This is a genomic window from Halobaculum gomorrense (assembly GCF_900129775.1).
Lineage (GTDB): Archaea > Halobacteriota > Halobacteria > Halobacteriales > Haloferacaceae > Halobaculum > Halobaculum gomorrense.
The window spans coordinates 56,776-168,686 of sequence record NZ_FQWV01000007.1; the positions used below are offsets into that span (position 1 = coordinate 56,776).

General features: G+C 70.2%; 106 protein-coding genes, 1 tRNA gene and 1 other RNA gene (1 of these 108 running past the window's edge). 51 read left to right on the plus strand and 57 right to left on the minus strand.

The annotated features are described in order from the left end of the window. On the minus strand, positions 1–42 hold the 5' end (the start) of the coding sequence (locus BUE16_RS12395) for an ABC transporter permease (protein ID WP_079991636.1). The gene continues 1,704 nt to the left of window position 1, outside the view; 42 of the gene's 1,746 nt are visible here — the first part of the coding sequence; the start codon lies at positions 40–42; its stop codon lies off the left edge, out of view. Further along, a complete protein-coding gene (locus BUE16_RS12400; RefSeq protein WP_073310173.1) occupies positions 3–1,181 on the minus strand; it encodes a thiamine ABC transporter substrate-binding protein in 1,179 nt (392 codons plus the stop codon). The genes BUE16_RS12395 and BUE16_RS12400 overlap by 40 nt, the downstream gene beginning before the upstream one ends. Before the next feature lie 93 nt (positions 1,182–1,274). Here BUE16_RS12400 and BUE16_RS12405 point away from each other — a divergent pair, with 93 nt between their 5' ends. Further along, positions 1,275–2,363, plus strand: coding sequence for an AI-2E family transporter (locus BUE16_RS12405; RefSeq protein WP_073310175.1), 1,089 nt, complete (start codon positions 1,275–1,277; stop codon positions 2,361–2,363). Positions 2,364–2,395: 32 nt separating this feature from the next. On the opposite strand, the gene BUE16_RS12410 is transcribed toward BUE16_RS12405, so the two are convergent. After that, complete coding sequence (locus BUE16_RS12410) at positions 2,396–3,178, minus strand: sulfurtransferase (RefSeq protein ID WP_073310177.1); 783 nt, start codon at positions 3,176–3,178, stop codon at positions 2,396–2,398. A 252-nt stretch (positions 3,179–3,430) separates the two neighbouring features. Here BUE16_RS12410 and BUE16_RS12415 point away from each other — a divergent pair, with 252 nt between their 5' ends. Further along, positions 3,431–4,300, plus strand: a complete 870-nt coding sequence (locus tag BUE16_RS12415) for a sulfurtransferase (protein ID WP_073310179.1) — start codon at positions 3,431–3,433, stop codon at positions 4,298–4,300. A gap of 23 nt (positions 4,301–4,323) precedes the next feature. On the opposite strand, the gene BUE16_RS12420 is transcribed toward BUE16_RS12415, so the two are convergent. Further along, positions 4,324–5,793, minus strand: a complete 1,470-nt coding sequence (locus BUE16_RS12420) for a PAS domain-containing sensor histidine kinase (RefSeq protein WP_073310181.1) — start codon at positions 5,791–5,793, stop codon at positions 4,324–4,326. A gap of 83 nt (positions 5,794–5,876) precedes the next feature. Further along, positions 5,877–7,445 carry a stage II sporulation protein M gene (locus BUE16_RS12425; protein WP_073310183.1) on the minus strand — a complete coding sequence of 523 codons (1,569 nt, stop codon included), beginning with the start codon at positions 7,443–7,445 and terminating at the stop codon, positions 5,877–5,879. Between the two features lie 77 nt (positions 7,446–7,522). On the opposite strand from BUE16_RS12425, the gene BUE16_RS12430 reads away from it, so the two are divergent. Further along, positions 7,523–8,152: a hypothetical protein gene (locus BUE16_RS12430; RefSeq protein ID WP_073310185.1), complete on the plus strand. Its 630-nt coding sequence runs from the start codon at positions 7,523–7,525 to the stop codon at positions 8,150–8,152. Between the two features lie 40 nt (positions 8,153–8,192). Here the strand turns inward: BUE16_RS12430 and BUE16_RS12435 are convergent, their stop codons facing one another. After that, positions 8,193–8,462 (minus strand): DUF7553 family protein, encoded by a 270-nt coding sequence (locus BUE16_RS12435; protein WP_073310186.1) that lies wholly within the window; start codon positions 8,460–8,462, stop codon positions 8,193–8,195. 239 nt (positions 8,463–8,701) lie between these two features. On the opposite strand from BUE16_RS12435, the gene uvrB reads away from it, so the two are divergent. Continuing rightward, the gene (uvrB, locus tag BUE16_RS12440; protein ID WP_073310188.1) at positions 8,702–10,786 is read left to right on the plus strand and encodes an excinuclease ABC subunit UvrB; all 2,085 of its coding nucleotides are present in this window, start codon (positions 8,702–8,704) and stop codon (positions 10,784–10,786) included. 30 nt (positions 10,787–10,816) lie between these two features. Here the strand turns inward: uvrB and BUE16_RS12445 are convergent, their stop codons facing one another. After that, the gene (locus BUE16_RS12445; RefSeq protein WP_073310190.1) at positions 10,817–12,220 is read right to left on the minus strand and encodes an MATE family efflux transporter; all 1,404 of its coding nucleotides are present in this window, start codon (positions 12,218–12,220) and stop codon (positions 10,817–10,819) included. A gap of 155 nt (positions 12,221–12,375) precedes the next feature. Between BUE16_RS12445 and lipA the strand changes: the two genes are divergently transcribed. The 5 genes from lipA to ilvA all read left to right on the plus strand — a co-directional run bounded on the left by lipA (position 12,376) and on the right by ilvA (position 18,570). Further along, positions 12,376–13,320 carry a lipoyl synthase gene (lipA, locus tag BUE16_RS12450; protein WP_073310192.1) on the plus strand — a complete coding sequence of 315 codons (945 nt, stop codon included), beginning with the start codon at positions 12,376–12,378 and terminating at the stop codon, positions 13,318–13,320. A gap of 274 nt (positions 13,321–13,594) precedes the next feature. Next, positions 13,595–14,710: a pyruvate dehydrogenase (acetyl-transferring) E1 component subunit alpha gene (gene pdhA / locus BUE16_RS12455; RefSeq protein ID WP_073310421.1), complete on the plus strand. Its 1,116-nt coding sequence runs from the start codon at positions 13,595–13,597 to the stop codon at positions 14,708–14,710. Positions 14,711–14,713: 3 nt separating this feature from the next. Continuing rightward, positions 14,714–15,721 (plus strand): alpha-ketoacid dehydrogenase subunit beta, encoded by a 1,008-nt coding sequence (locus BUE16_RS12460; protein ID WP_073310194.1) that lies wholly within the window; start codon positions 14,714–14,716, stop codon positions 15,719–15,721. A 3-nt stretch (positions 15,722–15,724) separates the two neighbouring features. Then, positions 15,725–17,380, plus strand: a complete 1,656-nt coding sequence (locus BUE16_RS12465) for a 2-oxo acid dehydrogenase subunit E2 (RefSeq protein ID WP_073310196.1) — start codon at positions 15,725–15,727, stop codon at positions 17,378–17,380. 71 nt (positions 17,381–17,451) lie between these two features. Further along, positions 17,452–18,570: a threonine ammonia-lyase gene (gene ilvA, locus BUE16_RS12470; RefSeq protein WP_073310198.1), complete on the plus strand. Its 1,119-nt coding sequence runs from the start codon at positions 17,452–17,454 to the stop codon at positions 18,568–18,570. A 437-nt stretch (positions 18,571–19,007) separates the two neighbouring features. Here the strand turns inward: ilvA and BUE16_RS12475 are convergent, their stop codons facing one another. The 3 genes from BUE16_RS12475 to rnz form a co-directional block, all read right to left on the minus strand. Then, entirely contained in the window at positions 19,008–20,975 is a 1,968-nt protein-coding gene (locus tag BUE16_RS12475) for a DUF460 domain-containing protein (protein ID WP_073310200.1), read from the minus strand. A gap of 107 nt (positions 20,976–21,082) precedes the next feature. Then, positions 21,083–21,532: a response regulator gene (locus tag BUE16_RS12480; RefSeq protein ID WP_073310202.1), complete on the minus strand. Its 450-nt coding sequence runs from the start codon at positions 21,530–21,532 to the stop codon at positions 21,083–21,085. 112 nt (positions 21,533–21,644) lie between these two features. Next, positions 21,645–22,607 carry a ribonuclease Z gene (rnz, locus tag BUE16_RS12485; protein WP_394327443.1) on the minus strand — a complete coding sequence of 321 codons (963 nt, stop codon included), beginning with the start codon at positions 22,605–22,607 and terminating at the stop codon, positions 21,645–21,647. 219 nt (positions 22,608–22,826) lie between these two features. Here rnz and BUE16_RS12490 point away from each other — a divergent pair, with 219 nt between their 5' ends. The 6 genes from BUE16_RS12490 (at position 22,827) to hjc (ending at position 28,030) form a co-directional block, all read left to right on the plus strand. Further along, positions 22,827–24,467, plus strand: a complete 1,641-nt coding sequence (locus BUE16_RS12490) for a DUF4382 domain-containing protein (RefSeq protein WP_073310206.1) — start codon at positions 22,827–22,829, stop codon at positions 24,465–24,467. A gap of 131 nt (positions 24,468–24,598) precedes the next feature. Next, entirely contained in the window at positions 24,599–25,123 is a 525-nt protein-coding gene (locus BUE16_RS12495; RefSeq protein ID WP_073310208.1) for a DoxX family protein, read from the plus strand. A 13-nt stretch (positions 25,124–25,136) separates the two neighbouring features. Continuing rightward, positions 25,137–25,427 (plus strand): hypothetical protein, encoded by a 291-nt coding sequence (locus tag BUE16_RS12500; RefSeq protein WP_073310211.1) that lies wholly within the window; start codon positions 25,137–25,139, stop codon positions 25,425–25,427. Positions 25,428–25,655: 228 nt separating this feature from the next. Next, positions 25,656–26,705, plus strand: coding sequence for an AAA family ATPase (locus tag BUE16_RS12505; RefSeq protein ID WP_073310213.1), 1,050 nt, complete (start codon positions 25,656–25,658; stop codon positions 26,703–26,705). Continuing rightward, the gene (locus BUE16_RS12510; protein ID WP_079991648.1) at positions 26,702–27,451 is read left to right on the plus strand and encodes a protein sorting system archaetidylserine decarboxylase; all 750 of its coding nucleotides are present in this window, start codon (positions 26,702–26,704) and stop codon (positions 27,449–27,451) included. Before BUE16_RS12505 ends, BUE16_RS12510 begins: the two co-directional genes overlap by 4 nt. Positions 27,452–27,541: 90 nt before the next feature. After that, on the plus strand, positions 27,542–28,030 hold the full coding sequence (hjc, locus tag BUE16_RS12515; RefSeq protein WP_073310215.1) for a Holliday junction resolvase Hjc: 489 nt from the start codon (positions 27,542–27,544) through the stop codon (positions 28,028–28,030). A gap of 31 nt (positions 28,031–28,061) precedes the next feature. On the opposite strand, the gene BUE16_RS12520 is transcribed toward hjc, so the two are convergent. Further along, the gene (locus tag BUE16_RS12520; RefSeq protein WP_073310217.1) at positions 28,062–28,853 is read right to left on the minus strand and encodes a class I SAM-dependent methyltransferase; all 792 of its coding nucleotides are present in this window, start codon (positions 28,851–28,853) and stop codon (positions 28,062–28,064) included. Positions 28,854–28,898: 45 nt separating this feature from the next. Then, entirely contained in the window at positions 28,899–29,672 is a 774-nt protein-coding gene (locus BUE16_RS12525; protein ID WP_200778433.1) for an SWIM zinc finger family protein, read from the minus strand. A gap of 157 nt (positions 29,673–29,829) precedes the next feature. Here BUE16_RS12525 and BUE16_RS12530 point away from each other — a divergent pair, with 157 nt between their 5' ends. Further along, on the plus strand, positions 29,830–30,036 hold the full coding sequence (locus BUE16_RS12530) for a DUF7472 family protein (protein WP_073310219.1): 207 nt from the start codon (positions 29,830–29,832) through the stop codon (positions 30,034–30,036). 11 nt (positions 30,037–30,047) lie between these two features. Here the strand turns inward: BUE16_RS12530 and BUE16_RS12535 are convergent, their stop codons facing one another. Continuing rightward, the gene (locus BUE16_RS12535; protein WP_073310221.1) at positions 30,048–31,148 is read right to left on the minus strand and encodes a hypothetical protein; all 1,101 of its coding nucleotides are present in this window, start codon (positions 31,146–31,148) and stop codon (positions 30,048–30,050) included. Between the two features lie 63 nt (positions 31,149–31,211). After that, positions 31,212–32,315 carry an aminopeptidase gene (locus tag BUE16_RS12540; RefSeq protein WP_073310223.1) on the minus strand — a complete coding sequence of 368 codons (1,104 nt, stop codon included), beginning with the start codon at positions 32,313–32,315 and terminating at the stop codon, positions 31,212–31,214. Between the two features lie 147 nt (positions 32,316–32,462). On the opposite strand from BUE16_RS12540, the gene BUE16_RS12545 reads away from it, so the two are divergent. From BUE16_RS12545 to BUE16_RS12555, 3 genes are all read left to right on the plus strand, one after another. Continuing rightward, positions 32,463–33,386, plus strand: coding sequence for a decarboxylating 6-phosphogluconate dehydrogenase (locus BUE16_RS12545; protein WP_073310425.1), 924 nt, complete (start codon positions 32,463–32,465; stop codon positions 33,384–33,386). A 206-nt stretch (positions 33,387–33,592) separates the two neighbouring features. Continuing rightward, positions 33,593–34,174 carry a 2Fe-2S iron-sulfur cluster-binding protein gene (locus tag BUE16_RS12550; RefSeq protein ID WP_073310225.1) on the plus strand — a complete coding sequence of 194 codons (582 nt, stop codon included), beginning with the start codon at positions 33,593–33,595 and terminating at the stop codon, positions 34,172–34,174. A 159-nt stretch (positions 34,175–34,333) separates the two neighbouring features. Beyond that, positions 34,334–34,406, plus strand: a tRNA-Arg gene (locus BUE16_RS12555). A 293-nt stretch (positions 34,407–34,699) separates the two neighbouring features. On the opposite strand, the gene BUE16_RS12560 is transcribed toward BUE16_RS12555, so the two are convergent. The 4 genes from BUE16_RS12560 to BUE16_RS12575 all read right to left on the minus strand — a co-directional run bounded on the left by BUE16_RS12560 (position 34,700) and on the right by BUE16_RS12575 (position 38,543). Beyond that, positions 34,700–35,431, minus strand: a complete 732-nt coding sequence (locus tag BUE16_RS12560) for a GNAT family N-acetyltransferase (protein ID WP_073310227.1) — start codon at positions 35,429–35,431, stop codon at positions 34,700–34,702. A gap of 73 nt (positions 35,432–35,504) precedes the next feature. After that, positions 35,505–36,548: a zinc-dependent alcohol dehydrogenase family protein gene (locus BUE16_RS12565; protein ID WP_073310427.1), complete on the minus strand. Its 1,044-nt coding sequence runs from the start codon at positions 36,546–36,548 to the stop codon at positions 35,505–35,507. A gap of 129 nt (positions 36,549–36,677) precedes the next feature. Further along, a complete protein-coding gene (locus BUE16_RS12570) occupies positions 36,678–36,875 on the minus strand; it encodes a hypothetical protein (protein WP_073310229.1) in 198 nt (65 codons plus the stop codon). Positions 36,876–36,953: 78 nt separating this feature from the next. Then, positions 36,954–38,543 carry an FAD-binding oxidoreductase gene (locus tag BUE16_RS12575; protein WP_079991637.1) on the minus strand — a complete coding sequence of 530 codons (1,590 nt, stop codon included), beginning with the start codon at positions 38,541–38,543 and terminating at the stop codon, positions 36,954–36,956. A 124-nt stretch (positions 38,544–38,667) separates the two neighbouring features. On the opposite strand from BUE16_RS12575, the gene BUE16_RS12580 reads away from it, so the two are divergent. Continuing rightward, on the plus strand, positions 38,668–39,060 hold the full coding sequence (locus BUE16_RS12580; RefSeq protein WP_073310231.1) for a hypothetical protein: 393 nt from the start codon (positions 38,668–38,670) through the stop codon (positions 39,058–39,060). Positions 39,061–39,069: 9 nt separating this feature from the next. Here the strand turns inward: BUE16_RS12580 and BUE16_RS12585 are convergent, their stop codons facing one another. From BUE16_RS12585 to eif1A, 5 genes are all read right to left on the minus strand, one after another. Further along, on the minus strand, positions 39,070–39,666 hold the full coding sequence (locus BUE16_RS12585) for a GNAT family N-acetyltransferase (RefSeq protein WP_073310233.1): 597 nt from the start codon (positions 39,664–39,666) through the stop codon (positions 39,070–39,072). Positions 39,667–39,818: 152 nt separating this feature from the next. Continuing rightward, positions 39,819–41,483, minus strand: a complete 1,665-nt coding sequence (gene thsA / locus BUE16_RS12590; protein WP_073310432.1) for a thermosome subunit alpha — start codon at positions 41,481–41,483, stop codon at positions 39,819–39,821. Positions 41,484–41,758: 275 nt separating this feature from the next. After that, positions 41,759–42,322 (minus strand): KH domain-containing protein, encoded by a 564-nt coding sequence (locus BUE16_RS12595; protein ID WP_073310235.1) that lies wholly within the window; start codon positions 42,320–42,322, stop codon positions 41,759–41,761. A gap of 105 nt (positions 42,323–42,427) precedes the next feature. Then, entirely contained in the window at positions 42,428–43,363 is a 936-nt protein-coding gene (gene rio1, locus BUE16_RS12600) for a serine/threonine-protein kinase Rio1 (protein WP_073310237.1), read from the minus strand. A gap of 79 nt (positions 43,364–43,442) precedes the next feature. Continuing rightward, positions 43,443–43,733: a translation initiation factor eIF-1A gene (eif1A, locus tag BUE16_RS12605; RefSeq protein WP_073310239.1), complete on the minus strand. Its 291-nt coding sequence runs from the start codon at positions 43,731–43,733 to the stop codon at positions 43,443–43,445. Between the two features lie 160 nt (positions 43,734–43,893). Between eif1A and BUE16_RS12610 the strand changes: the two genes are divergently transcribed. Further along, entirely contained in the window at positions 43,894–44,073 is a 180-nt protein-coding gene (locus BUE16_RS12610; RefSeq protein WP_073310241.1) for a DUF7470 family protein, read from the plus strand. Positions 44,074–44,127: 54 nt separating this feature from the next. Here BUE16_RS12610 and BUE16_RS12615 read toward each other — a convergent pair whose 3' ends face one another. Both BUE16_RS12615 and BUE16_RS12620 read right to left on the minus strand, forming a co-directional pair. Further along, entirely contained in the window at positions 44,128–45,144 is a 1,017-nt protein-coding gene (locus BUE16_RS12615) for a tyrosine--tRNA ligase (RefSeq protein WP_073310243.1), read from the minus strand. 82 nt (positions 45,145–45,226) lie between these two features. Next, positions 45,227–46,357, minus strand: a complete 1,131-nt coding sequence (locus tag BUE16_RS12620) for an ORC1-type DNA replication protein (RefSeq protein ID WP_073310245.1) — start codon at positions 46,355–46,357, stop codon at positions 45,227–45,229. Positions 46,358–46,663: 306 nt separating this feature from the next. Between BUE16_RS12620 and BUE16_RS12625 the strand changes: the two genes are divergently transcribed. Continuing rightward, the gene (locus tag BUE16_RS12625) at positions 46,664–47,296 is read left to right on the plus strand and encodes a response regulator (protein ID WP_073310247.1); all 633 of its coding nucleotides are present in this window, start codon (positions 46,664–46,666) and stop codon (positions 47,294–47,296) included. A 49-nt stretch (positions 47,297–47,345) separates the two neighbouring features. Here the strand turns inward: BUE16_RS12625 and BUE16_RS12630 are convergent, their stop codons facing one another. Further along, positions 47,346–49,409 carry a MutS-related protein gene (locus BUE16_RS12630; RefSeq protein ID WP_073310249.1) on the minus strand — a complete coding sequence of 688 codons (2,064 nt, stop codon included), beginning with the start codon at positions 49,407–49,409 and terminating at the stop codon, positions 47,346–47,348. Positions 49,410–49,662: 253 nt separating this feature from the next. Continuing rightward, complete coding sequence (locus tag BUE16_RS12635; protein ID WP_073310251.1) at positions 49,663–49,941, minus strand: hypothetical protein; 279 nt, start codon at positions 49,939–49,941, stop codon at positions 49,663–49,665. Between the two features lie 110 nt (positions 49,942–50,051). Here BUE16_RS12635 and larE point away from each other — a divergent pair, with 110 nt between their 5' ends. Continuing rightward, complete coding sequence (gene larE, locus BUE16_RS12640) at positions 50,052–50,951, plus strand: ATP-dependent sacrificial sulfur transferase LarE (protein WP_073310253.1); 900 nt, start codon at positions 50,052–50,054, stop codon at positions 50,949–50,951. A gap of 42 nt (positions 50,952–50,993) precedes the next feature. Here larE and BUE16_RS12645 read toward each other — a convergent pair whose 3' ends face one another. The 5 genes from BUE16_RS12645 to BUE16_RS12665 form a co-directional block, all read right to left on the minus strand. Next, positions 50,994–51,668: a histidine phosphatase family protein gene (locus BUE16_RS12645; protein ID WP_073310255.1), complete on the minus strand. Its 675-nt coding sequence runs from the start codon at positions 51,666–51,668 to the stop codon at positions 50,994–50,996. An 80-nt stretch (positions 51,669–51,748) separates the two neighbouring features. After that, complete coding sequence (gene arsN2, locus BUE16_RS12650; RefSeq protein WP_079991639.1) at positions 51,749–52,318, minus strand: arsenic resistance N-acetyltransferase ArsN2; 570 nt, start codon at positions 52,316–52,318, stop codon at positions 51,749–51,751. Beyond that, positions 52,305–52,595 (minus strand): hypothetical protein, encoded by a 291-nt coding sequence (locus BUE16_RS16430; RefSeq protein WP_143165436.1) that lies wholly within the window; start codon positions 52,593–52,595, stop codon positions 52,305–52,307. Before BUE16_RS16430 ends, arsN2 begins: the two co-directional genes overlap by 14 nt. 25 nt (positions 52,596–52,620) lie before the next feature. Then, on the minus strand, positions 52,621–52,995 hold the full coding sequence (locus tag BUE16_RS12660) for an ArsR/SmtB family transcription factor (protein ID WP_079991640.1): 375 nt from the start codon (positions 52,993–52,995) through the stop codon (positions 52,621–52,623). A 257-nt stretch (positions 52,996–53,252) separates the two neighbouring features. Beyond that, positions 53,253–54,668 carry a twin-arginine translocase subunit TatC gene (locus BUE16_RS12665; protein ID WP_073310259.1) on the minus strand — a complete coding sequence of 472 codons (1,416 nt, stop codon included), beginning with the start codon at positions 54,666–54,668 and terminating at the stop codon, positions 53,253–53,255. Positions 54,669–54,850: 182 nt separating this feature from the next. On the opposite strand from BUE16_RS12665, the gene tatC reads away from it, so the two are divergent. The 4 genes from tatC to BUE16_RS12685 all read left to right on the plus strand — a co-directional run bounded on the left by tatC (position 54,851) and on the right by BUE16_RS12685 (position 60,079). Beyond that, positions 54,851–57,652 carry a twin-arginine translocase subunit TatC gene (gene tatC, locus BUE16_RS17390; protein ID WP_073310261.1) on the plus strand — a complete coding sequence of 934 codons (2,802 nt, stop codon included), beginning with the start codon at positions 54,851–54,853 and terminating at the stop codon, positions 57,650–57,652. Positions 57,653–57,720: 68 nt separating this feature from the next. Next, a complete protein-coding gene (locus BUE16_RS12675) occupies positions 57,721–57,918 on the plus strand; it encodes a ribbon-helix-helix domain-containing protein (RefSeq protein ID WP_073310263.1) in 198 nt (65 codons plus the stop codon). Continuing rightward, positions 57,915–58,646, plus strand: a complete 732-nt coding sequence (locus tag BUE16_RS12680) for a queuosine precursor transporter (RefSeq protein WP_073310265.1) — start codon at positions 57,915–57,917, stop codon at positions 58,644–58,646. The genes BUE16_RS12675 and BUE16_RS12680 overlap by 4 nt, the downstream gene beginning before the upstream one ends. A 290-nt stretch (positions 58,647–58,936) precedes the next feature. Further along, on the plus strand, positions 58,937–60,079 hold the full coding sequence (locus BUE16_RS12685; protein WP_073310267.1) for an outer membrane protein assembly factor BamB family protein: 1,143 nt from the start codon (positions 58,937–58,939) through the stop codon (positions 60,077–60,079). A gap of 73 nt (positions 60,080–60,152) precedes the next feature. On the opposite strand, the gene BUE16_RS12690 is transcribed toward BUE16_RS12685, so the two are convergent. The 10 genes from BUE16_RS12690 to BUE16_RS12735 all read right to left on the minus strand — a co-directional run bounded on the left by BUE16_RS12690 (position 60,153) and on the right by BUE16_RS12735 (position 71,626). Next, positions 60,153–60,959, minus strand: coding sequence for a 23S rRNA (uridine(2552)-2'-O)-methyltransferase (locus BUE16_RS12690; protein ID WP_073310269.1), 807 nt, complete (start codon positions 60,957–60,959; stop codon positions 60,153–60,155). A gap of 98 nt (positions 60,960–61,057) precedes the next feature. Then, on the minus strand, positions 61,058–62,281 hold the full coding sequence (locus BUE16_RS12695; RefSeq protein WP_073310271.1) for an XdhC family protein: 1,224 nt from the start codon (positions 62,279–62,281) through the stop codon (positions 61,058–61,060). Next, the gene (locus BUE16_RS12700) at positions 62,278–63,210 is read right to left on the minus strand and encodes a Rossmann-like domain-containing protein (RefSeq protein ID WP_073310273.1); all 933 of its coding nucleotides are present in this window, start codon (positions 63,208–63,210) and stop codon (positions 62,278–62,280) included. Before BUE16_RS12700 ends, BUE16_RS12695 begins: the two co-directional genes overlap by 4 nt. Further along, the gene (locus BUE16_RS12705; RefSeq protein WP_079991642.1) at positions 63,207–64,607 is read right to left on the minus strand and encodes a VWA domain-containing protein; all 1,401 of its coding nucleotides are present in this window, start codon (positions 64,605–64,607) and stop codon (positions 63,207–63,209) included. The genes BUE16_RS12700 and BUE16_RS12705 overlap by 4 nt, the downstream gene beginning before the upstream one ends. Before the next feature lies 1 nt (position 64,608). After that, the gene (locus tag BUE16_RS12710) at positions 64,609–65,640 is read right to left on the minus strand and encodes an AAA family ATPase (protein ID WP_073310276.1); all 1,032 of its coding nucleotides are present in this window, start codon (positions 65,638–65,640) and stop codon (positions 64,609–64,611) included. After that, complete coding sequence (locus tag BUE16_RS12715; RefSeq protein WP_073310278.1) at positions 65,637–66,794, minus strand: XdhC family protein; 1,158 nt, start codon at positions 66,792–66,794, stop codon at positions 65,637–65,639. The genes BUE16_RS12710 and BUE16_RS12715 overlap by 4 nt, the downstream gene beginning before the upstream one ends. 170 nt (positions 66,795–66,964) lie before the next feature. Then, positions 66,965–69,469: an aerobic carbon-monoxide dehydrogenase large subunit gene (locus BUE16_RS12720; protein WP_073310280.1), complete on the minus strand. Its 2,505-nt coding sequence runs from the start codon at positions 69,467–69,469 to the stop codon at positions 66,965–66,967. Beyond that, positions 69,466–70,146 carry a (2Fe-2S)-binding protein gene (locus tag BUE16_RS12725; RefSeq protein ID WP_073310282.1) on the minus strand — a complete coding sequence of 227 codons (681 nt, stop codon included), beginning with the start codon at positions 70,144–70,146 and terminating at the stop codon, positions 69,466–69,468. Before BUE16_RS12725 ends, BUE16_RS12720 begins: the two co-directional genes overlap by 4 nt. Beyond that, on the minus strand, positions 70,143–71,033 hold the full coding sequence (locus BUE16_RS12730; RefSeq protein WP_073310284.1) for an FAD binding domain-containing protein: 891 nt from the start codon (positions 71,031–71,033) through the stop codon (positions 70,143–70,145). Before BUE16_RS12730 ends, BUE16_RS12725 begins: the two co-directional genes overlap by 4 nt. Further along, on the minus strand, positions 71,030–71,626 hold the full coding sequence (locus BUE16_RS12735; protein ID WP_073310287.1) for a CoxG family protein: 597 nt from the start codon (positions 71,624–71,626) through the stop codon (positions 71,030–71,032). Before BUE16_RS12735 ends, BUE16_RS12730 begins: the two co-directional genes overlap by 4 nt. 183 nt (positions 71,627–71,809) lie before the next feature. On the opposite strand from BUE16_RS12735, the gene BUE16_RS12740 reads away from it, so the two are divergent. Both BUE16_RS12740 and BUE16_RS12745 read left to right on the plus strand, forming a co-directional pair. Then, on the plus strand, positions 71,810–73,138 hold the full coding sequence (locus BUE16_RS12740) for a molybdopterin molybdotransferase MoeA (protein WP_079991643.1): 1,329 nt from the start codon (positions 71,810–71,812) through the stop codon (positions 73,136–73,138). Then, positions 73,135–73,794 (plus strand): nucleotidyltransferase family protein, encoded by a 660-nt coding sequence (locus BUE16_RS12745; protein ID WP_073310289.1) that lies wholly within the window; start codon positions 73,135–73,137, stop codon positions 73,792–73,794. The genes BUE16_RS12740 and BUE16_RS12745 overlap by 4 nt, the downstream gene beginning before the upstream one ends. A gap of 72 nt (positions 73,795–73,866) precedes the next feature. Here the strand turns inward: BUE16_RS12745 and BUE16_RS12750 are convergent, their stop codons facing one another. Both BUE16_RS12750 and BUE16_RS12755 read right to left on the minus strand, forming a co-directional pair. After that, on the minus strand, positions 73,867–74,028 hold the full coding sequence (locus BUE16_RS12750) for an AbrB/MazE/SpoVT family DNA-binding domain-containing protein (protein ID WP_073310291.1): 162 nt from the start codon (positions 74,026–74,028) through the stop codon (positions 73,867–73,869). Between the two features lie 69 nt (positions 74,029–74,097). Continuing rightward, a complete protein-coding gene (locus tag BUE16_RS12755) occupies positions 74,098–74,400 on the minus strand; it encodes a hypothetical protein (RefSeq protein ID WP_200778434.1) in 303 nt (100 codons plus the stop codon). Positions 74,401–74,528: 128 nt separating this feature from the next. Between BUE16_RS12755 and BUE16_RS12760 the strand changes: the two genes are divergently transcribed. The 3 genes from BUE16_RS12760 to BUE16_RS12770 all read left to right on the plus strand — a co-directional run bounded on the left by BUE16_RS12760 (position 74,529) and on the right by BUE16_RS12770 (position 76,986). Further along, on the plus strand, positions 74,529–75,398 hold the full coding sequence (locus BUE16_RS12760; RefSeq protein ID WP_073310296.1) for a DNA adenine methylase: 870 nt from the start codon (positions 74,529–74,531) through the stop codon (positions 75,396–75,398). Between the two features lie 79 nt (positions 75,399–75,477). Beyond that, complete coding sequence (locus BUE16_RS12765) at positions 75,478–76,221, plus strand: DNA polymerase sliding clamp (protein ID WP_073310298.1); 744 nt, start codon at positions 75,478–75,480, stop codon at positions 76,219–76,221. Positions 76,222–76,371: 150 nt separating this feature from the next. After that, complete coding sequence (locus BUE16_RS12770; protein ID WP_073310300.1) at positions 76,372–76,986, plus strand: HAD family hydrolase; 615 nt, start codon at positions 76,372–76,374, stop codon at positions 76,984–76,986. A 77-nt stretch (positions 76,987–77,063) separates the two neighbouring features. On the opposite strand, the gene BUE16_RS12775 is transcribed toward BUE16_RS12770, so the two are convergent. The 4 genes from BUE16_RS12775 to BUE16_RS12790 form a co-directional block, all read right to left on the minus strand. Further along, entirely contained in the window at positions 77,064–77,564 is a 501-nt protein-coding gene (locus tag BUE16_RS12775; protein WP_073310302.1) for a hypothetical protein, read from the minus strand. 247 nt (positions 77,565–77,811) lie between these two features. After that, positions 77,812–79,224: an MFS transporter gene (locus BUE16_RS12780; RefSeq protein WP_073310304.1), complete on the minus strand. Its 1,413-nt coding sequence runs from the start codon at positions 79,222–79,224 to the stop codon at positions 77,812–77,814. Positions 79,225–79,369: 145 nt separating this feature from the next. After that, positions 79,370–79,957, minus strand: coding sequence for a DUF7474 family protein (locus tag BUE16_RS12785; protein WP_073310306.1), 588 nt, complete (start codon positions 79,955–79,957; stop codon positions 79,370–79,372). Positions 79,958–80,072: 115 nt separating this feature from the next. Continuing rightward, on the minus strand, positions 80,073–81,458 hold the full coding sequence (locus BUE16_RS12790; RefSeq protein ID WP_073310308.1) for an ATP-binding response regulator: 1,386 nt from the start codon (positions 81,456–81,458) through the stop codon (positions 80,073–80,075). 135 nt (positions 81,459–81,593) lie between these two features. Between BUE16_RS12790 and BUE16_RS12795 the strand changes: the two genes are divergently transcribed. The 3 genes from BUE16_RS12795 (at position 81,594) to BUE16_RS12805 (ending at position 84,835) form a co-directional block, all read left to right on the plus strand. Then, positions 81,594–82,061: a universal stress protein gene (locus BUE16_RS12795; protein WP_073310310.1), complete on the plus strand. Its 468-nt coding sequence runs from the start codon at positions 81,594–81,596 to the stop codon at positions 82,059–82,061. Positions 82,062–82,123: 62 nt separating this feature from the next. After that, positions 82,124–83,338: a DHH family phosphoesterase gene (locus BUE16_RS12800; protein WP_073310312.1), complete on the plus strand. Its 1,215-nt coding sequence runs from the start codon at positions 82,124–82,126 to the stop codon at positions 83,336–83,338. Between the two features lie 366 nt (positions 83,339–83,704). Further along, complete coding sequence (locus BUE16_RS12805; RefSeq protein WP_079991645.1) at positions 83,705–84,835, plus strand: PAS domain-containing response regulator; 1,131 nt, start codon at positions 83,705–83,707, stop codon at positions 84,833–84,835. 244 nt (positions 84,836–85,079) lie between these two features. On the opposite strand, the gene BUE16_RS17525 is transcribed toward BUE16_RS12805, so the two are convergent. The 5 genes from BUE16_RS17525 to BUE16_RS12830 all read right to left on the minus strand — a co-directional run bounded on the left by BUE16_RS17525 (position 85,080) and on the right by BUE16_RS12830 (position 88,463). Next, a complete protein-coding gene (locus tag BUE16_RS17525) occupies positions 85,080–85,232 on the minus strand; it encodes a HalOD1 output domain-containing protein (protein WP_200778435.1) in 153 nt (50 codons plus the stop codon). 415 nt (positions 85,233–85,647) lie between these two features. Continuing rightward, complete coding sequence (locus BUE16_RS12815; protein WP_073310316.1) at positions 85,648–86,148, minus strand: DUF5807 family protein; 501 nt, start codon at positions 86,146–86,148, stop codon at positions 85,648–85,650. Between the two features lie 93 nt (positions 86,149–86,241). Further along, the gene (locus BUE16_RS12820) at positions 86,242–86,685 is read right to left on the minus strand and encodes a DUF7112 family protein (RefSeq protein ID WP_073310318.1); all 444 of its coding nucleotides are present in this window, start codon (positions 86,683–86,685) and stop codon (positions 86,242–86,244) included. A 24-nt stretch (positions 86,686–86,709) separates the two neighbouring features. Then, positions 86,710–87,135, minus strand: a complete 426-nt coding sequence (locus BUE16_RS12825; RefSeq protein WP_073310320.1) for a 30S ribosomal protein S6e — start codon at positions 87,133–87,135, stop codon at positions 86,710–86,712. A gap of 368 nt (positions 87,136–87,503) precedes the next feature. After that, positions 87,504–88,463, minus strand: coding sequence for a hypothetical protein (locus tag BUE16_RS12830; protein WP_073310323.1), 960 nt, complete (start codon positions 88,461–88,463; stop codon positions 87,504–87,506). 145 nt (positions 88,464–88,608) lie between these two features. On the opposite strand from BUE16_RS12830, the gene BUE16_RS12835 reads away from it, so the two are divergent. The 3 genes from BUE16_RS12835 to BUE16_RS12845 all read left to right on the plus strand — a co-directional run bounded on the left by BUE16_RS12835 (position 88,609) and on the right by BUE16_RS12845 (position 91,310). Continuing rightward, on the plus strand, positions 88,609–89,259 hold the full coding sequence (locus tag BUE16_RS12835) for a lipoate--protein ligase family protein (RefSeq protein WP_073310443.1): 651 nt from the start codon (positions 88,609–88,611) through the stop codon (positions 89,257–89,259). 55 nt (positions 89,260–89,314) lie between these two features. Continuing rightward, complete coding sequence (locus BUE16_RS12840) at positions 89,315–90,637, plus strand: dihydroorotase (protein WP_073310325.1); 1,323 nt, start codon at positions 89,315–89,317, stop codon at positions 90,635–90,637. A 130-nt stretch (positions 90,638–90,767) separates the two neighbouring features. Then, positions 90,768–91,310 (plus strand): DUF7529 family protein, encoded by a 543-nt coding sequence (locus BUE16_RS12845; RefSeq protein WP_073310328.1) that lies wholly within the window; start codon positions 90,768–90,770, stop codon positions 91,308–91,310. Between the two features lie 86 nt (positions 91,311–91,396). Here BUE16_RS12845 and BUE16_RS12850 read toward each other — a convergent pair whose 3' ends face one another. Further along, a complete protein-coding gene (locus BUE16_RS12850; RefSeq protein WP_073310330.1) occupies positions 91,397–91,984 on the minus strand; it encodes a cysteine hydrolase family protein in 588 nt (195 codons plus the stop codon). A 106-nt stretch (positions 91,985–92,090) separates the two neighbouring features. On the opposite strand from BUE16_RS12850, the gene BUE16_RS12855 reads away from it, so the two are divergent. Both BUE16_RS12855 and BUE16_RS12860 read left to right on the plus strand, forming a co-directional pair. After that, a complete protein-coding gene (locus BUE16_RS12855) occupies positions 92,091–93,749 on the plus strand; it encodes an Hvo_1808 family surface protein (RefSeq protein ID WP_073310332.1) in 1,659 nt (552 codons plus the stop codon). 103 nt (positions 93,750–93,852) lie between these two features. Further along, positions 93,853–95,016, plus strand: coding sequence for a nicotinate phosphoribosyltransferase (locus BUE16_RS12860; RefSeq protein ID WP_073310334.1), 1,164 nt, complete (start codon positions 93,853–93,855; stop codon positions 95,014–95,016). An 89-nt stretch (positions 95,017–95,105) separates the two neighbouring features. Here the strand turns inward: BUE16_RS12860 and BUE16_RS12865 are convergent, their stop codons facing one another. Further along, entirely contained in the window at positions 95,106–95,708 is a 603-nt protein-coding gene (locus BUE16_RS12865; protein WP_073310337.1) for a TIGR00296 family protein, read from the minus strand. 171 nt (positions 95,709–95,879) lie between these two features. Between BUE16_RS12865 and rnpB the strand changes: the two genes are divergently transcribed. The 8 genes from rnpB (at position 95,880) to BUE16_RS12905 (ending at position 107,125) form a co-directional block, all read left to right on the plus strand. Next, positions 95,880–96,340: RNase P RNA component (gene rnpB, locus BUE16_RS12870), an RNA gene on the plus strand. A gap of 147 nt (positions 96,341–96,487) precedes the next feature. Then, positions 96,488–96,781, plus strand: coding sequence for a hypothetical protein (locus BUE16_RS12875; RefSeq protein WP_073310340.1), 294 nt, complete (start codon positions 96,488–96,490; stop codon positions 96,779–96,781). Positions 96,782–96,987: 206 nt separating this feature from the next. Then, a complete protein-coding gene (locus tag BUE16_RS12880) occupies positions 96,988–97,920 on the plus strand; it encodes an MBL fold metallo-hydrolase (RefSeq protein WP_073310343.1) in 933 nt (310 codons plus the stop codon). Between the two features lie 123 nt (positions 97,921–98,043). Continuing rightward, positions 98,044–99,993: an AMP-dependent synthetase/ligase gene (locus tag BUE16_RS12885; RefSeq protein WP_073310345.1), complete on the plus strand. Its 1,950-nt coding sequence runs from the start codon at positions 98,044–98,046 to the stop codon at positions 99,991–99,993. 147 nt (positions 99,994–100,140) lie between these two features. Beyond that, the gene (locus BUE16_RS12890) at positions 100,141–102,006 is read left to right on the plus strand and encodes a cation:proton antiporter domain-containing protein (RefSeq protein ID WP_073310347.1); all 1,866 of its coding nucleotides are present in this window, start codon (positions 100,141–100,143) and stop codon (positions 102,004–102,006) included. Between the two features lie 61 nt (positions 102,007–102,067). After that, positions 102,068–103,495 (plus strand): dihydrolipoyl dehydrogenase, encoded by a 1,428-nt coding sequence (gene lpdA, locus BUE16_RS12895; RefSeq protein ID WP_073310350.1) that lies wholly within the window; start codon positions 102,068–102,070, stop codon positions 103,493–103,495. Positions 103,496–103,601: 106 nt separating this feature from the next. Next, positions 103,602–105,638 carry an ABC transporter ATP-binding protein gene (locus BUE16_RS12900; RefSeq protein WP_073310352.1) on the plus strand — a complete coding sequence of 679 codons (2,037 nt, stop codon included), beginning with the start codon at positions 103,602–103,604 and terminating at the stop codon, positions 105,636–105,638. Positions 105,639–105,772: 134 nt separating this feature from the next. After that, a complete protein-coding gene (locus tag BUE16_RS12905; RefSeq protein ID WP_073310354.1) occupies positions 105,773–107,125 on the plus strand; it encodes a cytochrome P450 in 1,353 nt (450 codons plus the stop codon). Between the two features lie 31 nt (positions 107,126–107,156). On the opposite strand, the gene BUE16_RS12910 is transcribed toward BUE16_RS12905, so the two are convergent. Together BUE16_RS12910 and BUE16_RS12915 are read right to left on the minus strand one after the other, a co-directional pair. After that, the gene (locus BUE16_RS12910; RefSeq protein ID WP_073310356.1) at positions 107,157–107,753 is read right to left on the minus strand and encodes a 2'-5' RNA ligase family protein; all 597 of its coding nucleotides are present in this window, start codon (positions 107,751–107,753) and stop codon (positions 107,157–107,159) included. A 5-nt stretch (positions 107,754–107,758) separates the two neighbouring features. Beyond that, positions 107,759–107,941, minus strand: a complete 183-nt coding sequence (locus BUE16_RS12915) for a DUF7554 family protein (RefSeq protein ID WP_073310358.1) — start codon at positions 107,939–107,941, stop codon at positions 107,759–107,761. A gap of 61 nt (positions 107,942–108,002) precedes the next feature. On the opposite strand from BUE16_RS12915, the gene BUE16_RS12920 reads away from it, so the two are divergent. The 3 genes from BUE16_RS12920 (at position 108,003) to BUE16_RS12930 (ending at position 111,884) form a co-directional block, all read left to right on the plus strand. Then, positions 108,003–109,316 (plus strand): helix-turn-helix transcriptional regulator, encoded by a 1,314-nt coding sequence (locus BUE16_RS12920; RefSeq protein ID WP_073310360.1) that lies wholly within the window; start codon positions 108,003–108,005, stop codon positions 109,314–109,316. Between the two features lie 135 nt (positions 109,317–109,451). Continuing rightward, positions 109,452–110,588, plus strand: a complete 1,137-nt coding sequence (locus tag BUE16_RS12925; protein ID WP_073310362.1) for a hypothetical protein — start codon at positions 109,452–109,454, stop codon at positions 110,586–110,588. A 144-nt stretch (positions 110,589–110,732) separates the two neighbouring features. After that, on the plus strand, positions 110,733–111,884 hold the full coding sequence (locus BUE16_RS12930) for an SPFH domain-containing protein (protein ID WP_073310364.1): 1,152 nt from the start codon (positions 110,733–110,735) through the stop codon (positions 111,882–111,884). Positions 111,885–111,911: the final 27 nt, after the last annotated feature.

Sequence of the window (111,911 nt, forward strand, 5' to 3'; positions counted from 1 at the left end):
GTTCACCCGCTGGCGAAGCGCCGCGCCCACTGGTCGGTCCATGTGTTGAGGTTAGCTTCGAGTTCGTCGTACGTGAAGGTGACCGACTCCGGCGGCTCCTTGGCGTACTGCGCGTAGTCCTCGGGCAACGGCGCGCCGGTGATCGCCGGGAAGGAGACGTTGCGCTGGGCGATGCCGGCTTGGATCTCCGGCCGGAGCATGAACTCCATGAACGTCTCCGCCAGCCGCGGGGCGTCGCTGTCTGCGAACCGCGCCATCCCCTCGGGGTTGGCGTACCCCTCGTCGTTGAGGAAGCGGATCTGGTGTTTCTGAAGGTCTTGCCCCTCCGCGGAGGCGTACACCTGGTCGGTGGAGTACGAGACGATCATCGGCGCCTCTTCGCTGAGGTACGCCGAGTAGGAGTCCGACCAGCTCCCGAGGACGGTGACACCGTTGTTCTGGAGTCGCTCCCAGTAATCGAGGTACCCGTCCTCGCCGAAGGCGTGGACGGTGTGGAGCATGAACGCCTCGCCGGTCGTCGAGGTCGTCGGGTTCTGCGCGATGAGGTCGCCCTCGAACGCCGGGTCGGTCATCGCCTCGAACGTCTCGGGCGCGACGAACTCGCCGCCCTCCATCGTCGCGTTCCACACCAGCGAGACGTAGCCCGTGTCGAACGGGACCGCCCGGTTTCGCGGGTCGAACCGGAGCCCCTGTTTGATCCGGTCAGCGCCGGCGAGGTCGCCCGCCTCGGCGAACATGGGGTCGGTGAACTGCCCGCTCCCGCGCTTGCTGTCCACGTCGATGAGCTGGCCGGTGTCGAGCCCGACGTACACGTCCGCCTCGAAGTCGACGCCCTGTATCGCGCGCTCGATGTAGTAGTTCAGCTCCGAGTCGGGCGTCTGATACACCAGCGTCGCGTCGAACTCGGACTCGAACTCCCGCTTCAGCCACGCGCCGGGGCTCGTCGACGGCGCGTTCACGAACGGCGGGTACGTCGCGACGACGAGCGTGTCCGCCATCGACTCGGTCGGCTCGCCGGTCGCTGTCCCCGTCCCCGGGTCGCCCCCCTCGCTCGTGTCCGTCGGGCCGCTCGTCGTCTCCTCGCCCGTCGGTTCCGCCGAGCAGCCGGCAAGTCCGGCCACGCCTGCGGCGCCGACCGTCCGGAGGAACCGCCGTCTGCTGCGTCCGTTTCCGTCTGTCATTACTCGGTGGTCACACTCAGAGATATTTAACCCCGGCGGTCACCGACCGCCAGACGGGCAACGGTTTTGTACCGGGGCACGCGGTATCGACGCATGGAGCCCAGCCGCCGAACCGCGCTCGCGGCGTTGCTCGCCGGGCTCCTCGTGGTGGCTGCGGTCGTGTTGGAGAGCGTCCTCTCGACGGTCGTGTTCGCCGTGACGGTCGCGTACGTCCTGTATCCGCTGCGGGAGTGGGTCACCGACCGCGGCTACCCCGACCGCGTCGCCGCTGGGACCGCGACGGTCGCGGGGTTCCTCGGCGTCGTCGCGCTGGCGGCGCCGCTGGCGTACGTGCTGTACCGGCGGCGCCGGGACCTTCTCGCGTTCATCGCAGCGATCCCCGACGAGGTCGTCGTCGACCTGGGGCCGTTCACCTACGTCGTCGAGACGGCGATCGTGTTCGTGACCGCGCAGGCGACGCTGCGGGGGCTCGCGATCTCGCTGGCGTCGGCCGCGCCCGTGATCGCGTTGAAGCTCGTCGTGTTCGTCACCCTCGTGTACGGACTGCTGTTCAAGCCGCGGGCGCCGCGCGTGGCGCTGTTGCGGCTGTGTCCCGGCGAGTATCACGACGTGTTGCTCGCGCTCCACCGGCGAACCGCATCGACGCTGCGGGCGATCTACGTGTTGCAGGGGGCAACCGCGGTTGCGACGTTCGTCGTGGCGCTCGTGACGTTCGCGGCGCTGGGGTACCAGTCGCCGTTCGCGCTGGCGGTCGTCGCGGGCGTGCTCCAGTTCGTCCCCGTGCTCGGGCCGAGCGTCGTCGTCGTCGCGCTGGCGGTCGTCGACCTGGTCGCGGGCAACACCTTCCGCGCGACGATCGTCCTCGTCGTCGGTCTGGTGCTGGTCGGCTTCGTCCCCGACGCGGTGATCCGCCCGCGCCTCGCCGGCGGCGCCACCGATCTCCCCGTCTCGGTGTACTTCGTCGGCTTCGTCGGCGGCCTGCTCACCCTCGGCGCCATCGGCTTCGTCGTGGGCCCGCTCGTCGTCGCGCTGCTCGCCGAGACGGTGCGGCTGCTCTCGGACGGCGGCGCGACCACCCAACAGCGGCTACCCGGCAGCGCGACGGCTGTCGCCGACGGTGACGCCGATGGCCGACCGGTCGGCAACCCGGACGGCGAGGTGAAACGGCGATCGGGACGGTGACTCGGCCGACGATGCGGACGGCGATCCGGACGCTACGCGGTGACGGTGTCGCCGCCGCGCTCCTCCCACTCGGTGAGGCTTCCCTCGTAGAACAGCACGTCGTCGTAGCCGAGATGGCGGAGCACGAGGTACGTGTGGCTGATCCGACGGGCGGTGTTGCAGTACAGCAGCACCTCCCGGTCGGGCGTGATCCCCGCGTCGGCGAGGATCGACTCCAGCTCCTCGCGGGGCTTCAGTCCGCGCGAGTCGGGGTCGACGAGCTCGAGCCAGTCGAGCTGGACCGCGCCGGGGAGGTGGCCCGCGGCGTACTCGTCGGGCTCGCGGGTGTCGACGATCACCGTGTCGCCGCCGAGTCGCTCCTCGACCCCCTCGAACCCGACGAGCGGGGAGCGAACGGGCTCGGTCGGTTCGTAGTCGGTCGGCTCCGGGTCGGGCGCCTCGTGCTCTGTCGGGCGTTCCCGGCTCCACGCGCTGTAGTCGCCGTCGAGGAGGTGCAGCCTCGCGGGGTCGTGGCCGTACAGCTCCGCGGTGACGAGAAAGCGCGCTGCGAACACGCCGTGCTCGTCGTCGTAGGCGACGATCTCGTCGGCACCGCCGACCCCGGCGGTCGAACACGACTCCGCCCACCGGGCTGCCCCGGGGAGCATTCCCTCGTCGCCGGCGTCGGATCTGAACTCGTCGAACGGGATCGACACAGCGCCCGGGAGATGGCCGATGCCGTCGTACTCCCAGGCGTCGCGCACGTCGACGAGTCGCACCCCGGGGTCGTCGAGGCGGTCGGCCAGCCACGCCGCGGAGACAAACGTGTCGCTCATACTCGCCGTTCGCGAGCCGGGGGCAAAAGCCCGGCCGAGCCGGCGATGTCGGCGACCCGTCAGAGCTACCGGCAATACTAGCAGGTTCGCGGGTCACCGCGCCTCGGGGATCACGACGTGGCGGTCCGCCAGTTCGAGCCGGTCGAGATCTCCTCCACAAACAGAGGCAACATACTCCGGATAATCGAACGAATGGCCGCCTCTGCCGACGATGCGGGTATTATACGGTGGGGGACCGTAGACAGAGTCGCAATGTCAGATTACGCGAAGGACGTACTCGTCGACGCCGACTGGGTGGAAGAGCGGCTCGACGAGTTCCAGTCCGACGACCCTGCACACCGACTCGTCGAGGTCGACGTCGACACCGAGGCGTACGACTCGGGCCACGCGCCCGGCGCCATCGGCTTCAACTGGGAGACCGACCTCCAGGATCAGACGAACCGCGACGTGCTCACGAAAGAGGACTTCGAGGCGCTGAACGCGGCGCACGGCATCTCCGAGGACTCCACGGTCGTCCTCTACGGCGACAACTCGAACTGGTTCGCCGCCTACACCTACTGGCAGTACAAGTACTACGGCCACGACGACGTGAAGCTGCTCGACGGCGGCCGCGAGTACTGGGTCGAGAACGACTATCCACTCACCGAAGAGGTCCCCGAGTTCTCCGAGACGAGCTACACCGCCGACGAGCCCGACGAGTCCATCCGCGCGTACCGCGGCGACGTGGACGAGGCCATCGACGCGGGCGTTCCGCTCGTCGACGTTCGCTCGCCCGAGGAGTACAGCGGCGAGATCCTCGCCCCGCCGGGACTCCAGGAGACTGCCCAGCGCGGCGGCCACATCCCCGGCGCCCGCAACATCTCGTGGGCGGCCGTTACCAACGACGACGGGACCTTCAAGACGAGAGACGAGCTCGAGGAGCTGTACGAGGACGTGCTCTCTGAGGGCGACGACGAGATCGTCGCGTACTGCCGAATCGGCGAGCGTTCATCCGTCGCCTGGTTCGCGCTTCACGAACTCGTCGGCGCCGACCAGACGGTCAACTACGACGGCTCCTGGACGGAGTGGGGGAACCTCGTGCGCGCCCCGATCGTGACGGGGAGCGAACCGGGCGGCGAGTAACCGACTGACGACCGCCCCCACCCTCAGCCGGGACCGCGGTCGAGTCCGCGCGTCGTCGCTCCCGGCTCAGAGACCCGCACCGGCGGTTCGTCCGTGCGGGCCGGGAGACTGATCCAGATCCGATTGCCGTTCTTCTCGGTGGTTTCGACGACGATCTCGCCGTTCGAAAGCTCGACGCACCAGTAGACGAGCCAGATGCCGAGTCCCCCGCTGTGCCGGATCGGGTCCCTGCCGAACTCGTGGGCCCCGGTCAGGACGTTCACCTCGATGTCCGGGAGCGCCGCGGCGTTGTCCGTGATCTGTATCTCCACGGTCTCGTCTCCCCCCCGGACCGCAATGTCGACGGGCGGCCGCTCGTCGTCGCAGTGAACAATGCCGTTTTCGACCAGCTCGACCACCGCCGTCCTGGCCAGCGAGGGGACGACCGCCGACTCGCCGCCGTCGAACTCCATCGAGTAGTCGACGACGCTACACGGGTGTCGTTTCTGCGCGCGCTCGGCGGCGGTCTCGACGGCGTCGACGAGGTCGATCCACTCCTGGAACTGTGGATTAACGAGCAGTTCGATGATCTGCCGCTCCTTGTTGGCTGTCTGGAGGAGTCGGCTGCCGGTCGTTCGGATCTGCTCGGTCAGCGCCGCGGCTTCGGGGTGCTCCGCGGCGATCTGCTCGGCCGAGCCAAGGATGACGTTGAGGTCGTTTCGGAGGTTGTGTCGCAGGAGGTTGTCCATCACGACCAAGTGCTGCTCTCGGCGGTGGCGCTCGGTGACATCCCGGCTGAACCCCGCGATCCGGGTGACGGTCCCGTCCTCGGCGATCGGCATCGCCTGCACCCACACCCACCGGCTGAAGTCCTCGTCGGCGTTGACCCGGTACTCGATGTCGACGGACTCGCCGCCGGACAGTCGCTCCATCGCATCGACCACCGGCGACACGTCGTCCGGATGGATCGCCTCCAGGAACGCTACCGGGTCGTCGTACAGTCGCTCCGGGTTGATCCCGTAGATGTCCTGTACCGCGTCGTTCACGAACAGCGTCTCGGACCAGTCGCCCGTGAACAGCCAGAGGCCGTCGCTCGACACCGACGCGATCGTGTTCAGCCGAGCGGCGGCCTCCTCCCGGATCTCCTCGGCGGTCACCTGGTCGGTGATATCCCGGGAGCTCACGACGTAGCCGTCGATCGCCTCGTCCGTCAGGTTCGACATCCGGCTCTCGAGCCACACCCAGTCCCCGTCCCTGGTTCGGTGCCTGTACGTGACGATCGTCTCGTCGTACGGATCCGACCGCACCGTTCGCTCGAACTCCCGTCGCACCATCGGCGCGTCGTCGGGGTGGACGTACTCGAAGGCGTTCTCGCCGACCAGGTCGTCCGCGTCGTATCCCACGATCGACTCGGCGGCGTCATTGACGTAGGTGAACGTGCCGTTCTCGGTGAGTACGGCGATCTTGTCTTGAGCGTGGTCGAGGAGGATCTCGCCGAGGGACAGATCGCCCATGGGCGCGCTCTGGCAGGAGGTCTCAAAAAACTGTGTGTTGCTCTCTCAGCGCTGATAGGGCCCGCCGGGTCGGCGGCGACAGCCTACGCAAGCACCGCCGCCGCGATCCGAGGGGTGAGGAACGCCTCGATCGCCGCCGCGACCACCAGCAGGACCCCGACTCCCACGAGCACGTACGCCGCCCGCTGCAGTTCGCCCGCGACGGTCTCCGCGCTCGCGCGATCCCTGACCGCGCGCCAGCCGACGCCGCCGAGGTGCAGGCCGAGCCCCCCGGCGACCGCGATCACGGGGAGTTCGAGCACGCCGTGAGGGGCCACCAGCGCCAGGAACGCCGTCCGGTCGAACACCCCCGCGAGCGCGCCGACGAGGACGCCGTTGAACAACAGGCCCGACACTGCCGGGACGCCGAACGCGATGCCGCCGTAGGCGAGCCCCGCGCTGACGAGCCAGTTGTTCGCCGCGATGGTGACGAACGGTCCGATCGGCACCGTCCCGAACACGCCCGCCACGTCGGCCGGGCCGGACGCGGTCACGCCGTAGGGTGCGGTCGTCGCGTACCCGGCCGCGACGCCGCCGGCGAGCGTCGCCAGGGCGGCAAGCACCGCGACCGCGTGGCCGCGGACGAACCCCGCGAACTCGCTCCACCCCAGTCCGAGCGTCCGTCGGACGCGTGTGCGGACCCCCGGGTGCTCGACGGGCGTCGGTCCGGGGCCGCCCGCGTACAGTGCTGTCGCCCCGGCGTTCAGTAACGGGCTGACGAGCAGCGGGAGGACGATCCCCCCGAGGCTGCCCGCGCCCGCGGCGTTGGCGACGCCGACGGCGACCGCGGCGGCGACGTAGCCGCCGACGGCGACAAGCGCGAACCCGACCGCGTGCGCCGGGTGATCGCGGACGAACCCGAGGCTGGCGCGGACCGACGGGAGCGCCCCTGTCCCGTCGACGATTGCCGCCGGCTCAGCGAACGCGAGCAGAAAGACCGCCCCGATCGCCACGACGGCCCCGAGCGCGGCCAGCCCCAGCGTGGCGAGGATCGCGACCGCGCCGGTCGCCGGGTCGCCGGCGATCACCGACGGCGTGACGGCGAGCGCCGAGGCGGCCGCCAGCGGCGCCGCGACCGCGACGCCGACCGCGGCGAGACGGACCACCGCGATCCCGAGGAACGTCCGCCAGCGACCGGCGGCTCGCACCCCCGCGACGAGCGGGGCACGCCCGTCGATCCCGCCCCAGACGGCGCCGTACGTCACCGCCGATCCGAGCGCCCCGGCGAGCAGGCCGACGAGGAACGCGAGCACGAGGCCGAGCCCGAGCGCGGCCACGACCGTCGGCGTCACCGCGTTCGCCGCGGCGTCTGCCAGCGCCTCGGCGACGCCAGCGGGGACGCTTCCGGGCTCGGTCGCGCTCGGTCCGCCCGCCCCGCGCACGGCCTCCTGGAGGTCGACGACGGCGCGAACGAGCGCTTCGAGCCGCCCGGTCGCCGCGAGCGACGCGGCGGCGACGCCGACGCCGACCGTGAGGGGAACCCGAGCGGCGGTCGTGAGGCCGATCGACAGCAGATACGCCGGGAGGACGGCGGCTGGATGGTCGCGAAGGAGCCGCCCCGCCGCCGCGAGGGCGGTCGAGACGGAGCGCGACTCGTGAGAGGGACGTGACACATCACCGACTCTCCGGCGCGGTTGGTAAGCGTGTCGCCGGCGAGGGGTTCAAGCGTCGCACCGACGTACGCCTCTGCATGGACGCTGACGCCTTCTCCAGTGAGTTCCGCGACGACAACGAAACGCCCCTCTCACGGCTCGGCTCCTCGAAATCGCTGTACGCACTCGCCGGCGGCGAAATGGACGCCGGTCCCGTGCGCACCGCCGTCGCCGCCGAGTTCGCGCTCGCGGCTCGAACCTTCGAGGCGTGGAGCGCCGACGAGGCCAACGGCGACGCCGCGGCGCTGTTCGGCGGCGTCGCCGAGGACGCGCGCGAGCACCGCGACACCGCCGACCCCGAGTTCGACGCCGAGACGGACGACCCACACGAGTACCCCGAGTACGACGCACTGGACGGCCTGACGGGTACAGTCGAGCGCGTCGGCGGACTGTACGGCCGGCTCGTCGTCGCGCACACCCGCGCCGAGCAGACAGTCGGGTTCTTCGTCGGCGACGCGGACCCCACCTCGGCGAGGGACTTCCGCGGCGTCCGCGACGACCTCGACGAGCGCCTCGACGACGCGCTCGACGCGCTCGCGGAGGTGTGTGACGACGGCGACGACTGGGATGCCGCCCGCGACGCCGCCGACGCGGTCGTCGACGCCGCCTACGACGACTACGTCGCGACGCTGGAGTCGATGGGCGTCAAGCCGAAGAACGTCTGCTGAGGCGGTCGACCGGTCGCGACTGTCGACCCGGCGGCCCCGATCAGACGCCCGACACGCCCTCGCGGTACTCGTTGATGGATTCGACGGCCGCCTCGGCGTGTCCCTGCGCCTCCTTGCCCGCGTCGTCCGCGGCGTCGCGGATGGTGTGGGTGTGCTTCGCCAGCCAGCCGTGGTCGACGCCGCTGTCGTCGGCCGCCGCGGTCGCCAGCGCGTCCGCTTCCCGATCGAACCGATCCGCCACGTCGCCCTCGGCGGCGTCGGCCGCCCGCCGGAGGTGATCGCTCGCGTCCGCGAGTAGGTCTGCGGTCATGGATCGTACGTCTCTGCTCCGGGTTGTATGCGTTTCGCTGGGTGCAGTCGGCGCCCGTATCTCGATCACCGCGACGGCCGCGCTCTGCTCACGGGTCGCTCCGCTCCCCGTTCGCTGTCGCGGTCTCCGTGGGCGGAGCGGCACTGGGACCGCTCCGCTGTTGGCCGTGGTCTCGTTCGCTCGGTCGCTCCGTTCGCTCGACCGCGCCCGTCAAGTGCCTCCACGCCCACAAATCGCCAATGAGCGAATCCGAGGGACCCCTCTCGCCGGACCGTCCCGAGGCCGAGAAGCCGTTCCGCGTCGACGCCCCGTTCGACCCCGCGGGCGACCAGCCCGACGCGATCCGCCAGCTGGTCGACGGGTTCGAATCCGGGATGACCGAGCAGACCCTCCTCGGCGTCACCGGCTCCGGGAAGACGAACACCGTCTCGTGGGTCGTCGAGGAGCTGAACACCCCGACGCTCGTCATCGCCCACAACAAGACGCTCGCGGCGCAGCTGTACGAGGAGTTCCGGAACCTCTTCCCCGACAACGCCGTCGAGTACTTCGTTTCCTACTACAACTACTACCAGCCCGAGGCGTACGTCGAGCAGACGGACACCTACATCGACAAGGAGATGTCCATCAACGACGAGATCGACCGCCTCAGGCATTCCGCGACGCGGTCGTTGCTGACGCGGGACGACGTGATCGTCGTCGCCTCCGTCTCGGCTATCTACGGGCTCGGCGACCCCACGAACTACCGCGGGATGGCGCTGGAGCTGGAGGTCGGCCAGGAGATCGGTCGCGACGAGCTGCTGAAGCGACTGGTCGACCTGAACTACGAGCGCAACGACGTGGACTTCCAGCAGGGCACCTTCCGCGTGCGCGGCGACACCGTCGAGGTGTTCCCGATGTACGGCCGCCACGCCGTCCGGGTGGAGCTGTGGGGCGACGAGATCGACCGCATGCGCAAGGTCGACGTGGTGAACGGCGAGGTCGTCAGCGAGGAGCCGGCCGCGCTCATCCACCCCGCAGAGCACTACTCGCTCCCCGAGGAGCAGATCGATCAAGCCGTCTCCGAGATCCGGGAGCTGATGGAGCGACGCGTCTCGCACTTCGAGCGCCAGGGTGACCTCGTCGCCGCCCAGCGCATCGAGGAGCGCACCACCTTCGACATCGAGATGCTCCAGGAGACGGGCTACTGCTCGGGCATCGAGAACTACTCGGTCCACCTCTCGGATCGCGAGTCCGGCGACGCGCCCTACACCCTACTCGACTACTTCCCCGACGACTTCCTCACAGTGATCGACGAGTCCCACCAGACGCTCCCGCAGATCAAAGGCCAGTACGAGGGCGACAAGTCCCGGAAGGACTCGCTGGTCGGCAACGGATTCCGGCTCCCGACCGCCTACGACAACCGCCCGCTCACCTTCGAGGAGTTCGAGGAGAAGACCGACCGCAAGCTGTACGTCTCGGCGACGCCGGGCGACTACGAGCGCGAACACTCCGAGCGGATCGTCGAACAGATCGTCCGCCCCACGCACCTCGTCGACCCCGAGGTGACCGTCGAACCGGCGCAAGGGCAGGTGGACGACCTGATGGACCGCATCGACGACCGGATCGACCGCGGCGAGCGAACGCTCGTCACCACCCTGACGAAGCGGATGGCCGAGGACCTCACGGAGTACCTGGAGGAGGCCGGCGTCGAGGTGGCGTACATGCACGACGAGACCGACACCCTCGAACGCCACGAGATCATCCGCTCGCTCCGACTCGGCGAGATCGACGTGCTCGTCGGCATCAACCTCCTGCGCGAGGGACTGGACATCCCCGAGGTCTCTCTCGTCGCGATCCTCGACGCCGACCAGGAGGGGTTCCTCCGCTCGGAGACGACGCTCGTGCAGACGATGGGGCGGGCCGCCCGCAACGTCGAGGGCGAGGTGATCCTCTACGCCGACGAGACGACGAGCGCGATGGAGGCGGCCATCGAGGAGACGAACCGCCGCCGCGAGATCCAGCGGACGTTCAACGAGGAGCACGGCTACGAGCCCCAGACGATCGAAAAGGAGATCGGCGAGACGAACCTCCCCGGGTCGAAGACCGACACCTCGGGCGTCTCGGGCGGCGACGTGGCCGACGAGGAGGAGGCGCAGGCGCGGATCCAGGCGCTGGAGGAGCGCATGGAGGAGGCCGCGAGCAACCTGGAGTTCGAGTTGGCTGCGGACATCCGCGACCGCATGCAGGACCTCCGTCGGGAGTTCGATGTCGACCCCGAGGAGGTGGGGATCGAGCCGCCCGCCGAGGACGACGAGGGGATCCCCCCCGGTGACGACGCGTTCTGAGTCCGCTCCGCTCGCCTGTTTCCCGGCGACTCAGTCGGTGGAGGCGCTCCCGCCGGCGTCCTCAGCGGCCCGTTCGTGCAGCCCCTCGCCCGTCGAGTAGCGGAAGTAGCCGACCAGCCCGAGGGCGGCGACGACGTTCGAGACCGTCACCGCCCAGAACGGCCCGAGCGCGCCCCACCCGAGGACGAACGCGCCGATCGCCGCGACGGGCACCCGGACCGCCCAGTACTGCAGGATCGTCGCGTACATGCTCACGTCGGTGCGGCCGGCGCCGTTGAAGCCGGCCTCGACCGTCCAGATCGTCCCGAGCGCCCAGTAGCCGAACGCGAGGATCTGGAGGTACGCGACCGTCAACGTGAGCGCCTCGCCGGCGATCCCGGGAACGAACAGCGTGGCGACGGCCTCGGGCAGCAGGTACTGGACGACGCCGATCGCGCCGAGGCCGATCGCACCGATGCCGACGGCGAGCCACGTCGCGCGCGTCGCCCGGGCGGGGTTGTCGGCGCCGAGGTTCTGGCCGACGAGCGTCGTGCCGGCCGAGCCGATCGCGGCGGCGGGAACGAACACGACGGTCGCGACCCGTGCGCCGATCGTGTAGGCGGTGAGCGCGGCGGCGCCGCCGGTGATGGAGACGATCGCGACGACCACGAGCCTGGCGACCTGTCGAGCGACGCCCTGACCGATCTTCGGGACACCGACGGCGAGGAGTTCGCGAAACTCCCCGCGGTCGAGCGAGACGGCGTCGAGGTGGAAGGTGAAGCCCCGCCGTCCCGAGCGTGCGGCGGCGATCATGACGAGCCCGCCGACGCCGAAGCCGATCGCCGTCGCGTAGGCGGCGCCCGCGATCCCGTACCCCGGGATCGGACCGTAGCCGAAGATGAGCACCGGATCGAGGCCGATGCTGACGCCGATCGACAGGAGGTTCACCAGCAGCGGCGTTCGGGAGTCACCGGCGCCGATGAAGCCGTACTCGAACACGTCGCTGACGGTCGAGACGGTGTACGCCACCGCCATCGTCCCGAGGTAGACCGCGCCCAGCCGGGCGACCTCCGCGCCGGGATCAAACAGCGCGGTCAACTGACGGCCGACCGTGTTCGTGACGAGCACCATCACGAGCATCACTGTGACGCCGGCGACGAGCGCGTGAAATACCGCGCGGCTTGCCCCCCGCTCGTCGTCGTCGCCCACGCGCTGAGAGACGAGCACGTGTTCGCCGGTGAAGACGCCGCTGACCGCCGCCGTCATCAGCCCGATCAGCGGGGCGACGAGCCCGACGGCGGCGACCGCCTCGCCGCTGAGCCGCCCGAGCCAGAGCACGTCGACGATGCTCTGGGCAGTGACCGCGAGCTGCTGGGCGACGATCGGGATCGAGAGGAACGCGAGCGCTCTCCCCAGCCGCCCGTCGGTGATCTCTTCGGGCGAGACGTCGAACATCGCTGAGTCTATTGCAAGACGTAACCGATAGAATAAATCGTTATCGGTTCAATATGTTATCACCTCCGGAGTGGAGACATGCTCGCTCCGCCGACGCAGCGCACGTTCGAGGGGATATACCGCACGCTTTTGCCCCCCGCGACCAAGGACGAGGTATGAGTAGTCGGCGGCGGAAGCCGGACTGGCTAAAGATGCGACCGCCGTCGGGGCGGCGCTTCACCGAGATCAAGTCCGTCCTCCGCGACCGCGACCTCCACACCGTCTGCGAGGAGGCGAACTGCCCGAACCTCGGGGAGTGCTGGTCGGGCGGGAGCGGTCCTGGCGACGGGCCGGGCACGGCGACGTTTATGCTGCTCGGCGACCGCTGCTCGCGCGGCTGTAACTTCTGCGACGTCGAGACCGGCGGGATGGAGCCGCTGGATCCCGACGAGCCCGCCAACGTCGCCGACGCGGTCGCCGAGATCGGGCTAGACTACGTCGTGCTCACCTCCGTCGACCGCGACGACCTCGCCGACGGCGGGTCGCGACACTTCGCGGAGACGATCCGCGCGATCAAGCGGCGCGACCCATCGATCCTCGTCGAGGTCCTCATCCCCGACTTCGGCGGCGATCCCGACGCAATCGACCGGATCATCGACGCCGACCCGGACGTGATCGCCCACAACGTCGAGACGGTCGAGCGCCTCCAGTGGCCCGTGCGCGACCGCCGTGCCGGCTACCAGCAGACGCTCGACGTGCTCGAACGCATCGACCGTAGCTCCGACATCCGCACGAAGACGAGCGTCATGCTCGGCCTCGGCGAGTACGACCACGAGGTGTACCGCACGCTGCGGGACCTGCGCGGCGTCGGCGTCGACATCGTCACGCTCGGGCAGTACCTCCAGCCGTCGCGCTCGCACCTCGACGTGTTCGAGTACGTCCACCCGGACGCGTTCGACACCTGGGCGCGCGTCGCCGAGGAGGAACTCGGCTTCCTCTACTGCGCCTCCGGCCCCATGGTCCGCTCGTCGTACAAGGCTGGGGAGTTCTTCGTCGAGGCGCTCGTCCGCGACGGCGCCAGCGTCGAGGAGGCACGCGAGGCCGCGCAGGCGGCCGACTGAGCTCGGCTGACGCCCGGCCGCGTGCCAGCAACGTCGCGTCGTGCGCCCGGCACGCCGGAGCCTGCATTAACGATTGTCAAGAATACGGTTCCCTTTCCGTTCGTTCGCACAGCTACTTCGGAGATCTCCCGCACTATTCGAATGATCGTCGAATTCAATCCGATCTCGCTCGACGCCCTGCCAATTCTTGGCAGTATTTCTGTCCACAGTAAACTATTTACGAAAACACTATCAGGCGGGACGGACAGCGTTCTGGTATGCGAAGGTGGGTACCGTGAGCACGCTCGAGCGCGACCCCGACGACGGGATGGTTCAGGTCATCGACGAGGAGGGCGGCGTCGTCGGCGATGTCCCGGACCTCTCCGAGGACGAGTTCGTCGCGATGTACCGCCACATGAAACTCGCCCGCCACTTCGACGAGCGGGCGGTCTCCCTCCAGCGACAGGGACGGATGGGAACGTACCCGCCGCTATCCGGACAGGAGGGCGCGCAGGTCGGCTCCGCGATGGCGCTGGCCGAGGACGACTGGATGGTCCCCTCCTACCGGGAGCACGGCGCCGCGATGGTTCGCGGCCTCCCGTTGAAAGAGACGCTGCTGTACTGGATGGGCGACGAGCGCGGGAGCCACATCCCCGAGGACGCGAACATTTTCACGCCGGCCGTCCCGATCGCGAGCCAGATCCCGCACGCGACGGGGATGGCCTGGGCGGACAAGCTCAAACACGACGGCGAGACAGACCGGGCGTTCATCTGCTACTTCGGCGACGGCGCCACGAGCGAGGGCGACTTCCACGAGGGGTTGAACTTCGCGGGCGTGTTCGACACGCCGAACGTGTTCTTCTGCAACAACAACCAGTGGGCCATCTCGGTCCCGCGCGAGCGCCAGACCGCCAGCGAGACGCTGGCGCAGAAGGCCGTCGCCTACGGCTTCGAGGGCGTCCAGATCGACGGCATGGACCCGCTGGCCGTCTACAAGGCGACCGCCGAGGCGCTGGAGAAGGCGAAGAACCCCGACGAGGGCGAGCGCCGACCGACGCTGATCGAGGCGGTCCAGTACCGTTTCGGCGCGCACACGACCGCCGACGACCCGAGCGTCTACCGCGAGGACGACGAGGTCGAGCAGTGGAAGGCGAAGGACCCGATCCCGCGCTTGGAGCGGTTCCTCCGCGGGCAAGGCGTCCTCGACGACGACCGCGTCGCCGAAGTCGAGGAGTCCGTCCGCGAGGAGGTCGCCGACGCGATCGACGCCGCCGAGTCCACGGTGCGACCGGACCCCGAGTCGATGTTCGAGCACGTGTTCGCCGAGCAGACCCCGGAGATCCGCCGACAGGCCGAGGAGTTCGCGCAGTTGCGCGAGAGACACGGAGACGAAGCGTTCGTGGAGGAGTGAGACATGAGCACGCAAGATCAAGAGCAAGCAGCCACGCAGAACCTGACGCTGGTACAGTCGGTGCGCGACGCGCTCGCGACCGAGATGGAACTGGACGACGAGGTGCTCGTCATGGGCGAGGACGTGGGCAAGAACGGCGGCGTCTTCCGCGCCACCGAGGGCCTGTACGACGAGTTCGGCGAGGACCGCGTCATCGACACCCCGCTGGCGGAGTCGGGCATCATCGGCACGGCCGTCGGCATGGCCGCGATGGGGCTGAAGCCGGTTCCCGAGATCCAGTTCTCCGGGTTCGCCTACCCCGGCTTCGACCAGATCGTGAGTCACATGGCCCGGCTGCGAACGCGCTCGCGGAGCCGCTACACGCTCCCGATGGTGCTGCGCATGCCCTACGGCGGCGGCATCCGCGCGCCCGAGCACCACTCGGAGTCGAAGGAGGCGTTCTACGCTCACGAGGCCGGGCTGAAGGTGGTCATCCCCTCGACGCCGTACGACACGAAGGGGCTGCTCATCTCGGCGATCCGCGACCCCGACCCGGTCGTCTTCATGGAGCCGAAGCTCATCTACCGCGCCTTTCGGGGCGACGTGCCGGAGGGCGACTACGAGGTGCCGATCGGCGAGGCCGTCACGCGCCGTGAGGGGTCGGACGTGTCCGTGTTCACCTACGGCGCGATGACCCGGCCGACGATGGAGGCCGCCGAGGAACTGGCCGGGGAGGGAATCGACGCGGAGGTCGTCGACCTGCGCACCGTCTCCCCGATGGACCGGGAGGCGATCGTCGAGTCGTTCAAGAAGACCGGCCGCGCGTGCGTCGTCCACGAGGCGCCCAAGACCGGCGGCCTCGCCGGCGAGATCACCGCGACGCTGCAGGAGGAGGCGCTGTTGTACCAGGAGGCGCCGGTCACGCGCGTCACCGGCTACGACGTGCCGTACCCGCTGTACGCGCTGGAGGACTACTACCTCCCGAACGCGGCGCGAGTCGCCGACGGTATCAAGGAGGCCGCGGAGTTCTGACCCATGGCAGAAAAGGAGTTTAAGCTCCCCGACGTCGGCGAGGGCGTCGCCGAAGGGGAACTCGTCAACTGGCTGGTCGCGCCCGGCGACACGGTCACCGAGGACCAGCCGGTCGCCGAGGTCGAGACGGACAAGGCGCTCGTCGAGGTGCCGTCCCCGTACAACGGGACGGTGAAGCAGTTGCACGTCGAGGAGGGCCAGATGGTCCCCGTCGGCGACGTGATCGTCACCTACGACGTGCCCGAGGCGGGCGACGACGTGTCCGATGCCGACGCATCGAAGGCCGCCGCCGACGAGGCGGCCGAACCGGCGCCCGAATCCGAACCGGCTGCGGACGCGGGCGCGGCCACCGAAGCCGAACCCGCCGATGAGGCGCCTGAGCCGGCGTCCGGCCGCGTGTTCGCGCCCCCCTCCGCGCGCCGCCTCGCGCGCGAACTCGGCGTCGACATCGCTACCGTCGACGGCAGCGGTCCCGGCGGCCGGGTCACCGAGGGCGACGTCCGCGCGCACGCGGAGTCGGGCGGGGCCGGGGACGACGGCGCGGGCGACGCCGCCGAGTCGTCCGGCCCGAAGCCCATCGACATTGAGAGCACCAGATCTGCCGTCTCCAAGGCCGGAGACGCTGGCACCGCCGGCGTCGGCGCCGTCGCGGACGACGACGCCCCGTCGCCGACCCCGTCGTCCGTCGAGGCCGCCGGCCGCGACCGCACGCTCGCCGTTCCCGCGACCCGCAAGGCCGCCCGAGACGCCGGCGTCGACCTGAACGACGTGCCGACCGACGAGACGCGCGACGGCGAGGCGTTCGTGACGGCCGATCAGGTCACTCAGTACGCCCAGACCGTGACGGAGGCGAAGGCCGCGGAGGCCGCCGATACCGGCGCGACTGGCGGCGCCGACGAGACGGGTGCGTCCACCGCCGATCCCGACACTGCGGCCGGCAACGGCGCCGCCGCCGGCTCCCGCGAACCGGAGTCGGTGCCGTACCGCGGCGTCCGCCGCACCATCGGCGAGCAGATGGAGACCTCGAAGTACACGGCGCCGCACGTCACCCATCACGACACCGCCGTCGTCGACGACCTGGTCGACGTGCGCGCCGACCTGAAGGAGCGCGCCGCTGAGCGCGACGTGAGACTCAGCTACATGCCGTTCGTAATGAAGGCGCTCGTGGCCGGGCTGAAGGAGTTCCCGTCCCTCAACTCCGAACTGCGCGAGGACGACGAGGAGATCCTCCTGAAGAAGGAGTACAACCTCGGGATCGCCGTCGCCACCGACGCGGGGCTGATGGTCCCCGTCGTGAAGCACGTCGACGAGAAGTCGATCCTCGAGCTCGCCGCGGAGGTGAACGACCTGGCCGCCCGCGCCCGCGATCGGAAGGTCTCCCGCGAGGAGATGCAGGGCGGCACCTTCACGATCACCAACTTCGGCGCCATCGGCGGCGAGTACGCCACGCCGATCATCAACTACCCCGAGACGGCGATCATGGGGCTGGGCGCCATCGACGAGCGCCCCGTCGCCGAGGACGGCGAGGTCCGCGCGGCCCACACCCTCCCGCTGTCGCTGTCGATCGACCACCGCGTCATCGACGGCGCGGAGGCGGGCCAGTTCACGAACTTCGTGATGGAACGGCTGGAGAACCCGAGCTTGCTGCTGTTGGAGTAGTCCGGTTCTCCAGACACCGGCTTCCGATCCGCGCAACTTTTGCACCGCGCTGGTGACACCGCCAGCAACGAATGACTTCCTCCGTCACGATCACCGACGTCCGGCGGGCGCGCGAGCGGTTCGACCCCGACATCGTCCGCGAGACGCCCGTCGAGCGGTCCCGGTCGCTCTCGGAGATGAGCGGCGCGCACGTGCGCCTCAAGATGGAGCACCTCCAGCGGACGGGCTCGTTCAAGACCCGCGGCGCCTCGAACAAGCTCCACGAGATCGTGGCCGCCGGCGACGCGGAACGGGTCGTCGCCGCCAGCGCGGGCAACCACGCGCAAGGCGTCGCGCTCGCGGCCGCGAACGCCGGGATCGCCGCGACAGTCGTCATGCCCGGGGATGCCCCGCAGGCGAAGGTCGACGCCACCCGCGGCTACGGCGCGGAGGTCGTCCTCCGCGGGCGCGAGTTCCCGGAGGCGGTCGGGCACGCCCGCGACCTCGCCGAGGAGCCCGGATCCGTCTTCGTCCACGCCTACGACGACCCCGACATCGTCGCCGGGCAGGGCACCCTCGGCCTCGAGATCGCCGAACAGGTGCCCGATCTCGACACCGTGATCGTTCCCATCGGCGGCGGCGGCCTCATCGCGGGGATCGCCACCGCGCTCGCGGCCGTCGCCCCCGAGGTCCGCGTCGTCGGCGTCCAGGCGGAGGACGCCGCGACCGTGCCCGAGAGCCTCGATAAGGGAGAGCCGGTCGACCGCGAGCACACGCGGACCATCGCCGACGGCATCGCGACCGGCGGCGTCGCCGACCTCACCTACGAACTGATCGAGCGGCACGTCGACGAGGTGGTCACCGTCAGCGACGACAAGATCGCCCACGCCATCCTCACGCTGCTCCAGCGCGCCAAGCAACTGGTCGAGGGCGCCGGCGCCGCCAGCGTCGCCGGCCTGCTGTCGGGCCGCGTCGACGTGACCGACGAGACGGTCGTTCCGCTGCTGTGCGGCGGCAACATCGACATGTCGATGCTCGACACCGTGCTCGAACACGCGATGACCGACCGCGACCAGCTCCTCCGCTTGCGGGTCCGCATCGAGGACGAACCCGGCGAACTGTCGACGCTCTCGACCGTCCTCGCCGACCGCGGCGCCAACGTCCGCCACGTCCGCCACGACCGCGGCTACGAGGTCGCCCGCGTCAACTGACCCCGGTCGCCGCCGGCCGCGCGAGCGCCCCCGTGTGCCGCCCGCCGCATGCCCGCTCACGGGCGTTCACTCGCGTCGTGGTACCGATCACCATTCCAGTCGAAACCAGGGGGTCGTCGCCGTCGCGTCTAACAATAATCTGATATTTTCAAACGAGTATCTCGTTCCTCGTTGTCTGACAGACGACTGACGCCAAGCTCGCGGACGGCCCACGCTCGACGGACTCGTTCGTCGCCGCCGACACGTCGGTTCTCGCCCCGTCGCCGTCGACGCGACGTTTCGGGAGCGGGTGGCCTGCGGGGGTTCGCTCGCTCGGTGCCGCTGCTCACGGCTCACTCCGTTCGCCGTTCGCGTCCCGAGGCCTCACGTTCGTTCGGCCTCGCCCGTCTCGCGGGTCACTCCGCTTCCCGCTCGATACGATGCGTCGTTCGCTCCGCTCACTCCGCACCGCTTGCCCGATGTTCGGAGATGATCTCGTCTACCATCGCCTCCGTCTGCTCACGCTCGCGCTCCGCGGCCCGGTCCTCCCAGTCGTCGATCACCGCCTCCACGTCGCTCTCGCGCGCGACCGCGAGTTCGTCCACCTCCTGTATCGCCACGTCGTCGGCGGGGCCGACTGGGACATCGTGCTCGAACAGCACGTCGTCGGCGGCGTCCGACAGCCCGCCCGAGCGCAGCACCACTCGCGGCTCCGTCTCGGCGAGGCGCTCGGCCGTCGCGCGCCCCGCCCCGGAGGCGTCGCGGAGGTACACCACGTCGCCGGCGGCGAGCCCGTACTGCTCGTCGGCGCGCTCGATCGCGCGCTTCGTGAACTGCTCGACCACCTTCACGGGGACCAGATCGCGCCCCTTCGAGACGTCGGCGAAGTTGTCGTGATCCAGCTTCCACAGCGTCTTCATGCGCGCGAGCTTCTCCTCCAACTCTTCGACGGTCTCTTCGGCCTCGTCGCGCTCGCGCTCCAGGCGACTGTTTTCGCGGCGGATCCGCGTGACCTCACGGTCACGCCGGGCTTCGAGGCGCTCCTCGCGCCGGGCGTCCGACAGCTCCGTCTCCAGATCCTCGATCTCGTCGTCCTTCTCGTCGATCTCGTCGTTGAGGTCATCGACGTGCGATTGGAGGCGCTCGACCTGCGATTCGAGGTCGCGGATGCGGCGCTCCTCGTCGGTGAGTTCGCGCGGCTCCGGTCCGGACTCCTCGGGCTCCTCGCCGTCGTCGTCGCGGAGGTCGGCGAGCGCCCCCTCGACGGACTGCTCGTCGGCGACGACGCGGGCGATCACCTCCGCGCGGTCGATCCCGGCCGGCGTCTTGCGACCGACGCGCTCGAACTGGTCGGCGTGGTCGTCGACGGCGAACAGCGCCGCCGCGAGCGCGTCGCGCTCGTGGTCGTTGTCGTACGCCTCCTCGCGCGTGCGGTGGAGCTTCTCGTCGACCGGCAGGTCGCTGTCGGGCGTCCACCCGGCGGCGTCGAAGCTTCGCCGGAACGTCTCGACCGTCTCTGGCATCGGCGTCACGTCGGCGGCGACGATGACCGGCCGCCCGCGCTCGATCAGCCACTCGATCACCTCGGCGGTGTCGGCGGTCCTGGTCGAGAACACGTCGAAGACGGTACCGTCGAGGCCGACGACGGCCGCCGCGGTGGTCGTTCCGGGGTCGATGCCGACGATCACGCGGTCGCGGCGCTTGACGAGCGGCTCGAACTCGATTCCGTCGCGGCGCTCGCGCTCGATCTCGACGCGCGTGTCGCCCGAGCGGTGGGCGCTCACCGGAATGTCCTGCGGCCGCGCCGACACGGAGAAGACGGCGTTCTGGTAGCCGCCGTATTTCTCGGTGATGTCGACCTCGTAGTCGAGACCTGCGTCGTCCAACTCGGATTCGACTTCACGCGCGCGTCGCTTCACGTTCCCGTGGATCCGACGGGTGTAGCGGTCCTGACTCCAGCCGCCCTTGCCCGTCGAGCGCCCGCGCGACACTTTCACCGTCGTCGTATCAGTGAAGGCGGTCACCTCGTAGCCGACGTTCGCCGCGGCGAGGCGGGCGCTGGCCTCCGCCTCCTTCATCGGCTCCTTGCCGTAGGGGACGCCGTGGCGTGAGGCGACCCGCGAGAGAGGCTCGGGCCGCTCGTCGCCGGTCACCTGCACGAGCGCCGTCCCGTGGGGGAGCGCCCGCAGGAACCGGATGAGGTCGCTCTTGTCGGCGGCGAGTTCGTAGGCGTTGTCGGTTGCGACGACGGCGGGCTCGTCGCTTTCGATCCGCCGCCGGAGCTTTCGGTGAGAGACGACGTCCCGCTCGATCGACTCGCCGTCGAAGACGACGAGCGCGTAGGAGGGGGCGTCGCCCCGGATGTCGCCGCTCTGGATGTCGACTCCGAACACGAGGGAGTCGAGCGCGCTCGTCCGGGCGTTCACGCCCGCATGTTGGCGGCTGGCGCGTAAAAGCTCCGCGCCGGGACCGGCCCTCCGAGGGTGACCCGCCGCGGCACGCGGTGGGAGATTCCGCCCCATCGGGGCCCCAGCTACCGGCGAGGCGTCGACCTCCCGTGCGTCGCACGACTCACCGCTCGCACCCGGTTCGCGAGCCTGCAGAACGTTCCCTGTCGACCCTTCTCGACGTACGCGTCGGCGACCGTCCAGGCGGCGTCCGGGAGCGCCCACGGTGGCGCGCCCGTCACAAGCACGACCGGCGACCGCAGGCCGAGCCACGCCGCGCGTCGAATCTCCACCTCGCCGCCGACGCCGGGGTCGACGACGACGCAGTCCGGAATCCCCTCGACGGTCGCCGCGTCGGCGGCGTCGCCGACGCCGATCACGTCGAGGCCGTGGTGATCGAGCAGCGCCGACGCGGCCGACCGGAACTCGGCGTGTGGGTCGACGAGCAGGACTGACAGTCGATCGGTCGCGGCCGGCGACTCCTCTCGGGCCGCGGTCTCACGCGCCGCCTCCTCGGGCCTCCGGGTCGCGCTCATTACCGAACCCACGCCGGGTTCGGGACTTAACGGGTGCTATGACCCCGGCGTACGGCTGCGTACGGCTATTGAGTCATCAGTCGCGTCCGTCCGCTCCGTGCGAGCCGACGGCTCACTCGACATCGGGCGCCGCCCCGCCGTCGGCCGCGTCGTCGGCGTCGGGGTACGGCACCTCGACCTCGTCGCCGTCGTCCGGGAGGAACACCTCCCCGTCGAACGCGCGCTCGGCCTCCCGCTCCAGTCCGCGCTCGCGGCCGGCATACCGCGAGGAGACGTGGGTAAGCGCGAGGCGTTCGGCGCCCGCGCGGCCGGCGATCTGGGCGGCCTCGGCGGCCGTGGAGTGGGCGGTCTGGCGCGCGCGGTCGCCGTCCTCGTCGAGGAACGTCGCGTCGTGGACGAGCAGGTCCGCCCCTTCTGCGGCCTCGACGGTGGCGTCGACCGGGCGGGTGTCGCCCGTGTAGACGACCCGGCGGCCGGGGCGGGGCGGGCCGACCACCTGCTCGGGCTCGATCACGCGGCCGTCGTCCAGCTCGACCGTCTGGCCGTCGTGGAGCTTGCCGTACGCGGGTCCCGGGGGGATGTTCAGTTCCTGCTCGGCCGTCTCGCGGTCGAACCGCCCCTTCCGGTCGGCCTCGACGAGCGCGTAGCCGAGCGAGGAGGTGTGGTGCTCCGTCTCGAACGTCCGGACCTCGTACTCCTCGCGGTCGAGGGCGACGCCGCCGGGGCGCTCCTCGTGAACCGTCACGGGGAAGCTCGGGTCGTGGCCGGCGGCGTGGACCAGGTCCCTGAGGTGCCGCTTCGACCCCGGCGGGCCGTGGATCGCGAGCGGCTCCTCTCGGTCGTTGAAGCTCAGGCTCTGGATCAGTCCCGGGATGCCGAGCACGTGGTCGCCGTGGAGGTGCGTGACGAACAGATGCGAGAAGCCGAAGCCGGTGCCGTAGCGCATCATCTGTCGCTGGGTCCCCTCCCCGCAGTCGAAGAGGAACTCGTCGCCCTCGCGGTTCAGGTGCAGCGCGCTCGGCGCGCGCGCCACCGTGGGCACCGCGCCGCTCGTCCCGAGGAAGGTGACCCGGATCATACCCGGGAGTGGTGGTGCCGCCGGTGAAACGCTGTCGGAGCGCGCCGCCGACCACCGGTGTCGACCGTCGGACGCCGCCCGTCTGCGTTGGACGCCCCCCGTCTGCGTCGGGGCCGAATCCGACGCCTGCTCCGGATTAATTCGGCTGAATCCTGGTCGAATCCGGATTTGTGGCCTCTCCGGTATATATTGGTGCCGCTGCAACGACCGCTTGCAATGACCCGACACACGACCGGCTGGGCCGCCGCTGCCGCGGCCCTGATGTTGGTCCTCGCCGGCTGCGCTGGCGGCGTCACCGCTCCCGGAACGGAGCGCGGCGCGTCCACAGCCAGCGGGGACGACGGGGGAACCGTCAACTTCTACATCAGCGACCAGCAGAACGCGATCGACCAGTTCGAACACCTGAACGTCACGATTACCCAGGTCACGCTCGTCCAGGCCGACGGTGACGACGAGTCCGAGACGGAGTCCACCGAGAACACGACGACGGAGACCGCGACGCCCGAGTCGGACGACGCGGACGATGGCGGACAGGTCACCTACCAGGTCGACAACATCACCGTCGATCTGACCGAGCTGCAGGGCGCCAACGCCTCCAAGCTGGGCTCGGTGCCGGTGCCCAACGGCACGTACACGAAAGTGTTCGTCGAGGTCTCGTCGGTGAACGGGACGCTCACCGACGGATCCTCGGCGGACGTGAAGCTGCCGTCGAACAAGCTCCAACTGAACACGGACTTCACCGTGAGTAACGGCGAGGCGGTCGACTTCGTCTTCGACGTGACCGTCTTCGAGCGCGGCCCCAACGGCTACATCCTTAAGCCGGTCGCCAGCGAGTCCGGCACTGGCGACGAGGTGGAGATCCGGGCCGTCGGCGACCGCGGCGAGTCGGGCGACGGCGGAGCCGACAACGAGGAGTCCGGTGACGACGCGGGCGGCGAGTCCGACCGCGGCGGCAACGCCTCCGACGGCGCGTCGGGGCAGTCCTCGATGGACTTCTACCTCAGCGACGAGCAGAACGCGATGGGGGACTTCGCCCACCTCAACGTCACGGTGACGAAGGTCGGGATCCACGAGGCGAACGGATCGTGGATCGAGAAGGATGTCGCCGATCAGAGCGTCGACCTGACGACGCTGCAGGGCGCGAACGCGACGAAGCTCGGCACCTTCGGCGTCGAGAACGACACCTATGACAAGGTGTTCGTCTACGTCGACGGGATCGACGCGACGCTGGAGAACGGCGACTCCGCGAACGTGAAGCTGCCGTCGAGCAAGCTCCAGTTGCACACGGAGTTCACCGTCGGCGACGGCGAGGAGATCGACTTCGTCTACGACATGTCGGTGTTCAAGGCTGGCAAGTCGGGGAAGTACATCCTCAAGCCCGTCGTCAGCGAGTCCGGCACCGGCGAGGAGGTCGCCATCGAGGATATCGACGAGCGTGAAACCGAGTCCGAGACCGAGGGCACCTCCGAGAACGGCTCAGGCGACGCCGAGACGGAGATCGCGGCGCTGAACGCCTCCTTCGTGGGGAACGTCTCCGCGGGCGCGAACGCGACCGTCGAGGTGACGCGCAACGGCTCCGCCGTCGAGAACGCGACCGTCGTCGTCACGCAGACGGCTGACGGCAACGAGACGAGCGAGACGTACACCACCGACGCGAACGGAACGGTCGCGTTCGCGGTCGACGCGAACGCGACGACGCTCACCGTCGAAGTGACGGACGCCGACGGTGAAGTCGAACTCGAACGCGAGTTCGAGGGTGAGGCGATGGCCGGCGGTTCCACTGAGACGAGCGCCGGCAGCGACGATGCCGGCGCCGGCGGCGACGACAGCGCGGCGCTGCGATCCGCCGCCGTCTGATCGGCGATCGCGGATGGACGATCGAGCGGTACGGCAACGCTCGCACGACTTTCGACGGCTTTCAACCGCTGGGAACCACCTCCGGTTTATACCGGGATAGCCGTGCAATCAACACCTGTGAGGTGAGACCCATGGCATACTCGGAAACAAACCCGTTGGCCGCGGACTTCGGCTTCGACATCGGCGGACCGCTCGCCGCCTACTGGATCGCCCTGCTCCGGGTCATTACCGGCTGGTGGTTCTTCCACGCCGGCGTGACCAAGCTCATCGAGAGCGGGCTGAACTTCACCTACGGCCCGATGTACCTGAAGGGGATGACCGGCACCGCACTCGGACCGATCCCGGTGTGGATGGGGAACAACCTCGCTCCGGTCATCGAGGCGGGCGTTCCCCTCGGGGAGACGCTCATCGGTCTCGGCCTGATGGTCGGCGCGATGGTCCGGCTGGCCGCGCTCGCCGGCGGGTTCTTTATGACCCTGTTTTGGGTCGGGAACGCCGGCTTCGGTCACGGCCTCGTCAACGGCGACCTCATGGGCCTGCTGCTGTTCGGCACCATGATCGTCTTCGGCGCGGGCCGCTACTACGGGCTGGACGCGATCCTCGAGAAGACGCGACTGGTGGAGGCGTACCCAAAACTCCGCTACCTGCTCGGCTAAGGAGGTGACACCCATGAAACAACCAGATATCATCGACAAGGTGGCAATGGCGTTCAGCGCGGCCCTGATGCTCGTCGGCATCGTGGGGCTCGGCATCGTCGAGATCATCGCGGGGAAGCCCTACGGGGCGGCCCCGCTGACGAACGAGGCGGGCGAGGTCATCGCGACTCCCGCCGTCGACCCGACGCTGCGGACCGGCCTGGTCATCCTCGGCCTGCTGGTCCTCGCGGTGTGGGGCCTCTACCGGATGGCCTCGACCGAGCCCGCCGAGGGCGACGCCCGCCGCGAAGTGACGGCGGACTGAGCGAGCACCGGGAGCCGACCGCCGATCCGACCGCACGGGTCGAACCCGAGTTCGACCGCTATTTTCGCGGTGCACCCGACCCGACAGCGGTGCCGCCGCGGTAGCCACCCGCCGCTTCGTCCGCGCCTCGAACCGGGCTATCACTGCCCCACCACCGGCCCATCACTGCCCTGCCACGGCAGCGCCGAACGGCAGGGTTCAAGCCGTCCGGGCGGCTACCACGCGGTAATGGACGGCCCGCTGTGGACGGACACGCACGCCCCCGCGCTCGCGGACCTCCCGCAAGACGACGTTCGCGAGCGGCTCTCGCGGGCGGTGGACGAGCCGATGAACCTCGTGGTCCAGGGTCCGCCAGGGTCGGGCAAGACCGCCGCCGTGCGCGCGCTCGCGGCGGCGGCCCACGGCGACCCCGACAACGACCTCATCGAGATCAACGTCGCGGACTTCTTCGGCCGCACGAAAAAAGAAATCCGCGAGGACCCCCGCTTCGAGTCGTTCCTGACGGGGCGGTCGCGGATGGCGAAACGCGACATGATCAACCGCGTGCTCAAGGAGTCGGCGGCGAACGCGCCGATGTCGGGGTCGTACAAGACGGTCCTGCTGGACAACGCCGAGGCGATCCGCGAGGACTTCCAGCAGGCGCTGCGGCGCGTGATGGAGCAGTACCACCGCACCACCCAGTTCGTCATCGCGACGCGCCAGCCCGCGAAGCTCATCCCGCCGATCCGCTCGCGCTGCTTCCCGGTGCCCGTGCGCGCGCCGACGACCGACGAGACGATCGACGTGCTCGCGGACATCTGCGAGGCGGAGGGCGTCCCCCACGACGACGACGGCCTGGAGTTCGTCGCCAGCGCGGCCGCTGGGGACCTCCGGAAGGCGATCCTCTCGGCCCAGACCACCGCCGTCGAGCACGACGAGGTGACGATGACGGCCGCCTACGAGACCCTCGGCGAGGTCGGCACCGACGACGCGGTGCTCGCGGCGTTGTCGGCCGCCCAGGCAGGGGAGCTGACGGAGGCTCGATCCGCCCTCGACGACCTGCTCCACGACGACGGGTACGGGGGCGGCGACCTCCTGCGGGAGATCCTCCGCGTCGCCCGCTCGAAGTCTGACGCCTCGCCCGAGGCGGTCGCCCGACTGCACGCGCTCGCGGGAGAGGTCGACCTCGACCTCGTCGAGGGGAGCGACGATCGCATCCACCTCACCCACCTGCTCGCCGCGTGGGGTGCCGGGCGGTCGACGACCGAGGCGGCCGTCCGCGACCCCGCCGACGCATGAGCGCGGCACCTGACTCGACGGCCCCGGCAGCCCGATCCGCCTCGATCGAGCCGCGGTCGCTGCCCGACCCGCTTCCAGACATCGCACACGGGAGCGGGCGCCGCGTCGTCGCCCCATTCGCGCTCGCGCTCCCGTTTCTGGTACTCGTCCCGCCGGTGGGCCTGCTGCTGCTCGCGGTCGGCGCCTTCTCGGTGTACTTCTACCGCGACCCCGAGCGCGACCCGGCGGGCGAGGGGATCGTCTCGCCGGCCGACGGTCACGTCTCGGTGATCCGCGAGGACGGCGACCGCGTCCGCGTCGGCGTGTTCATGAGCCCGCTCGACGTCCACGTGTGTCGGGCGCCCGCCGACGGGGCGGTGACGCGCCTCGACCACCGCGGCGCGGCCCACAAGCCGGCGTTCGCCAAGGAGTCCGAGCGCAACGAGCGCTTCGAGTACAGCCTCATCGACAGGGAGGGTGACACCGACGGCGAGGGCGGGACCGCCGACGATGGCGATGCGGACGACCAACCGAGTACGGACGCCGACCGCACCGACGGCGCGCTCATCGCGGGCTGGTTCGCGCGCCGGATCACCCCCTACGTTTCGCGTGGAGACGCGCTCACACGCGGCGAGCGACTCGGCTACATCGCGTTCGGATCGCGCGCCGACGTCGTGCTCCCCGAGGGGTACGACGCCGCAGACGTGCGCGTACGCCGGGGAGAGAAAGTCAGAGCGGGCGAGTCGGTCATCGCGCGCCGCGACTGACTGGACCCGAATCTGCCCCCGCTGTTCACTTACACTCCGCACTCCCTCGCGACCGTGTGGGTTATCCGCACCACCGAGCCACCTTCTGCCATGCCGGGGAATCCGAAGGGCGACCGCCGGGAGCGCGAACTCGTCAACAGGCTCCACGACGCCGGCTTCGCGGTGATGCGCGCGCCCGCCAGCGGCTCCTCCACCGACCGCGAGCTCCCGGACGTGCTCGCGGGCGACGGCCGCGTCTTCTACGCCGTCGAGGCGAAGTCCTCCTCGGGGGACCCAATCTACCTCCGCGGCGAGGAGGTCGAGGCGCTCATTTACTTTGCGCGCAACTTCGGCGCCGCCCCGAAGATCGGCGTCCGCTTCGACCGCGAGGACTGGTACTTCTTCCACCCGGGCGACCTGCACGTCACCAACGGCGGCAACTACCGCGTGAAGAAGGAGGCGGCGCTGGCCGACGGCGAGACCATCGACGACCTGCTGGCGGCCAGCGAGGACACCGAGTCCGACACCAGCGTGAGTGAGGTGCTCAACGCCGTCGAGCAGGGCGTACTCTCGGCCGAGGAGGCGGAGGAGATGCTGTAAGTCGGTTGGTTGCGGCTGCCGGGTCGGTTCGCTACACGTAGCCGCTCACGACCTCGACCGCACGCTCGTACGGAAACGGCCCGCCGAGGTCGGATAGTCGCTCGTGAAGCGCCGACTCGAACGCGCGCCGCCGGTCGCCCAGCGTCTCCGGCGAGCAGAACGACAGCGACAGGACGTAGCCGACGACCGCGTCGGCATCGAGGACACGCCGCTCCGTCGTCGTCGCCGATTCGACCGCCGTGAACCCGGCGTCTCGGAGGTGGTCGCCCCACGTGCGGTCGTACTCGACGGGGCCGGTGCGGTCGGGGACGTCGTCGACGTACTCCGCGACGACCTCGTGCACTGTCTCCTGCCAGTCCTCGGTTCCTTTCGTGAGCCACTCCGTGTCCGAGACGAGCGCGACGCCCCCGCCCGGGTCCGTCACGCCGCGGATCCGTTCGAGCGTCGCCGCGCTGTGCATCCAGTGGAACGACCGGCCCATCGTCGTGAGCTGGAACGCCCCCGAGAGGGCGTCGAGGCTCCCGATATCGGTGTCGTCGCCCTCGACGAACCGGACCGACTCTGCGCTCGCGTCGCCGGCGCGCTCGCGGGCGGCCGCGAGCATCGCCGGACTCGGGTCGACACCGACGACGGCGGCCGCGTGGGACGCGAGCGGGACGGCGAGTTCGCCGGTGCCACAGCCCACATCGAGGACCCGCGCGCCAGGGTCGTCGGCGCGGAGGTCGAAGCGGTCGCACAGAAGCTCGACCACCGCGTCGCCGTAGCCGGGCCGGTGGCTGGCGTAGTGGGTGGCCGTGCTCTCGAAGCGTGGCCCGTCGGCCATCGTGGGCGTCAAACGACGCGCCTTGATAAAAGGGCTGTCGTCGCCTCAGATCCCGATCACGGGCGTCCCCGGCCGCTCGCCGGGGTCGAGCCGTCGGAGCCGTGAGGCGGGGAAGCCGTACCGCTTGCGCCCGGAGACGTCAAGCGGGCCGGGGCTGGCGGGGGCGTTCCCGACGTACACCGCCTCGATCACCGGCTCGTGGACGCCGTAGTCGGCGTTGGTCTCGTAGTCGCTGATCCGCTTCCCGTCCTTGGTGCGGTACTCGTCGGCCCGCGTCGCCCTGATGCCGGTGACGACGAGCAGCTCGTCGGTCTCGCGGTCGCGGACGAACGAGCCGACGGCGGGGCGGTGGTCGCCACAGAGGAACGCCCCCGTCTCGCGGGCCGGGACGAACACGCCGCTTCCGCAGACCGCGCAGGCGGCGACGCGCTCGCCCGGAGCGGGCACGCGGCCGATGCCGACCGCCATGTCGACCCGGCGGAGGTGCTTACAATGGTTCCCGCGGATCGCGTGGTCCGGGCAGGTGCAGGTCTCGCTCCCGAGGTCGACGACGTACGTGCCTCCTTCGGTATCGACGAGATACTGGTCGTCGTCGCGGAGGGCGTACACCGCCATCGGCTCCGTGCGAGCGCGGACGGTTCGCGCGGCGTCGCCGGCTTCGGCGTCGCCGCCGCCGTCCGGGCCGCCGGGTCCGTCGGGCCCGTCCGGTTCCTCGGGTGCGTCGCCGGGGATCGGAGTTCGACCGCGCGCGCCGCGGTCGTCCCGGACGCCGTCGCGACTTCGGCTCGGTCGCTCGTCGGTGGTGAGTGCGGGTGCCATGTGAACGACCGAGATACGCGTCGAGCGAACCTAAGCCCTCGGTCGCTCCGAGTCGACCGCTCCAGACCGGACGGGTTCGCTCGTCCGCTGCGCGGCCGATCCGGGGGCTGGCGGTCGCTTCGAAGCCCTTTTGCCGGGTCCACGGGTACGCCGGAGCATGGAACTCGACGCCGAAATGCGCCGCAAGATCGCCGTCTCCGTCGGCGCAGTCGTCGTCTTCATCGCGCTCTTGATTTTCATCGGGATCCAGTACACCAACGGACACGACCTCAGCGAGATCGGCGCGTACTACTTCGTCGGCGCGATCGGACTGTTCATCGTGCTGATGGCCGCCGCGGGCATGCTTCTCGACCGCGGCGAGTAGGGTCGTCCCGCTCAGGCGGCCGCGCCGCCGGCGTCCGACTCGTCTCTGTCGCGCCAGTCGACGACCTCGTCGGCCTCGCCAAGCGACCGGCTGTAGTACTCCAGCGGATGCGGCGCGACGCTGCGGTGGTTGTGCTCGTTCTCGCAGATCCCGTACTCGCCGAGCGTCCGGCACGAAGGCGGGGGGTACTGCGCGCCGGAGTCGTCCCGGAGGTACGCGAAGCGATCGGCGACGAGTTCGGGGTCTAGCCCCGACAGGGCGACGGCCTCCTCGGCGTCGAGGTTGAGCCCCGCAAGGAACGCGAGCAGCGAGAAGCGCTCGTGGGGGTCCAGGTCGTCCCCCGCCTGCGCGCGACCCAGCAGCTTCGCGACGCACGGCGGGAAGTGCTCGGGTGCGACCACGTCGAGGTCGGCCGTGACGCTCCGGTCGGCGAGCAGGTCGCGCAGGTCGCTGATCTCGGCTTCCAGTTCGTCGGCCAGCTCCTCGCCGACGCCCTCGAACGGCAGCCCGTCGCCGACGCGGTCCTCGACGGCCTCGCGGAGCAGGCGATACAGCTCCTCGCGCTCGGTGCGCACCTCCCCGGCGACGAGTTCGCGGTTGACGAGCCGCCAGTCGTCGCCCCAGTCGGGGTCGACGTACGAGAGGTACGCGCCGACGCCGAGCCAGAGCCACGTCCCCTCCACCTGCCCGGGTTTCGGCTCCTCGACTCGGACGGCACCGTTCAGGTCGAACTCCCGTAGCAGCGCGTCCCGATCGACGCGTGCGGGGTCGCGGCGGGCGCCGTCGTCGCGGTCGCGCTCGACGTCCTCGGTGAAGCGGCGGTAGGCGGTGGCCGCCTCGGCCTCTGCGTACTTCTCGACGGCCGCGCGGGAGTCGAGCAGTGAGACGAGGATCCGCGCGATGGGATACGACAGGAGTTCGTCGCGGGCGTCCCACCCGCGGTCGTCGTCCGCCTCGACGGTGCCCTCGGTGAGCGCGCGCTCGACCCGCTCGCGGCCGCGGTCGACTGCCGGGTCGCCGTCGGCGACGAGCGCCGCGAGGTCGACGCCCGACTCGCGGACGGCCTCGCGGGCCGCCGCGAAGAACGGATACCGGGCGTGTTGCGGCTCCATGATCGCGTGTTGGTGGTGGTGGCCGGGGGTTAAGCGCGACGGTCTAGGGGGAACCGACGCGGCTCACGCCGACTCGAAGCCGTCCTCCCAGCGGAACGTCCCGTTCCGTTGAACCACCTCACCGTCGACGAACAGCCGCGAGTCCTCCGACATATCCGTGATCAGGTCGACGTGGACCGCCGAGTCGTTGCCCGCCTCGCCATCGGGGAGGCAGGCGTCGTAGGCACGCCCGACCGCGAGATGGACGGTGTCGCCCATCTTCTCGTCGAAGAGAATGGAGTCGGTGAAGCGGTCGATCCCGCGATTCATCCCGATGCCGAGTTCTCCGAGTCTCCGTGCCCCCTCGTCGGTGTCGAGCACGTCCGCGATCGCCTCCTCGCCCTGTTCGGCGGCGAAGTCGACCACCTCGCCGTCCTCGAAGGCGAGCGAGACGCCCTGCACGCGCCGGGCGTCGATGGTCATCGGAACTTCGAAGAACACCTCGCCCTCGGTGGCGTGGGGGGCGGTGAACACCTCTCCCGACGGGAGATTGTGGGAGTCGTAGGCGACCGAGGCTGCGGAATTGACCGCCGTACGCCCCTCGATGGACATCGTGAGATCCGTCCGATCCTTCTCGATGCGGACCTCGCTGCCGGCGTCGAGGACCTCCTTCATGTTCGCCATCTCGTCGGCCAGCGACTCCCAGTCGCGGAGGACGGCGTCGTAGACGAACTCCTGATACTCCTCGTAGGCCATCCCGGCCTGCTGGGCGAGCGAGCGTGTCGGGTGGACGGTCGACACCCAGTCGGTGTCCATCCGCGCCTCGCGGGCGGCCGTGCCCGCCTTGCGCGCGGCCGTCCGGCGGTCGCCGTCCACGTCCGCCAGCGCTGTGGTGTTTCGTCCGCCGCCGACGCGGAGATACACGTCTGCGGCCGAAAGCATCGCCAGTTCGGGGTCGCTGCCGGCCAACTCGCGGTCGTCGTCGCCGGCGCGGAGGAACGCGCGGCTCACCTCGCTGGAGCCGTAGGTACTCAACAGCGTCGCCTCGCGCTTCCCCAGTTCCGCGGCCACCGCGACCGCCAGGTCGTGGGCGCCCTCGGCCACGTCCATCACGACCTGATCGCCCGCCTCAACGCGGGCGCTCCAGTCGACCAGCACCTCGGCGTGCTCGCGCACTCGGTCGTCCATGGGGGATGACTCGGCGGGTGCGCGCGTAAGTTCGACGCTTCCGGGCGGTCCGGCCGCGGTCCCGGCGCCCACGACGCCCCCGCACGCTGCGCCGCTCCCGCACATCGCAACGCCTACGCCCTGCCTCGCCGACGCGCCGGTATGCGCATGCAACTCGGCGTGATCGGACTCGGTCGCATGGGGCAGATCGTCGTCGACCGCGTTCTCGACGCCGGTCACAACGTGGTCGCGTTCGATCTGGACGCGGAGGCAACCGCCGCGGCCGCCGAGGCCGGCGCGGAGCCGGCCGACTCGGTGGCGGACCTGTACGAGCGGCTCAGCGACGGCGGCGACGGCGAGGGAGCCGACGCAGGCGCCCGCATCTGGCTGATGGTCCCCGCCGGCGACCCCGTCGACGCCACCCTCGACGAGCTGGAGCCGCACCTCGACGGCGACGACGTGGTCGTCGACGGCGGGAACTCCTACTTCGAGGACTCCGTCCGCCGCGCGGAGGCGACCGACGCGGCGTACCTCGACTGCGGTACTTCCGGCGGTCCCGCCGGCGCCGAGTTGGGCTTCTCGCTGATGGTCGGCGGCCCCGAGTGGGCCTACGAGGAGCTCTCTCCGGTGTTCGACGCCGTCGCCACCGGCCCCGACGGTCACGACCGCATGGGTCCGGCGGGCTCGGGCCACTACGTGAAGATGGTCCACAACGGCGTCGAGTACGCGCTGATGCAGGCGTACGGGGAGGGGTTCGAGCTGCTCCATCGCGGCCGGTACGACCTCGATCTGGAGGCCGTCGCGCGGACGTGGAACAACGGCGCGGTCATCCGCTCGTGGCTGCTGGAGCTGTGTGAGGAGGCGTTCCGCGAGGAGGGCAACGACCTCGGCGACGTGGCCGACCGCATCGAGGGCGGCTCCACCGGTACCTGGACCGTGCAGGAGGCGCTCGAACAGGAAGTCCCCGTGCCGCTCATCTACCAGGCGCTGGCCGAGCGGTTCGACTCCCGCGAGGAACGATTCGGGCGGCGGCTCGCCAGCCGGCTGCGGTACGGCTTCGGACGGCACGAGGTCCCACGGCGGGACGATTGACATCCTCCTCCGCCTGAAGGCGGAGGAATCCCGACGGCGTTTGGGATATTAGAGTTTGCAGTCTACCACTTGTTCCTGCGGTTGGAATCGAATTTCTATAAGTCGCCGTCGCTCCCGCGAACACGTTCGCCGTCGCCGACTTCGGTGGTTCCCGCCGTCGGTGGATAATCACAACCCTTGTTACCCCCCGCTCCATAGCCGCGGGCATGGTAGACCCCGTGGCTATCGGGTTCGGCGCGGGCCTCGTGTTGGTCTTCGTCGCCCTGCACGTCGCCCGCGGCACCGGCTGGGAGGCCACCGCGGACATCTCCGAGGAGGTCATCGAGCGGCGGGCCTCCACCGTCGAGGAGACGGAGTTCCCTGAGCCGGGGAGCCGCGCCATCGGGGGCGGGAGCGTCCCCGCGGGCGCGGTCGCCGCCGGCGAGGATGGGGAGCTGGAGGAGGGCGCGGCGGCCGAGGACTCGGTCGGTCCCGGCGACATTCCCGACGACGAGATCGAGTACTTCGAGGTCGAGTTCGCCAAGGAGGGCGACACTATCGAGGTCGCCAACAACGAGACCGTCTTAGAGGCCGGCGAAGACGAGGGCTGGGACATGCCCTACGCCTGCCGGCAGGGCCAGTGCGTCTCCTGTGCCGGGCAGATAACCTCCGGCGGCAACGCCGAGGAGTACGTCGAACACGACGACCAGCAGATGCTCGACGACGCCGAACTCGACGAGGGGTACACCCTCACCTGCGTCGCGTACCCCCGCGCCGACTTCGCGATCGAGACCGGCGAAGCGCCCTAACGCGCCGCAGCGACCCGCGACCTGTTCTTCCGAGTTCGCAGCGTTTCACCACCTCGACCCTTCAGCGGCGGCATCGACCGCCGGAGCGTGGTCGCCCATGCGGTCCGTCTCGCGCCGGTTCCGAAGGCTTATTCGCCGGGGCGCGGTACGAGGCTGTGAGGGCGGCTAGTTCAGCGGACAGAACGCTTGGTTCCGGACCAAGAGGTCGGGGGTTCAAATCCCTCGTCGCCCGCTATCTCTCGCACCACACCGTGACGAACGGCACGAACGTAGTGAGTGCCGTGAGGAACCGTGCCGCGTGTGTCGCTTCTGCGAGAGGGATTTGAAGTAGACCGGACGCGCGCAGCGCTAGCGAGCACGTCCAGGCGTGGTTCACGGACGAGCATCGCGAGTCCGTGCGCAGGGAGGAAGCGAGCGGCAGCGAGCGAAGCGACCGCGTTCAAATCCCTCGCCGCTCGTTTTTCGGCGAACCACACCGCGCGCACCGCGAGCACGGCGTAGCGCGTGTGGACCGGGGGGACCGTCTCAGAACGCGTACGTCATCATCGCCTCGTCGACGTGCTCGCCGTCGATGGTGTAGTGGTCTCTCCGGATCGCCTCGGTCTCCCAGCCGTGGTCGTCGAGGAACTCCAGTGCGGCGGCGTTCGTCACCGGAACGCTGTTGTACACCTTCCGGAAGCCGTTGGCTTCCGCCCAATCGAGGCCGCGCCGGAGGAGCTTCCCACCGATCCCGGACCGGCGGTGCTCAGGGACGACGCCCACGGTCTGCTGGGCGGTCTCACGCACCCGCGACACCTGCGGCAGGTCGAGGTGCGTCCACCCGACGAGGTCGCCGTCGACCGCGGCGACGAAGAACACCCGCGACTCAACCGAGTTGTGTCTCGTCACGGTGTCCTCGTACAGCAACTGCTCCGCGATGGTCTCGGCGACGACGTACGTCTCCTCGTCGGTGACCGCGCGGATCGCCGCGACCAGCCCCTCGAAGTCGTCCTGTCGCGCCGGTCGGATGGTGAACGTCGTGTTCGCGCTCCCGTACTCCTCGACGGCGCCAACGTCGAGCGCGACGCGGAGCGTCCCGCCGTCCTCGTCGAGATACCCCCGTGACTCCAGTCGATCCAGTTCTCGCTCGAACTCTTCGGCCGGCGCCGACACCGTCTGTTGGACGATGTGCCGGTTCGCAGTCCCGTGTCGCTCGACGTACTCGTAGATCCGCTTGCTCACCTCGGATTCGAACGTTGGCCGCTCGGCGATCTCCATACGGGACCGTTCGCGCCCTGAGGTTTAGCGTTTGGCACGTGGTACCATTCTACGTGGCACCTGGGGTACCGACCTACTCCCAGGGCTTCACGAGCACCTTCACGGCCTCCCGTTCGTCCATCATGCGGTATCCCTCGGGGACGCCGTCGAGGTCCACGGTCTCGGTGAAGATCGGCGCGGGGTCGAGCGTCCCCTGGAGCACGTCGGCCAGCAGCTCCTCGGCGTACGCCCGGACGGGCGCGACGCCGCCGCGGAGCGCGACGTTGTCGCCGAAGAACGGGAACAGGTCGACGCCGCCCTCCATCCCGTGGGGGACCCCGACGTAGCCGACGGTGCCGCCCGGGCGGGCGGCCTCCACCGCGGTCTCCATCGCCGACGACGCGCCGACGCACTCGAGCACGTGGTTGGCGCCGCCGTCCGTGATGTCGAGCACCGCGTCGACGGCTGCCTCGCCGCGCTCGGCGACCGTGTGGGTGGCACCGAACTCCTCGGCGATCTCCAGGCGGTCCTCGTGGTGGCCGACGGCGACGATCCGCTCGGCGCCCAGCCGGCGGGCGGCGGCGACGCCGCACAGGCCGACCGCGCCGTCGCCGACGACGACCGCGTCCTCGCCGGCTTCGACGCCCGCCGAGAGGGCGGCGTGGTGGCCGGTCCCCATCACGTCGGTGAGCGGGAGCAGCGACCGGAGGGCGTCCTCGTCGTCGGCGTAGCGGTCGGGCACCCGGACGAGCGTGCCGTCGGCGTGCGTCGAGCGGACGAACTCGCCCTGGGCGCCGGCGTTGTCGCCGCCCCAGGAGTCGCGGTTCACGCAGGAGGTGTGCAGCCCCTTGCGGCAGAACTCACAGGAGCCGCAGGAGATGGCGAAGGGCGCGAGCACGCGGTCGCCCGGCTCGACCGAGCGCACGTCGTCGCCGACCGCCTCGACGACCCCCATCGGCTCGTGACCGACGCCGGTGCCGGCGTCGCGGTCGCTCTCCCCGCGGTAGAACCACAGGTCCGACCCGCAGATCGCAGTGTGGGTCACGCGGACGATGGCGTCGGTCGGCTCCTCGATCTCGGGCTTGTCGACCTCCTCGACCCGGATGTCGCCGGGGCCGTGGAACACTGCTGCGCGCATACGAATCTCCACGGTTGCCCGCGGCTTCAACCCCAGCGTGTCGGCGAACGCGGGGGTCACCGCGTTGCGTGTCGCTTCCCGACGCCGTGTCGTCGCGTTCGACCATCGACGGCTCGCCGCGCTCGGGCGTCAGGCCGGCGGCGCCAGCTTCGACCGGCGGACCGTCAGGGTCGCGCCGCAGTCGGGGCACGTCAGCGCCTCGACGCCGTCGCGGTCGCGGTCGCGCACGACCCAGTCGCCGTCGGCCGGCGCGGCGTGGCCGCACTCGGGGCAAAACAGCGTGTTCTTCGGGGGCGGTCGGGGGCTGGGTGTGGAGGGGTCGTCCATATCCCCCGATACGCGCTCGGGACGGATAACCTCGTCCCCGGAATTCTCACACGAGAGAGTCTCTCACCCTCGATCGTGTCATAATCGGCCGCTCGGCGAGAACACCCTCTTGGGGTCCCACTCCCGCTTGGTCTCCCGGAGCCACTCGTAGTTGTCGCCGTACACGTCCCGCGCCGCGTCCTCGCCGCGCTCGGTGCCCGAGAAGTTCGGCAGTTCGCCGGACACGTCTCCCACGTCTCGGACCAGTTCAGCCGACTCGCGGGCCCACGAGACGTGCTCCTCGTCGGCGTCGGGGTGGCCCCAGCAGGCCTCGAAGTTGAGGACGACCTCGGCGTCGCGCTCGGGGACCGCCGTGTCGCCGGGGCCGAGGTCGGCGATCGCGCCGCCCATCGGCCAGACGACGACGGTGCTGTCGGGCCCCCCGTCCGGGGCGCCCGGGAGCGCGGCCATCCGCTCGGCGACAAGGGCGACGAGGTCGTCGGTGAACGACTCGACAGCGACCGACTTCCAGTAGTAGCGCTCGCCGGCGGCCGAGTCGCCGCCGAGGTACCGCTGCAGTTCCCGGTACGGAACGCGTTCGGCGTGGTCGAACAGCGGTTCCGCGGCGTCGCTGCCGCGGCTCGCGATGTCCTCGCTCTCCCGGTCGGCCTCGCGAGCGAGGTCACGAAACGGCGCGAGCGAGCGCTCGCCCTCGGCGGCCGGGCCGGCGTGGGCACCGATGACGCACAGCGCGAGATCGCCCGCGCGGTCGTCGGGGAACCCCGGCTCGTCGGGCACCCGCGCGACGTACGGCGAGACGTTCGTCTCCCGAGAGGCGTCCCGAAGCAGCCGTCGGTACGCGCGCAGCAGCGCCGCGATCCCGTCGGCGTCATCGACCGGGAACCACGTGTCGCACATCGCCACCTCCGCAGGGACCGACACGAGGTCGAACGCCAACTCGACGGCGACGCCGAAGTCGCCGCCGGCGCCCCGGACCGCGCGGAACAGGTCCGAGTTGGTGTCCGGACGTGCCGTGACGCGCTCGCCGGCGGCGGTCACCAAGTCGACCCGGCGGAGGCGGTCGCACGCCAGCCCGTGCGCCCGCGAGAGGTAGCCGGTGCCGCCGCCGAGCGTCAGGCCGGCCACGCCGACCTCCGGGGCGACGCCCTGCGGGGTCGCGAGGCCGTGTTCGGTCGTCGCCGCGTCGAGTTCGCCGATAGTGACGCCCGGCTCGACCGTCGCGGTCCCCGCCTCCGGGTCGACCGTCACCGCTCGCATCGCGCCCACGTCGCACACGAGCACGCCGTCGCCCGTCGAGGTGCCCACCGAGGAGTGGCCGCCCGACCGCGTCGCGATCCCGAGTCCGGTCTCCCGGGCGGTGTCGACGACGCGCGCGACGCCCTCGGGCGTCGTGGGGTACGCGACGGCCGCCGGGAACCCGGAGACGTACCCGTTCCAGACGCGGCGGGCGTCGCCGTAGCGATCGTCGTCGGGCATCACGACCGCCCCGGGAAACAGCGTCCGCCACTCGCCGACGGCCTCGCGCGCCACCGGCGCCGCATCGCCGGTCAGCGACGCCGCCAGCGACGCGAGCGTCTCCGCGTGCGCCTCGACGAGCCCGCGGGCGTCGTCGCGACTGAACTCCGCGTCGGCCGCCGCGGCCGCAGCCCGCTGCGATTCGTCGATCATATCACTGGGTACAACCTCTCGGAGGTGAAAAAACCCGTCGCGGCAGCGGTCGCCCGTGCCGCGTCGGGACCGCCGGCGACGCCGACAGCACAACGGCTTTCGGACCGGCGCGCGGACCCCCGGTATGGACCGACGCCGGGCGGTGGCGTACGCGCGGGTCGGGGTCGCCTACCCCGTCGCCAGCGTCGCCGCCGCCGCGGGGCTCGCGTGGCTCCTCGGGTGGGACCCCGGGCTCGCGATCCTCGCGCTGTCGATGGCCGCTGCGGCGACGCTGACCGGACTGCTCGTCTCGGAGACCGGGGGGATGCGCCCGCCGGAGGCGGATCGGGGGCGCGAGCAACAGCGCGGGGTCCTCGGGCTCGGCGGGAACGGCGGCGGCCCCGGTGGGGCCGGGGACGCCGACCTCCCGGACGTGGCCCGGAGCCGTCGGGCGCGCCTACGGGCGTTCTCGCTGGGACTGTTCGTGCTCACCGCCGCGCTGGTGCTGGTGCTCGGCGGCGTCTTGCCCGGGATCTGAGCGGCCGGCCTACCGAACGCGCTTCCGGTACAGCGTGTTTGCCGAGCGCGCGTCGAGCCGGTCGACCAGCCTCTCGGTCGTCTCCCCGTCGAAGGCCGACGGCTCGACGTAGATCCAGGGCTCGCCGTCGACGCGGCGGCCCCCGAGGACCCGGTCGCCGGCGTCAACGCGGCGGCGGGCCTCGCCGGGGTCGGGCCCGGCTCCCTGCACCAGCACCGCCCACGGTTCGTAGTCGCACGCGGCGTAGAACCCCTCCACGTCGCCCGCGACCGCGACCTCGACCCGGGGGGCCCGCTCGGCCGCGCGATCCTCGAACGCGGCGAGGAGCCGTCGGCCGATTCCCGCGCCGCGTCGCTCCGGCACCACCGCGATCCGGTCGAGCACGACCGCGTCGGGCGCCTCGCCCGTCGGGTCCTCCTCGGGTCGCCGCGGCCGCCCGTGTGCCTCGCCGACGGGGTCGCCGTCGTCGTCGGCGACGACGAACAGGTCCGAATGGGCGTCGTACCGATCGCGGATCGTCCCGGGGGAGGTTTCGCCCCCGCCGTGCTCGCGGGCGAGACGGATCAGCGACGACAGGTCGTCGCCGTCGGCGGGTCGGACGTGCACGGCGTGGATCGACGGTCGCGACGAGCAAAACCGTGACGCGGTGGCGACGGACGACGCCGCCGCTATCGGACGAGGCGTCGAAAGAATCGTGGTCGGTCGGGAGGCGGTGCGCGTCGGCGTCGACGGTGGGGTGGTGCGTGCCTGACCGGCGCTTACATCGCGCCGCCCATGCCGCCCATGCCGCCCATGCCGCCCATACCGCCCATGCCGCCGGCGCCGCCGGGGCCGCCGGCGGGCTCGTCGCCGCCGTCGTCGGTGCCGCCGCCCTTCAGGTCGCCGGCGGCGATGACGTCGTCGATGCGGAGGATCATCGTCGCCGCCTCGGTGGCGGACTCGATGGCCTGCGTCTTGACGCGGAGCGGCTCGACGACGCCCTCGGCCTCCATGTCGATCACATCGCCCGTGTAGGCGTCGAGGCCGGCGCCGAACTCGCCGCCGTCGTGGCGGGCGCGCAGGTCGACCAGCGAGTCGATCGGGTCGAGACCGGCGTTCTCGGCGAGGGTGCGCGGGATGATCTCCAGCGCGTCGGCGAACGCCTCGACGGCCAGCTGCTCGCGGCCGCCGACGGAGTCGGCGAAGTCACGCAACTGCAGCGCCAGCTCGGTCTCAGGGGCGCCGCCGCCGGGGAGCACCTGCCCGTCCTGCAGCGTCGTGCGGACGACGCCCAGCGAGTCCTCGATGGCGCGCTCGACCTCGTCGACGACGTGCTCGGTGCCGCCGCGGAGGACGAGCGTGACCGAGCGGGCGTCCTCGACATCCTCGACGAAGATACGCTCGTCGCCGCCGATGTCCTTCTGGGCGACGGAGCCGGCGAAGCCAAGGTCGCTCTCCTCGAGGTCGTCGAGGTTGGCGACGACGCGGCCGCCCGTCGAGCGGGCCAGCCGCTGGAGGTCGGACTCTTTCGCGCGGCGGACGGCGAGGATGCCCTCCTGCGCGAGGTAGTGCTGGGCCATGTCGTCGATGCCGTCGCCGACGAAGACGACATCCGTGCCGACGGCGCTCAGCTTGTCGACCATCTCTTTGAGCTGCTGTTCCTCCTGATCGAGGAACTGCTGGAGCTGGTCGGGGTCGGTGACGTTGACCTCGGCGTCGATCTCGGTCTCCTTGACCTCGATGGCGCCGTCGAACAGCGCCACGTTGGCGTCCTCGACCGCGTAGGGCATGTTCTCGTCGACGCGCTCCTTGTCGACGATGACGCCCTCGATGAGCTCGGAGTTGCCGATGGCGCCGCCGACGACGGTCTCGACGGAGACGTTGTCGGTGTCGACGGTACCGTCGTCGTCCCGGACGGCGAGCACGGCGTCGACGACCAGTTCGGCGAGCGTGTCGCGGGCGGACTCGGCGCCCTTGCCCGTCATCGCCGTCGCGGCGATCTTCTCGAGCGTCTCGCGGTCGTCCGCGGTGACATCGATGGCCTGCTCGTCGAGGACCTCCTTGGCCTTCTCGGCGGCCTGGCGGTACCCCTGCGCGATGGTCGTCGGGTGGACCTCCGAGTCGATGAGCTCCTCGGCCTGATCGAGCAGCTCACCGGCGATGACAACGGCCGTCGTCGTGCCGTCGCCGACCTCGTCTTCTTGGGTCTCGGAGACCTCGACAATCATGTTGGCCGCCGGGTGGTCGATGTCCATCTCCTTCAGGATGGTCACGCCGTCGTTCGTGACGACGACCCCGCCCGAGGAGTCGACGAGCATCTTGTCCATCCCTTTCGGTCCGAGCGTGGTGCGGACGGACTCCGCGACGGCCTTGCCGGCCGTGATGTTCATCGACTGGGCGTCCTTGCCCGACGTTCGCTGGCTGTCCTCCGAGAGTACGATCATGGGCTGGTTGCCCATCCGCTGGCGCTGAGACATGAGTCACTCTGTGATTGTTTTCGATTCTATAAAAACCTTTCGGCAAGAGTTCGTCAACGGCTCGCACGGCTCCGTTGCGTGCGCATGTGATGCGTTCTCATGGTTTATTTATATACGGGACTGTCGGCGTCGATTCCCCTCGGTGTCTGGAGGTAGCAGTCGGTGACCCGCGGCTGGCTCCGGGAAGGATACGAGGAAGAATCGGAGACTGAGGGCTGACGGCGAGCGCAGCGGCGGCCGCCCTACCGCGGCTCCTCGGCGTTGCCGGAGGGGGTCGACAGGTCGGGCGCGCCGTGGATCTCGTTGTGCTTGCGCTCCAGGAACGAGTAGACGGCGCCGTGGGGTGCGCCGTCGAGGATCATCCCCGTCGCGCGGCGGATGGCTTCGACCTCCTCGGGTTGGCCGATGACGCCGAGGGTGGTCCCCTTGATGACGACTTCCGCGCCGGAGAGGTCCTCCATCAGTTCGCGCGTGCGGCCGTTCTCGCCGATGAGGCGGCCCTTCTGGCGCTGGAGGTCGTTCTTGTTGCGGGTCTCCGATGCGAGGTCGACCAACTCGAACCGTCGCAGGTCGTGCTCCAACAGCGAGAGGGCCGACTCGGGCGTGAACCCGCGGCCGATGGCGCGGACGATGTCGGGAGCGACCAGGCCGGCGACCGGGTCGCCGACGGCATCGATGGCGACCGAGCCAGACTCGGAGTCGATGTCGAGTCGGACCTCGGCGCGGTCTTCGATCTCCCGCATCGTCTCGCCGCCCTCGCCGATGAGCACGCCGATACGGTCCTGCGGAACCTTCACGTGCTGCATACACCCGAATTTCGGCCGGACGCGGATAAGAGTTCCTTCGGGAACCCGCCGCGTCAGCGGGTCACACGCGTGAACTGTCGATCACACGCCGGCGGAGTCTCTGGGTCATTCGTCGGCACCACCGTCGCCGGCGCGGTCGGCCGGGTTCGGATCGGTGTCGGGCTCGGGGTCGGCGGCCGGCTCCGGCTCGGGGTCGGTGACGTACTCGTGGAGGTCGTCGGCCTCCGTGTCGAGCCCCTGTCGGGAGAAGAAGGAGGCGACGTTGCGGCAGTCGCGTCGGAGGAACTCCTCGGCGTTCGGGTGGTGGACCGTCACTGCCTGCCCGAGATCGATGACGACCAGCTCCCCGTCGTGGATGATGAGGTTGTACTCCGAGAGGTCGCCATGGATCAGTCCCGCCGAGTACAGGCGGCGCATGTACTCGCGGACGACCTCGAAGGCGGTCTCGGGGTTCTCGACCGACACCTCGGCGAGCCGGCGCGCGCGGTCGTCGGCGTGGCCGACCAGCTCCATCACGAGGACGTTGCGCTGGACCGCGATGGGCTGGGGCACACGCACGCCCGCCTTCCGCGCGCGATAAAGGTTCGAGAATTCCTTGCGCACCCACGCGACGACGACCTGCTTCTTGTCCGAGCCGATCCCCTCGAAGCGGGGGTCGCCCTCGAGGTAGTCGCGCATGTGCCGGAAGTTCGAGGTGTTAATCCGGTACACCTTCGCGGCCACCTCGCGCTCGTCGGCGCCCAGCGCCTCGTACACGTTTGCCTCCTTCCCCGTGGACACCGGGCCGCCGAACGCGACGATATGGCCGTCGCGGGTGAGCTTGTACAGCGCCGCGAGGGTGGCGTCGTCGAACACCGACGCCTCGACTTTGAACTGCTCGGTGTTCTTGACGCGCTTGCGGAACTCGTCGAACTCGTCGTCCTGTCTGCGGGCGATCTCGTCGGCCTCGGTCTGGGCGATCTCCTCGAGGTCGAGGTCCTCCCACTCGTCGCCCGGCGCGTCCGCCTCGTCGGGTTCGACGAACCCGAACTCTCCGGTCATCTTCTCTTCTGTACGCGCTCGGGAGTGAAAAGCACCGGCACCCCGAGGGCGCCGTCGCGTCGCCGCGACCGGGGTCGACTCAGGCGATGTGGCCCTCGTCGCGCAACTGATCGGCGTCCTGGCTCTCGTAGCGGTGTTCGATGTCCGCCTTCTCGTCCTGCCAGTCCCAGGGGCTGACGAGGACGAGGTCGCCCTCCCGGATCCAGGTCCGTTTTTGCATCCGGCCGGGGATGCGCGCGGTGCGTTCGACGCCGTCGTTGCACCGGACCTTCACGCGGTTGGCGCCGAGCATCTCCGTCACCTCCGCGAACACTTCGTCGTCGTCGGGCATTCGGAGGTTCTTGCGACCCGTCGAGTCGCCGTCGCTCATACTCTTGTGTTCTCACGTCCGACAGTTAAACTCGGTGGGTGCGTGGCCGAACGGAGGTGAGACCACGACAACGCGAACACCGTGCGCCGACAGCAGGGCGACCCGTAAGCGGGCACGACGAACTCGCCGCGCTTTTCACCGCCGATCGCCACGACCGGGTATGATCGACAAACTCGGCACCGCCGGGATCGCCGGCGCCCTCATGCTGCTGGCGGGGCTCGCGCTCGTCGCGTGGTCGGCGCCGATCGTCGCGGTCGGCTTGGCGCTCGTGCTCGCGGGTACCGGCCTCGTGGTGAAGGGGCTCGCGACCGGCCTGCTGAAGCAGTTCGGATTCGCATAACACCGGTTTCCGGGACCTGGCGGCCGCGAACCCGACGACTCCCGTATTTCGTCGCTACGACCTGTCCAGCTCGCGCAGCACCTCACGGCCGGGCGCGATCAGCTCGTCGAGGTAGTCCGCGAGCGCGCCCTTCGCGTCCGCAGGGTGGAGCTCGCCCGCTTCCAGATCCGCCGCCAGCGGCTCGTAGTCGTCGTACGCGAGGTCCCCGCCGTACTGCTCGGGGCGCTCGACGACGACGGTGTCGAACCGCGGGAACACGGAGTACTCGAAGATTTCGAGCACGGGATTCTCGCGCTCGTTGCCCTCGTCGTCCGGCTCGGGATCGTGTGTCGGCGGACAGAACGCGCTGTTGATCTTCTCCTCGATGTCAGCGGTCGAGTCCTCCATCGAGATGGTCGTGCCCGACGAGGAGGACATCTTGCCGACGCCGGTGTCCAGGTCCGCGAGGATCGGCGTGTGGAGGCACGGCCGCGCCTCGTAGTCGTGGTCGCTCTCGCCGTCCATCGCCGGGATCTGCTCGCGGTGGAGCATGTGGACCTTCCGCTGGTCGAGCCCGCCGACGGCGAGGTCGAGATCGAGGTAGACGATGTCGAGCGCCTGCATCAGCGGGTAGACGAGGTGGCTCACCTTCGCGGTGTCGCCGCCTTGGATCTCGGCCATCGCGCGCTGTGCGCGGTTGAGCGTCGTCGACACCTCCAGCTCGTGGGTGTCGAGGACGTACTCCTCGTCGAGTTGGAACTCGGAACCGTAGACGAACTCCGTCGACTCGGCGTCGAGGCCGTACGCGAGGAACTGGTCGCGCATGCGCTCGGCGGTCTCGCGGATTTCGGCGAACGTCCCCTTGTCGTTGAGGTAGGCGTGCACGTCCGCGAGGAGGACGACGACCTCGAAGCCCGCCTCCTGCAGGTCGATGAGCTTCGTCGCCGTCAGCATGTGCCCGATGTGGAGGACGCCCGACGGCTCGTAGCCGACGTACACCCGCTTGCCCTCGGGGTCTTCGGCTAGCGCGCGCACCTCGTCGTTGGTGACCACCTCGGTCGCATTCCGGGTGATCAACTCGTAGGCGTCCATACGCGAGGGTGTCGCGTGCGCCGAGTATGTCTTTCGGATGTGTGCGACCCGTTGCCCGGTCGCTACTCCACGTCCCCGATCGCTACCCCTCGATCCGCTCCAGCACCGGCTCGGGGTCGTACGCCAGCGAGATCGACCGCGAGCGCCCCCGCCCCTCGACCTCGGCGTACTCCGTCTCGACGAGGCCGAGTTGGTCCAGCTTGTTGACGATCTCCGAGTACCGCGTGTAGCCGAGGTCGGTCCGCTCGTGGAACGCCTCGTACACCGAGCCGGCCTGCTCGCCGTCGTGCTCCGCGAGCACCGCCACGAGCGCCGTCTCGGAGTCGGAGAGCCCGCGCAGACTGCGCGACAGGTGGACGTACTTCGACTTCTCGTACGCTTCGTCCACGTCGTCGACGCTGATCGTCCGGGAGGCGCGCATCTCGGCGTTCAGTCCCGCCCGCCGCAGCAGGTCGATGCCGACGCGGAGGTCGCCGGACTCGGCCGTCAGCTCCGCGACCCGGTCGAGTTCTGCGGCGCCGAGCACGCCGTCGTGGAAGCCGCGCTCGGCGCGCTCGCGGAGGATGTCGACCACCTCGTCCACGTCGTACTTCGGGAAGTACACCTCCTCGGGCCGGAACACCGACTGCACCCGCGAGTCCAGCTCCTCGATGACCGACAGCGACAGGTCCGAGGAGACGCAGATGACGCCGACCTTCGCGCCGGCGTGGGCCTCGTGGGCCCGAAGCAGCGAGTACAGCGCGTCCGACGCCTCGTTCTCGTAAAACAGATAGTTCACGTCGTCGAGTGCGACGGCGAGCACCTCGTCCTCCTCGACGAGGCGGTCGGCGATCTGGCCGAACAGCTTCTTGAACGAGATGCCGGAGCTGGGCGGCTCGTAGTCGAAGACGCTCTCGAAGATGCGCGAGAACACCGCGTAGCGGGTGGAGTCGACCTGGCAGTTGACCCGCACCGTGCGCACGTCCGTCTGCGCGCGGAGCTCCGAGAACAGCTTCTGGACGGAGGTGGTCTTCCCGGTTCCCGGCGGCCCGCGGACGACGGTGTTGAGCGGCCGCGACCCGCGCGCGGCCGGCCGGAGCGCGTACTTCAGCGACTCCAGTTGGCTCTCGCGGTGGCGGAACGTCTCGGGAACGTAGTCGATCTCGAAGACGTGCTCGTCCCGGAAGACGGACTCGTCCCACGACAGCATCCCGTCTTCGGGGTCCCCGGTCATGATACCGGACCCTCCCTCGCCCGATCACTTAATCGTTCCCCGGAGCCGGAGTGAAAGTGAAATCAGGATGAGTACGCCGAATACCCGGATCTCAGCCCCGATACGATTTCAGTATCGCCGGGGTCGTCGACCGCCCGTCGGATGGGAGTAGTCGCGGGTCACGCTCGCGCTCGCGTTCAGCCGCGGTCAGTCGCGATCGATTCTTATCGCCACACTGTCACGACGGCTGTTTCGTCCACTGAATCCAGCTTAATCCGACGAACGTGTCGGCGGGGTTGAGGAGGGTCCCGATCGTCGTCCGGATCGATGACAGAGGATATCGATGACGCTGAGGGGGATGGCGGTCCGGACCGGGCGGACCGTCCGCACGTCCTCGTCGTCGACGACGAGGCCGACGTGCGGGAACTGTACGCGGACCTGCTCGCCGCCGAGTACGCCGTGTCGACGGCTGCCTCCGGCCCCGAGGCGCTCGACGTGCTCGACGACTCGGTCGATGTCGTCCTGCTCGATCGCCGGATGCCGGGCCTCCACGGCGACGACACGCTCGACCGGATCCGCGCGTCGTCGGTCGACGTCCGCGTGGCCGCCGTCACCGGGGTCGCCGCCGGCATCGACGTGGTCGGGCTCGCGGTCGACGCCTACCTCGAGAAACCGGTCGCCATCGACGACCTCCGCGAGACCGTCGACCGACTCGTCCGCGTCGCCCGCTACGACGACCGCGTCCGTCAGTACTTCGCGGTGATGCAGAAACAGGCCGCGCTCGAAGACGCCGGCGTCGGTCCGGTCGACGGCGAGTACGGAGAACTCGCTCACCGTCGCGAGACGCTGAAAGCCGGCCTCGACGACCTCCGCGCCCGGCTCGATCCAGAGGACTACGAGATCCTGTTTCGCGATCTCGATACGCCAGGTCACGAATCGCCCGCGGACCTGTACGCCTGAGCTCCCCTCGCCCACGCGAACGTCCGACCACAGGGGACCGCTCGGCCCCTCAAAACTTCTTCAACAGCCCCTCGTAGAACGCCGGACCGCCGGCGTCCGTGTCGGTGGCGTCGGTCGCGTCGCTTCCGGTCGTCGCGCTCCCGGGCTCACCCCTCTCACCGTCGGCGTCCTCGCGCGCCTCCCGCGCCAGCTTCTCGACGATCAGCTCCGGCGTCGAGCGCGCAAGGTGGTCTTTCCGCGGCGAGCGGTTCACCACGAGCTCGCCGTCCTCCAGCCCCACGGCCTCGATGCCGTCGACCGCGACCTCGACGGCGGCGGCCTCGCGGATCTGTCGCGCGAGGTGGGAGACGAACACGCCGGTGGCGCCCTGCTCGTCGAGCGCCTCGAGGATGCCAGCGATGATCTTCGCGGAGGCGCCGGGCTCGGTGATCGACTCCAGTTCGTCGACGAGCACCAGCCGTCCCGCCGCGCCCGATACGAGGTCGCCGAAGTCCCGCAGCGTCGACTCGAACGCGCCGGCGTCGAGCGTCCCCTGCGACTTCGCGTAGTAGTGCAGCTCCGAGACGCGCCCCACGCGCGCCGACTCGGCGGGGACGGGCAGCCCCATGTGCGCGAGTGTCACGATCAGCGCGACGAGGTCCAGCGTCGAGGTCTTTCCGCCGGAGTTGACGCCCGACAGGAGCGTGACGCCCGAGACCGCGTAGTCGACGGGCTCGGCCTCCGCGAACGGCACGTCCAACAGCGGGGAGCGCCCGCCCTCGATGTCGAAGCCGGCCCCCTCGTCGTCGATATCGGGAACCACGCAGTCGAAGTCGCGGGCGAAGCGCGCGACCGCCAGCTCCACGTCGAGTTCGAGCGCGTCGGCGACGAGGTCGGCGGAGGGGTCGCGCAGCGCGGCGAGATCCGTTGCGAGTTCCGACTTGAGCGCCACCGCCCGCCGGTCGCGGGCGGTCTTCAGCTCGGTTCGTAGCCGGTTCAGCGGCTCCTCGTTGTGCTCGGTCGGAAAGGTCGGGTCGCCGGCGAAGATCCGCCCGGTGAACTCCGCTTCGCTCTCGTTCAGTCGGAGCGCGTCCGCGAGGTGCTCGCGCGCCTTCCGGATCGCGGCGTCGTACTCGTCGGCCAACTCCCGCGAGAGCAGGCTGTCGACGCGGGCGCCCTGCTCGACCAGCGAGAGGAAGTCGGTCCCTTCGATGGTCACGTCCTGCTCGCGGATCGCGTCGCGGAGGTGGTCGTTGGCGACCGACTCGGCCGTCGAGACGGCGGCGTCGAGGTCGTCGACGGCGTTCGCCAGCCGCGTCAGCTCCTCGTCGCCGCGGACGGTGCCGTCGTCGTCGAGCCGCGAGAGCGCGTCCCGGAGCGCCGCCGGGTCGACCGCGGGCTCGATGCCGGCGGCCTCGTGCACCTCCAGCGCCGCGAGCAACTCGGCACGGTTCTCCGCGAAGAACGCGAGCAGGCGCTCGGGGACGACCTCCTCCGGGTTGTTCTTGGGGTCGGTGATGACGCGCACGTCGCCCTCGACGTCGACGCCGGCGAACGTCTCGTCGAGCGCGACGACGGTGGCGTACGAGCGTGCCAGCTCCGACAGGTCGCGGGCGTCCTCGACGACCTCGACGGACAGCTCCGGGAACGCGTCCTTCACCGCCGCGTAGCGCTCGGCGTCGGCGGTCGCGAGCGCCCGCTCGCGGACCCGCAGCCCCCGCGGCTCCGACGGCTGTTCGACCCCCGAGAGCGCGTCGAGCACGTCGTCGCTCGGCTCGCACTCGACCGCCCCGGCGGCCCACTCTCGCACTTCCTCGATACGGGACTCCGTGGGCGAGGGGTAGATGGTCCGCAGGCGCTTCTCGGCGTAGTCGGTGACGGCGCGCTCTTGGAGGAGGCCGAGCGCGTTCTCGTACACCTCGCGGGCGCGGTCGGTCGCCAGCCAGCCGCCGGGGTCGTCGTGGCGCTCCCGGATGGCGCCGCGGGCGATGGCGGCCGCCCGTCCCTCGGTGAGTCCGCTGGCTCGGGCCAGCGTCGCCACGTCGCCGCGACGCAGCGCCGTTTCCGCGCCGTCCAGATCCGCGAGGGCGTCGGCGGTCTTCTCGCCGACGCCCGGGACCGACGTGAACTCCATTCGGCACCCGGTAGCGCGGCGGGGGTCAAAACCGTGCCGGGGGCGAGGCGGGAGCGTCGCGACCGCCTCGGAAACGCGAGCGAGGAACGGAGTGACTCGCGAGCGGGGCGAGGGCGAACGAAGTGAGCCCTACGATGCGAACGGTGAGCGCAGTGAGCCGTGAGCCGGGGAGTGCGCGGTCGACCAGCGGGAGACCGCGAAAACGCGAACGGAGCGACTAGCCCGCAGACCAGCGCCAGAACGGCGCGAGCCGTCAGTCGTCGCCGCCGTCGCCGCCGAGGAGGTCCCAGCCGACGCGGGCGTCGATCTCCTCGATGAACGACTCGACGTCCTCGACAACGCCGCGGTCGTCGGCGACGCCGCCGTGACGGTCGCCCTCAACGACCCGTCCCCGGTCGGCGTCGTAGTAGAACGGTGCGCCCTCCTGGCTGATGCCGAACAGGTACGCGCCGTCGACATCCGTCGGTACGTCCGAGTGGTTAGTCGCGCTCACGTCCTCCGGATCGACCGCGTCCGGGCCGGCGCGGGACATGTCCGGGCGGACGGCCCCCGGCGAGGAAGGCGTTGCGGCTGTCAGCTCGCTCGGACGCCGCGCGCGCCGGGGTCGGACGACTTTTGCGTGACCGTCCCGTCGTCCCGGTCATGAACGACGACGTTGCGGCGAAGGCGGCGACCGCGCGCGAGCGACTCGCCGAGCGCGACGGGGCGCTCGTCGCCTTCTCCGGCGGCGTCGACTCGTCGGTGGTCGCCGCCCTCGCGCGCGACGCCCTCGGCGACGACGCGGTCGCGTGCACCGCCAAGAGCGAGACGCTCCCGGCCGAGGAGCTGGCCGACGCCCGCCGGATCGCCGACGACATCGGCATCGAGCACGCGATCGTCGAGTTCTCCGAACTGGACGACCCGGACTTCGTTGCCAACGGCGACGACCGCTGTTACCACTGCCGGACGATGCGCCTCTCGCGGATGTACGACGCCGCACGCGAGCGCGGCATCGGCACCGTCTGCGACGGCACGAACGCCTCCGACCCCGGCGAGGGCCACCGCCCCGGCCTCCAGGCCGTCGAGGAGCTCGACGTGGTGTCGCCGCTGCTGCAGGCGGGCATCACGAAGGAGGAAGTACGCCAGATAGCCGACCACTACGGCCTCGACGTTGCCGACAAGCCCTCAATGGCGTGCCTCTCCTCGCGCATCCCGACCGGGCTCGAAGTGACAGAGGAGCGCCTCACCCGGATCGAGCGGGCCGAGCGCCTGCTGCGCACGTGGGGCTTCTCGCAGTTCCGCGTCCGCGACCACGACGGCCTCGCGCGCATCGAGGTCGGCGCCGACGAACTGGAGACGGCGCTGAACCCCGATTTCGTCGCCGCCGCGCGCAACCACATGCTCGATCTGGGCTTCGACCACGTCACGCTCGACCTCCAGGGGTACGAGACGGGCAGTGTCAGCCCGGCCGGCGAGGCCGATGCCGGCGACGAGACGACCGTGAACCGCGACGGCGAGCCGGTTGTCGAGGACGTGTTCGCGCGCGACTACCCGACGTCGTAGCGCCAGAGCAGTGCGCCGCCGGCGCCACGACGGATCCGTCGATTAGTAGTTCTCCTGCGTCGTCGACTCCGGGAGGAACGAGGTGACGTTCTCGCGGACCAGCGCCGCTGGGCGGTCGGCGTCGCCGTCGCCGCCACCGACGGGGTCGCCGTCGACGCGCACCTCGTTGACCGCGCAGTTCCCCTGGTCCTGATCGAGCACCGCGGCGACCAGATCGAGACGCTTCAACTCGCCCGTCACGACGTACAGCGGGCCCCCGTGAGCGACGACGGCGACGGTCTCGTCGGGTCCGACCGCGGCGCGAAGCTCTGCGAACGCGGTCAGCACCCGCTCGCGCATGTCCAACAGCGACTCGCCGCCCTCCGGCGTCGTCTCGGCGGCGGCGTAGCCGATCTCCGAGAGCGTGTACTCGGGGTAGGCGCCGAACAGGTCGTCGTAGGTGAGCCCCTGTAGCCGTCCGAAGCTCCGCTCGCGCCATCGCGAGTCGAGCGTCACGGCCGCGCCCGTCGCCCGCGAGACGGCGCGGGCGGTCGCGGCCGCGCGCTCCAGATTCGAGGCGACGATCCGGTCGACGGCGTATTCGTCGGCGAGGAACGCGGCCAGTGCGTCGGCCTGCTCTCGGCCCCGCTCGGTGAGGTTGGTTGGCGCCCAGCCTTGCACCCGGCGGTCGCGGTTCCACGGCGTCTCGCCGTGGCGACACAGGAGGATCGTTCCCATCGGTCGTGGGTGGGAGGTTGACGCCAAAAGTGTCCTCGGGTGGCTGCGCGCCGGGCCGCCCGGGCGTCTTTGAGACTCCGCTACTCGGTTGCCCGCCCCCGGAGCCGCTTGCGCATGCAGGTCGCGGACGCCGGACACAGCGCCGCGAACTCGGTGGTCGATCGGATCGCCGGCGGGACGGACTCGCGGTCGACCGCCCCGTACCCGAGTCGCCCAAAGAAGCCCGCTGCGGTCGTCGTCAGGAGGTACAGGGTCTCCACGCCCTCCCGGCGGGCTCGGTCCTCCAGTGCGGCACACAGCGCCGTCCCGTAGCCCTCCCCACGACTCGACTCCTCGACCGCCACCGAGCGGAGGAGCCCGGTCGGGCCGTGGCGCTCGACGCCGCCGACCCCGACGACTGCGTCGCCGCCGTCCCTCTCGTCGTCGCGGTCGCGGGCGAGGTAGAACTGCCCCGGGCCCGTTCGTACGTCCTCCGTCGGGAGGTCGTTCGCCGACAGCAGCGCCTCGACTCGGTCGAGGTCACAGGCGTCGGCTTCGGACAGCGTCTCCGTGGGGGCGGCCGTCGACGACGGCCTCGCCGACGCGTCCGTGTCGGTGCGGTTCCGGTCGCGTTCCGGCCCGCAGCCGACCCGTCGGTCAGGCGGCGCCATCGTCGACGGGGGGTCTCGTTACCGTGATCCGAAGTCTCCCGCCCAGGTCGACGGTGAACTCGCGGCAGACGCGCAGACAGCGGACCGCGGCGGCGACGCGGGGCGCGCCGAGGCGAACGACGGCGGCCGCCGCGAGGATCGACGCCGCGGCGGCCGGGTAGCTCATGGACCACAGGGACGCGAGGGCGGCGCCGATCAGGGCGTAGCCCGCGAGTATCCCCTGCCAACCGGGCTGTTCGGTTCCTGTACGATCGCTCGGGTCGGGTGGTCTGTGCATGGGTGGTGTCGTCGCGACGGTCCGGTCAGTCGTCGTCCGTCCGCCTCGTCTCGTCGAGCACGCGGAGGAGTCGCTCGGCGCGCGGCGTCGAGCCGTAGTAGCGCCACCGGCCCTCCTTGCGGCGCTCGACCAACCCCGCGCCGAACAGCCGCGAAAGCGCCTGGCTCACTGCGCTCTGGCTCACGCCGAGTGACGGCTCCAGTTCGCAGACACAGATGTCGTCCTCGGCGCCCGCGATGAGTCGAAGCGCCTCGTAGCGCGTGTCGTTTCCGAGCGCCGCGAGCGTCTCGACATCGGCGGCGATGTCGTCGTCTCGAAGGCCATGTTCAGATGGGTGACAGTCACACGCTCGGTCGCGCTGCCCCTTGTCGGTCTCGGATTCCGGCTTCTGGCTACTCATCTCAGTATTTGCAATATTAGAATATGCTGACATATGTGTTTCTCCGAGACCGATCGACACCGAGGACGCGACGGCTGGCAGTCTGGAACACGGGATCGATCGCTCGCCAGGAGAGATCCCTCGACCGGCGCCGCCACTGGCTCGGTCGCTTCCGGCGACGGATCTCGTGACTAGGCGCTCGACGGCCGGACCGTTGAGGGAGCGAACAGGACCGCAACGGAGAGAGCGAACAGGAGTCCGGCGATCCGCGTGGGCGGCTAGTTCCCGGTCCAGCGCAACAGCGCCAGCGTTCCCTCGAACAGCCCGATCATCGTCGCACCGACGATGATGGGCGCCATCCCGGTCGGGTCCGGCGAGACAATGAACGCCAGGCCGACGAACCCCGACCAGAACAGCAGCCGGCGGTCCTCCATCCACTCGCGGGTCACCAGTCCCATCATGATGGCCAACTGGATGAACAGCGGGATCTGGAAGACGATGGCCATGTAGCCCATCAGCAGCAGGATGAGGTTGAACGTCTCCTGGAGGCTGAACGCCAGCACCGCGCTCCCCTCGGTGTAGCTGATGAAGTAGTCGAAGATGACTGGGAGGACGATGAAGTGCGCGAACGCGACGCCGACGATCCCGAGGATCAGGCTCGTGGGCACCGCCGCGAGGTAGTACCGGCGCTCGTGGGGGTAGAGCCCGGGGCGCATGAAGCGGTACGTCTCGTAGACGAACACCGGGAGGCCGACGAGCAGCCCCGCCAGCGAGGCGACCTTCAGCTTGGTGAGCAGGAACTCCAGGGGGCCGTACACCCGCGGGCGGTTCTGCTCGAAGCCGGCGTGAGCGTCCCAGAGGAACTCGATGATCTCCTCGGCGCTCGGCACCACCGGCGACACGGTGCCGACGAGCAGCACCACGACGACGACGACGCCGGCGATCCCGAATACGACGCCGAGGCGGCGCATCATCTCCTCGATGTGCTCGGCCAGCGGCATCTCCTGGTCGGAATCCGGGCCGCCGCCCTCGCCGCCGAGGGCCCCGACGCCCTCGTTGACGGCGGCCATCCCCTTCTGGGCGGCCGTCATGGCACCGCCTCCCTCGCTCGCGCTGCCGGCGCCGTTCGTCGCGGCTTCGCCGGCCACGCCCGGCGTCGCGGTCGCCGCCTGTCGGTCGTCGGACGCGGCGACCTCCTCGCCGTCGATGCCTCCCGGTTCCGGAGGCTCGTACCCGCCCTCGGCGTCGTCGTCGCCGCGGCGCTGGTCGGACTCGTCGCCGGCGCTGTCGCCTCCGACGGCGTCGCGTCCGTCGTCCGCGTACGGGCTGCGCCGGTCGATGTCGGGCGACTCCTCGCCGGCGTCATCACCGGTGTCGTCGTCGGTGTACTCGATATCTGGCGGCGCCTCGGCCGTCTCGTCGACGACATCGAGGCGATCGACCGGCTCCGATTCGTCTCCGGAACCCGCTCCCGGTCCGTCACCTCCGCTCGCGTCGCCCTCGTCAGCCGCGCCGATACCGTCGTCAGTGCCGTCGTCCGGGTCCAGGTTCCACCCCTCGGCGTCGTCGGCGCTGTCGTCGGCGCCGTTGTCGGCCGCTCCGGTTGCGTCGTCGACGGACTCGGCAGTCTCGGTGTCGCGGTCACCGTCGGCGTCCGCCGACGGCTCCTCCGGCGGATCCGAGTCCGCGGTCATGGGACCCACTCGCCCCCCGTGCGTTATAGGCCTTTTCTGATTGCGTCCCGTTTTGATCGCGTCACCCCGGCTATCGACCCCTCGGGCCAGCCCGGCGGCCGTCGCTGTCAGGTCTCCGGTCGGGCGTCGGCGGGACGCGGTTGTTGAAAAGGTTGATAACCGGCAAGTCGTTCTTATCCGGTATGTCGAGCGCGCTCGACGAGGACACGCGACAGACGCTGGCGGATGGCAGAGCCACCGCCGGCGCGATGCTTCGGTCCGCACAGAAGGACCTCCAGAAGGTGTTCCTCGTCTTCCTCGTCGGGTTCATGGGGACGTTCTACGCCCTCCGGTTATACGTCTGGGACTTCCTCAAAGGCGTCACGCGCGCGCAGCTCAGCGAGACGGTCGGCCAGCAGGTCGAGATCATCGCGCAGACCCCCTTCGACGTGATCCTCCTCCAGGCGAAGATCGGTCTGATCGTCGGGATCATCTTCGGGATCCCCCCGCTGTTGTACTTCTCGCGCGACGCCCTCCGGGAGCGCGGGGCGTGGCCACAGGCCCCCGTCGCCCGCTGGAAGCTCGCGCTCATCTTCGTGCTCGCCGTCGGCCTGTTCGCCGTCGGCGTCGCCTACGGCTACCTCGTGTTCTTCCCGTTCATGTTCGCATTCCTCGCGAACAACGCCCTCTCGGCGGGTATCGAGCCCACGTACTCCATCGTGAAGTGGGCGCAGTTCATTGCGCTGCTCACCTTCTCGTTCGGGTTCGCCGCGCAGATGCCGCTGGCGATCACGGCGCTGTCGTACGCCGAGATCGTCCCCTACGAGACGTTCCGCGACAAGTGGCGCCACGCGACCGTCGCGATCTTCGTCTTCGGCGCCGTCTTCTCCCCACCGGACCCGTTTACCCAGATCATGTGGGCCGCGCCGCTGCTGCTGCTGTACGGCGCGTCGCTGTACCTCGCGAAGATCGTCGTCACCACCCGCCGCGGCTCCGAGCGGATCGATGTCGCGGCGGTCGCCCGGACCCGCTGGAACGTCCTCGCGGGCGTCGGCGTCGCCGTCGCGGCGGCCACGTACCTCTTCCTCGCTCGCGGTGGTCCCGAGGCAGTCAACGGGGCGGTCTCGGGCCTGACGACCGTCCGGCTGCCGGTCGGGTTCGCGACCCCGGTCGCCGCCGCCGTCGCGCTCCTCGCCGGGGTGCTCGCGGTCGCCATCGCACTCGCGTACTTTGTGTACGCCGAACTCGACGCGGCGACCGCCGTCGTCGGCGAGGCCGGAGACCCCGACGCCATCGACCTGCTCGCGCTCGACGAGACGGGCGTGCGCGCCGCGCCGCCGGAAGCGTTCGAGGGGATGACCGAGTCCGAGGCGCTCGAAGCCGCCTCGACGGCCATGGACGCCGACAAACCGGGGAAGGCGCAGGCGATCCTCGACCGCTTCGACGAGGCCGCGACCGCGGGCGCGGCTGGGGACGACGCCGCCGATGCCGCCCCCGCGAGCGACTCCGCCGGCGTCGCGTCGACCGGTCCGGCCCGCGACCTGTTCGCCGATGATGTCGGCCTCGTCGGGGCGCTCCGCCGCGGCGCCGGCTTCGTCGACTGGCGCGGCCGGTTCGGCTCGCTGTGGAACGTCCTCCTCGGTATCGCCGGCGTCGTCGCCGCCGCGGGGTACGTGCTCGTCGAGCGGCCCTCGCTCGCCGATTCAGTCCTCGTCGAGTACGGCACGAACGCGGACGCGATCCTCGGCACGCTCGGCGTGAGCGGCACCGTCGCGTTGCTCGCGTTCGTCGCAGGCGGGGTCGCGCTGGCGCTGCTGCTCGCCGGGCTCTTGGCGCTCTACTTCGCATATGCCGCGGGGACCGATCCCGCCGCCGTCGACGTGGAGGCGCTCACGGCCGAGGACGTGCGCCGCGCTCCCGACGCGACGTTCGCGAGCGTCTCCGAGCGGCGCGCGAACTACCTCGCCGACCGCGCGGCCGCCGCCGGCGACTCCGAGAAGGCGCGGGCGATCCTCGACCGCTTCGACGACGTGCAGGCGGTCCGCGAGGCCGCCGCCGCGTCGACAGCCGACGGTTCAGCCGGCAGTGAGACCGGCGACTCCGCCGGTGGAGGCCCCTCGATCCCCGGCCTGTCCGGCGACGCCGGCGACCGCGCCTCCCGCGCCACCGGAACCTTCCTCGAGGGCCTCACCGACGGCGAGAGCGACGAGGACGACATCGGCGGCTACTACGACGACCTCGCGTTCATCGCCGGTTCGCTGCGCTCGCGGCTGTTCATCCTGGTGAGCGTCTTCGGCGTCACGCTCGCGGGCGTGTTCGCGTTCCTCTATCTCGGCGGGATCGGGACGGTGAAGAACAACTTCGTGAACCGCATCCCCGAACAGATCGTCGGCCCCGACGCCGCCAACTTCGCCGTGATCGTCCTCCACCCGGTGGAGGCGCTCATCTTCGAGGTGAAGATCTCGACGATCGCCGGCGCCGTCGCGACCGTTCCGTTCGTGGCGTACTACGCGTGGCCCGCGCTGCGCGACCGCGGCTTCGTCCGCGGCCGCCGACAGGTCGTGTTCGGCTGGGTGGCCGCGCTCCTGGCCGGCCTGTTCGGCGGGCTCGCGCTCGGCTACACCGTCATCGCGCCGGCGGTCATCTCGTGGCTCGTCAGCGACGCGCTCCAGGCCGGGATGGTGATCAGCTACCGCATCAGCGACTTCGCGTGGCTGGTGTTCTTCACCACGGTCGGGATCGGCTTCCTCGCGGATATCCCCGTGCTGATGGTGTTGCTCAACACAGCCGGCGTCTCGTATCAGGCGATGCGCTCGCGCTGGCGCGAGGTGACGATCGCGATCATGCTCTTGGCGGCGCTGCTCACGCCGGCGGACGTGTTCACGATGTTCCTCGTGACGATTCCGCTGATGGCCGCGTACGGGGTCGGCCTCCTCGTCCTGTGGGCGATGACGCTCGGCGGCCGGCGCAACCTCGCCGAACCGACGGTCGATCTGACACGCTGACCCGCTGCCCAGCGACCCGGGCGCGCTGAAGTCCGAAGCTTCAATTATTCTCAGGGGATCCTCAGAGTATGCCCAAAATAAGCGTCGAGATGCCCGGGGAGCTGCTCGCGGACCTCGACGAGCACGTCGGCGACGACGGCAAGTTCGTCAACCGGAGCGACGCGATCCGCGCGTCGGTGCGCAAGACGCTGGACGTGCTCGACGAGATCGACGAACGGCACGGGCGGCTCGACGCGGCGTCCGCCGGAGGGGAGGACGTCGAATGAGCGCGGCCGACGGCGCCGCGACCGCCACCGCGGAGCCGCGCCCGCTGCGCGTGCCGCTCGCGGCGGTCATCCTCACCGCCCTGTTCGTCGCCGCGCTCGTCACCGCGCAGGTCATCTCGGCGAAGCTGTTGGCGGTCTCGCTGCCGGTGCTCGGCGTCGTCACCGCGCCCGGCGGGACGCTCGCGTACGCGGTCACATTCTTCGCCTCTGACTGCCTCTCGGAGCTGTACGGCAAGGCGTACGCCCGGAAGGTGGTGAACGTCGCGTTCGGGATGAACTTCGTCCTGCTGGCACTGGTGTTCGCGACCATCGCAACGCCGGCCGCGCAGGGCTCGGTTGACCCCGCGGCGTTCGAGACGGTGCTGGGCCTCTCGGGCAACATCGTGCTCGGCTCGCTGGTCGCCTACGTGATCAGCCAGAACTGGGACGTGATCGCGTTCCACCGCATCCGGGAGTTCACCGGCGGCGACATGCTCTGGCTGCGCAACGTCGGCTCAACGGCGACCAGCCAGCTCATCGACACGATCGTGTTCACCCTCGTCGCCTTCGCCGTCGCGCCCGCCGTGTTCGGTCTCGGTCCCGCCCTGCCCACGTCGGTGCTCGTGTCGCTCATCGTCGGGCAGTACATCGTTAAACTGCTCATCGCGCTCGTCGACACGCCGCTCGTGTACGCCGCCGTGGCGGTCGTGCGGGGGGACGACGGCGACGCTGGCGGCGTGAGTGCGTGAGAGTGCACACCCCGTTCGACGCGACCCACTGCGAACGACCGCCGCAGGCGACGGGCCGGTCGTATCACTAAGTTTTATATCTAAATGTTTCATGGCCGTCAATAGTGATCAGCGGAGTCGGGCGACGGGAGTTTCTCACGGCGGCACTCACGGGGGTTGGACTCGCATCCGGTGAGACCCGGTCGGCCGGCGGTGAGCGATCCCAGACGAGTGCTGGCCGAAACACGGAACTGACCGCCCACAGGAACTGGCCGATGTTTCAGCAGAACCCATCGAACACCGGGACGGCCATGGCCCCTTCGCCGCCCGAGGACGACGATATCAGGTTCGAATTCGACGCGGGTGGCGAGGTGATCTCTTCCCCGGCCATTTCGGGCGATCGCCTGTACGTCGGATCCACCACTGGAACGGTTCACGCGGTCGACGTTCGGACGGGTGCGGAACGCTGGTCGTTTACGACTAACGGGACGGTTCATTCGTCGCCGGCGGTCGTGAACAACCGCGTGTACGTCGGATCGGCGGACGGAACGTTGTACGCCCTCACCCCGGCGTCCGGCGACCTCGTCTGGCGGTTCGAGACGGAGGGTGAGGTGGGGTCGCCGGTCGTCGCGGACGACCGCGTGTTCGTGACCGACCGCGCCGGTACACTCTACGCCGTCAGCAGTCGCGACGGGAGCGAACTGTGGAGCGCGGATGTGGGACCGGTATACCGCTCTGCACCCGCCGTCGAGGGAGCGACAGTCTGCATCGGGTCGAGAAACGGAACGCTGTCAGGGTTCGACGTCGCCGACGGGGCCCGGCAGTGGACCTACGAGGCGGGCCCGATCACGTCTCCGCCGACGGTGGTCAATGGCTTCGTGTACGTCGGCGATCGCGAGGGAGTGGTTCACGCAGTCGACCAGTCGACCGGCGAGGCGGCGTGGACCGTGAACACGGGCGCGAGGATCAACAAGTGTGCACCAGCGGTCGTCGGTGAGTACGTGTACGTGGGCAACGACGATGCCACGCTCTCGGCGATCCGAATCACGGACGGTGAGGAGGCGTGGACCGTCGACGCCGACCGGTGGATCTCGTCTCCGCCTGCGGTGGCCGACGGCCGGCTGTTCGTCTGCGACGGCACCGGGAGACTCCTCGGCGTCGACGCGCAAGACGGCACGGTCGGATGGACCCGGTTGCTCCCAGGATACGTGACTTCGTCCCCGGCGCTCGCTGACAGCGCCGTGGTCGTCGGAACCGGGAGCGGGCAGGTGTTCGCTGTCGGGTCGCGTGAGGATTCGGCGAACGGGACCGAAGCCGCCACGGCTGGTGGGTCCGACTCCGACGGCATACTGTCGTTCGTTCTCGCTCACCCGGTTCCGTTCACGATCGCCGGCTGTGTCGCCAGCGTCGTCGGGTTGCTACACCAACTGTTCGCCTCGGGAGGAGACGGGTGACGAGACGACTTCGATCCCTTCGCCGACCGGCGGTTCGTGAAGACACCAGCTTCGAGTGTCGGACCCGTCGGAGTTACTCGACGCGCTCGGCGAACCCGAAGCGCGGCTTCACGTCGTCGACGACGACCTCGACGGTTTCGCCAGCCTCCGTGCCGGGGACGAACAGGGTGTAGCCGTCGACGCGCGCGACGCCGTCTCCCTCCTCGCCGACGTCCGTCACGTCGACCGTGAGGCGGTCGCCAGCCGACACCGGCGCGTCGGTGCGCCCGCGAGCGAGGAGGTAGCGCTCGGAGGAGCGCTTGCGACTCGCCTCCGGCGTGTACGCCCGGACGTACTGGAACTGGGCTTCGACGTCGTCGCGGAAGTCCGCGAGATCGGGACCGTCGAACACCTTCACGACGAAGTCGCCGCCGGGCTTGAGCAGTTCCAGCGCGGTGTCGAACGCCTGCCGGCAGAGGTGGATCGAGCGGGCGTGGTCCAACTGGTACTCGCCGGTCATGTTCGGAGCCATGTCGGAGACGACCACGTCGACGGGGCGGTCGGGCGTCCCCTCGGACTCGTCGGGATCCGGGTCGACGCCGAGCGCCTTCCGGAGGTAATAGCGCGTGCGCTCGTCGGTCATGTCGCCGCGAACCGTCTCGACGTGCGGGTGCTCCAACTCGTCGATGCGCTGGAGGTCGACGCCGACGACGGTGCCCGCTTCGGTCACCTCCTCGGCGGCGACTTGGAGCCACCCGCCGGGGGCGGCGCCGAGGTCGACAACGGTGTCGCCGCGGTCGAACAGGTCGACCTCCTCGTCGATCTGCCGGAGCTTGTAGGCCGAGCGGGCGCGATAGCCCTCCTGTTTCGCCCGGTTGTAGTAGTCGTCCTTGCGAGCCATGGTCAGTTGCCCGGAGCTACCCGGCAGAAACGGATAAAACGCGCGTTCGCCGCGGGCACCCCGATATCGACCCGCCCGGTTCCCCCGATCGACGCCCGCTACTGCGTCGGCGCGTCGGGGCTCCCGCCGGCCGCGCCGCCGTCCCCGTCGCCCGCGTCGAGGTCGACCCGCTCGTGGATGGGCCCCTCGCGAGTCTTCAGGTGGCGCGGCTCCCGGTCGTTGGCGACCGCGAGCACCTCGGCGACGATGCTGTGTGCGATCTGGTACGGCGACCCGCCGCCGAGGTCCAGTCCCACGGGCGTGTACAGCGGGTCCAACTCCGCCTCGGTGAACCGCCGCCCCTCGTCGGCGAACGCCTCCAGCATCTCCTCGAAGCGCTCGCGCGGCCCCATCAGCCCGACGTAGGCGACGCCGGCGTCCAGCAGCGTCTCCACGACGATGCGGTCGTCGACGAAGTTGTGGGTCATCACCACCGCGTGAGTGCGGTCGTCGAGGCGGAGTCCGTCGGCTTCCTCGAGCCGTCCCGGGGAAGTCGTCACCGTCCGGTCGGCCTCGGGGAACCGCTCGGCCGGATCGACCGCGCCGCGGAAGCCGACCACCGTCACCCGGAAGTCGTTGCGCGCGGCGAGTTCGGTCACCGGGCCCACGTCGTGGCCCGTCCCGAAGACGACCAGGTCCGTCGGCGCCGCGATGCCGTCGACGAACACCTCGACGGTCGTCTCCCCGTCGTCGAACACGAGCGTGTCGCCGCGGCCGCGCCCCGCGAGGTCGCCCGCCGCGCCGGTCAACCCCGCGGGCCAGTCGGTCGCGGGGTCGCCCGCGGGCGTCCGGAGGGTCCCGTCGTCCGGTCGGTAGTACGCCCGGTCGCCGCGCGCCAGCGGACCGTCGCCGCCGTCGAGGACGGTCGCCACCGCCACGTCGTGACCCTCGGCGAACGCGTCGACGGCGGGGCGGTACGTCTCCGTCAGCGGTTCCAGCAGCACGTCGATGACGCCGTTGCAGCCCACGCCGAGGCCCCAGATGTCCTCGTCGTCGTCCATGAGGTCGTAGGTGACGACCTCAGGGGTGCCGGTCTCGCGGATGCGCTCGGCGACGCTCGCGAGGTCCTCCTCCAGACAGCCCGCGGTGATCGCGCCGACGCCCTCGCCGTCGGGCGACAGCAGCATCTTCGCCCCGGGTCGGCGGTAGGCGTTCCCCTCGACGCCGACGACCGTCGCGAGGACGTCCGGCGGGTCCGTCGCGCCCGCGGCGCGGTCGTCGAGGCTGTCTCTGATCGACTGTACGACTTCCGTCTCCGGTACGCTCCAGGTGCTTCCTGTCATGGTTCGGGTGTCTCGTCGCTGTCGGGGACGTCGGCGCAGTCGCCGTGGTCGTCGGATCGCGTCGGGGTCGGTTCGGGGTCGAGGCCGAGGGCCGCGCCGGCGCCTTCGTCGCCGGCGGCGGCGACGACCCCCTTCCGCAGGCCGGCGTCGTGGAGGTCGGTCCCGCAGGCGCCGGCGCGGACGGCCGCCCGGACGCTCGCCGGGTCGTCGACGGCCGCGCCCGCGACGACGGCCGCGCCGGCCGCGAACAGCGGGTCGGGCACGACGGACGCCGTCGCCCCGACGACGACCACCGTCGCCTCGGGCGGCGCGGCCGCGAGGGCGTCGCCGAGCCCGCCGTACACCAGCGTCGACCCGGTGACGAACACGACCGCCGCGCCGTCCATCGCCGTCGCCACCTCCTCGGGCGGATACGCCGACACCGTGACGCCCGGCGGCGTCTCGACGCCCGCGGCGTCGACGGGGTCGCGCTCGACGACGCGCACCTCGACGTCCGCGAACTTCCGGAACGCCGGCCGGAACAGCCCCACCGTCGCGATGGCGTCGACCGCCGCCGGGAGCCGCTCCATCGGGTCGCCGTCGCGCCAGTCGACGAACGGCGCCGACAGCGCGTTCAGCGTCGCCACGCCGACCGCGCGGGCGACGGTCGGGTCGCCGTCTGCGGGGGCCGTCCCCGTCGCCCACGACGCCAGCGTCTCGACGTCGGCGCCGTCGGCGTCGGGCGCGGCGCCGCGCGGGCGGTGCGCCAGCCCCGCGCGACGCGCGACGTCCCCGGTCGGCCCGTCGCCCCCGTCGCCGTCGGGGCCGTCGTCGCTGAGTTCGACGAAGACGGCCGCCTCCCCGACGGTGACCCGGTCGACTGCGACGCCGTCGACGGCACCGCGCCGACGGAGGGCGTCGACCACCGCCCGCACGAGCGCGTCGCTCACGCCCGATCACCCCCGTCGCTCGCCCGCCGGCGCGGGTCGTGTCGATAGCCCACCGGTCCGCTCAGTCCGCGGCGTTCGATCTGGCGGGCGGCGGCCGCCAGGTCCTCGGGGCCCGCGAAGCCGAACAGCGCGTCGACGTACGGTTCACACGCCGCCATCCCGCGCGAACGCGGTTCGAACGACGGCGACACCGCGAGGGGGTTGAGCCAGACGACGGCGGCCGCGCGCTCGGCGAGCCAGGTGATGCCGCGGTCGAGCAGGTCGGGGTCGCCCACGTCGAGGCCGTCGCTGACGACCACGACGACGGTTCGGCGGTCGACTGCGTCGGGGTGCTCGCGCCTGAGGGTCTCCAGCGCGGCGCCGATCTCCGTCCCGCCGCCCCATCGGATCTCCGCCTCTCGGAGCGCGGCGGCGGGGTCGCCGCCGGCGCGGGCGAACGCCGCGGTCGCGTCGGCCAACTCGGTGTCGAACAGGAACACCCGGGCGTCCCGCGCGGCCGCCGAGACCGCGTCGGCGACCGACAGGAGGGCGTTCCGGTCGGTCGTGTCCAGCACCGACCCGCTCACGTCGACCAGCAGGCAACAGCGCAACTCCGTCTCCGTCGCGGTCGTCGCCGGCAGGTCCACCGGCGCCCCGCCGGTGGCGAGACTCGACCGGAGCGCCCGCCGGGCGTCGACCTGTGCGCCGGTCGGCGACGGCCGCCGCCGCCGTCCGGATCGGGCGGCGAGCGCGTCGACGAACCGCTCGACTGCGGCCCGCCCGTCGCGCGTCGTCGCCGGTCGCCCCTCGACGGCCTCCCCGCCGGAGACGGCGCTGGCGCGACGCCGGTCGTGCTCGCCGTCGTCGGTGGCGCGCTCGCCCGTCGCCCGGCGGCGGCCGGTCGGGATGCGCACCTCCGCCGGCGGGCCGTCGTCGTCCCCGGAGAGGTCCGGCGCCTCCGCGCCCTCGAGCGTGTCCGCGTCGGCTCCGTCGCTGGGTTCGACGGCGTCTGGCGGGTCGTCCTCGTCGTCGCCGTCGGCGGCGTCCGCCTCCGGTCCGTCGTGGTCGGTGGCGACCGCGGACAGCCCGGAGCGCAGGCGGTGCCAGAAGGTGGGGAACGCCTCGTCGAAGGCGTCGCCGTCGTCGACCGCGGACAGCAGCGACGCGCGCAGGGCGGCCGCCGCGCGGTCGCGGTCGGAGAGGCCGACAACCGACAGCGCGCGGGCGGCCGCGAGCGTCCCGCTTGGGGGCACGTCGACGCCATCGCGGCGGAGCACGGCCGCGAGCCTGACCAGTTCGATCAGGACGTGCCGCCGCGCGGCCCGAAAGTCCGGGACGCCGTCGCCGCCGATCGCCGCGGGCGCGCCCGTCTCGGCGGGGGGCTCCTCCGCCGCGGGCACGTCGGTCCGGTCGGTCATCTCACTCCGCCGGTCGCTCGGCGGCGACCTGGTCGGGGTCCGCGTCGGCCGCGGCCGCCCGCAGCGCCTCCAGCAGGTCGGTGTCGACGTGGTCGACGTCCTCGACCTCCTTGAGCAGGCAGCCGATGGTGCGTTCGATCTCCTCGGGGGTCAGCGGGTCGTGTTCCTCCCCGTCGTCCTCGTCGTGGCGGAGGTGCGCGACCGCCCGCGCCCAGTCGAGCGTCTCGGCGACGCCAGGGCGCTTCAGGAACGCCTCCTCGCGGAGGCGGGCGACGACGGCGCACACCTCCGCGGCGACGGCGGCGTCCAACTCCGGCACCTTCCGGCGGACGATCTCGTACTCCGTCCGGAACGACGGCGGCCGGACGTTGAGGTACAGACAGCGCCGCTTGAGCGCGTCGCTCAGCCCGCGCGTCCGGTTCGAGGTGAGGACAACGACCGGCGTCCGGTCGGCCGAGACGGTGCCCAGTTCGGGGATCGACACCTGGAAGTCCGACAGCAGTTCGAGCAGGAACGCCTCGAACTCCTCGTCGGCGCGGTCGATCTCGTCGATGAGCAACACCGGCGGCGTCTCGCCGTCGGTCCGCAGCGCCCGCAGCAGCGGCCGCTCCAGCAGGTACTCCTCCGCGAACACCGACCCCTCCCGGTCCGTCGCGGACTCGCCCGCCGCCCCGTTCTCGGCCGGGGATGGCGTGTCGCCGGGCGGTGTGCTTGCCCCGACGCTGCCCTCGTCGGCCTGCACCGCGAGCAACTGCTTCGTGTAGTTCCACTCGTAGAGGGCGTTCTCGGCGGTGAGCCCCTCGTAACACTGCAGGCGGATGAGGTCGGCGTCGAACGCCGTCGCCAACACCTTCGCGAGTTCGGTCTTGCCGCTGCCGGGCGGCCCCTCGATCAGCAGCGGACGCTCGAGCCGCAGGGCGAGGTGGACCGTCGTGACCGTGCGGTCGTCGGCGACGTAGTCGGCCGCCTCGAACCGCTCGGCGAGGTCGGCATCGGTGACCCGGGCGAACGGGTCGTCCGCGTCCCGGGTCATCTCGTGGCCGCGCCCTCCGCGTCGAGGTACGACGACGGTTCCGCCGCGAACGACTCCGCACAGCCGCCGCAGCAGAAGTGGTACGTCTCGCCGTCGTGCTCGACGCTGTGGGCCGTCTCGGTCGGGTTGACGGTCATCCCGCAGACCGGGTCGATCGCCTCCTCGGGGGCCTCGTCGGGGCCCTCCGCGGCGGCGTCCTCGGGGGCGGCCGCGTCGACCGCGGTCCCCCCGGCGTCGTCGGTCGAGTCGCCGGACGCGGACGGGTCGGCCGCCTCGTCCGCGCGCTCGCCGCCCGCGACGCGGGGCGCGTCGCCCCGGCCGCGGCGCTGGTCGACGACCTCCGCGAGGACGCTGACGGCGATCTCGGCGGGCGTGTACGCCTCGACGTCGACGCCGGCGGGGTTCGTCACCGCCGCGGCGACGGCGTCGGGGTCGCGCTCGGCCAGTGCCGCGGCGGTGTCGACCACCTCCTCGGCGCGCGTGGCGCTGGCGATCAGGCCGACGTACGTCGCGTCCGCGAGCACGCCCGCGGCGACGCCGCTGGCGTCGAACGACCCCATCGTCGCGACGACGACCAGCGGGTCGTGGCCGAGCGCGCTCGCGACGGTCGCCGGGTCGGTCTCGGTCAGGAGTTCGACGCCGTCGGGGAGGGCCGCCGCTTCCCCCGTGGGGTCGACGACGACCACGTCGACGGCGAGTTCGCCCGCCAACCGCGCGAGGGCGTGCGCCACCGGCGACCCGCCGACGATCACCAGTTCGGGTCGGGGGTTCACCGGCTCGATGAACAGTTCCAGCACGCCCTCGCTGTGGCACGTCATCGGGAACGCCTCCAGTCCCGGCCGGTCGACCGTGTCCGGCTCGGGCGCGATGCCGATCAGCCGCGGCCGCCCGTCGTCGATGGCCTCGCGGGCCTGCGTCGTGGCGATGGTCTGGGCGCAGGCGGCGCCGCCGATCCACCCGTGGAGGTCGCCCTCGCGGGTGACGACGCCGCGGTCGCCGACGTTGGCCGACACCGGCGGCTCGCGCCGGACGACCGTCACGCGGGCGTACGGCTCGCCGGCGGCGGCCAGGTCGCGCTCCACGGCGGTCACGTCGCCGTCGGCGTCGGCGGGGCGGGCGGTCACGGTCGGTTCCTCGTCGGTGTCGCGTGTCATGGGTTCGTTCCTGGGACGGATCGCATCGGATCGAGTCGGGTGTCCTCGCGCGCGCGTACGCCTACGAGGACGGGTATCGGTTCGGGTCGGTCCCGGGCGGACGAAGCCGGCGAACGGTCGCGATCCCGCCCGAGCGGGCGGTCGCGGCCGTCGCGGGTGTCGCGGTCGGATCAGTCGTCGGCCGGTTCGCCCTCGTCGCCGCCGACGGGGTCGAAGACGACGGTCTCGGCCGGGTCGCGCTCGAGGCCGGCCTCGGCGAGGTTCTCCCACACGCGGTCGGGCGTCATCGGCATCTCCACGTGGGTGGTGCCGGCGTGGGCCATCGCGTCGACGACGGCGTTCACGATCGCCGGCGGCGACCCGACGGTCGGCGACTCGCCGACCCCCTTCGCGCCGATCGGGTGGTGCGGCGACGGCGTGACGGTGTACCCCGTCTCGAAGTTGGGGATCTCGTTAGCCGTCGGCAGCAGGTAGTTCATGAAGTCGCCGCCCGTGCAGTTGCCGTTCTCGTCGTAGGTGACGTGCTCCATCATCGCCGTCCCGATGCCCTGCGCGAGGCCGCCGTGGATCTGTCCCTCGATGACCATCGGGTTGATGCGGTTGCCGCAGTCGTCGACGGCGACGAACCGCTCGAAGTCGACCTCGCCGGTCTCGCGGTCGACCTCGACGACCACGATGTACGAGCCGAACGGGTACGTCATCTCCGGCGGGTCGTAGTAGTTGACCGCCTCCAGCCCGGGCTCCTCGCTGCCGGGGTGGTTCATGTACGCGCTGGCGGCGATCTCGGTGATCGTCAGCGAGCGGTCGGGCGCGCCGGCGACGTGGAATTCGCCGGACCCGCGGTCCCACTCGATGTCCTCCTCGGCCGCCTCCAGTTCGTTGGCGGCGATCGACTTGGCCTTGTCGCGCACCTTCCGGGCGGCGACGGCCGTCGCGGCCCCCGCGACCGGCGTCGAGCGCGAGCCGTACGTGCCCAGCCCGTACGGGTCGGTGTCGGTGTCGCCGTGCTCGACGGTGATGTTCTCCACGTCCATCCCGAGTTCCTCGGCGACGATCTGGGCGAAGGTCGTCTCGTGCCCCTGCCCCTGCGTCTGGACGCCGACCCGGAGGACGGCGTTGCCGGTGGGGTTGACGCGGATGTCCGCGGAGTCGAACATCTCGATGCCGGCGATGTCACAGGACTTGCCCGGCCCGGCGCCGACGACCTCCGTGAACGAGGAGATGCCGATGCCGATGAGTTTGTCCGCGTCGTTCTCGATGCGGCGCCGCTGCTCCTCGCGGTAGTGGTCGTAGTCGGCCATCTCCAGCGCCTTGTCGAGCGCCTTCTCGTAGTCGCCGGAGTCGTAGTTCCACCCGGTCGCGCTCTCGTAGGGGAACTGTTCGGGCTGGATGAAGTTCCGGCGGCGGATCTCCGCCGGGTCCATGTCGAGTTCCTGGGCGAGCACCTTCACCATCCGCTCGATGAGGTACACCGCCTCGGTCACGCGGAACGAACAGCGGTAGGCGACGCCGCCGGGGGCGGTGTTGGTGAATGCCGCCGTCAGCGACCCGTACGCTGCCTCTACGTCGTAGGAGCCGGTGAAGATGTTGAAGAAGCCCGCCGGGAACTTCGAGGGCTGGGCGACGGCGTTGTACGCGCCGTGGTTCGCCAGCACGTCCGTCCGGACGCCCTTGATGATCCCGTCCTCGGTGGCGGCCAGTTCGCCCGTCATGTCGTAGTCGCGGGCGAAGCCGGTCGTCTGGATATTCTCCGAGCGCTCCTCCATCCACTTCACGGGCCGCTCGAGCACGACCGACGCGGCCGCCGCGACGACGTAGCCCGGGTAGATGGGCACCTTGTTGCCGAAGCCGCCGCCGATGTCGGGGCTGACGATGCGCACCTTGTGCTCGGGGATGCCCGAGACCTGCGAGAACAGCGTCCGGTGGGCGTGGGGCGCCTGCGAGGTCAGGTGGACGGTGATCTTGTCCTTGCCGGGGTCCCAGTCGGTCACGCACCCGCACGTCTCGATGGGCGCGGGGTGGAGCCGCTGGTACTCCATCTGCTCGGAGACGGTCACGTCCGCCGCCTCGAACACCTTGTCGGTGGCCTCCTTGTCGCCGACGTCCCAGTCGAAGATGTGGTTGTCCTCTTGGTCGTCCAACTCGTCGCGGATGAGCGGCGCGTCCGCCTCCAGGGCGTCCTCCGCGGTGACGACCGGGTCGAGCACCTCGTAGTCGACGGCGACCTTCTCGGCGCCGTCCTTCGCGACGTAGCGGTCCTCGGCGATGACCGCCGCGACCTCCTGGGACTGGAACTTGACCTTGTCGTTGACGAGCACGTCCTGCGTGTCGTCCATCAGGGTCGGCATCGTCGCCAGTTCGTGCGCCGCCAGGTCCTCGGCGGTCAACACGGCGACGACGCCGTCGACCTCCATCGCCCGCGAGGTGTCGATCTCGTTGATCCGGGCGTGCGCGTGGGGGCTGCGAACGATCTCGCAGTGGAGCATCCCCGGCTTCTTGATGTCGTCGACGTAGTTCCCGCGGCCGGTGATGAAGCGCTTGTCCTCCTTGCGCTTGACCCCCTCGCCCATGCCGCCGCGGCCGTGGCCGCAGTGCTTCTCGGGGTCGGGGCCGCCGTCCTCGTCGTGTTGATACTCCGTCTCCGCCTCTGGAATGTCGTCCGTCTCGCTGCTCATGTGTCACCACCGCCGGTGTGATCGGCGTCGGTCGTCGGGCCGCCGCAGCAGTTCTCCGCACCGCAGGTGAACTCGCCGTCGTCGATGTCGTAGCCGGTGAACTCGCCGCCGCCGCCGGCGTCCGCCCCGCCGTCGGTCTGGGCGTCGGCCAACTCCTCGGCGATGATCCGCCCGCCGTCGGCCGCCGGCTGGGCGGCGAGTTTCTCCGCGGCGTACTCGATCGACTTCACGATGTTTTGGTAGCCGGTGCACCGACAGAGGTTGCCGCTGATGGCCTCGCGGATCTCCTCCTCGCTGGGGTCGGGGTTCTCGTCCAGCAGCGCCTTGCCCGACATGATCATCCCGGGCGTGCAGTAGCCGCACTGGAGGCCGTGTTCCTCGTGGAACCCCTCCTGCAGCGGGTGGAGGTCGCCGTCGGACTCGGGGAGGTCCTCCATCCCCTCGACGGTCATCACCTCGCTCCCGTCGGCCTGCGCGGTGAACATGAGACACGACTTCAGCGGCTCGCCGTCGACGAGCACCGTACACGCGCCGCAGTTGCCGGTGTCGCAGCCGATGTGCGTGCCGGTCATGTCGAGGTCCTCGCGGATCGCGTGGACCAGCAGCTTGCGCGGCTCGACGTCGATGGTGTGGTCGGTTCCGTTGACCGTCAGTGTGATCTCGCGTGTCTCGCTCATCGGGAAACCCTCCGCTGTTTCACGACGCCGGCGCGCTCGGCGGCGTCGCCGAGGGCGCGCTGGGTCAGTACCTTCACCATCCGCTCTTTGTACGCGGCGTCGCCGTGTTCGTCCGACTCGGGGTGGGACTCCTCGGCGGCCGACTCGCCCGCCGCCTCGAACAGGTCGGGGGTCGGGCGCTCGCCCTCCAGGTGGTCCTCGGCGTCGCTCGCGCGGGCGTTGGTGATGTCGACGGCCGTCATCCCGATGCCGGCCGCCTCGATGACGCCGTCGTCGTCGAACCGGAGCCGGACGCCGACGCCCGCCATGGCGTAGTCGCCGGTCTTGCGCTTCAGCTTGTGGTAGGCGCTCCCCTCGCGGTCGCTGGGCGTGGGGACGCGCACCTCCGTGATCAGTTCGTCCTCGTCCAGCGCCGTGTCGTACGGCAGCAAAAAGAACTCGTCGGCGGGGATGACGCGCTCGCCGTCGGGGCCGCGCGCGACGACCTCGCCGTCGTGGGCGATGAGGAGGCTCCCCCAGTCCCCCTTCGGGTCCGCCTGCGCGACGGAGCCGACGACCGTGCCGCGGTTGCGGATCTGCGGGTCCGCGACCAGCGGCGCCGCGTCGGCGAAGCTGCCGTACTTCTCGGCGATCAACTCGGAGCCCTCCACGTCGGCGTGGCGCGCGAGCGCCCCCAGTTTCAGGAAGCCGTCCTCCTCGCGGAGGTAGCCCAGTTCCTCGATGCCGTTGATGTCGACGACGACGTCCGGGTTCGCCAGCCGAAAGCGCAGCATCGGGACGAGGCTCTGCCCGCCCGAGAGGACGGTCGGCCCGTCAAGGCTCTCCAGCAGGCTGACTGCCTCGTCGACGCTGGTCGGCTCGTGGTGTTCGAACGGCGCGGCCTTCATCCGAACATCCCCCGGATGCGGTCGGTGACGCCCGAGTCGGTGTCCTCGATGTCGGTCATCTGCGCCTCGATGTCGCTGAAGAAGTTGTTCACGATCTTGTTGGCGACCGGGTTAATGACGCGGCCGCCCAGCTGTGCGATCCGGCCCGAGATGTCGGCCTCGGTCCACCACTCGATGCGGGAGCCGTCGCCGTCCTCCTGCGGGTGGATGTGCATCCCCGACTCCATGCTGAAGCTGCTCCCGCTGGCCGACCCGGAGCCGGTGGCGGTCATGACGAACTCCTCCTCGTCGCGCTCGTCGATGGTCACCGTCGTCTCGAACTTCGGCTTCACGCTGCCGACGCCGACCTGCATCAGCGCCGCGTACTCCTGTCTCTCCCTGAACGCTCGGGCGGCGACGACCTCGGCGTCGGCCTCCGGGAGCGTCTCGACGTCCTCCTCGAGCTCGTAGGTGTCCCACCCGAACTCGTCGTCCATCGGGGTGATGTACTGACACCCCTTCAGGGAGTTCCGGACGGCGATGGGGTCTGAGAGGACCACCCACGCCTTCTCCGGCGGTACCTCGTCGAGTTCGAACTCCCCCTCGAAGTTCATCGGCTCCCTCCGATCGCGACCGACCGTGTTCCCCGCGCAACCGATGTCATCTTTTATAGTACCTCACTATGTGCATACTATTACCTCGGGATGTGAGATGTGGTAGCACCTAAATAAAAGTATTGACGATGAAGGTTGCCGTCGGGGCAGGTATCACGTCCTCACGGTCCCGAACTCGACACGATGACCGACACAACCCGCTCGGACCACGACGACGAATCGACCTCCGTCGACGACCGTCACGACGGTCGCGACCGCGACGACGGCGGCGGATCCGCCCGCCGGGCCGACGGCGGCGACCACGGTCACGCCGCCCCGATCGACCGGCGCGAGGGCGCCGACACGGTGGCGGCGCTGCGCGAGCGCGTCCTCGACCGCGTCGGGACCGAATCGGTCGCCCTCGACGGGATCGCCGGCCGGACGCTCGCCGGCGCGGTCGACGCGCCGACGGCGGTCCCAAACCGGAGCCACGCGACGATGGACGGGTTCGCGTTCGACGCGACCGACGACTACCCGCTGGAGGTGGTCGACGCGGACGTCTTCCCGGAGGACGACCCGGGGGATATCGATCCCGGACAGGCGGTCCGCATCGCCACCGGCGCCCCGCTGCCGGCGTCGGCGAACGCGGTGCTCAAGCGCGAGGAGGCGACCGTCGAGGCGAGCCACCTCACCGGCACGGCGATCGATCCCGGCACATACGTGTACGAGCGCGGCAGCAACGTCGCCGAGGGCGAGCGCCTGTTCGCCGCCGGCGAGCGCCTCGCCCCGCGAGACGCGATCCTGCTGGGCGATCTGGGCGTCGACGAGGTGCCCGTCCGCGAGCGCCTGTCCGTCGGCCTGCTGGCGACGGGGACCGAGATCCACGAGGGCCGCCACGCCGACCTCGACTCCCCGATGCTGGCGAACCTCGTCTCGGCGTGGGGCCACGAGCCGACGTACGAGGGGACCGTCCCCGACGAGTACGACCGCGTGGAGTCGCGGATCGCCGCCCTCGCCGACGACCACGACGTGGTCGTCACCACCGGCGGCACCAGCGTCGGCGACAAGGACCACGTCGTCCGCGCGCTCGACGCCCTCGGCGACGTGCTGTTCCACCGCGTCGCCCTCCGTCCGGGCAAGCCCATCGCCGTCGCCGACCTCCCCGATCACGACGCCGTCGCGGTCGCGGTGCCGGGTAAGCCGGTCGGCGCCCACGCGGTGACGACGCTCGTGGCCCGGCCGCTGTTCACCGGCGAGACCGCCCTGCCGACCGTGCCGGCGACGCTCGCGGTCGACGTGGGGATCGGGGTCCCCGGCTTCGACTACGCCGTTCCGGTCGTCCTCGACGACGGGACGGCGATGCCGCTGGGCCACGCCGACTCGGATCTGGCGGTGTACGACGAGACGTTCGACCCGAGCGTGCTCTCGTCGAGCACGCGGGCGACCCGCGCGGACGGCTTCGTGCTCACGGACGCGGCGCTCGCGGCGGGCGACGATGTCCGGGTCGTCCCGTACGCGGCGGTCGAGCGATGAGCGGCGAGCCCCCGCCGATCCGGTCGGTCCCGCCGGGGGAGTCCACCGCCCGCGACGGCGCCACCCCCGAGGACGCCCCGCGCGTCGCTGGCGTCGTGCTCGCGGCGGGGACCAGTTCTCGGTACGGCGACCGGAACAAGCTCCTCGAACCGGACCCGGACGGTGACCCGCTGGTCCGGGCGGCGGCGCGGACGCCGGTCGAGGCGGGTCTCGACCCGGTCGTCGTCGTCGTGGGCCACGAGGCGGACCGGGTCGCGGACGCCGTGGACGGACTCGGGGTTGAGACCGTAACGAACGAGGCGTTCGCTGCGGGGCAGTCGACCTCCGTCGCGGCCGGCGTCCGGGCGGTCGCCGACCGCGACCCGCCGGTCGACGCGGCGGTCGTGGCGCTCGGCGACATGCCGTTCGTCGACCCCGCGCCCGTGCGGGCGCTCGTGGACGCGTACGCCGCCGGCGTCGGGGACGCCCTCGCGCCGGCGTACGAGGGACGACGCGGCAACCCGGTGCTGTTCGACCGGCGGTTCTTCGCGGCCCTCGACGACGTGGAGGGCGACGTGGGCGGCCGGGCGGTCCTGCTCGGGAGCAACGACGCCGCGCTCGTCGCCGTCGACGACCCCGGCGTCCGCCGCGATGTCGACGAACCCGGCGACCTGTAGCGACGGTTCCCCGCGGTCACGTCCGCGCCACGGTCGCCGACGGCGGTGCGGTCGTCCGCGCCGTCGCGGGCGTCACTCCCCGTCGTCGCGGACGAGTTTCTCGACGACAATCTGGCCGTCGCGGACGTGCCACTCGACGCGGTCGCCGGCGCCGACGTCGAGGAAGTTCCGGACCGGCTTCGGGATGGTGGTGAGGTTCTTCTCGGAGACCTTCGTGTCGGTCAGCGTTCCCATTGCGCGACGGTATGTCCCTAGGAAAGACGTAGTTTACGCTATGACTGCACCGTGCGCCGCCGGTCGAGGCTACTCCGCGCCGGCGCGGCCGTGGGCGCTCGTCTCCCAGCGGTGGGCGCCGCCGTCGGAGGCGCGCGAGAAGTCGAGGTCGAAGCGGTCGGACTCCAGCAGCGTGGGGCCGGGCACGTACACGTGGTCCGCGCCGTCGCGCTCCACCAGCAGGTCGCGTTCGGCCATCGTCGAGAGCACGTCGCGGACGGTTCGCTCGCGCCCGGGAATGAGGTTCGCCTCCTCGATCACCGACTCAACGTCGACGCGTCCACGCAACAGCGCGAGCCGGATGGCCGCCACCCACGCCGGCTCACGTTTCATCTCGCGGCACACGCTCCCCCTGTGAGTGTGACGGTATTAACATCTTCTTTCCCGCGGACGACTCGGTCCCGTCCCGCGCGTCGGTGAGAGCGTTTATCCGGGGGCACGCGCGACCACAGATCAACACGATGGCAGCGCCGATCCTCAAGTGGGCCGGCGGGAAGCGCCAACTCCTTTCGGAGATCACGGGCCGGTTCCCCGCCGAGTTCGAGCGCTATCACGAACCGTTCGTCGGGGGCGGCGCCGTCTACTTCCACCTCGAACCCGAGAACGGCTCGATCAACGACCTCAACGATCGCCTGGTGACGCTGTATGAGGTGATCCGCGACCGCGACCCCGAAGCCCTGATCGCGGAGAACCGCACCCACGAGCACTCCGAGGAGTACTACTACGACGCCCGCGACGAGTTCAACGAACTGCACGAACTCGACGAGAAGACCGCGGACGAACGACTCCGTGAGGCGTCGCTGTTCGTCTACCTCAACCGGACCTGTTTCAACGGCCTGTACCGCGAGAACAGCAGCGGCGAGTTCAACGTCCCCGTCGGCCGCTACGCCAACCCCGACTGGGTGCAGGCCGACCGGGTCCGCGCGCTCCACGACGCGTTGCAGGACACGACGATCCACAACGAGGACTTCGAGTACGTCCGCGGAGTGGCGACCGAGGGCGACCTCGTCTACTTCGACCCGCCGTACGAGCCCGTCTCGACGACCGCGGACTTCACCGACTACCACGCTGAGGGGTTCGACCGGGACGACCAGCGACGCCTCCGCGATCTGGCCGTCGACCTCGACGAGATGGGCGTCTCGGTCGTCCTCTCGAACTCGCCGCCGGTCGCGGAGTTGTACGAGGGGGTCGACCAGTTCACCGTCCACGTCGTCGAGGCGACGCGGGCGATCAACAGCGACGCGGACAACCGCGGGGAGGTCGCCGAGGTGCTGATCACGAACGTTCGGCCCGAGCGCCAGCGACGGACGACGCTCTCGACGTTCGAGTGAGACGCCGACCGGCGCGGTCGAGCGCGTCGGCGACCCGAACCGCGGGTATTTTTATGGGCACACCCGTAGCCCGCGATATATGTTCAAGGCCATCGTGAGCGCCTCCACCCTCCGGGACGCGCTCGATTCGGTGAGCGTGCTGGTCGACGAGTGCAAGATCCGCCTCAACGAGGACGAACTCGCGATCCGCGCTGTCGACCCGGCCAACGTCGGCATGGTCGACCTCACGCTGGAGGCCGCCGCGTTCGAGTCCTACGAGGCCGACGGAGGGGTCATCGGGGTCAACCTCAACCGCCTGGAGGACATCGCCGGGATGGCCAACTCCGGCGACCTCGTCCAACTCGAACTCGACGAGGAGACCCGCAAGCTCCACATCCAAATCGACGGCCTGAGCTACACGCTCGCGCTCATCGACCCCGACTCCATCCGCCAGGAGCCCGACATCCCGGACCTCGACCTCCCCGCGGAGATCGTCGTCGAGGGCGCCCAGATCGGCCGCGGGATCACGGCCGCCGACATGGTGTCGGACCACATCCGCCTCCGCGTCGACGAGGCCGAGGAGGCGTTCTTCATCGAGGCCGAGGGCGACACCGACGACGTGGACCTCCGGCTCGACCGGGAGGACCTCATCGACCTGCAGGCCGGCCCGGCCGAGTCGCTGTTCAGCCTCGACTACCTCAAGGACATGAACAAGGCGATCCCCAAGGACGCCGAAGTCCGGGTCGAACTCGGCGAGGAGTTCCCGGTGAAGCTCCACTACGAGTTCGGCGAGGGGATGGGGCAGGTAACGTATATGTTAGCTCCTCGTATTCAGAGCGACTGACGACGCTCCACCGGCCGACTCTTCGCTGTTTTCACGCTCGCCAGCGGCGCTCTCTTTCGACCCATCGAGCGCGCGGTCACTCTTTCGCTCCGTGTGAACATGGCTCCCGCACCCGGTGCCTTCTCGGGAGCCCCAGCCGCACCGACGCGTATGCCCACTGCCATCTGGTTCGACCTCGATGGGACGCTCCTCCCGTTTCCCGAGTACGACTCCGTCATCTCACGCGCCTGTGAGACGGCCGGTGTCGACGCAGTCGACGCGTTCACCGCCGAGTACAACGATGCCTTCTTCGAGCGACTGGACGCGCTTGACCCCGAGCCGTACCGCCGGGCGGCCGCCACAGCGCTCGCGTCCATCGATGCCGACACCACCCCGGACACGTTCGTGACGGCTCTCAGAGCAGCCGAGTACGACGCGATGCCCGCGCCCGACGCCGTTCGAGAGACGCTCGCGGAGCTCTCAGACACAGCCGGTTACCGGGTCGGCGTCTGTACCAACGGCGTCGGCGACTGGCAACGCGAGAAACTCGAACACGCCGGACTCGCCGATCTGATCGACGCGACCGTCGTGAGTTACGAGGCGGGCGCGCACAAGCCCGACCCCGCGCCGTTCGAGCGCGCGGAGTCGGCGCTCTCGGGGGACCGTCGGGTGATGATCGGCGACAGCGAGGACGCCGATGTCGCGGGTGCCCGCGACTGCGGCTGGGAGGCGGTCCACGTCACGGGGCCGGCGGCCGTACCCGACGCGGTGGCGTCCGTTCGGTAGCCGGACCAGCGGGCCAGTCGACGGTCGCACTCACACCCGGCTCTCACCGCGATCGGTCGTCGTCGCTCCACGGCCGGCTACGTCGCCATCGACGCTCGAACGAGCGCCAGTGCGCCGCCCCCGCCGCGCAGGATGGACCGCGCGCCGGCCGCGATGGCGACCAGCCCCGCAAGCGTCGCGGCGACGGCGGGCCAGTTCGTCGTCGCCGCCACGCAGGCGGGTGTCTCGCTGGCGCACGAGCCGAACAGGTCGCGGTCGAACACGGCGACCTCGACCAGCCACGCGCCGAGACCGACCGCGAGCGCGCCGACCAGCGCGTGCCAAGCGGTGGACCGAAGCGTCGGCGGTGTCGACGAGTCGGCGACGAGCGGTCCCGCCCACCCGGACAGCACCGCCGCACAGAGCAGACAGACCGCGGCCGGGGCGAACAATAGCCCGATGGACATCGCACCGGCGACGACGAGCGCCGACAGGAACAGCGCCGCGAGCCACAGGGTCCCCCGCCGTCCGGTCCACGCGGCGACGCCTCCGACGACCCCGGCGAGTCCGCCGTCGGCGCCCCACGCCGCGACGAACACGTCGACGGGGAGGAACCGGGCCAGGAGGCCGACGGCGGCGACGGTGGCCGCGATCGCGGCGAGAACGCCGAGAAGGCGGCTGGCAGCGCGTCGCGGGCGGTCGGGGAGCGCGAGTGGCGCGGGGAGGGGTCGGAGACCATACGGAGCCGTTGCACGTCAGCCGAATAATGGCTTCTGGCGAACGCGGCGTGCGCCCGGAGTCGTTTTTCCGGGCCGCTGTCGGGGGTTCCGGAGGCGTCAGCGAGGGTCAGTCGTCCGCGGCCGTCGCGTCGCCGCCCGAGGCGATCCCCCGACCGAGCACGTACACGACCGGCACCAGCAGGACCGCGCCGGCGACGAACGGCGACCAGTACGCCAGCACGTACGCCGCGGCGGCGGCGGGCGGCCCGACGGTGCGGCCGAGGCTGCCGGCGCCCTGCGTGACGCCGAACGCCGCTCCCTGCGTCTCGTCGCCGGCGCGGTCGGACACCAGCGTCGACAGTGAGACGTTCAGCGAGCCGTTGCCGAACGACAGCAGCGCGCCGACGGCGAACAGCGCGACGGTCGGGCCGGTGAGGATCGGGCCGCCGAGGGGACTCCCGTCGGCGCCGGCCGGGAGGGGGAGGAGCGCGCCGATCTGCGGCGTGAACGGGAGGAGCGCGAGCGCCGTCGCCAGCGCGGTGCCGCCGACCACGGCCAGCCGGGTCGCGCCGAGGCGGCGTTCCAGCGGACCGACGAGGATCCCCTGGTTGATCGTCCCGAGGACGCCGATGTAGGTGAGGAAGACGGCGGCGGCCGTCGCGTCGTAGCCGTAGAAGTCGGCGGCGAAGGGGATGAACATCACCTGGATGCCCGCGAACGCGACGCTCGTGACGAAGTAGGAGGCCACCAGCGGCCGGAGCGCGTCGTTCGACAGCGCGGCGCGGAACTGGTCGATCAGCGAGCCCCGGGCGTCGGCGCCGGTCGAGCGAGTCCGGTCCGGCTCCTGCAACACGAGGACCGCGGCGGCGGCCGCGAGGAACGACAGCCCGGCCGCGAGGAAGCTCGGGAGCGTGAACCGCGTCGTCGGGACGAACGCGGGCAAGAGCGCGGCGGCCGCCGAGACGACCCGCTCGCTGGCGGCGACGCCGCCCAGCGCCGGCCCGAACACGAACCCCAGCGAGAACGCGGCTCCGACGAGCCCCAGGGCGCCGGCCCGCCGCTCGCGAGGGGTCACGTCGGCGATGTACGCCTGGGCGGCGGAGATGTTGCCGCCGGCGGCACCCGAGAGCGTCCGCGAGAGGAGGAGGGTCGCGACGGCGGCGGCGGTGCCGGCGAGTTCGCCGATCTCGGTCGCGAAGCCGAACACCAGCCACGCGACGCCGGCCACCGCGACCGAGAAGGCGATGACGGGTCGCCGCCCCCGCTCGTCGGAGATCCGCCCGAGCGTCGGCGCGGCGAGGAACTGCGCCAGCGAGTAGGAGGCGGCGATCAGCCCGATGAACACGTCCGAGACGCCGAACGAGCGGACGTAAAAGGGGAGGATCGGGATGACCACGCCGAAGCCGAGGAGGTCGAGGAAGACGACGCCGACCACGACGGCGACGGCGCGCCGGGAGCCTCGCGGAGCGTCGCCGGCGGGGTCATCGGACGCCGGGGGCACCTCGGCGTCGGCGGCGGTTCCGGAGCGGGGAGTCGTCACGGCGGGAACTCGTCGCGTGCGGACTTAGCGGGTACGGTGGCGTCAGGGTGGGCCGGCAGCAGGATCCGGCACTTGCGGGCGACTCCCGGAGCAGCAGCCACGCGTACGCCGCGAGAAAGCCGAGCGCCACCGCGCCGCCGCCGGCTCACCCGTGTCGGTCGATCACGCGCTTTGCGGCCTGGGCCTTCTCCTTCCAGCCGTAGCCGGCCTCGTACACGTGGCGCTTCTTGTCGACGAGCTGTTCGGGACTGGACTCCTCGAAGCCGCCGCGCTCCCACGTCCCCGAGCGGTGGAGCCACTCGATGACGTTCTGGCGCGTCTCCGCCCACGAGAGCCCGACCATCTCGTACCAGGCCACGAGCGCGAAGACGGCGTTGTCGTGGCAGCCGGGGTAGCTCCCCTCGCGGTAGATGGTCGCCATCGGCTCGCGCGTCGGCTCGGACACCTCCTCGCGGTAGCGCTCGGCGGTGAGCAGGTCGAGGCCGGCGTCGGTCTCCTCGACGCGGCCCTCGCGTCGAAGCAGGTCGAGCGCGGCGCGGTGCAGTCCCGACCACTCTCCGTGGACGGCGTGCTGAAGGGCGGACTCGGTGACCGGGCCGTCGAGGAGGACGGTGAGCACGTCCGTGTACGCCTGCTCGACGTGGTGCCACTCGGTCCCCTCGAAGTCGCAGTCGGCGTCGTGCAGGCTGTTCGTGGTGCGACAGCCGGGGCAGGGGTACGCGAACCGGGGCACGAGTATCGTGTGTTGTGTGGGTCGACGGCTTAGGTGTCGTGGTTGCGGGTCGGCGATCGGTCCCCGGGAGGCCCCCCGAACACGCCCGGCACTCCCCCTCGGCAGGGGCCCGGCGCTACTCGTCGGCAGGGGCCACGTTGGTCACCTCAAACCGGGCGCCGCCGTCGCGACTCTCCGTGACGCGGATCTCCCAGCCGTGGGCCTCGACCACCTGCTTGACGATCCGGAGGCCGAAGCCGGTCCCCTCCCTGCTCGTCGAGTAGCCCGCCTCGAACACCGACTCGCGGCGGTCGGCGGGGATCCCGACGCCGTCGTCCTCGAGGAAGAACCCGCCGTCCAGCTCCCCGATGGTGACGGTCACCCCGTCGCCGCCGTGTTCGACCGCGTTGCGGACGAGGTTCTCGAACAGCTGTCTGAGCCGCCGTTCGTCGGCCAGGATCGCCCCGTCGAACTCGACGGCGAGCGACGCATCGACCGTCTCGACGTTCGTCCAGCACTCGCGCACCATCGCCGCGGGGTCGACGGCGTCGAGATCGGTCGCCGCCTCGCCCTCTCGCGCGAGCGCGAGGAGGTCCTCGATCAGCGCCTCCATTCGGTCGTGCGCGTGCTTGACCGCGTCAAGCTGCTCGCTGTCGCAGTCGTCGCGGGCGAGGTCCAGCCGGCCGGTCGCGACGTTCAGCGGGTTCCGGAGATCGTGGCTGACGACCGAGACGAACTCCTCCAGTCGCTCGTTTTGCCGTCGTAGCTCGTCGTGGCTCTCGCGGAGGCGACGAGCGCGGTCGTGCTCGTCGAGCTCCCACACCCACTTCGTGTCCCCGTCGCGCGTCCGGATCCGGTAGGTGACCTCGAACGCGCTGTCCGTCGCGAGCCCGTTCTGGACGGCGTCCCACACGGCCTCGCGCTCGTCGGGATGGACGATATCGTTCCCCCAGCTGATTCGGTCAGCCTCCAGTTCCGCAGCGGTGTACCCCGTCAGCGGCTCGACTTCCCCGTCGACGGTCTTCATCGGCCACCCCGGGTCGTTGCGACAGCGGTAGACGATCCCCGGGAGGTTTCCGATGAGCGTCTCCAGCCGTCGCGTTCGCTCGGTCAGCATCCGGCGCGACTGAACCGCCTCGACGGCGTTCACGACCCGGTTGGCCAGCAGCGCGTACTGATCGGTGCCGCCGCCCTTCTGGATGTAGTCGGTCACCCCCGCGGAGATCGCGTCGCTCGCGATCTCCTCGCTCCCCTTCCCCGTGAACAACAGGAACGGGAGGTCCGGATACTCCTCGCGGACCGCCCGGAGGAACTCGATCCCGTCCCTGCCCGGCATGTCGTGATCGGACACGATGCAGTCCACGTCGCGTTCGGCAAGCACATCGAGTCCTGCCTCGGCGTCGGTCGCACTACGTACCTCGATACGGTCGTGTTCGCGCTCGAGGAACGTCGCGACCAGTTCGGCGAACTCCGGGTCGTCGTCGATGTGGAACACCCGTATCGCGTCGAGAGCGTCGGCCATGATGGTGGGCTGTCTCTGTCGGCAGAGACGCCGGAGGATATTAAACAGTGGTCGTCGGCCGACCGCGGCGACCGTCGCCGTCGACCCGTCGGGGAGCGCAGCGTTTTAAGAACGCGCCCGGGTAATAACCGGGTAATGCCCGGGTTCGACACCATCGTCGTCGCCACCGACGGCTCCGACAGCGTCTCGCGCGCCGTCGCGGTCGCGCTCGATCTGGCCGAGCGGTTCGACGCGGCGGTCCACGCGCTGTACGTGGTCGACAGCGGCGAGGTCGACTCCTCGCCGGAGGCGGTGCGCGAGCAGATGCGCAACGCCCTCCAGGAGCGCGGCGGCGAGGCCATCGTCGACGTGCAAAAGCGCGCCGGCCGCGACGTGACCGCCGTCGTCCGCGAGGGGCGCCCCGCCAACGAGATCACCGACTACGCCCGCGAGATCGACGCCGACCTGGTCGCCACCGGCACCCGCGGCCGCCACGGCGAGAACCGCTTCCTCATCGGCTCGGTCGCCGAGCGCGTCGTCCGCACCTGCCCGGTCCCTGTGCTCACGGTTCGGCAACTGGCCGGCGAGAGCGGCGAGGGCGGCTACGGCGGCGCGCCGGTCTGACCGCCGCTCCGGTCGAGCGACCACACCACCGCCGTTTTTACGTCTCGTCGCAACCCCCGGGTATGGACGACGAACTCCTCGAGAGCGACACCCTCCCGCTGGACCGCAAGTCGCGACTCCCCGGGACGGGCTTCTTCTACCCGGACTCGCTGGACGAGGACCGATCCGAGAAGCGGGCGAAGGAGGCCGTCGAGGGCGCCGAGGCGGTCGTGATCACCGACTCCGACGCCGACGGCCTCGGCTGTATCGCGCTCATCCGCGAGGCGTACGACGCCGCCCTCGACCCGGCGCCGTTCGAAGAGCGCCGCCGCGCGAAGCTCGACGGCACCTATAAAGAGCAGTTCGGCGAGGAAGCGGACGAAGAGGAGGGGGAAGAGGACGACCGTGCGGAGTCGTCGGTCGCGCTGCTGCCCTCCGGCCCCCACTCTTTCGAGGAGGACCTGGAGTACGTCGCCGAGTTTCTGGAGGAGGGAACCGACGTGTTCGTCTGCGACATCTGTCCCGACGCGTTCGAATACATCGCCGAGGACCTCCGCGCGGTCGCCCGCCGCGCTGGTGCGGTCCGCTGGTTCGACCACCACCAGTGGGACGAAGAGCTGGCGGCGTCGGTGCGCGAGCTGGGCATCGATCTGGTCGTCGGCGAGAGCGACGAGGAGTGCTCGACGGACGTGACGCTGCGCTCGCTGGCGTACGACTTCGACGAGCGCTTCCGCGAACTCGCGGCCGTCACCCGCGACCACGACCTCTGGCTGAAGGAGGACGAGCGCTCCGACGACCTCGCCGACTTCGCCTACTGGACCGGCGGCGAGGAGTACGCCGCGATCGTCGGCGCCTACGGCGTCGACCTGCCGCCGGTCGCCGTGGAGTACGTGGAGCAGCGTCGCGTCGAGAAGGGGCTGCTCATCGAGAAGGCAGTCGACCGCGCCGTCGAACACGAGGTCGGCGAGTGGTCGGTCGGCGTCACCTACGGGCGGTGTTCACAGAACGAGGTCGCCGACGCCCTGCGCGAGCAGGGGATGGACGCCGCGGTGATCGTCAAGCCCTCCGGCTCGGCGTCGATCCGCGGCTCCGACGACTTCGAACGCTGCCACGAGGTGGCCGGGCAGGTGAACGGCGGGGGGCATCCGAAGGCCGCCGGCTGTAAGCCCGACATCTACGACGACATGCTCGATTACGGTCACCACTGGACGACCGAGGGCGCGACGACGAAGCGCGTCATCCTCCGCGCGTTCGAATCGCTCGCCGAGGAAGACGCGTCGGCGGACGCGGCCGAGTAGGTCGAGGCCGACGGGGGACTCGACCGGAGCCCCTTTGTACGCGCGGCCGCTCCGATAGGAGGACGGCACGGTCAGGCGGCACCTTTCAGCCGCGTGGGTTTCCCGCGCGGTGATCGCCGACTGACCTACCCCGTCGCTCTACACTCGCGAGCGACGGCGCTCGCCACGCCCTCGATCGACTCGGCTCTGTTGCATCTCGTCTTTCAAAACACAGTTGTGTCTGTCGAACTCGATTTATTTCACTATATTGGTAGAAAACCGTTGTTAGGAAGGTGCTGCCTATCTAGTAGAGGCACAAGTCTGTCGAATATTCTTCCTAAAAACGAGAGGCACACTCTTATTGAGACTCATGAGTCTGACTCACATATGGGTGATATTGATGATGTCCACATTCTCCACGTCGATGATGAACCCGATTTCGCCGAGATGACTGCTGAGTTTCTTGAACGCGAGGATGATGGATTCAGCGTCGAAACCGTAACAAGCGCCAGTGAGGGACTGGAGCGGTTCTCTCACGACGACTTCGACTGTGTTATTTCTGACTACGATATGCCTGGTCGGAACGGGCTCGAGTTTCTCAATACCGTCCGAGAGGAGGCCCCAGATCTACCGTTCATATTATTCACTGGCAAAGGTTCTGAAGAAGTCGCCAGTGAGGCCATCTCCGTGGGCGTCACTGACTACCTCCAGAAAGGAGATGGGACTGACCAATATGCTGTCTTGGCGAACCGGGTGCGAAACGCTGTCGAACGGGATCGCGCTGAACAAGCCCGTAAACGGCAGCGAAAAGCCATCGAAACTGCCAAAGAGGGGATTAGTATCCTCAGTCAGGATGGCGAGTTCATCTACGTCAACCAGGCATACGCAGATCTCTACGGCTACGACCCCGACGAGATGAGAGGCCAACACTGGGAACTGATCTACCCTGATGAGGAGATCACCGTCGTATGGGCTGAAATCATACCAACTGTTACTAGCGAGGGCTACTGGACCGGTGAAACAACTGGACTTCGGGCTGACGGCACTATCTTTCCCGAAGATCACACTCTTGCACAGACGGACTCCGGTGAGCTGATTTGCACGGTTCGAGATCGCTCTGAAGAACAAGAACGCCAGACCGAACTGATCCGGTTTCGGACGCTCGTAGAGACGATCAACGACCCAGTCTACGTTCTCGATAAGACGGGAGAGTTCGAATACGTGAACGACGCGTTTCTCGAGATGGTCGGATACGATCGTGAGACGGTTCTCGGAGCCACGCCATTACTGATCAAATCACAGGAAGCAGTTGAACGAGCAGAAGTTAATCTCGCCCGGATTCTCTCATCGGATGGACCCGACAGCGTACAGTTCGAAGTCGAAATCCAGCCAAAGGAGGGGAGGCCAATTCCTTGTGAGGACCACATGGGTGTCTTGCCGTACGAAGGGGAGTGCTTTGAGGGTTCAGCCGGAATCCTACGCGACATCAGTTGCTGCAAAGAGGCAGAGTCTCGTTGAAGCGCTCTCAACAGTACTCGGAGACTATTGCTCCCCGAACTCACATTGCTGGAGCTAGGTCGATCTTCTCTCGATACATACTGAATATCTCGCCTGCGTTCGTCGTGTCGGCGGCTATTGAAGGGGTCGATTCAACACTTCATGCCCCTATTCACACCGAATTTTTCATATGATAACCGGTGGATAATTGGACGTGAGGAGCCGTCTGTTTTATATATGATCTCAAAATGTCACGCTTCATCGTTCATCCGGGACGAACAGTGATCCCTTCACCTGCGTCCACGGTGACGTTACACTCCTCATATCGAAACATTATACAGCCTTTTTGCAGTTGGTGGGGAGATTCAAAAAGTTGATCAAGCGCATCGGGATCGATCGCTTCATAAAGTGGCTGCAACTCCTTCGGATCTGTTTCGAGAGCCTCTGCAACTGCACAGATCGAGAGAGGTGTCTCATCTTCACGGGCGAACTTCGAAGCGTCCGGTTGTGACTCCGTCTCGGGTCATCGATTTTCATCTTCCGTAGTGGTGAAGTTGCGTTTGGTCATCGAATCACTGTGTTTGACTGCTGTCTGGTCGAAGAGAGTGGGCAAGACCCTTATTTTATGTCCCTATCCCTGAAGGGTCGTGATGATTATTTCTTTTGCCTGAACCGATATGTGACGTAGCTATATTTACCAACTCCCGGACTAGTCTCGTCCGTAGCTGCGGATTTCGACAGGGAGGTTGATTCCGTCCGCCGAACCGGTCGTGGGATTCGAGCCCGGACTCGGATCCGGACGCGATCTCGAACCCGCGCCCGTGACGCGAGAGCTACTCCTCGACCGCCGGCTCCTCGCTGTACTCGCCCATGAGCCACTTGTGCGAGTAGTCGGTGCCGCACGCGCAGTGGGCGTACGCGTGCATCACGTCGCCCTCGGCGTACAGGCCACCGACGCCCTCGTTCTGCTCCTCGGCGAACGCGAAGACGAACTCCGCGCGGTGGTCCGATTCGGCTTCCGCCGCAGCGTCGGGGCACTCCCCGCCGCCGAGGTCGGGGTAGATAACCCCGTCGCGGTCCATCGCGCCCTTCGCGAACTGCATCGGGTCCATGCCGGTGCCGGCGGCGAACGCCTGGCGTCCGTCCTCGCCGGGGAGCACGAGGACGACCCCCTCGTCGACGGCCTGTCCCATGTTGGCGATCTTTCCCTGTTCGTCGAGGTGGTCGTGCGTGAGGTAGATCGCCACGTCCTCGAGGCGCTCGCCCGCGAGGAACTCCGCGAGCTTCCCGTCGTCGGCGTCGGCGGCGATGTCGTCGTCGGCGTCGTCGGTCATACCCCGGAATCGGCGCGCGAGTCGGATAAGGTCGTCCGTCGCGGACCGCCCGTCGTTGACCCGCAACCAGTCCTGTTCTACGACCGTCCCGACTCAGCTATCGTACAGCGAGTTGGCGATGTCCTGCAGGCCCTTATCGGGACGCTTTGTCACGGTGTAGACGGCGCGCTCGCCGGGGACGCACAGACCGTAGAGGTAGCCCGGATCGACCTCGTCCAACTCGACCGCATCGCCGGGTTCGCGGTCGTGCTCGCGCGCCCACTCGACGAGCCGATTCTCGGCGTCGCCGCCGGCGGTGCCGGCCTCGCGCATCCGCTTGCGGTCGTCGTACGCGCCGCGCACGAGCAGTCCCTTCGAGTCGCTCGTCACCGTCGCGTGGCGCTGGTCGCCGTCGAGGACGAGACGGATCTCGTCGCCCGCCGAGAGGTCGGCCTCCTCTGGGATCCGCAGACAGGGGAGCCTGGTGCCGCCCGAGCGCGCGAGGCGCGCGCGGTGACTGGTGACCTCGGCGGCGTCGCTGGCGAGTCTGTCGCTCATGAGCGTTGGAAAGAGGGGACTGCGTTACTCCTCGTCGTCGTCCGCGTCGGCCTCGGCTTTCTCAGACTCCTCGTCGTCGGCCTCTTGCTCGCCGAGCGCCTCGGCGATGGAGCCCTCGACGCGGGCGTTGATCTGGACGGTCTCCTCGGAGACCTGGCGACCGCGGACGGTGACGCGCTTGCGCTCGCCGTCGCGCGAGGGCTTGTAGCCGACGCCGCCCTCCAGCAGGAGTTCCTTCAGCTCGCCGCCGGGGACCTCCTCGCGCATCGGGCGCCCGGCCTTGTCGGAGCCGCCGGTCAGCGTCAGGTCGACGCCGTCGACGCCGACGGCCGCGCCGTCGACCTCGTCGCCGATTTCCCGACCGAGGAACCGGTTGGCGTCCTGTCCGTCCACGTCGAACTGCCGCGTGTCGCCGGCGTCGTCGCCCACGACGATCTTGAATTCGGCCATTACGGATGGATGCTCGGCGGTGAGAGAAAAGACCGTCGAAAGCGTGGCCGAGGAGTGCGAGGACGAGCGTAGCGAGTCCTCGAAGCGAACGGGGAGCGAAGCGACCTGTGAGCGAGCGCAGCGAGCGAGGCCACGGCCGTGTGCGGCGAGGTCCTCGTGCCGAGCCGCCCACAGAGAACGCGTGGTCCGAGGCCTGCGAGGACGAGCGCTGCGTGGCCGAACGTAATGAGGTCACGAGACGAGCGGCGAACGTAGTGAGCCGCGAGTAGTGAGTCCTCGATACGAGCGGGGAGCGGAGCGACCCGCGAGCACTGGGCCGAGGACCACGGGTAGCGGCGACGCGTCGATGGCCGTTGCCGGCCCGGTCGTCACCCGAGCCGCATGGGGTCGTCACTCTCGACGATCCGCACCTCGACCTCGTCGCCGACGGCGAACGTCGGGTCGCCCGCCTCCGGCCGCATCACCAACTTCGCGCCCGCGGCGGCGTCGGCGCGGGCGGCGAACAGCGACAGCCCCGTGATCCGCTCGTCGTTCGCGAGCACGGCCACGTCCGCCCAGTCGACGTGGCGGCCGACGCGGGCGCCGACGGTCGTTCCAAGCAGCGAGACGGGATCGCCGTCGCCGCGCTCGGTGTCGACGCCGGGCGCGCCGCCGGGAACGCCGCCGCCCGCGTAGTGCGCGAGCCCCCCGTCGAGCGGGCGGCCGTCGTCGTCTGCGACCGCGGTGAACCGCGCGGCGTCGGTGTCGGTCGCACCGCCGGCACCGGGTGCGGCGTCCCCGCGCGTCGGCGCGTCCAGCACCGCGTGGCTCGGCCCCGTCTCGACGACGGTTCCGGTGCCGTCCCACGACAGCGGCGCCACGTCGACGCCGGCAACGAGCGGGAGCGACCCGGACGCCCGGTAGGGGTTCCGCTCGAGCTCGCGGAACTCCAGGTGGACGTGGTTGTCGACCCAGCGGCCGAAGAAGCCCGAGCGAACCATCTCCCCGAGGGAGTCGCCGACGGCCACCTCGTCGCCAGCCTCGACGGCCGGGTCGACGTGGAGCACGCGCGCGACGCGGTCGCCGGCGTCGATCACGATCAGGTGGTCGTGGTCGACGGCGTACTCGCGGTCGGGGCAGCCGACCGTTCGGGCGTCGAGCACCTCGCCCGCGACGGGCGAGATCCCGACGTTCGACTCGGGGTACAGGTCGACGGCGCACGCCCGGTCGTGCGCGGGGTACGGCGAGTTGTACAGCGAGAACTTCCGGTAGCGAGCGAGCAACGATTCGGGGAGGGCGACGGGATCGGCCGCCTCGGTCCGGGACCCGGTCCCCGTCGACTCGTCCATACCCGCCGCAGGCGACGCAAGCGCTTAGGCGCCCCGACTCCCACCGCCGGTCGTGACCGACGAGCGACGAGGCGGCGAGGGTCGCGTCCGCGTGTATCGCGGCCGCCGATCGGACCGCGAGGCCGACCGCGCCGCGACCGCCGCGATGCTCGTCGAGGCTGGGGACTCGGGCGTGTCCGCGGTGCGCGTGTGGGCGCCGGGCCGCTCGCTCGCCTTCGGGCGCCGCGACGCCCGCGCGGACGGCTACGAGCGCGCGACGGCGGCCGCCCGCGAGCACGGCTTCCCACCCGTCGAGCGCTCCGTCGGAGGACGGGCGGTCGCGTACGCCGAGTCGACGCTGGCGTTCGCGCACGCGGTCCCGCTCGACGACGCCCGAACCGGGCTGAACGACCGCTACGAGACTGCCGTAGGGACGCTCGTGGACGCGCTCCGCGGTGTCGGCGCCGGCGTGGAGCGCGGCGAACCGCCCGCCTCGTACTGCCCCGGCGACTACTCGGTCCGCGTCGCCGGCGGCGGCAAGGTCGCCGGCATCGCCCAGCGCGTCCGGCAGGACGCCGCGCTCGTCTCCGGCTGCGTCACGGTCGCCGAGCGCGGCCCGATCCGCGCGGTGCTGCGCCCCGTCTACGACGCGCTCGGCGTTCCATTCGACCCCGACACGGTCGGATCTGTGACTCAGGCTGGCGGTCCCGACGACGCCGAGGCCGTCCGGGAGGCGCTGGAAGCCGAGTTCGTCGGCGAGGGCGCGGTCGAGACCCGCGACGTGGCGGATCGCCCCGCCGACGCGGGCGACGACTGATCCGCGGAACGGACGATCCGCCGAACTTACGCCGTGCGCCCGCGCACCTCCGGCAATGAGCACGCTGTTCACCACCGCCACGCTCGCGGACGGCCGCGTCCGCGACGTGCTGGTCGAGGGGGAGACGATCGCGCGGGTCGCCGACGCCGGCACGCTCGACCCCGCGGACGCCGCCGTCGACGAGGTCGTCGACTGCGACGGCAAGCACCTCCTTCCCGGTGCCATCGACGCGCACGTCCACTTCCGCGAACCCGGCTTCACCCACAAGGAGGACTGGCACACCGGGTCGCGGTCGGCCGCCGCTGGCGGCGTCACCACCGTCGTCGACCAGCCGAACACCGACCCCCCGACGGTCACGGGCGAGGCCGTCGACGGGAAGGTCGCCCTCGCTGCGGAGTCGCTCGTCGATTTCGGGGTCAACGGCGGCGTCACCGGCGACTGGGATCCCGACTCGCTGTTCGAACACCCGATCTTCGCGCTCGGGGAGGTGTTCCTCGCCGACTCCACCGGCGACATGGGCATCGAGGCGGACCTGTTCGCCGACGCCGTCGCCCGCGCGGCCGCCGAGGACACGGTCGTCACGGTCCACGCCGAGGACGCCGCCCTGTTCGACCGGGCGGCCCTGGAGCGCGCCGACGACGGAACCGGCCGCGACGCCGATGCAGACGCGTGGAGCGCCTACCGAACCGCCGAGGCCGAGGCCGCCGCCGTCGAGCGCGCGCTCGCGGTCGGCGCCGACTCCGACGCCGCGATTCACATCGCCCACACCTCGACGCCGGAGGGCGTCGACGCCGCCAGCGACGCGGGTGCGACCTGCGAGGTGACGCCCCACCACCTGCTGCTCTCTCGTGAGGACCTCGACAACCTCGGCACCTTCGGCCGGATGAACCCCCCGCTGCGAAGCGAGCAGCGCCGCGAGGCGGTGCTCGAGCGCGTCGCAGACGGCGCCGTCGACATCGTCGCCACCGACCACGCGCCCCACACCCGCGCGGAGAAAGACGCGAGCGTCCGGGACGCACCCTCGGGCGTCCCCGGCGTCGAGACGATGCTCCCGCTGCTCCTGCAGGAGGTTCGCGAGGGCAGGCTCACGCTGGAGCGCGTGCGCGACCTCGTCGCCGCGAACCCGGCCGACGTCTTCGGCGTCGACGGGAAAGGCCGAGTCGCCGAGGGCGCCGACGCCGATCTCGTCCTCGTCGACCTCGACGCCACTCGCGAGATCCGCGGCGACGACCTCCACTCGAAGTGCGGGTGGACGCCGTTCGAGGGCCGCCAGGGCGTCTTCCCGGAACTGACGCTCGTGCGCGGCAGCATCGCCTACGACGCCCGCGGCGACGGCGAGCGGTTCGGCGACGCGGTCGGCCGGAACGTTCGGGCGTAATCTCCGGGCGGGTTCGGTGACGCTCGCCGCCGAAGCGTGCTCGGGGGTCGTCGCCGCACCGGTCTCGGAGCGCTCCGCCCCGCGAGCCGACACGACAACCGTTTTCCCCTCGGGCCGCCGCCGGTGAAGTATGGCTGGCAGCCACCCGCTCGCTGGATACACCGAGTTCTGGGACGACGTAATGGCCGACATGGAGGCCACCGCCGAGGAGTACCGCGAGGCGGGCTGGGACGTGCTCGAACTCCACCCGGGCGACGTGACGCCCCTGCCCAACGTCTCCACCGACGGCACCGGGATCGAGGTGGATCGGACCGGGTTCGACGTGCTCCTTCCGGGCGACGAGTTCGCTGAGGCCCAAGACCTCGTCGCGGAGACGGATGCGGCCGACGGCGACGGCGACGTGTTCGACGAGTACGACGCCTACCGCGCCCAGCAGTCGGACGTGGTGTTTCTCGTTGTCGTGATGAAAGCCGAGGCCGCCGGGCGGGCGGTCGCGTTCCCGCTGTACTACGACGAACAGCAGGCGCGACCGATGCTGGACCGCGCCGACGACGCGGGTGAACTGTGCGCGTACCTCCGTCCGCTCGACGACTCCGAGCGCGTCGTGTTCTCGCTGGCTGACCCCGCGCCGCTGTCTCCCGAAGACGGGGACGAACCGCCGGCAGCGGAGTAACGGAGTGACACGAACCGCTCGTTCTCGTGGCTGACGGGACCGGTCCGTAGCCGCCGGACCCGGTCCGTAGCCGACAGCGTCGACCGCTACGCGAACTCGATCTCCGCCAGCGTCGCGGTCTCGCCGAACAGCCAGTCGGCGTGTTCGACGGCGTACTCGCGGTGCTCCTCGGTGATGTAGCCGAGCGCATCCTCGACGACGACCGGCCGGTAGTCGCGCAGCCCCGCCGACCCCGCCGTGTGGAGCACGCAGACGTTCGCGAGCGTCCCGCAGACGAGCAGGTCGTCGACGCCACGGGCGTCGAGCCACCCCTCCAACTCGGTGTCGTGGAACGCGTCGTAGGTGTGTTTCTCGACGACGTGGTCGGCCTCCGCGGTCGGGAGGTTGTCGACCAGCTCGGCGTCCCAGCTCCCCTCGACGACGTGCTCGCCCCAGCGGTCGAACTCGTCGTAGTAGTGGGCGCCGTCGAACTGCTCGGGCGGGTGCACGTCCCGCGTGTACACGACGCGCGCGCCGGCATCGCCCGCGCGCTCGGCGAGCGTCCGAACGGGGTCGATCGCCGCCTCGCTTGGCTCGGCGTAGAGGCTCCCGTCAGGGTGACAGAACCCATTCTGCATGTCGACCACGACGACAGCGGTGCGGTCGGGGTCGAACTCGGTCGCGTCCGTGTCCATGGGTATCGCTTCGGGCCGGAGTCACAAAATTGCTCGCCGGGACACCCCGGTTCGCCCGCCGCTGATCGCGGACAAGGTACTTCTACCCCCGGGACGATGCGGGGATATGCGACGATCGGCCCCGCGCTCGCGCGTACGCCTCACCGCCCTCGTGTTCGCGGTCGTGCTGGTGACCACCGCCGCGGCGCCGGCGTTCGCCGCGACGCCGGCGTCACCCGGCGCGGTCGCGACAGCCGGTTCACCCGCGATGCAACAGGAGGCGCCGCCCGACCCGGCCGCCGACCGGATCGGCTGGGAGGGCGGCTACTGGCATAACGAGAGCATCGCAGTCGACCAGTCCGACGGGCTCAGCGACGAGGAACTGGACGCGTACGTGGCTCGCGGGATGGCCCGCGTCGAGTACATCCGCGAGGCCGAATTCGAGTCGACGGTGCCGGTGTCGATCATCACCCGCGAGGAGTACCGCAACCGGAGCGCCGGCGGCGGCGCGAACCGCACCGCGTACAACCGGTGGAACGACCAGGTGTGGGAGGGGCTGTTCATCGTCGGCGAGTCGACCGGTTCGAGCGACGCGATCGGTCAGACGACCGGCTCGTCGGTTGCGGGGTTCTACTCGCCCACGAACGACGCGATCACGATCGTCACCGACTCCACTGACGCACCGACGATCAACAACGCCACGCTGATCCACGAGCTGGTCCACGCGCTGCAGGACCAGCGGTACGACCTGACCAACGCGACGTACCGGGCGCCCACCCAGGACGGGACGCTCGCGGTCGACGGCGTCGTCGAGGGCGAGGCGAACTACGTCGAGACGAACTACTCCATGCGCTGCGGGACGGAGTGGGAGTGTGTCGACACGCCGCAGGCCGGCGGGAGCGGCGGCGGCGGCGGCGGTCCGAACCTCGGCATCCTGCTCACGCTGCTCAATCCGTACTCGGACGGTCCGGTGTACGTGCACGAGATCGTTCAGGAGGGCGGCTGGGACGCCTTCGAGGATCGGTTCCGGAACCCGCCCGTCTCCTCCGAGCAGGTGATCCACCGGACCGACGAGACGCCCCGTCCCATCGAGTTCACCGACAGGGAGACGAACGGCTGGAGCACCTTCTCGCGCGACAACCCGCGGCTCGGCCAGAACGGCTCCGATACGGTCGGCGAGGCGTCGATCTACGCGATGTTCTGGTATCAGGCTCGCGAGTACCGCGCCGACACGATCAACCCCAACGGGCTGTTCGACACGAGCAGTCCGTACGACATGTACAACTACGACGCCGAACCGTCGAACGGCTGGGCGAACGACCGACTGTTCCCGTACCGTAACGGCGAGGGCGACGACGCCACGTACGGCTACGTGTGGATCACCGAGTGGGACACCGAAGCCGACGCGCACGAGTTCCGCGACACGTACCTCCGGATGCTGGAGGCCCACGACGTGCGCCAGACCGACGAGGGGTACTACGTCGTCCCCGACGGGCCGTTCGCCGACGCATTCCTCGTCCGCCTCGACGGCGACCGCGTCACGATCGTCAACGGCCCCACCGTCGACGACGTGAAGAACATCCGTCCGGGTCTCGAACCGGTCGACGCGGAGACGACGACCGACGGCGGGGCCAGCCCAACCGAGCCCCCTGCGGGCGACGACACCGCCGGCGACACGGCGGGCACCCCCGCGGTGACGACGGAGACGACCGGCGCTGGCTTCGGGTTCGGCGTCGCCGTCGCCGCCGTCGTGGTCGCCGGGCTGCTCGCCCGACGCCGCCGCTGACGCCTCGCCCCCGTCTCCGCGCTCTGCGGATCGCTCGGCCGTCTCATGCGATCGCGTCCCGCGATAGCGTGACTTTTTGCGTCGCCGCGGTGAATCCGCACGCATGAGTTCTCCGCCCCTCGAGTTCGACATCGTCGGGGCCGACGCCGTCCGCGACGGAACGGCGACGGACGCGTACTTCGACCGGACCGTCGAGACGCTTCGCCACGCGGACCGGAACCCGCGCGTCGTCGCGGAAGTGACCGCGGATCAGTTCCCCGACGGGGACTTCGAGCTGCTTGCGGGCGTGAAGGACGCCGCCGCGCTGCTGGCCGGCCACGGGATCGACGTGGACGCGCTCCCGGAGGGGACGCTATTCGACGGCGGGCCGGTCATGCGCATCGAGGGGACGTACCTCGAGTTTGCGGCCTTAGAGACATCCCTGTTGGGCTTCCTCTCGCACGCGTCCGGCGTCGCTACCGCCGCGCTTGAGTGCCGCCGCGCCGCGCTCGAGTCGAACATCCTCTCGTTCGGCGCGCGCCACGTCCATCCCTCGATCGCCGCGATGGTCGAGCGCAGCGCGCTCGTGGGCGGGCTCGACGGCTTCTCGCACGTTGCCGCCGGCGAGGTGCTCGGCCGCGAGCCCTCGGGGACGATGCCCCACGCGCTGCTCATCTGCTTCGGTCGCGGCAATCAGGAGGACGCCTGGCGCGCCTTCGACGAGGCCGTCCCCGAGTCTGTCCCCCGGATCGCGCTGTGTGACACCTACTCCGACGAGAAAGAGGAGGTGATTCGGGCCGTCGAGACGCTCGGCGACCGCCTCGACGGCGTCCGCCTCGACACCACCGGCTCCCGGCGCGGCGACTTCCGCCACATCGTCCGCGAGGTACAGTGGGAGCTCGACGCCCGCGGCCACGCCGACGTGGACGTGTTCCTCTCGGGCGGTCTCGGCCCCGCGGAGCTCCGCCGCCTCCGGGATGTCGCCGACGGCTTCGGCGTCGGCGGCTACGTCTCCAACGCCGACCCGGTGGACTTCGCGCTCGACATCGTCGAGGTCGATGGCGAGCCCGCGGCAAAGCGGGGGAAGCTCTCGGGCATCAAGGCGGTGTACCGCACCCCCGACGGCGGCCACCACGTCGGGCTGCGCGGGCGCGAGGGGCCCGAGGGCGGCGAGTCGCTCATGGAGCCGCTGATCCGCGACGGCGAGGTCGTCCGGCCGTTCGACATCGACGACGCCGCCGGACGGGCGCTCGCGGACGCGACGCGAGTCGAGTTCGGCGAAGAATAGCGCGACTCGTCGAGGCGCGGCGGCGCGACGAGACGCAAGCGCTCGGCTCTTCGAGGGAGCTGCTGAGAACCGCCACGGCCGCCCGTCGCCTACAGCTGTTCGACGCTGCCGCCGTCGGGGCGCTCGCGGAACACCTGGCCGTCGATAAGCGTCACCATCGTGTCGTCGTCCTGCCAGGCCATCGGGGAGAGGCCGGCCTTCCGGCAGGCGCGCGAGAGGAACTTGCCCTTGCTCCAGTCGTTTTCGACCGGGATCGTCGGGTACAGCCAGCCGTGCTTACCGTTGTGGTCGATGGCGACGCCGTGTCGCCCGAGCTCCAGATCTTCGACAGGGTCGTTGGTGAGCGTGACGCCGGAGACGACACACGCCGAGACGAGCACGGAGTCCAGTTCCTTGGGCTCCAGTTCGGAGCCGCCCGAGTTGACCGAGGCCGCCTTGATCGCCGCGTCGACGATCGCGTGACCGAGCTGGTCTTTCCCTCGGTACGATCCGGCACAGCCTCGCATCCGCCCGCGGCCGCGGGTGGACTGGAGTCGGACGAACGCGCCCGTCCGGGCATAGAAGGCGTCGCGCATACTCCCCGGCTGCTCGCGCTGGCCTTGGAGTACGAACGCCTCGACCGACTCCCGAGCGAGTTCGACCGCGCGTGCACCGTCGTCGTAGGTGAGCCGCACGGTTTTCGCTTCGGACATACTCCTGCTGGGGTCCGTGCTAACTTGAAGTCTTCCCTCTTCATGCGAGTTATTCTCAGGCTAGCGTCCGAGGGGCGACGAGCCGTCCGATCGCGGTTTCCTCACGTCCGTCGCGCTTCGATCGACCCGTTCCTCGAACGTTTTATCCCGGACAGCGACGTAGCTCGGACCGGCAGAGGGAGCCCGACCCCCGTGCGCTCGACCCTCGCGGCGACGGCGCATGAGGAAAGTCCCCCCACCCCCGGACGGGCGACCGGGCGCAAGCCCGGAGTCGGAGACGGCTGGCTCTGGAACAGCAACGAGACCCCCCGCCCCGACCCATGAGGTGCGACGGCGACCTTCCGGTCGCCGCCGGCGTCTGCGGTCCGCCGCGGACGCGCGAACCGACCCGAGAGGGAAGGGAGTGAACCCACCGAGGGCCGCGGCTTCGCCGCGAGACGGGCGGGAACGGATGGAACGGCGAATCCTCGCCGGTGCAAGCCCGCGTCGACGGGCGGCCACCACGCGGCGGTCGCCCCGATGGTAGTCCGGGTGCTCGCCTCGCGCGAGCGACCGGGGCATGCGCCCCGCGACCGACGCGGACGCTCAGCCGAATGTCGGGCCGAACAGAAGGGGGCTTACTCCCCTCAGCCGATCGCACCCCAGCCAGCGACGGCGTCACGCCGCCCGGCAGAACGCCTGCCGGCGGCGGTAGGCCACCGGCTACCGTCGGACGACGGTCGTGCGAGTGTTTGACACGCACCCGACTAACTAAAACGGATGGACACCCAACCGACTGTGTGGACAGCAGAGAACTCACGGCGGCCCTCGAGCGCGAGTTCGGGGGAACTGAGGCGGCACGCCGTACCGTCGCCCGCCAGGCGCGGGACCTGGCCGACTCCGGCGCGATCGAAGCCGACCGCGGCCACGAGCTCACCGTGGAGGACGTGATCGAGAACCTGGCCGACGCGCCCGAGGATCACGACCTCGTCGAGCGGTGGAACTGGTGGCTCGGATCGCTGGAAACCGCCTACGGCGGCTACGAGCGGTTCACGGTTCGGTTCGTCGACGACGGCCCCGACGTGAACGCCTGAGGCTCGCCCGCCGCCGAACGCGCCGGCGAGTCGGCGTCGGCTCGCGCCCGCCGTCGCCTCCCGCCGCACGCGACCCCGCACGCTCCGCCCCGCCCTCCGCGTGGCACCGCCCGTCAGCCCTTGGCTCGCCCGGCGGGTGCGTGTCGCTCCGACGGCTGCTCGGCGCCTCCCGAATTCTTTTGATACCGACTGACGGGGGTTCAGGTATGGACACCGACATCGGCCCCGGGGAGTACGCCCCCGTCCCCGGGTGTGCGGACCTGTACTACCTCGACACCGACATGTACGACACCGCCAACTACGGCTCGGTGTACCTCCTCGACGCCGAGCGTCCCGCGGTGATCGACACCGGCCTCGGTAACAACCGCGAGTTCCTCTTCGACGCGCTCGACGACCTCGGGATGACGCCCGAGTTCATCCTCCCCACGCACGTTCACCTCGACCACGCCGGCGGCGCGGGGTTCCTCGCCAAGCGCTACCCGGACGCGACGGTGCTGATCCACGAGTCCGCCGTCGAGCACCTCGTCGATCCGAGCCGGCTCGTCGAGGGCACGAAGGCCGCGGTCGGCGAGCAGTGGCGCTTCTACGTTGAGCCGGAACCGATCCCAGAAGACCGGATCGAGGCGCTCTCGGGCGGCGAGACGCTCGATCTGGGCGACCGGGAGCTCGACGTGCACCACGCCCCGGGGCACGCCCCCCACCAGGTGATCTTCCACGACCGCGACGACGACGTGGTGTTCACCGCCGACGCCGCCGGCATCTACGTCCCGCAACTGGACGCCATCGAGCAGACCTCCCCGCCCTCCCAGTTCGACCTCCACGGCTGTCAGGACGACGCCGACATGATCCGCGACATCGACCCTCGCTACCTCTGTTTCGGCCATTTCGGCCCACGGAAGTTCGACGACGACATGCTCGCCGGCTACAAGCGCACGCTCGCCGAGTGGGTCGAGGCGGTGCGCCAGCGGCGCGAGGCGCTGGAGGCCGACGAGGACGTCATCGAGCATTTCGCCGAACACGCGCCCCAGGACCTCATCGACACGTGGGGCGAGCGGAAGGCTCGGGACGAACAGCGGATGAACACCCGCGGCGTGCTCGGCTACCTCGACTACATGGAGAAACGGGACGAGACGATCTGAGGTGAGAACCGCGTCCGGGCCCGTCGACAGCGCGGCTGGCTGCCGCGACTGAGGCGAAGAAACGCCGAACAACGGGCGTCGCGAGGGGACCGACTTATTACGAGTGGCGCGGCAAAAAGTAGCATGGATTGGCGCCAGGCGGAACGCGAGTACGACCCGGGGATCACCCGGGACTCGCTGGCGGCGACGTTCGACGCGAGCGCCCGCGACCACGCCGACCGGATCGCACAGCGGTACAAAGGCGGGGTGTACGACCGGTCGCTCGTCCGCGCGGGCGTCGTCGACGCCGCCCCAGACGGGGAGTTCGCCGACCTCACGTACGCCGAGATGCACGACCTCGTGCGCCGGCTCTCGGCCGGCTTCCGCGAGCTCGGCGTCGCTGCCGGCGACCGCGTCGGTATCTTCGCGAACACCCGCATGGAGTGGGCCCACAGCGACTTCGCCCTGCTCGGCGCGGGCGCGGTCGTCACGACAGTGTACAAATCGTCGTCGTCGGATCAGGTCCGGCACCTCCTCGACGACCCCGGCGCCTCCGGCGTCGTCGTCGAGAACCGCGACCTGCTGGAGCGCGTGTTCGCCATCGAGGACGACCTCGATCTGGAGTTCGTCATCCTCCTCGACGGCGAGGCACACGAGCGCGACGACGTGTACACGCTCGGGGAAGTCCACGACCTCGGCGCTGCGGTCGACCCCGGCGACGGCTGGGTGATCGACCGCGACCTCGACGACCTCGCGAGCCTCATCTACACCTCGGGCACCACCGGCACGCCGAAGGGTGCCGAGCTCACCCACCGGAACTTCCTCGCCAACGTCGACCAGTGCATGCGACGGTTCGGCGACCGCCCGGACAAGCCCGACGACGTGCCCGTCGTCGACGAGGAGAGCGTCACCCTGTCGTTTCTCCCCCTCGCGCACGTGTTCGAGCGCCTCGCCGGGCACTTCATGATGTACGCGGCGGGCGCGACGGTGGCATATGCCGAGTCGCCGGACACGCTCCGGGACGACTTCGGACTCGTGTCTCCGACGACGGCGACCAGCGTCCCCCGCGTCTACGAGAAGCTGTACGCCGCGATCCGCGAGCAGGCGTCCGAATCGAGCGTGAAAGAGCGGATATTCAACTGGGCGACCGGCGTCGGCCGCGAGCACCACCGGGCCGCCGACCCCGGCGTCTCTCTGCGGGCCCGCTACGCGCTCGCCGACCGCCTCGTCTTCTCCAACGTGAAGGAGGCGCTTGGCGGCAACGTCGATTTCTTCATCTCCGGGGGCGGATCGCTGTCGGCGGACCTCTGTGAGCTGTACCACGGGATGGACGTCCCCATCCTGGAGGGGTACGGCCTCACCGAGACGGCGCCGGTCGTCGCGGTGAATCCGCCCGAGGAACCGAAGGTCGGCACCATCGGGCCGCCCGTCCACGACGTGGACGTCCGCATCGACGACGAGGTGAGCGGCGTCAACGGCACCGCCGCCGGCGCCGGGAAGGGCGGCGAGGTGGGCGAGCTACTCGTCCGCGGACCGAACGTCTTCGGCGGCTACCGGAACCTCCCGGAGGCGACCGCGGAGGCGTTCGTCGAGATCGACGGCGATCGCTGGTTCCGCACGGGCGACGTGGTCGAGGTCCGCGAGGACGACTACATCACGTTCCGCGAGCGGGCGAAGCAGCTCATGAAGCTCTCGACGGGCAAGTACGTCCCGCCGGGCGCCATCGAGGACTCCTTTGCCGCCTCCGAGTTGGTCGAGCAGGCGATGGTGATCGGGGACTCGAAGCGGTTCGTCTCCGCGATCATCGTCCCGAACCTCCCCGCGGTGCGCAAGTGGAGCGACGAACAGGGGCACGACCTCCCGTCGGATGACGACGCGCTGTGTCGCGACGATCGAGTTCGAGGGCTCATCCAGGCGGAAGTCGACCGCGTGAACGAGGAGTTCGAGGCCCACGAGACGATCAAGCAGTTCCGGGTCGTCCCCGAGGAGTTCTCCGAGGAGAACGACCTGCTCACCCCCACGATGAAGAAGAAACGACGCAACATCCTCGAGCGGTACGCGGACGACATCGGGAGCATATACGCGGAGTCATGAGCGGCGCCGGTGTCCGTCATGCACCGATCGGACTGTACTGCCCCTGTCGGAACGAAGTCGCACTCCGCCTGACCGATGCAACCGACCTCGCCGCAGTAGCCGCCTTTTTATCGGTTCCCCTCGACCACAGCGCATGGAGGTGAGGGGATGTCGGCAGGCGCCGGACAACTGATCGCGATCGTCGCCGTCATCATCGCCGTCGGCGTCGTCGCACAGCTGCTGTCGAACCGGTTTCAGCTCCCGAGCATCATCTTCCTCATCGCCGCCGGGATCGCGCTCGGGCCGGAGGGGCTGGGTGTCATCACCCAGCAGACGTTCGGGCTGACCGGGCTGTCGACCATCGTCGGCCTCTCGGTGGCGATCATCGTCTTCGAGGGCGCGTTCCACCTCAGGATCGACAAGCTCAGGGAGGCACCGGCGGCGACGGTACGGCTCGTCACCGTCGGGGCGGCCATCGCGTTCGTCGCGACGACCGCGGTCGTCCGGGTCGCGCTCGGCGTCGAGTGGCTCGTCGCCGGGCTGATCGGCGCGCTGCTCGTGGCGACCGGGCCGACCGTCATCGCGCCCATCCTCGAGGTGGTGCCGGTTCGCAACCGCGTCGCAACCGCCCTCGACACCGAGGGGATCGTCAACGACGTGACCGCCGCGATCCTCGCGGTCGTCATCTTCGAGGCGATCGTCACCGAGACCACGGAAGCGTTCGCGCTCGTGACGCTGTTCGCCGAACGTCTCGGCGTGGGCGTCGTCGTCGGCGCGCTCGTTGCCGCGGTGGTCTACTACGCGCTGCGGTACGTCAACCTCTCGCCGAGCAATGCCCCACAGAACGCCCGCCTGCTCGTGCTTGCGGGTGCGCTCGTCGCGTACGGCGGCGCGAACTACGTCGCTACCGAGTCCGGGATCGCCGCCGTCGCGGTGGCGGGCGTCCTGCTCGGCAACGCCGACGTCCCCTACGAGGAGGAGATCACGAACTTCAAGGGCGACATCACGCTGCTCGTGTTGTCGTTCGTGTTCATCGCGTTGGCGGCGCTGCTCCAGTTTGAGGACCTGATCCGGCTGGGCCTCGGCGGCGTCGCCGTCGTCGTGGCGGTGATGTTCGTCATCCGTCCGGCGATCGTCATGCTGTCGACGGTCGGGGACAGCTTCCGGCGCAACGAGCGGCTGTTCATGTCGTTCGTCGGCCCACGAGGCATCATCCCGGCGTCCGTCGCCACGCTGTTCGCCGTCGAACTGGCGAACGAGGGGATGGAACCGGCGGCGAACGCGCTCGTGGGGACCGTCTTCCTCGTCATCATGGCGACGGTGGTCCTCGAGGGTGGATTCGCCAGGCAGATCGCGGAGAAGCTCGACGTGATTCCAATGAGAGTACTCATCATCGGCGGCGGGACGGTGGGCCGAACGCTCGCCGACCGCCTCGAGGACCGCGGTGAGGACGTGGTCCTCATCGAGAACAACGAGGAGGTGGTAGAGATCGCCAGAAACGAGGGCCACTCGGTCCACATCGGCGACGGGACCGACACGGACGTGCTTCGTTCGGCGGGCGCCGAGAACGCCCGCATCGTCGTCGCCGCCACCGGAGACGACGACGCGAACCTGTTGGTCGCCCAGCTGGCCGAATCGAAGTTCTCCCCCGAGACCGTCCTCGCGCGGGTGAACCAGCCCAACAACGTCGACGCGTTCGAGGATCTGGGCGTTCGGACCGTTTCGTCGGTGTTCGCGACCGCGCAGGCGCTCGACAACTACATCGAGCGACCCGCGCTCGCAGACTGGATGGGAGAGATCGGTCGGTCGGGCGACGTCCAGGAGATCGAGATCACGTCCGAGGAGACGGACGGCAAGACGGTCGGCACGCTCGGCTCCGAGCTTCCCGGGAACAGCCTGATCGCACTCGTCGCCCGCGACGGGGAGACACAGGTGCCCGCTCAGGAGTTCACCCTGCAGCGAGGGGATCGAGTCACCATCATCGGCGACCGCGAGGACGTGCGGACCGCGATGCGCCGGCTTCACCCGGAGTAGCGGCGTCCTCTCGGCCGCAATTCCTGCCAGTTTATCATCCGGGGTTCACAATCCCCGCGTAATGGTCGTCGGAGACATCTCGACGGGAACGGACGTGGCCGTCATCGGGGCCGGCCCGGGGGGCTACGTCGCCGCCATCCGCGCGGCACAGCTGGGGCTCGACACGACCCTCATCGAGCGGGACGCCTACGGGGGCGCCTGCCTCAACCACGGCTGCATCCCCTCGAAGGCGTTCATCCACGGCGCGGGGGTCGCCCACGAGGCCGCCAACGCCGAGGAGCTCGGCATCTACGCCGACCCCGCGGTCGACATGGAGCGCATGCAGCGCTGGAAGAGCGGCGTCGTCGACCGCCTCACCGGCGGCGTCGAGAAGCTGTGTACGGCCAACGGCGTCAACCTCGTCGAGGGGACGGCGACGTTCGCCGACGAGCACAAGCTCCGCGTCGCCCACGAGGGGGCCGGCCAGGGCAGCGAGTCCATCGAGTTCGAGCACGCCATCGTCGCCACCGGGTCGCGGCCGATCCAGATCCCCGGCTTCGAGTTCGACGGCGAGCGCGTGCTCTCCTCGCGGGATCTGCTCCAGATGGAGTCGCTGCCGGACAGCCTCGTCGTCGTCGGCGCGGGCTACATCGGGATGGAGCTGTCGACGATGCTCGCGAAGCTCGGCACCGACGTAACCGTCGTGGAGATGCTCGACGACGTGCTCCCCGGCTACGAGGAGGACGTGCAGCGGATCGTCCGCTCGCGCGCCGAGGAGCTGGACGTCGAGTTCCACTTCGGCGAGGGCGCCGCCGGCTGGGAGGAGACCGCCGAGGGCGGCGTCGCCGTCGCCACCGAGACCGAGGAGGGGGAAGCGTCCGAGTACCTCGCGGACAAGGTGCTCGTCGCCGTCGGGCGCTCGCCGGTCACCGACACGCTCGAACTGGGGAGCGCCGGCCTCGAACCGACCGAGGACGGCTTCATCGAGACGGACCACCAGGCACGGACCGACGTGGATTCGATCTTCGCCGTCGGCGACGTGGCCGGCGAGCCGATGCTCGCGCACAAGGCCAGCAAGGAGGGAATCGTCGCCGCCGAGGCCGCCGCCGGCGAGCCCGCCGCGCTCGACTATCAGGCCGTGCCCGCGGCCGTCTTCACCGAGCCCGAGATCGCGACCGTCGGACTCACCGAGGCCGAGGCCGCTGAGGAGGGGTTCGATCCCGCCGTCGGACAGATGCCGTTCAACGCCTCCGGCCGCGCGCTCACGACGACCCACACCGAGGGCTTCGTCCGGGTCGTCGCCGACGAGGAGACCGGCTTCGTGCTCGGCGGCCAGATCGTCGGCCCCGACGCCTCCGAGCTGATCGCCGAGCTCGTGCTCGCCGTCGAGATGGGGGCGACCTTGGAGGACGTGGCCGCGACGATCCACACCCACCCGACGCTCGCCGAGGCGACGATGGAGGCCGCCGAGAACGCGATGGGACGGGCGATCCACACGCTGAACCGGTAGGGCGGGCGCCCGGCGCCGACTGCGGCTCGGACCGTCGGCTCCGACCGCCGGACGCGACGTTCCGACTCCCGTGTGCCTTTGTACCGCCGGCGTGTTTCGATTCGTAATGAGCGACGCCGAGGACGACCACGGCGACTTCTCCTCGATCCGGGAGTCCGTCGACGGCAACCCGATGACCGGGTTGCTCCGCTACTGCGTGCCGTACTGGCCGCGGCTGTCGGTGGGGCTGGTGGCCGCCATCACGACGCGACTGGCCCGCCTGCTCCCCTCGCTGCTCGTCGCGGCGGCCATCGACCGCGTCATCCTCGGGAGCGGCGAGCCCGGCCTGCTCGCGCAGGCGGGGCTGCTGCCGACGGCGACGATCACCGGCGAGGCCGCCCGGATCGCCTTCCTCCAGCGACTCGTCGTCATCGCGGCGCTGGCGTACCTGATCCGGTCGGTGACGCGGTTCGCCTCGCGGTACCTGTTCCAGTCGACCGCACAGAAGGTGCAACGCGACCTCCGAAACGACACCTACGACCACATGCAGCACCTCTCGCTGGGCTTTTTCGCCGACCACCAGACGGGCGCGATGATGTCGGTGCTGAACCAGGACGTGAACCGACTGGAGCAGTTCCTCAACACCGAGATCCGGCAGGCGATCCGCGTCGTCGCGACCGTGGGGGGCATCGCGGCGATCATGTACACCTACTCGCCGAAGCTCGCCCTCGTCGCGCTCGCGCCGGTCCCCATCATCGGCCTCGCGTCGGGGCGGTTCCTCACGTGGATCGAACCGAAGTACCGGAGCATCCGCGAGACGGTCTCCAGGCTGAACTCTCGGCTGGAGAACAATATCGGCGGCGCGCGCGTGATCAAGGCGTTCAACCGCCACGAGTTCGAACTGGACCGCGTCGCCGCCCAGAGCGAGCGGTACCACGACGAGAAGGTGGAGGCCATCCGGGCGCGGCGGGCGTTCTTCTCGGGGCTGCGGCTGCTCACGGGCGTCGTTTTTGTCGCCATCCTCTGGATCGCCGGCAGCGACATCATCCGCTACGGCCTCGGCAACACCGACCCCGCGACGCTGACCGCCGGGTCGGTCGCGCTGTTCTTCCTCCTCCTCCGCCGGCTCTACTCGCCGATGCGCCGCGTCGGGAAGACGGCGAACAAGTACCAACTCGCCAAATCCAGCGCCGAGCGCGTGTTTGGCGTGCTCGGCTACGACCCCGCGGTCACCTCGCCGGCGGACCCGCACGTCCCAGAATCCGTCGACGGCCGGGTGACGTTCGACGGCGTGCGCTTCGGCTACACCGACGATGAGGAGGTCATCTCCGGGATCGATCTCGACGTGGATCCGGGTGAGACGGTCGGGCTCGCGGGGACGACGGGCGCCGGGAAGTCGACGCTGTTGAAGCTCATCCCGCGCTTCTACGACGTTGACGAGCGAAGCTCGTCAGCCAGTCAGACGCAGTCTGACGACGTTGATTCCGGCGCCGTTGAGGTCGACGGCGTCGACGTGCGCGAGTACGATCTGCACGCGCTTCGCGAGCACATCGGCATCGTCGAGCAGAACCCCTACATGTTCTCGGGCACCGCCGCCGAGAACATCGGCTACGGCGACCTCTCGGCGCTGGAGGCCGGCGCGGCAGACAGCCGAGGAGCGGCCGACGACCCGGTCGACCCCGCCGCTACCGGCGCAGCGGACGGCCCCGGCGAGCGCATCGTCGAGGCCGCGAAGGCTGCGGAGGCCCACGAGTTCATCACGGACCTCCCGGAGGGCTACGACACCCAGATCGGCGAGCGCGGCGTGAAGCTCTCGGGCGGCCAGCGCCAGCGCATCGCCATCGCGCGCGCCCTGCTCAACGACCCGGAGATCATCGTCCTCGACGAGGCGACCTCAGACGTGGACACCGAGACGGAGGAGCTGATCCAGCGGAGCCTCCGCCGGCTCATCGCCGACCGGACGGCGTTCGTCATCGCCCACCGGCTGTCGACCATCCGCGACGCCGACCGCGTCGTCGTCATGGAGGAGGGACGGATCATCGAGCAGGGCTCCCACGACGAACTGGTCGACGCCGACGGCGACTACGCCGACCTGTGGGCGCGGCAGGCGGGTGAGGACGAGGACGCCGACGAGCCGATCGTCGCGCCCACGGACGACGACTGAAGCTGGGGATGCGCCCGCGCTGGGTCGAGTGACGGGGCCGTCATTCGGCCGAGTGACGAGTCCGCCGTCCGCCCTCGTCGCACGCCCGCGCACGCGCCCGAGGGTATTTCCGCCTCCCGCCCGTGTACTCTCTCATGAGTACGAGACCGCCGGGCCCCCGCGGCGAACCCCTCTTCGGGAACGGCCGGCGCTACTCCCGGGATCCCTTCTCGTTCATGACCGACGTGGCGGACGCCTACGGCGACGTGATCCGCCTCGATCTGGGCCCGCGGGAGACGTACATGCTCACGAACCCCCGCGACATCGAGCGCGTGCTGGTCTCCGACTGGGCGGCGTTCGGCAAGCCGAGCCTTGACGACGCGGTCGACGACCTGCTCGGCGACGGCCTCCTCATGAGCGAGGGCGACCGCTGGCGCCAGCAGCGTGACCTCGCCAACCCCGCGTTCCACGCCAGCCGCATCGCCGGGCTCGACGACGCCGTCGTCGGGCACACCGAGGACGCGCTGGCGACCTGGGCCGACGGCGACCGCATCGACGTGCAACTGGAGCTCGCGCGGCTCACCGTCCGGATCATCGTCACCGCGATGTTCGGGACGGACATCGACGAGGAGACGGTGAGGGCGGTGCAGGAGAACCTCGAACCGCTCGGGCAGCGCTTCGAGCCGAACCCCATGCGCGCGGTGATCCCGAACTGGGCGCCCACCCGGGAGAACCGGCGGTTCGACGACGCCGTCGCGACGCTGGAGGGAGTCATCGACGACCTGGTCGCGCGCCGCCGCGGCACCGAGGAGACGGCGCCCGACCCCGCCGGCGACGCCGTCGACTCGCCGATGCCGATGGACCTCCTGTCCATCCTCCTGCGCGCGCACGACCGGGGTGACCAGACCGAGGGGGACCTCCGCGACGAGCTGATGACGATGCTGCTGGCGGGTCACGACACGACCGCGCTCGCGCTCACGTACACGTTCTACCTCCTCTCGAAGCACCCGGAGGCGAAGGCGCGGTTCCAGCGCGAGGTCGACGCCCTCGACGGCACCCCGACGGCGGCCGACCTCCGTGATCTGTCGTTCACCGACCGCGTGCTCTCGGAGGCGATGCGGCTGTACCCGCCCGTGTACACGCTGTTCCGGGAGTCGAAGGTGGACGCTCGCGTCGCCGGCTACCGGATCCCCGAAGGCTCGCTGATCATGCTCCCGCAGTGGGTCGTCCACCGCTCGGACCGCTGGTACGACGACCCGCTCGCGTTCGACCCGGACCGCTGGGCGCCCGGGCGCCGGGCCGACCGCCCACGGTTCGCGTACTTCCCGTTCGGCGCCGGCCCGCGCCACTGCATCGGCAAGCAGTTCTCGCTGCTGGAGGCGAAGCTCATCCTCGCCACCGTCGGCCGCGCGTTCGACTTCGAGTACGAAGGCCCCGAGCTGGACCTGCGCGGGTCGCTGACGATGCACCCCGACCACCCGATGCCGCTGCGGCTCTCCTCACGCTGAGGGGGCAGCAGGCCGTCGACGGCGAGGCGACTCAGTCGCGCAGCGGCACCCGCGCTGCGATCTCCTTGTACTCGCGCGTCCAGACGCCGAGCTCGTCGACCGTCCAGCGCGCGCCGTCGATGTCGCGCTCGCGCAGGCGCGCGACCGCGGTCGCCGGATCTCCCGGCCCGTCCCACCCGCGGGCGAGCGTGACGTGCGGCGCGTAGTCCGCCTCCTCCAGCCCGGACACGGCGCCGAATTCCCGGACGAGTCGGTCGTGGAGCGCGCGAAGCGGGTCCGCGGCCGTCGCGTCGTCGGTCGCGACGCCCGCGGCGCCGCTCCGGTCGCCGGCGTCGCGGTCGCCCGGGGCGACCGCCTCGACCGCGAGGTAGACGACGGGCGCATCGCCGAGGGGCGGGTCCTCGAAGGCGCCGACGCCGGTCACGCGCACCTCGAACGGCGCGACGCCCCGGAGGACGGGGCGCAGTCGCTCGCGGATCCGGTGAAGGTCGTTCAGGTCGCGACCGTCGAGGCGCTTCACCACGAGCGTGTGCCGGTCGCGGATCGACGCGAAGTCGGCGAGGTCGGGCTCCAGTGAGGCAGCGAGCCGTTGGACCGCCCAGGGAACGGGGACGTTGACGCTGTACACGTCGCTCAGAGGTTGTCAGTCAGCCACAGCACGATGAGCACGACGATGACGACCCCGATGATCCCCTTCAGCGGTCCGGCGATCAGCCCCAGCGCGAACCCGAGCACGCCGGTGATGATCTCGACGACGAGCCAGACGATCACCAACACCAACACGATCTTCAGCAGATCCTCCACGTCGAGTTCCATACCACGCGTAGGTTCGGCGGCGACGAAAACCGTTTTGGGCACCCCGGCGGTGTGAGTGGGTATGCGACGCTCCGCCGCCGCCATCGCGCTGGCGCTTCTCCTCGCGATCGCCGGTCTCACTCCGGCGATCGCGGCCGCGACGGCGGCCGACGGGCCGTCTCCGACCGCCGCGGCGTCTCGGTCCGCCGACATCGTCGGGCCCGGTGACGACGCCGCGACACCGGCGGATCTCGGCGATGGATTCGCACAGACGGGCGACATCGCCGCGGACACCGTCATCCTCCGTGCGGAACTCGAGCCCGACGGCGACGCGCACTGGCGCATCGCCTACCGGATCAAGTTGAGCGACGAGAACACGACGGCGGCCTTTGAGAGCCTCCAGGCCGACATCCGCGCGAACACCTCGGCGTACGCCGAGCGCTTCGAGTCGCGGATGCAAACGACGGTCGCGGCCGCCGAGAACGCCACCGGCCGCGAGATGAGCCTCTCGAACGTCTCGGTCACCGCCCAGCGAAATCCGTTTCCGACCAGCACCGACTACGGCGTCGTCGCCTACAGCTTCGACTGGGAGAACTTCGCTGAGACGCAGGGCAGGCGCGTCGTCGCCGGCGACGCGCTCGCCGGACTGTATCTCGACTCGGGAACCATCCTCACCTTCGCGTGGCCCGAGGAGTACGACGCCCGAACGGTGTCGCCGGCAGCCGACCAGCGGTCCGAGACCGCGGTGACGTGGCGCGGCGAACGCAACTTCGGGCCCGACCAGCCGTCGGTCACCATCGCGCCGGCGTCCGCGCTGCCGGTCCGTCCGGTCTACCTCGCGGGCGCCGCGGTGCTTCTGCTCGGCATCGCCGGCGCCGCCCTCCTCCGTCGCCGCGGCGACTTCCCGATCGAGACGGGCGACGGCACCGACGCCTCGATCGCAAGCAACGACGCGGCCACGGCGCCGATGGACAGCGCCGCGTCCGCGTCGGGATCGAACGCAGACGGGGCGGGCACCGACACCGACGCGGACGCGACCACCGAAGCGAACGCGGAATCCGGAGCCGGCGCGTCGACCGCTGACGCCGGCGGGGTCGAGAGTACCGACGGGAGGGACGGTACGGACGCGGACACCGCCCCCCCGGAGGAACTCCTCAGCCCGCACGAGCGCGTGGTCCGCCTGGTGGAGGACAACGGCGGGCGGATGAAGCAGGCGGACGTGACCGCGGCGCTCGACTGGAGCGCCGCCCGTACCAGTCAGGTCGTCGGAGACCTCCGGGACGACGGAGACATCGAGAGCTTCCGACTGGGCCGCGAGAACGTCCTTCGGCTCCCCGAGGCCGACGACGAACCCCACCCCGGGGACATCGATCGCGGCGACGGATCGGAGGAGTGAGGCCCGCCGAATCGGCGAGAGACGGACGGACCGTTGACAGATCGAACGACAGCGGCAACTTAACGTCGCTTAACCGGACTGAATCCGACGAGAGGGAGTCGACGGTATTAGTGGGTGGGTCACCTTATTCCAGCTATGAGTCGGACGACCGTGCTCCTGATGGTAGCGGTGCTCGTCGTGGCGGGGGGTCCCGCGACGGCCGCGTTCGCCCAGGAGTCGTCGGGAGAGCAACCGGGGGTGACGTTCGCCGGCGTCGTTGGAGTGCAGGGCGCGGAAGTCGAGGGCGAGGTCGCTGAGCGCGCGCTCAACCGTCGCTTCGCCGCCGCGGAGACGAACGCTTCGAAGGCGGCGATCGTCGCTGGGCAGACCGAGGACGCCCGCGAGCAGTTGGCGGTGCTCCGCGAGCGTCGCGAGACGCTACGGGAGCGCTACGAATCGGGCGAGATCACTCGCGGCGAGTACCGCTCGAAGCTCGCGCGCTTCGCCGCACAGCTGCGGACGCTCGAACGGCGCCTCAACATCACCGCCGCGGTCGCCGAGGATCTCCCGGCTGCGGCGCTCCGCGAGCGCGGCGTCACCACCTCGGGGATAGTCGAGTTACGCCAGAACGCCTCCAAGATGGGCGGCGGCGAGGTCGCGGAGGCTGCGCGCGAAATCGGTGGGAAGGGGACGGGTACGGGGCTCACCGGTGACCCCGGCCCGCCGGAGGATCGCGAGAACGCGTCCGCCGGCGACCGCGGCGAGGCGGACGAGCGCGGTGAGGCCGCAGACGGCCGCAACGAGCGTGGCGAGGGAAACGCCAACTCGTCGGCGTCGGCCGGTGAGGGCGCCGCCGGCGACCGCACGGCCTCCAACCGGAGCGCCGGCGCCGGCGCGAGCGGAACGCGCGGCTCGGGGGCCACCACTGACGACGGCGTCGAGACTGAAAATCGAACCGCGGGCGGCGGGACCGACGAGAACGGGTCGTCCGCCGCGGGAAGCGACGACAGCCGCGGCGACGACGCCGGACGCAACGGCGGCGACCGCGGTACCGGTGCCGCCGATGGCGGTGACGGCCGCGGTACCGGTGCCGCCGATGGCGGTGACGGCCGCGGTACCGGTGCCGCCGATGGCGGTGACGGCCGCGGTACCGGTGCCGCCGCCGGCGAGAACGGCACCGGTGACGACGCCGACGGTTCGAGCGACGACACGTCCGACGACGCCACCGCGACCGAGTCGGACACGCCCCGACTGACGGGCGATTCGATCCGGGCACCGGCGTGGAGTCGGTAACGCATCGGCGCGCGCGACCGTGTGCCGCTCGCCGCCCCCTGTTCCCGGTCAGGCTGGTGCGTCCGCGGGGCGGTCGGGTCGTTCCCCCCGTCGTCGGCCGGTTCCCGCGAAACCTGTAAGTAGCGTGTCGTCCAATCGATCGTTATGGACAACGCCGGCAGGCGGTTCTTCCGCTCGTTGGGGCGCCTGAGCGCCGGCGACTTCGGGCTGTCCGACCTCTTCCCCGACAGCGGCCGTCGCCGGTTCGCGCTGGGCGCGCTGGTGGCGCTGGCCGCGTGGGCGTTGCTCCCGATGGAGTACGCACTCGCCGGCACGCTCCTGGTGTTCGCGCTGGCGACGCTCGTCTCCGGTGTCGAGATCGTGCAGGCGTACGAGAAGCGCGCGCTCACGGTGTTCGGTGCTAATTGGGGCCTGCTCGATCCCGGTCTCCACCTGATCCCCCCGTTCGTCTCGCGAACCTACCCCTTCGACACCCGCGTCGAGACCATCGACGTGCCGACGCAGGAGGCGATCACCGAGGACAACTCGCCCGTCGTCGCAGACGCGGTCGTGTACGTGCGCGTCGTCGACGCCGAGCGGGCGTTCCTCCGGGTCGACGACTACCGCCGCGCGACCGCCCTGCTGGCGCAGACGACCCTCAGAGCGGCTATCGGCGACATGGAACTCGACGAGACGCTGAGCCGCCGCGATGAGATCAACCGCCGCATCCGCGAGGGGCTGCAGGGACCGACCGACGACTGGGGCGTGAACGTCGAGCTGGTCGAGGTGCAGGAGGTGCTCCCGACCCGCGGCGTCCTCGACGCGATGGAAGAGCAGACCTCCGCCGAGCGCCGCCGGCGCGCGATGATCCTCGAAGCGCAGGGGAAGCGGCGGTCGGCCGTCGAGGCCGCCGAGGGCGACCGCGCGGCGAACGTCCTCTCGGCGCAGGGGAAGAAGGTCGCGAGCGTCCTCGAGGCGCAGGGCGACGCGGTCTCGACGGTGCTGCGGGCGCGAGCGGCCGAGTCGATGGGCGAGCGCGCCATCGTCGACAAGGGGATGGAGACGCTCGCGGCCATCGGACAGGGAGCGTCCACCACCTTCGTGATCCCGCAGGAGCTGACGAGCCTGCTCGGTCGCTACGGCGAACGGCTCTCGGGGTCGGACGTGCGGGACTCGGCGGCGCTGGACTCCCTGTCGCTCGACGACGACGACCGGGAGCTGCTCGGGCTGGACGCCGTCGCCGAGCTGCTCGACTCGGAGGCCGAGACCGGCGCGGAGGCGGCCCCCGAGTGGGAGTCGACCTACGAGGCGGAGTGACGCGGGCGGGAGAGGCCCCCGGCTGCC

What these genes read in the sequence shown, in the direction of transcription:
- BUE16_RS12400 (WP_073310173.1), bottom strand. Translation starts at nt 1,181, where the DNA reads ATGACAGACGGAAACGGACGCAGCAGACGGCGGTTCCTCCGGACGGTC.
- BUE16_RS12405 (WP_073310175.1), top strand. Translation starts at nt 1,275, where the DNA reads ATGGAGCCCAGCCGCCGAACCGCGCTCGCGGCGTTGCTCGCCGGGCTC.
- BUE16_RS12410 (WP_073310177.1), bottom strand. Translation starts at nt 3,178, where the DNA reads ATGAGCGACACGTTTGTCTCCGCGGCGTGGCTGGCCGACCGCCTCGAC.
- BUE16_RS12415 (WP_073310179.1), top strand. Translation starts at nt 3,431, where the DNA reads ATGTCAGATTACGCGAAGGACGTACTCGTCGACGCCGACTGGGTGGAA.
- BUE16_RS12420 (WP_073310181.1), bottom strand. Translation starts at nt 5,793, where the DNA reads ATGGGCGATCTGTCCCTCGGCGAGATCCTCCTCGACCACGCTCAAGAC.
- BUE16_RS12430 (WP_073310185.1), top strand. Translation starts at nt 7,523, where the DNA reads ATGGACGCTGACGCCTTCTCCAGTGAGTTCCGCGACGACAACGAAACG.
- BUE16_RS12435 (WP_073310186.1), bottom strand. Translation starts at nt 8,462, where the DNA reads ATGACCGCAGACCTACTCGCGGACGCGAGCGATCACCTCCGGCGGGCG.
- uvrB (WP_073310188.1), top strand. Translation starts at nt 8,702, where the DNA reads ATGAGCGAATCCGAGGGACCCCTCTCGCCGGACCGTCCCGAGGCCGAG.
- BUE16_RS12445 (WP_073310190.1), bottom strand. Translation starts at nt 12,220, where the DNA reads ATGTTCGACGTCTCGCCCGAAGAGATCACCGACGGGCGGCTGGGGAGA.
- lipA (WP_073310192.1), top strand. Translation starts at nt 12,376, where the DNA reads ATGAGTAGTCGGCGGCGGAAGCCGGACTGGCTAAAGATGCGACCGCCG.
- BUE16_RS12460 (WP_073310194.1), top strand. Translation starts at nt 14,714, where the DNA reads ATGAGCACGCAAGATCAAGAGCAAGCAGCCACGCAGAACCTGACGCTG.
- BUE16_RS12465 (WP_073310196.1), top strand. Translation starts at nt 15,725, where the DNA reads ATGGCAGAAAAGGAGTTTAAGCTCCCCGACGTCGGCGAGGGCGTCGCC.
- ilvA (WP_073310198.1), top strand. Translation starts at nt 17,452, where the DNA reads ATGACTTCCTCCGTCACGATCACCGACGTCCGGCGGGCGCGCGAGCGG.
- BUE16_RS12480 (WP_073310202.1), bottom strand. Translation starts at nt 21,532, where the DNA reads ATGAGCGCGACCCGGAGGCCCGAGGAGGCGGCGCGTGAGACCGCGGCC.
- BUE16_RS12490 (WP_073310206.1), top strand. Translation starts at nt 22,827, where the DNA reads ATGACCCGACACACGACCGGCTGGGCCGCCGCTGCCGCGGCCCTGATG.
- BUE16_RS12495 (WP_073310208.1), top strand. Translation starts at nt 24,599, where the DNA reads ATGGCATACTCGGAAACAAACCCGTTGGCCGCGGACTTCGGCTTCGAC.
- BUE16_RS12500 (WP_073310211.1), top strand. Translation starts at nt 25,137, where the DNA reads ATGAAACAACCAGATATCATCGACAAGGTGGCAATGGCGTTCAGCGCG.
- BUE16_RS12505 (WP_073310213.1), top strand. Translation starts at nt 25,656, where the DNA reads ATGGACGGCCCGCTGTGGACGGACACGCACGCCCCCGCGCTCGCGGAC.
- BUE16_RS12510 (WP_079991648.1), top strand. Translation starts at nt 26,702, where the DNA reads ATGAGCGCGGCACCTGACTCGACGGCCCCGGCAGCCCGATCCGCCTCG.
- hjc (WP_073310215.1), top strand. Translation starts at nt 27,542, where the DNA reads ATGCCGGGGAATCCGAAGGGCGACCGCCGGGAGCGCGAACTCGTCAAC.
- BUE16_RS12520 (WP_073310217.1), bottom strand. Translation starts at nt 28,853, where the DNA reads ATGGCCGACGGGCCACGCTTCGAGAGCACGGCCACCCACTACGCCAGC.
- BUE16_RS12525 (WP_200778433.1), bottom strand. Translation starts at nt 29,672, where the DNA reads ATGGCACCCGCACTCACCACCGACGAGCGACCGAGCCGAAGTCGCGAC.
- BUE16_RS12530 (WP_073310219.1), top strand. Translation starts at nt 29,830, where the DNA reads ATGGAACTCGACGCCGAAATGCGCCGCAAGATCGCCGTCTCCGTCGGC.
- BUE16_RS12535 (WP_073310221.1), bottom strand. Translation starts at nt 31,148, where the DNA reads ATGGAGCCGCAACACGCCCGGTATCCGTTCTTCGCGGCGGCCCGCGAG.
- BUE16_RS12540 (WP_073310223.1), bottom strand. Translation starts at nt 32,315, where the DNA reads ATGGACGACCGAGTGCGCGAGCACGCCGAGGTGCTGGTCGACTGGAGC.
- BUE16_RS12545 (WP_073310425.1), top strand. Translation starts at nt 32,463, where the DNA reads ATGCAACTCGGCGTGATCGGACTCGGTCGCATGGGGCAGATCGTCGTC.
- BUE16_RS12550 (WP_073310225.1), top strand. Translation starts at nt 33,593, where the DNA reads ATGGTAGACCCCGTGGCTATCGGGTTCGGCGCGGGCCTCGTGTTGGTC.
- BUE16_RS12560 (WP_073310227.1), bottom strand. Translation starts at nt 35,431, where the DNA reads ATGGAGATCGCCGAGCGGCCAACGTTCGAATCCGAGGTGAGCAAGCGG.
- BUE16_RS12565 (WP_073310427.1), bottom strand. Translation starts at nt 36,548, where the DNA reads ATGCGCGCAGCAGTGTTCCACGGCCCCGGCGACATCCGGGTCGAGGAG.
- BUE16_RS12570 (WP_073310229.1), bottom strand. Translation starts at nt 36,875, where the DNA reads ATGGACGACCCCTCCACACCCAGCCCCCGACCGCCCCCGAAGAACACG.
- BUE16_RS12575 (WP_079991637.1), bottom strand. Translation starts at nt 38,543, where the DNA reads ATGATCGACGAATCGCAGCGGGCTGCGGCCGCGGCGGCCGACGCGGAG.
- BUE16_RS12580 (WP_073310231.1), top strand. Translation starts at nt 38,668, where the DNA reads ATGGACCGACGCCGGGCGGTGGCGTACGCGCGGGTCGGGGTCGCCTAC.
- thsA (WP_073310432.1), bottom strand. Translation starts at nt 41,483, where the DNA reads ATGATCGTACTCTCGGAGGACAGCCAGCGAACGTCGGGCAAGGACGCC.
- BUE16_RS12595 (WP_073310235.1), bottom strand. Translation starts at nt 42,322, where the DNA reads ATGCAGCACGTGAAGGTTCCGCAGGACCGTATCGGCGTGCTCATCGGC.
- rio1 (WP_073310237.1), bottom strand. Translation starts at nt 43,363, where the DNA reads ATGACCGGAGAGTTCGGGTTCGTCGAACCCGACGAGGCGGACGCGCCG.
- eif1A (WP_073310239.1), bottom strand. Translation starts at nt 43,733, where the DNA reads ATGAGCGACGGCGACTCGACGGGTCGCAAGAACCTCCGAATGCCCGAC.
- BUE16_RS12610 (WP_073310241.1), top strand. Translation starts at nt 43,894, where the DNA reads ATGATCGACAAACTCGGCACCGCCGGGATCGCCGGCGCCCTCATGCTG.
- BUE16_RS12615 (WP_073310243.1), bottom strand. Translation starts at nt 45,144, where the DNA reads ATGGACGCCTACGAGTTGATCACCCGGAATGCGACCGAGGTGGTCACC.
- BUE16_RS12620 (WP_073310245.1), bottom strand. Translation starts at nt 46,357, where the DNA reads ATGACCGGGGACCCCGAAGACGGGATGCTGTCGTGGGACGAGTCCGTC.
- BUE16_RS12625 (WP_073310247.1), top strand. Translation starts at nt 46,664, where the DNA reads ATGACAGAGGATATCGATGACGCTGAGGGGGATGGCGGTCCGGACCGG.
- BUE16_RS12630 (WP_073310249.1), bottom strand. Translation starts at nt 49,409, where the DNA reads ATGGAGTTCACGTCGGTCCCGGGCGTCGGCGAGAAGACCGCCGACGCC.
- BUE16_RS12635 (WP_073310251.1), bottom strand. Translation starts at nt 49,941, where the DNA reads ATGTCCCGCGCCGGCCCGGACGCGGTCGATCCGGAGGACGTGAGCGCG.
- larE (WP_073310253.1), top strand. Translation starts at nt 50,052, where the DNA reads ATGAACGACGACGTTGCGGCGAAGGCGGCGACCGCGCGCGAGCGACTC.
- BUE16_RS12645 (WP_073310255.1), bottom strand. Translation starts at nt 51,668, where the DNA reads ATGGGAACGATCCTCCTGTGTCGCCACGGCGAGACGCCGTGGAACCGC.
- arsN2 (WP_079991639.1), bottom strand. Translation starts at nt 52,318, where the DNA reads ATGGCGCCGCCTGACCGACGGGTCGGCTGCGGGCCGGAACGCGACCGG.
- BUE16_RS16430 (WP_143165436.1), bottom strand. Translation starts at nt 52,595, where the DNA reads ATGCACAGACCACCCGACCCGAGCGATCGTACAGGAACCGAACAGCCC.
- BUE16_RS12660 (WP_079991640.1), bottom strand. Translation starts at nt 52,995, where the DNA reads ATGAGTAGCCAGAAGCCGGAATCCGAGACCGACAAGGGGCAGCGCGAC.
- BUE16_RS12665 (WP_073310259.1), bottom strand. Translation starts at nt 54,668, where the DNA reads ATGACCGCGGACTCGGATCCGCCGGAGGAGCCGTCGGCGGACGCCGAC.
- tatC (WP_073310261.1), top strand. Translation starts at nt 54,851, where the DNA reads ATGTCGAGCGCGCTCGACGAGGACACGCGACAGACGCTGGCGGATGGC.
- BUE16_RS12675 (WP_073310263.1), top strand. Translation starts at nt 57,721, where the DNA reads ATGCCCAAAATAAGCGTCGAGATGCCCGGGGAGCTGCTCGCGGACCTC.
- BUE16_RS12680 (WP_073310265.1), top strand. Translation starts at nt 57,915, where the DNA reads ATGAGCGCGGCCGACGGCGCCGCGACCGCCACCGCGGAGCCGCGCCCG.
- BUE16_RS12685 (WP_073310267.1), top strand. Translation starts at nt 58,937, where the DNA reads ATGGCCCCTTCGCCGCCCGAGGACGACGATATCAGGTTCGAATTCGAC.
- BUE16_RS12690 (WP_073310269.1), bottom strand. Translation starts at nt 60,959, where the DNA reads ATGGCTCGCAAGGACGACTACTACAACCGGGCGAAACAGGAGGGCTAT.
- BUE16_RS12695 (WP_073310271.1), bottom strand. Translation starts at nt 62,281, where the DNA reads ATGACAGGAAGCACCTGGAGCGTACCGGAGACGGAAGTCGTACAGTCG.
- BUE16_RS12705 (WP_079991642.1), bottom strand. Translation starts at nt 64,607, where the DNA reads ATGACCGACCGGACCGACGTGCCCGCGGCGGAGGAGCCCCCCGCCGAG.
- BUE16_RS12710 (WP_073310276.1), bottom strand. Translation starts at nt 65,640, where the DNA reads ATGACCCGGGACGCGGACGACCCGTTCGCCCGGGTCACCGATGCCGAC.
- BUE16_RS12715 (WP_073310278.1), bottom strand. Translation starts at nt 66,794, where the DNA reads ATGACACGCGACACCGACGAGGAACCGACCGTGACCGCCCGCCCCGCC.
- BUE16_RS12720 (WP_073310280.1), bottom strand. Translation starts at nt 69,469, where the DNA reads ATGAGCAGCGAGACGGACGACATTCCAGAGGCGGAGACGGAGTATCAA.
- BUE16_RS12725 (WP_073310282.1), bottom strand. Translation starts at nt 70,146, where the DNA reads ATGAGCGAGACACGCGAGATCACACTGACGGTCAACGGAACCGACCAC.
- BUE16_RS12730 (WP_073310284.1), bottom strand. Translation starts at nt 71,033, where the DNA reads ATGAAGGCCGCGCCGTTCGAACACCACGAGCCGACCAGCGTCGACGAG.
- BUE16_RS12735 (WP_073310287.1), bottom strand. Translation starts at nt 71,626, where the DNA reads ATGAACTTCGAGGGGGAGTTCGAACTCGACGAGGTACCGCCGGAGAAG.
- BUE16_RS12740 (WP_079991643.1), top strand. Translation starts at nt 71,810, where the DNA reads ATGACCGACACAACCCGCTCGGACCACGACGACGAATCGACCTCCGTC.
- BUE16_RS12745 (WP_073310289.1), top strand. Translation starts at nt 73,135, where the DNA reads ATGAGCGGCGAGCCCCCGCCGATCCGGTCGGTCCCGCCGGGGGAGTCC.
- BUE16_RS12750 (WP_073310291.1), bottom strand. Translation starts at nt 74,028, where the DNA reads ATGGGAACGCTGACCGACACGAAGGTCTCCGAGAAGAACCTCACCACC.
- BUE16_RS12755 (WP_200778434.1), bottom strand. Translation starts at nt 74,400, where the DNA reads ATGAAACGTGAGCCGGCGTGGGTGGCGGCCATCCGGCTCGCGCTGTTG.
- BUE16_RS12760 (WP_073310296.1), top strand. Translation starts at nt 74,529, where the DNA reads ATGGCAGCGCCGATCCTCAAGTGGGCCGGCGGGAAGCGCCAACTCCTT.
- BUE16_RS12765 (WP_073310298.1), top strand. Translation starts at nt 75,478, where the DNA reads ATGTTCAAGGCCATCGTGAGCGCCTCCACCCTCCGGGACGCGCTCGAT.
- BUE16_RS12770 (WP_073310300.1), top strand. Translation starts at nt 76,372, where the DNA reads ATGCCCACTGCCATCTGGTTCGACCTCGATGGGACGCTCCTCCCGTTT.
- BUE16_RS12790 (WP_073310308.1), bottom strand. Translation starts at nt 81,458, where the DNA reads ATGGCCGACGCTCTCGACGCGATACGGGTGTTCCACATCGACGACGAC.
- BUE16_RS12795 (WP_073310310.1), top strand. Translation starts at nt 81,594, where the DNA reads ATGCCCGGGTTCGACACCATCGTCGTCGCCACCGACGGCTCCGACAGC.
- BUE16_RS12800 (WP_073310312.1), top strand. Translation starts at nt 82,124, where the DNA reads ATGGACGACGAACTCCTCGAGAGCGACACCCTCCCGCTGGACCGCAAG.
- BUE16_RS12805 (WP_079991645.1), top strand. Translation starts at nt 83,705, where the DNA reads ATGGGTGATATTGATGATGTCCACATTCTCCACGTCGATGATGAACCC.
- BUE16_RS12815 (WP_073310316.1), bottom strand. Translation starts at nt 86,148, where the DNA reads ATGACCGACGACGCCGACGACGACATCGCCGCCGACGCCGACGACGGG.
- BUE16_RS12820 (WP_073310318.1), bottom strand. Translation starts at nt 86,685, where the DNA reads ATGAGCGACAGACTCGCCAGCGACGCCGCCGAGGTCACCAGTCACCGC.
- BUE16_RS12825 (WP_073310320.1), bottom strand. Translation starts at nt 87,135, where the DNA reads ATGGCCGAATTCAAGATCGTCGTGGGCGACGACGCCGGCGACACGCGG.
- BUE16_RS12830 (WP_073310323.1), bottom strand. Translation starts at nt 88,463, where the DNA reads ATGGACGAGTCGACGGGGACCGGGTCCCGGACCGAGGCGGCCGATCCC.
- BUE16_RS12835 (WP_073310443.1), top strand. Translation starts at nt 88,609, where the DNA reads ATGCTCGTCGAGGCTGGGGACTCGGGCGTGTCCGCGGTGCGCGTGTGG.
- BUE16_RS12840 (WP_073310325.1), top strand. Translation starts at nt 89,315, where the DNA reads ATGAGCACGCTGTTCACCACCGCCACGCTCGCGGACGGCCGCGTCCGC.
- BUE16_RS12845 (WP_073310328.1), top strand. Translation starts at nt 90,768, where the DNA reads ATGGCTGGCAGCCACCCGCTCGCTGGATACACCGAGTTCTGGGACGAC.
- BUE16_RS12850 (WP_073310330.1), bottom strand. Translation starts at nt 91,984, where the DNA reads ATGGACACGGACGCGACCGAGTTCGACCCCGACCGCACCGCTGTCGTC.
- BUE16_RS12855 (WP_073310332.1), top strand. Translation starts at nt 92,091, where the DNA reads ATGCGACGATCGGCCCCGCGCTCGCGCGTACGCCTCACCGCCCTCGTG.
- BUE16_RS12860 (WP_073310334.1), top strand. Translation starts at nt 93,853, where the DNA reads ATGAGTTCTCCGCCCCTCGAGTTCGACATCGTCGGGGCCGACGCCGTC.
- BUE16_RS12865 (WP_073310337.1), bottom strand. Translation starts at nt 95,708, where the DNA reads ATGTCCGAAGCGAAAACCGTGCGGCTCACCTACGACGACGGTGCACGC.
- BUE16_RS12880 (WP_073310343.1), top strand. Translation starts at nt 96,988, where the DNA reads ATGGACACCGACATCGGCCCCGGGGAGTACGCCCCCGTCCCCGGGTGT.
- BUE16_RS12885 (WP_073310345.1), top strand. Translation starts at nt 98,044, where the DNA reads ATGGATTGGCGCCAGGCGGAACGCGAGTACGACCCGGGGATCACCCGG.
- BUE16_RS12890 (WP_073310347.1), top strand. Translation starts at nt 100,141, where the DNA reads ATGTCGGCAGGCGCCGGACAACTGATCGCGATCGTCGCCGTCATCATC.
- lpdA (WP_073310350.1), top strand. Translation starts at nt 102,068, where the DNA reads ATGGTCGTCGGAGACATCTCGACGGGAACGGACGTGGCCGTCATCGGG.
- BUE16_RS12900 (WP_073310352.1), top strand. Translation starts at nt 103,602, where the DNA reads ATGAGCGACGCCGAGGACGACCACGGCGACTTCTCCTCGATCCGGGAG.
- BUE16_RS12905 (WP_073310354.1), top strand. Translation starts at nt 105,773, where the DNA reads ATGAGTACGAGACCGCCGGGCCCCCGCGGCGAACCCCTCTTCGGGAAC.
- BUE16_RS12915 (WP_073310358.1), bottom strand. Translation starts at nt 107,941, where the DNA reads ATGGAACTCGACGTGGAGGATCTGCTGAAGATCGTGTTGGTGTTGGTG.
- BUE16_RS12920 (WP_073310360.1), top strand. Translation starts at nt 108,003, where the DNA reads ATGCGACGCTCCGCCGCCGCCATCGCGCTGGCGCTTCTCCTCGCGATC.
- BUE16_RS12925 (WP_073310362.1), top strand. Translation starts at nt 109,452, where the DNA reads ATGAGTCGGACGACCGTGCTCCTGATGGTAGCGGTGCTCGTCGTGGCG.
- BUE16_RS12930 (WP_073310364.1), top strand. Translation starts at nt 110,733, where the DNA reads ATGGACAACGCCGGCAGGCGGTTCTTCCGCTCGTTGGGGCGCCTGAGC.